The sequence below is a fragment of the Streptomyces sp. NPDC048461 genome (assembly GCF_055587105.1).
The window spans coordinates 57,672-168,466 of record NZ_JBVJGW010000014.1 but is presented as its reverse complement, the minus strand read 5'-3'; the positions used below and the strand labels follow the sequence as shown (position 1 = coordinate 168,466).

The following is a 110,795-nucleotide window of genomic DNA, read 5'->3' as shown; positions in this document are numbered from 1 at the left end:
AGGCGGCGATCGCCCAGATGACCCGGGAGGCCGGCGGCAAGGTCATCGTCTTCACCGACGCCTGGCTCTCACCGGCAACCTCCCAGGCGGACGTCGTCCTGCCCAGCCAGGTCGGCACCCTTTCCCCCTACGACAGCCTGGTCCCGACCCTGGCCGTCGTCGAAACCGTCATCGCCGGCGTGATGCAGGCCCTCGGCGAGGAAGCCCACCGGCACATGCAGCAGTCCGAGGACACCGCCCGCCGCGCAGGACTCGTCTGACGCCGACTGCCGATGCGCGGGACCCGCCGCCGTTCGGCCGGCCCCGCTCCCGGAGCACACGGGGGCGGGGAGGCCTTCACGGGGTCGACGTCAAGATGCCGACAGGAATCGCGCCGGACCCTCGCCAGGGTGGGGGTCCGGCGCGATCCTCACTACGTGACCATCGACTGGCTCCCCGACCGCGGCATCCGCCGGGCGACCCTCACCCTCGGCGCGGCCGGCCTGCCCGTCATTGCTGCCGGGATCCTCTTCGACGCCATGTGGCTGCTGGGCCTGGGCGTCTGGGCGGTGATCGTCGCGATGATGGTCGAGCTCATCTACCGGCCTTGAGGGCTGAGCAGCGTGCGCCGGTGCCGGCCCGGAGCCCGGCACACGAAGGTCCCAGCCACTGCTCACCCCGCACACCGCCGGGGACCGGGGGCTCGCCACCGGTCTGCGGGGTGAGCAGTGGCTGGTCGGGGGTAGGTTGCATGCCGGAACGTCGGGCGAAGGACAGAGGCAGTACATGGTCGCGGGGCAGCACGGCAGCAAGCGTGGGGGACTGCCGTCGGCAGTGGTGGACTGTGCACTCTACGAGGACGGGCACCGTATCCCCGGTCAGGTGAAGCTCGGCAAGATCATGGAGCGTGTGGGCCCGAAGGCCGGCTGCTTCGCGTGGATCGGCCTGTACGAGCCGACCGGAGAGCAGCTGCAGGAGGTCGCCGAGGCCTTCGGCCTGCACCCGCTGGCCGTGGAGGACGCTGTCCACGCACATCAGCGCCCGAAGCTGGAACGCTACGACGACATGCTGTTCCTCGTCCTGAAGACGATCGTCTACGTGGACCACGAGAAGGTCACCGCGACGAGCGAGATAGTCGACACCGGCGAAGTCATGGTGTTCGCCGGACCCGGCTACGCGATCACCGTCCGCCACGGCAGCGCCCCGCCACTCGACGATGTCCGCCGCCGGTTGCAGGAGAACCCACAGCAGCTGGGCTGCGGCCCCGCCGCCGTCCTGCACGCCGTCGCGGACATGGTCGTCGACCGATACGTCGATGTCGCCGACGCCTTCGCCGGCGATGTGGACACGCTGGAGAGCGAGGTCTTCTCCCCGGACCGGCCGGTTGACGCCGGCCGCATCTATCAGCTCAAGCGTGAACTCCTCGAATTCAAGCGCGCGGTGATGCCCCTGGCGCCGGCGCTCCAGCGCCTCAGCGAAGGCACCGTCCCGCAGGTCCCCAAGGAGGTCGCCGCCTACTTCCGGGACGTGGCCGACCACCATCAGCGGGTGAGCGAGCAGATCCTGTCCTTCGACGAACTCATCACCGGCATGCTCAGCGCCAGCATCGCCCAGCTCGGCGTCCAGCAGAACGCCGACATGCGCCGCATCAGCGCCTGGGCCGCCCTCATCGCCGTCCCCACCATGATCGTCGGCGTCTACGGAATGAACTTCGAGCACATGCCCGAACTGGGCTCCCCCTACGGCTACCCCGCGGTCTGGGCCCTCATGATCACCGCCTGCACGATCATCTACCGTGCCCTGCGCCGGAACAAATGGCTCTAGGTCGTCTCTTTCGGATCTTGTCGGCCGAGCCCGCGGCGTCTGGTGCCGTGTCTGGGCGTGCTGTCGGGGCGTTCGCGTACTGGGCCGTACGTGGTCGCCTCGGCAGTGCGGCCAGGCGCGGTGCCAGGCGTCGCGGGCCCGGCAAGATCCGAAAGAGACGGCCTAGACCGGCCTTCGCGGGCTGCCCCTGGCCCCGGCGAGGTTGCGGGCAGCGCAGTGGGGAGGTGGACCGCCTGACGGAACCCCTGGGCATTCCGATCCCACTGCGGCGGCCATGAGCGCCGACGCCCGCCTGGCGCCGAGCACGGGCGCGGGACGGCCCTGCGCCGCTGACACGGTGCGTCGCGTCACTTCTTTGCCGGCAGCGCCATCGCCGCCGGTGTGTCGTTCCCGGACGTTTCCCGATGGCCGGGGCACGCCGCGATCCAGATCACGGGCTGACCTCCGTGGTCACCTGACTCCGGACGCCGGTGGCAGACTGAGGTTCGTGAGGGAGCAGGTGCCGGCTGGCGCTAGCGTGGTCGGTGCTTACTGCGGCGCCCGTGCTGGTTCCGTGCTGGGTTCGGAGGTAGAGGAGCGGTAAAAGTGCAGGTCGGAGCCATATCTTGAGAATTCTGCACACCTCCGACTGGCACCTCGGCCGGGCCTTCCACCGCGTGAACCTGCTCGGCGCCCAGGCCGCCTTCGTCGACCACCTCGTCGCGACCGTGCGGGAGCGCGAGGTCGACGCGCTCCTCGTCGCCGGCGACGTCTACGACCGTGCCGTGCCCCCTCTCGCCGCCGTCGAGCTGTACGACCGGGCCCTGCACCGGCTCGCCGACCTCGGCGTGCCCACCGTCATGATCTCCGGCAACCACGACTCCGCACGCCGCCTCGGCGTCGGGGCCGGGCTGATCGACCGGGCCGGCATCCACCTCAGGACCGACCCGGCCGGCTGCGCCGACCCCGTGGTACTGGCCGACGTACACGGCCCGGTGGCGTTCTACGGGCTGCCGTACCTGGAACCGGCGCTGGTCAAGGACCAGTTCGGTACGGACAAGGCCAGCCACGAGGCCGTCCTCGGCGCGGCCATGGACCGGATCCGGGCCGACCTGGCCACCCGGCCGCCCGGCACCCGCTCCGTCGTCCTGGCCCATGCCTTCGTCACCGGCGGGCAGGCAAGCGACAGCGAGCGCGACATCGCCGTCGGCGGGGTCGAGGCCGTACCGGCCTCCGTCTTCGACGGCGTGGACTACGCGGCCCTCGGCCACCTCCACGGCTGCCAGACGATCGGCGAACGGGTCCGGTACTCCGGATCCCCGCTCGCCTACTCCTTCTCCGAGGCCGACCACCGCAAGACCATGTGGCTGATCGAGCTGGGCGCCGGGGGCGAGATCGCCGCCGAGCGGATCGACAGCCCCGTACCGCGCGCCCTCGGCCGGCTGCGCGGCCGGCTGGAGGAGCTGCTGGAGGACCCCGCGCACAGCGCGCACGAGGACTCGTGGGTCGAGGCCGTCCTCACCGACCCCGTCCGCCCCGACGACCCCATGGCCCGGCTCGCCACCCGCTTCCCGCACACCCTCAGCCTCGGCTTCGACCCCGAGGGCCGCGAGGAGGAACCCGGAGTCTCCTACGCCCAGCGCCTCAAGGGCCGCAGCGACCAGGAGATCGCCGAGGACTTCGTCGCCCACGTCCGCGGCGGCGGCCGCGCCGACGACGCCGAACGGGCCGTGCTCCAGGGCGCCTTCGACGACGTACGGGTCGACGACGGCCTGCGGGAGACCCACCGATGAGGCTGCACCGGCTCAAGGTCACCGCCTTCGGTCCCTTCGCCGAACCCCAGGAGATCGACTTCGACGCGCTCTCCGGCGCCGGGATCTTCCTGCTCCACGGACCCACCGGAGCCGGCAAGACCTCCGTCCTCGACGCCGTCTGCTACGCGCTCTACGGGTCCGTGCCCGGCCCCCGCCAGGCCCCCGGCACCAGCCTGCGCAGCGACCACGCCGCCGCCGGGACCCCCACCGAGGTCACCCTCGAACTCACCGCGGGCGGCCGCCGCCTGGAGATCACCCGGCGCCCCGAGCAGGACCGGCCGAAGAAGCGCGGCACCGGCACCACCAAGGACAAGGCCCAGAGCCGGCTGCGCGAGCACACCGCCGACGGCTGGGACGCGCTCAGCCGCTCCCACCAGGAGATCGGCGAGGAGGTCGAGCAACTCCTCGGCATGAGCCGCGAACAGTTCTGCCAGGTGGTGCTGCTGCCGCAGGGGGAGTTCGCCCGGTTCCTGCGCGCCGACGAGGCCGCCCGCGGCCGGCTGCTCGGACGGCTCTTCGACACCCGCCGGTTCGCCGCCGTCGAAGCCCTGCTCGGCGAACGGCGCCGGGCCGCCGAGGCCGGGGTCCGGGCCGGAGACGAGAAGGTGCTGCACACCGCGCAGCGCCTCGCCCAGGCCGCCGGCGACAGCGCCGACCTGCGAGACTGGCCGCTGCCCGGACACCAGCCCGGAGACCCCGGACTCGCCCCGGCCGTCCGCGCCTGGGCCGCCGTCGCCCGGTGCGCCGCCCGGGAACGCTTCACGGTCACCGAGTACGCCCTCGCCGCCGTCGAGGGCCGCCACGCCGCGGCCCGGCGCGCCGCCGAGGACGCGCGCGAGCTCGACCGGCTCCAGCGCCGCCACGCCGAGACCACCCTCCGGGCCGCCGCTCTCGCCGACGCGGGGCCCGAGCGGGAACGCGTACGCGGCCTCCTCGACCGGGCCCGGCGCGGCGCCATGGTGGCCCCCGCCCTGGAACTGCGCGGGGCGGCCTCCGCCGCGCACCTCGGCGCCGCCCACGCCGAGGCGGCGGCCCGCGCGGAACTCCCGCCGCCGCTGGCCGAGGCGGGCACCGAGCACCTCGCCTCCGTGGAGCAGCGGCTGCGCGAGGACCTCGGCGCGCTCGGCGCCGCCCGGCGCTCCGAGCAGCGCAGTGCCGAGATCGGCCGCGAGCGCGCCGACCTGGAACGCGAGGCCCGGGCCGCCGAGGAGCAGCACCAGGAGTCCGCCGAGTGGCTGGAGCGCTGGGACACCACCCGGGCCGACCTGGCCGCGCGGGTGGACTCCGCCCAGCAGGCCGCGACGCTGGCCGAGCAGCTCGCCGGCCGGCTGGAACCCGCCCGGCAGCGCCTCCAGGCCGCCCGGAAACGGGACGCCCTCACCGCCGACGCGCGGCGCGCCGAGGACGAACTGCTCGCCGTGCGCGCGGAGTCGGCCGCCGCCCGGGAACGCTGGCTGGAGCTCAAGGAGGCCCGGCTGCGCGGGATCGCCGCCGAACTCGCCGAAGCCCTGGTCGCCGGGGAAGCCTGCGCCGTGTGCGGCTCCGCGGCGCACCCGGCCCCGGCCCGCCCGGCCCCCGGCCACGTCGACCGGGACGCCGAGGACGCCGCCCACGCCGCCTTCGAGCGGGCCGAGGAGGCCCGGGCCGCCGTCGGACTCCGGCTCGCGGCCCTGGAGGAGGCCCGTACCGGGGCCGCGTCCGCCGCCGGTGACGCCACCACCGCCGAACTCGACGAACGGGTCTGCGACCTGAGCGCCCGGCACGCCGCCGCCCACGCCGCCGCCGCGGGACTGCACGCCGCACGGGAGCACCTGGCGCGCGCCGAGCGGGAGCACGCCGCCCGCAGCGCCGACCGCCTCGACGCCGAGCGCCGGGTCGCCGCCAGGGCCTCGCGCCGCGAGGCCCTGGACCGGGAGCAGGCCTCCCTGGAGACGGAGCTCGCCCAGGTCCGGGGCGACGCGCCCACCGTGGCCGCCAGGGCCCGCACCCTGGAGGACCGGGTCCGGATGGTCTCGGCGGCCGCCGGCGCGCTGCGCCGGGCCGAGACGACCGCCGCCCGGCTGAAGGAGGCCGACGACCAGCTCGCCGACGCCGCGTTCAAGGCCGGGTTCGACACCGTCGAGGCCGCCGCCGAGGCGGTGCTCCCCGAGTACGAGCGCACCGCCCTCCAGCACCGGCTGGACGCCTGGCAGGCGGAGGAGGCCATGCTGGCGGACCGCCGCCGCGAGACCGGCACCGCGGAGGCCGCGGCGCTGCCCCCGGCCGCACCGGAGGCCGCCGAGGCGTACGCGGCGCGGGCCGCGGCGAAGCTCCGTACCGCGGGGTCCGCCCACGACGCCGCCCGGGTCCGGTGCGCCGAGCTGGACGCCCTGTCCCACCGGGCCGAACAGGAGCTGCGCGCCCTGGGCCCGCTGCGCGAGGCCTACGACCGGGTCGCCCGGCTGGCCGGGCTCACCGCGGGCACCTCCGCCGACAACGAGCGCAAGATGCGCCTGGAGGCGTACGTCCTCGCCGCCCGCCTGGAGCAGGTGGCCGCCGCGGCGACGGTACGGCTGCTGCGGATGTCCGGCGGCCGCTACACGCTGGTCCACTCCGACGCGCGCGCGAGCGGACGCGGCCGGTCGGGCCTCGGCCTGCACGTGGTCGACGCCTGGACCGGCAGCGAGCGCGACACCTCCACGCTGTCCGGGGGCGAGACGTTCTTCGCGTCGCTCGCCCTCGCGCTCGGCCTGGCCGACGTGGTCACGGACGAGGCGGGCGGCATGCGCCTGGACACGCTGTTCATCGACGAGGGCTTCGGCAGCCTCGACGACCAGGCGCTGGACGAGGTGCTCGACGTCCTCGACTCGCTGCGGGAGCGCGACCGCAGCGTCGGCATCGTCAGCCACGTCGCCGACCTGCGCACCCGGGTCCAGGCCCAGCTGGAGATCGTCAAGCAGCGCGGCGGGTCGGTCGTGCGCCACCGCACCGCGGCGCTGACGGACTGACCGCCGAGCTCAGGGGCCGGGCGACCCGCTCGGAGGCCGGGCGACCCGCTCAGGGGCTGAGCGGACGGCGGGGCAGGGGCGAGGAGTACACGACGCTCGTCGTCACCGAACCGAGCCCCGAGATCCGGCCCGTGACCTCTTCGAGGTGCGTCATCGAGCGGGCGGCGACCTTGAGCACGAAGCAGTCGTCGCCGGTGACGTGGTGGGCCTCCAGGATGTCCGGGGTGGCGTCCAGGAAGTCGTGGAACGGCTTGTAGTTGCCGTGCGGGTAGCGCAGCCGGACCAGGGCGAGGATCGACTTGCCGAGCCGCTCCGGATTCACCACCGCCGTGTACCCGGTGATCACGCCCAGCTCCTCCAGGCGGCGGACCCGTTCGGTGACGGCGCTCGCGGACATGGAGACGGTGCGGGCGAGCTCGGTGAAACTGGCACGGCCGTCGTGCTGGAGGGCTTCGAGGATGCGCCAGTCGGTGGCATCCGGGGAATAGTCGGTCATGCCGCAGGTCTAGCAGGGATTTCCCCGGCCGGACAAGGAAAGGGCCGGGGAATGTCACTTCCCGGGACGATCGGCCGCTCGTAGATTTTGAGCCATGACGACGACGAACCCGCAGATCACCGAGCCGGACACCACCGCCACCCGTGACGCAGCCGTCCCTGCTGCCGCCCACCCCGTGCTCCGGGTGCCCCCGGCCGCGCCGGCCGCGGCCGCCGCCTACTTCGCCGCGAGCCTCGCCTTCCACGCGGACGTGTCCGACGTCGCCGCGGCCTTCGCCGCCCACCGCGGACAGGGTGCGGAGCTCGGCTTCCAGCTCGTCGACTCCCGTTCCACCCCGGCCTGGGACCAGGCGCACGTGCCCGGCGCGGTCCACCTGCCCACCGCGCTGGTCCCCGAGCGGGCCGAGCTGCTCCTCGACCGGAACCTGCCCGTGGTGACGTACTGCTGGGGACCCGGCTGCAACGGCGGCGCCCGTTCGGCGCTCGCCCTGGCCGAACGGGGCTTCCGGGTCAAGGAGATGCTCGGCGGCATCGAGTACTGGATCCGCGAGGGCTTCGAGGTGGAGACCTGGCAGGGCAGCGAGCGGCGCGCCGGAGCCGACCCGCTCACCGCCCCCACCGACTCGGGCGACTGCGGCTGCTGAGGCCGAACCGGGCGGACGGGGGAACGGGCCGCACGAGGGAGCGGCCCGTTCCCGCGGCGCGGGCGGCGGCCGTGGCCGGCTCCGGGCGGGGGCCGGGGCCGTGGGCTGTTGGCCGGGAGCCGGGAGCCGGGAGCCGTCAGAGCTTGGACAGTTCGTCCACCAGGTCGTCCAGCCCCAGCGATCCCTGCGAGAGGGCCGCCATGTGCCAGGCCTTCAGGTCGAAGGAATCACCGTGCGCGGCACGGGCGTTGTCCCGGCCCAGCAGCCAGGCGCGCTCGCCCAGCTTGTACCCGATCGCCTGCCCCGGCATCGACAGGTACCGGGTCAGCTCGCTCTCCACGAAGTCCGCCGGGCGGCCGCTGTGCAGGCCGAAGAACTCCTGCGCGAGGTCCACCGTCCAGGTCTCGCCCGGGTGGAACGGGGAGTCCGCCGGGATGGGCAGCTCCAGGTGCATGCCGATGTCGACGATGACCCGCGCCGCACGCATCATCTGGCAGTCCAGGTACCCCAGGCGCTGTTCGGCGTCCTTGAGGTAGCCCAGCTCGTCCATCAGCCGCTCCGCGTACAGCGCCCAGCCCTCGGCGTTGGCGCTGACGATGCCGATGGTGGCCTGGTAGCGCGAGAGCCGGTCCGCCACGTGCGTCCACTGCGCGAGCTGGAGGTGGTGGCCCGGAACGCCCTCGTGGTACCAGGTGGAGACCAGGTCGTAGACGGGGAAGCGGGTCTGCCCCATGGTGGGCAGCCAGGTGCGGCCCGGCCGGGAGAAGTCCTCCGAGGGGCTGGTGTAGTAGGGAGCCGCGGCGCCGCCCGGCGGGGCGATCCTCGACTCCACCTTCTTGACCCGGTCGGCGAGTTCGAAGTGCGTGCCGTCGAGGTTCTCGACGGCCTCGTCCATCAGGCCCTGGAGCCAGTCCCGGACCTCGTCCACCCCCTCGATGTGGGTGCCGTGCTCGTCCAGGTGCGCCAGCGCCTCCCAGGGGCCCGCGCCCGGAAGGATCTTGGCCGCCTCGGTCTTCATCTCGGCGAGCAGCCGGTGGTACTCCGACCAGCCGTAGGCGTACGCCTCGTCCAGGTCGAGGTCCGTGCCGTTGAAGAACCGCGACCAGCGGGCGTAGCGCTCGCGGCCCACCGTGTCGGGCCGGCCCTCGGCGGCCGGGGCGTACACGTCGCGCATCCAGTCGCGCAGCGAGCGCAGGGCGGCGGTCGCCTCCGCGGCCGCCCCGTCCAGGCCCGCGCGCAGCGAGTCCGGGCCGCGGGAGGCGAACTCCTCGAAGAAGCCGGGCTCGGCGCCCGCGTCCCCGGCCCAGGTGCCGAGCTGCTCGATGAAGGTGGCCGTCGGGCGCGGGCCGCCGTACAGGCCTCGTTCCAGGCCGAGTCCGAGGCTCTCGCGGTAGCCGGCGAGGGCGGCCGGGACGGCGCGCAGCCGCTCGGTGATCGCCGCCCAGTCCTCGTCGGTCTCGGCGGGGGTGAGGGTGAAGACCTCGCGGACGGAGTGGACGGGGCTGTGGATGTTGCTGACCGCGCACAGGTCCTCGTCGGCCTCGTGGACCGCGAGTTCGGCGGTCAGCCGCTCGCGCAGCAGGCGGGCGCAACGGCGCTCGGCGTCGCTGTCGCCGCCGGGCAGCCGCTCGGCGGCGTCCAGGAGGGCGAGGGTCCTGCGGGACAGCTCGGCGGCGGCGGCCCGGCCGGCCGGGGAGTAGTCCGGGAGGCTGCCGGAACTGGAGGCGACACCGAGGTAGGTGCCGGCGATCGGGTCGATGGCGATGAGGTCGTCGACGTACGCGTCGGCCACCTGGCGGGGCAGTCGCGCGGCACTGTCGTTCTGCAAGATCTCTGACATGCCGCCATCTTCGTACGGGGGGCGCCGCCGCGTCATCACCGCGCCCGTTATCACCGCGCCCGTTCCTCAGCCCGCGGACGTGGGCGGCAGCAGCGGCCCGCAGTCCCATTCCTGGAAGATCAGCCGGGTTTCCACCCGCGCGACCTCGCGCCGCGAGGTGAACTCGTCGAGGACCAGCCGCTGGAGCTCACCCGGGTCGGCGACCGCGACGTGCACCAGGTAGTCGTCGGGTCCGGTGAGGTGGAAGACGGCGCGGGAGGCGGGCAGCGAGCGCACCCGGTCCACGAAGGGCCCGATCAGCTCGCGCCGGTGCGGGCGCACCTGGACCAGGAGCAGCGCCTCCAGGCCGCGCCCGAGCTTCGCCGGGTCGAGCCGCAGCCGGTTCCCGAGGATGATCCCGGAGCGGCGCATCCGCGCGACCCGGTCCAGACAGGTGGACGCGGCGATGCCGACCTCGGCGGCGAGGTCGCGGTAGGTGGTCCGGGCGTCGTTCTGCAGGAGCCGCAGAATCTGCAGATCGGTCGGATCCAAAGCAACGGAATCGGACATTGGCCGAACGTAGCACGGCATTTTCCCGTCATCGCCGGTCGACCGCGCACAGTACCGGGCATGGAGACGAACGCCCAGACCGCACGACGGTCGCTGGCCACCGAAGCAGTGCACGCCGGACGCGAGGACCTCGCGCGGCTCGGGCTGCACGCGCCTCCGCTCGACCTGTCGACGACCTACCCGTCGTACGACAGCCGGGCGGAGGCCGCTCGTATCGACGAGTTCGCCACCACCGGGGCCCGCCCCGAGGGCCCGCCGGTCTACTCGCGCCTCGACAACCCGACCACCGCCCGCTTCGAGACGGCCCTGGCCCGCCTGGAGGGCACGGAGAGCGCCGTCGCCTTCGCCAGCGGCATGGCCGCCCTGACCGCCACCCTCCTGGTGCGCGGCGCCATGGGTCTGCGGCACGTGGTCGCCGTACGCCCGCTCTACGGGTGCAGCGACCACCTGCTCGGCAGCGGGCTGCTCGGCACCGAGGTCACCTGGGTGGACCCGGCGGGCATCGCGGACGCCATCCGCCCGGACACGGGGCTGGTCATGATCGAGTCCCCGGCCAACCCGACCCTCGCGGAGATCGACCTGCGGGCCGCCGCCCACTCCTGCGGGGAGGTGCCGCTGCTGGTCGACAACACCTTCGCCACCCCGGTGCTCCAGCGGCCCGCCGAGAGCGGGGCCCGGCTGGTCCTGCACAGCGCCACCAAGTACCTGGGCGGCCACGGCGACGTGCTCGGCGGGATCGTCGCCTGCGACGAGGACTTCGCCCGCAAGCTCCGCCAGGTCCGGTTCGCGACCGGAGGCGTCCTGCACCCGCTGGCCGCGTACCTGCTCCTGCGCGGCCTCTCGACGCTTCCGGTCCGGGTCCGGGCGGCTTCCGCGAGCGCCGCCGAACTGGCCCGCCGCCTGGCGGACGACCCGCGGGTGGAGCGGGTGCACTACCCGCGGATCGGCGGGGCCATGGTCGCCTTCGAGACCAGCGGGGACCCGCACGAGGTGATCGGCGCCGTACGCCTGATCACCCCGGCGGTCAGCCTCGGCAGCGTGGACAGCCTGATCCAGCACCCGGCCTCCATCAGCCACCGGATCGTCGCCGAGGGCGACCGGCACTCCTCCGGCGTGAGCGACCGGCTGCTGCGGATGTCGGTCGGGCTGGAGGACGTGGACGACCTGTGGGCCGATCTGGACCAGGCCCTCGGCGCGGGTGCGGCTGCTTCCGTTACCCCTGCGTCCGCTCCGATCGCAGCTCCCCGTACGAGTGCCGTGCGGGCGGCGGCTCGTGCGGCGGCCGCGAACTGACCCGGGCGGCGTCCAGCCGGGCCGTGATCACCAGGGTGCCCTCCTCGATCTGGTAGTCGAGGGGGAGCCCCAGGCCGCGCATGGCGGCGACCATGCCGGTGTTGGAGGCCTGGGTGACGGCGTACACGCTGTCGCACCGGGCCTCCACGGCCATCGCGATCAGCCGGCGCAGCAGTTCGGAGCCGATGCCCCGGCGCTGCCAGTCGTCCTCGATGAGCAGCGCCACCTCGGTCTCGTCGCCGTCCCACAGCAGGTGGCCGAGGGCGACGAGCCGGCCGGAGGCGGTGGTGGCGGCGAGGGTGCGCCCGAAGCGCGGGCTCAGCAGGTGGCCGAGGTAGCGGTCGGCGTCGGCGACGGGCCCGTGGTAGCGCAGTGACAGGGTCCGGTCCGAGCAGCGGTCGTGCATGGCACGGGCGGCCGGGAGGTCGGAGCCGTCGGCGCGGCGCACAGTGATCTCGTTGCCCTCGGGCAGGGTCAGCACGTCCTGGCTGCGCGGGACGCGGGGGCCGAGCCGGGCGTCGAGCTCGACGAGGGCCCGGGCGCGGGCGAACTCGGTGGGAGTGAACGGCAGGTACGGCCGCTCCACGGTGATCGCGCCGCCGGAGGGATCGCGCAGCCGCATCACCGTGGCCTCCAGGACCCCTTCGACGGGGGCGTCGGCGCCCGCGTTGGGGCGGCCGGAGAGGGTGGTCGCGGGGATCGAGTGGATCGTGCAGCGGCCGAGCAGCTGGCGCAGCGCGAGGGGGAGCTCGGCGGCGTCCAGCGCGGTGCGGGTGGCCAGGCCCAGGACGCGGGTGGGGGTGTCGACGAGGTCGTGGGCGTCGGCCCGCTCGATCCAGGTGCTGTGGCCGCCGGCGCGGGCGACGGCGCGGGTGAGGTCGGCGGAGGGCAGCGCCTGCGGGGCGCGCAGCAGGAACTCGTCGACGGTGCCGCCCTCGGGGAGCGGGTGCGTCTGGAGGGTCAGGATGTCCACGCTGTTGCGGGCGAGGGCGGTGCAGAGCGCCGCCAGCGAGCCGGGCTCGTCCCGTACGGTCGTCCGCATCCGCCACAGGGCGGGGGCGGGGGCCGCCGTCGGCTTGCCGCCCGCCCCGGCGGTGGCCGCCGGATCGCCGGGGGCGGTGTCGGCCGGCGGCGGCGCATGGCTGTGGCGCCGGGCCCACCAGGTGTGGAAGGCCGCGGTGAACAGCAGTGCCACGGCCGAGGCGACCAGCAGGACGGGGCCCCTCGGGGCGTGCACGACGAGATTGGCGATGGCGTCGGCGACCGCGACGGCGCAGAAGAGCGCGGCCAGTTCGACGACGTCGCGGCGCCAGTGGTGGCGGTGGGAACGCTGGGCGGGGGCATGCGCACGGTCAGTCATGCACGCCACTGTGGCCCAGGGGTGTTGCGTGATCACGAACGATCTGTGACCGACTGGTTAAGTATCGATCTGGCCGATTCCATCCGGTTTTCCAGTTCATTTCCGGAATTCGGAAGGTATACGTCCGCGAGGGACGGGGCGGGGCGGGACGGGCGGCGCCTACGGGCGGGCGGCGCCGGGAAGTGCCGCCGCGGGGCCCGCTACTGGCCCACCTGACCGGGCCGGAGCGTCTGGGTGAACAGTACGCCGCCTCCCTGGCGCCGCAGCCGGACCGTCAGGTCCCCGCTGCCGCCGTCGATGTCGACCTCGCCGTAGTACGCGGGGTTCTCGGACGGGGACATGTTCGCCACCGGAGCGGACTGGACGTACGCGGTCCGCGGCCCGAAGGTGGCGTCGAGGCGCCCGGCCGGGAATCCGCCGGCGCCGATCGGACCGGATACGAACTCCCAGAACGGCGCGAAGTCGCCGAAGGCGGCCCGTTCGGGCGCGTAGTGGTTCGCGGCGGTGTAGTGGACGTCGGCGGTGAGCCAGACGGTGCCGGTGATGCGCTGGTGCTTGATGTGGCGCAGGAGTTCGGCGATCTGGAGCTCGCGGCCGAGCGGGGCGCCGGGGTCGCCCTGGGCGACGGCCTCGAAGTCGGTCGCACCGTCGGGGACGACGATCCCCAGCGGCATGTCGGAGGCGATGACCTTCCAGGTGGCGCGGGAACGGGACAGCTCGCGCTTGAGCCACACCAGCTGCTCGGAGCCCAGGATGCCCACGGGATCGTCGGTCCCGCGGCCCGGGGAGTTGGCGTTGCGGTGGGTGCGCATGTCGAGCACGAACACGTCGAGCAGCGGCCCGTACCGCATCACCCGGTACATGCGGCCCTCGGTGCGGCCCCCGCGCAGGTCGGTCACGGGGAAGTACTCGCCGAAGGCCCTGCGCGCGCGGCGGGCCAGGGTGTCGACGTCCTTGACGGTGTAGCGGGGGTCGTCGATCAGCTGGCCCGGGTACCAGTTGTTGCGGACCTCGTGGTCGTCCCACTGCGCGAGCACCGGGACCTGGGCGTTGAAGCCGCGCAGGCTGCCGTCGAGCAGGTTGTAGCGGAAGTTCCCGCGGAACTCGGCGAGGGTCTCGGCCACCTTCGCCTTCTCCTCGGTGGTGACGTTGCGCCACAGGGTGCCGTCGCGCAGCGTCGCGGTGGGCTGGATCGGGCCGTCCGCGTAGATCGTGTCCCCGCTGAACAGGAAGAAGTCGGGGTCGCGCAGCCGCATCTCCTCGAAGACGCGGTATCCGCCGAGGTCGGGGTTGATGCCCCAGCCCTGGCCCGCCAGGTCCCCGGACCAGAGGAAGCGCACGTCGTCGCGCCGGGAGACGGGGGTGGTGCGGAACGCGCCGTGCACCGGCTCCGAGGTGCGGCGGGGGTCGTCGGGGTCGGCCAGCACGACCCGGTAGTGGATCTGCTGCCCCGGGGGCAGGTCGCGCAGGACGGTGGTCCCGGTGAAGTCCCCGGCCGGGCCGAGCAGCGGGCCCCGGTGGCGGCGTACGGCGTACCGGAAGGACTCGCTCGGGGAGGTGTCGACGTACATCCGGGCCGGGCGGTCGGAGCGGGTCCAGACGGTGGCCGCGTGGGCGGTGACCTCGCCGGACTGGACGCCCCAGAAGGCCTGCGGCCGGCCGGAGCGGGTGAAGGCCGGTGCGGCGGCGAGCGCCGGGACGGCCAGGACGGGCGCGGCGAGCAGCGCGGAGGAGAGGGCGAGGGAACCCCCGAGGAGGGAGCGGCGGGTGTGCGGCGTCGGTGCCATCGGTGGGTCTCCGGGGGCCGGCGGGGCGGGGCCGGACCAGCGTGCCGCCGCACACCGGCCCGGCCGCGTCGGCCGCGCGAACCGCGGATGAACAACCGTCAGCGAGTCGGCCCCGGGGAGGCGCGGCGGGGGCGGCGGCTCGGGGGCGTGCTCGGGTGCCTGCCGGACCGCGGCTAGGGTGCCTGCTCGGGCGGCGGTCGCGGCCGCCGGGCGGCCGACGGTTCAGGCGGCCGCCTCGACGGCCGGGAGGCGGGTGCTGCGGGCGGTGTCCAGGACCACCCGCGCGACCAGGGCCGGATCGTCGTTCATCGGGACGTGCCCGCAGCCCGGGAGCCGGATCAGCCGGGCGCCCGGGAGGGTCTGCTTGGCCCGGATCCCCTGGCGGCGCAGCAGCAGCCGGTCGCGGGCGCCCCAGGCGATCGTGATCGGCAGCCCGGGCACGTCCGCGGTGAAGCGTACGGAGCCGCCGGCGGCCAGGGTCGCCTCGAACCCGGTGGCGTCGCGCAGGGCGAGGGTCTCCTCGACCACGGCCCGCGGCGAACGGCGGCCCGGGCGCGCGTAGATGCTCCCGGTGAGCGCGGCCCGCCCGGCGGCGGTGCGCGAGAGCCGCTCCAGCGCGGGACGCGGCAGCGCCCTGGCCCCGGCGCGCATCGCGAGGAGGGCGGCGAAGGCGTAGCGGCGCTCGCCCTCGGTCCAGAACCCGGCGGGGGACAGGGCGGTGACCGAGCGGACGAGGCCGCTGCGGGCCATCTCCAGCGCGAGCAGACCGCCGAGGGAGTTGCCCGCGACGTGCGGGCGCTCGACGCCCAGCGCGGTGCAGAGCGCGCCGAGCGCGGGCGCGACGGTGCCCAGGTCGTACGCAACCCCCTCGGGCAGCGGCTCCGAGGTGCCGAAGCCGGGCAGGTCGACGGCGATCACGTCGTACTCGGCGGCGAGGATGTCGCTCACCGGGTGCCAGGCCTGGAGGTGGTGGCCGATGCCGTGCAGCAGGAGGAGCGGTTCGCCGGCGCCTTTGCGTTCGTAGGCGACGGTGGTGGTGCGCGGGCCCAGCGGCGTGTCGATCGTGAAGGAGACCGTGGCGGTCATGCTGCTCCTCGTCGGGCGGGCGCCCGCGGGACGGGCGCCGAATGAGACGGGCTGTCAGTAGTGCCACTGCCATGACTACCGCCCGGTAGCCCTTGACTACAAGCCTTCTGTGCGTACGAGAACATCCCGTGAACGGCTTGATACGTATGCCCGATCTGCCCGGCAAGGGATGAGCATTGGTCTTGACCAAGGGGGTGTGCCGTCCTATCGTCGCAGGGATAGTGCAGGAACCTTTAATAAACAAAGGCGCGGAACTGCCGCTGGATCACACGGCGAGGGCAGCGATGGCAGGAGGAGTCAGGGTGGGGACCACGCAGCTCGAAACGGTGCCGGAGCCGAAGTACTGGCACCTTAAGACCGTCCTCAGCGAAGCGCTCGACCAGGACTTCGCCGTCGGCGAGGTCCTGCCGAACGAGCGCGAGCTCGCGGCTCGCTTCGGAGTGGCCCGCGCGACCCTGCGCCAGGCGCTGGAACAGCTGGAGCTCGAGGGGCGCCTGCAGCGGCGCCGCGGCGTCGGCACCACGGTCGCCCCGCCGCGCGTCGGCGTCGCCGTCGGCAGCACGCAGCACAGCTGGCCCGGCGAGAGCGTCGACGGCTGGGAGCCGGTGGACGCGGTCGAGGGCCTGCCGCCCGCCGCCGTCCTCGCCCTGCTGCGCACCGGCGCCGCCGGTGGCGCGGGCTTCGCCGCCGACGAGCCCGTCCAGACCGTGCGCCGCACCCGGGTCACCCAGGGTCAGGTCGTCGCCGCCGAGCTGCTGTACGTCCCGGCCGCCTCCGTGCCCGGACTGCCCGCCATCGAGGCCCCGGCCGGACCGGCCCGCGCCCGCGCCGTCCTGCGCGAACTCCAGCGGCTGGTCCTCGACGGCCAGGACCGTTCGGTGGAGCTCGGCTCGGCCCGCGCGGACGACGCCCGCGAACTCGACCGCCTGCCCGGCGCCCCGGTGCTGCTGGTCACCACCCGCTACTTCACCGCGGCGGGGACGGCCGCCGTGTCCGTGGCCACCTACCGCGCGGACACCTGCCGCCTGACCTTCGGCGACTCCGGCGACGTCGAGATCACCCACGAACCCCGCGTCGCGTCCTGACGGACCCGCCGCACGCAGCACCACCCCGGGTACGGGGGCACGACTCCGGCCCGGCCCTGCGGACCCCTCACGGCCCGGCGCTCCGCGCCGGGCCGTCGTTGCTTCCCGGGGGCCCGGGGGCCCGGGGGCCCGGGGGCCCGGGGGCCCGGGCGTTCGGGATCGGCCGTGGCCCCACCGAACGCCCCTCCGGTGTCACCGGCGCGCGGTGACCGTCTTCTCCACCGCGAAGAGCTCCTCCTCGACGTGGTCCAGCGCGAGCCGCAGGGCCCCGGTGGCCACGGCCGCCTCGCCGAGCAGGGACAGCTCCACCCTCGGCGGACGCAGGCAGTACCGCTCCAGCTCCTGGCGGAGGGGACCCAGTACCCCGTCCAGCCCGGCGGCCCAGCCGCCGACGACCACCAGCTCCGGATCCATCGCCAGGACCAGCGCCGCCACGTCGTGCACCAGCCGCTGCAGGAACCGCTCCACGGCGGCCACGGCCCGCTCGTCGCCCCGGCGGGCCATCGCGAAGACCTCCGCGACGGCGGGCTCGTCGAGCGGGTGCAACGGCTCGCCGGTGGTCGACAGCAGCTTCTCCGGCGTCACCTCGCGGCCCAGCAGGTGCAGGGCGCCGATCTCGCCGGCCGCCCCGCCGAAGCCCCGGTGCAGCCGTCCGCCGATCAGCGAGCCGGCGCCGGGGCTGAGCCCCGCCATGACGAACACCATGTCGTCGGTGTCCCGCGCGGCGCCCTTCCAGTGCTCGGCGACGGCTGCCGCGTTGGCGTCGTTCTCCACGTGTACCGGGCAGCGGAACGAGCGCCGGAGCCGTTCCCCGAGGGGCAGCCCGGTCCAGCCGGGCAGCGCCGTGCCCAGGCGGACCGTGCCGTCCGCCTCCACGATGCCCGGGCTGCCGACCCCGACCGCCCGGAGGGAGTCACGGGGCACACCGGCCCGGCGCAGCAGGTCGGCGACGGCCGTGCGCACCCGCTCCAGGCGCTCGTCCGCGGTCGCGGTCTCGGCGACCTCCTTGGTGCCCGCGCCGATGATCCGCCCGTTCAGGCCGGACAGCAGCACCGCGACCCGGTGCGAGCCGATCTCGATGCCCAGCAGATGGCCCGCTTCGGCACGGAACCGGAACCGGCGGGCCGGCCTGCCCTGTCGCCGCGCGCCCTCCTCGGCATCGGCCTCGACGACGAGCCCGGTCGCGATCAGACCCTCCACGACCCCTTCGACGGTCGGCCGGGAGAGTCCGGTCACCCGGGTGAGATCGGTGAGTGTCGGCGATTCGGCCGCGCGCAGTGCCCGCAACACCACGGCGGAATTGATCCGCCGGAGCAGTGACGGGTCACCGCCGGTCAGCTGCCCCAACGTGTGTCCTCCCAGCTAGCGACCCTGTCAGGCGGATCGTACTGCTCACCCGCCACGGCGGCGAGAAGCAGCCCCCCATAGCCCGGAACCAGCCCCTCCCCGCCCCGACTCTAAGCGGGAGCGACGAACCCCGACTCGTACGCCATGATCACGGCCTGCGTCCGGTCCCGCGCCCCCAGCTTCGCCAGGATCGCGCTGACGTGTGACTTCACCGTCTCCGTGCCGACGATCAGCTCGGCGGCGATCTCCACGTTCGTCAGACCCCGCGCCATGAGCCGCAGCACCGCCTCCTCCCGCTCGGTCAGGGCGGCCCGCGCCAGCGCCGTACGCGCCTGGCGGTTCCCGTACTCGGCGGCCAGTGCCCGCACCGCCGCCGGGAAGAGCAGGGTCTCGCCCTCCGCCACCAGCCGTACCGCGTGCACGATCTCGGACGGCCGGGCCCGCTTCAGCAGGAACCCGTCGGCACCGGCCCGCAGCGCCTGGTAGACGTACTCGTCGTTCTCGAAGGTGGTCACCACGAGGATCTTCGGAGGTGCGTCCACCGACCGCAGGACCGCCCGGGTGGCCTCGATCCCGTCGAGCAGCGGCATCCGCACGTCCATGGCCACCACGTCCGGCCGCAGCTGCCGTACGAGCGGGACGACCGAGGCACCGTCGCCGGCCTCACCCACCACCTCGATGTCGGGCTGGGCCTCCAGGACGGCGCGGAGGCCCGCGCGCACCAGGGGTTCGTCGTCCACGAGCAGTACGGTAACCGGCATCCGGTCAGCGTATTCGCTCCAGCGGAAGCCGGGCGCGCACTCTCCAACCGCCCTCGTACGGACCGGTCTCGGCCTCACCACCGAGCAGCGAGGCCCGCTCGCGCATCCCGCGCAGCCCGGAACCGCCGCGCGTCATGACGGGGGGCCGCTCCGGCAGCGGATTCGTGACCTCCAGCACCAGCCGGCCCGCACCCATGTCCACCCGCACCGTCACGGGCACGGGACCGCAGTGCCGCAGCACGTTGGTCAGCGCCTCCTGCAGGATGCGGTACCCCTCCCGGGTGACCGGCCCCGGCAACTTCTCCAGCGGCCCGGTCAGCTGCGCCTCCACCTCCGAGCCGGCGGCCCGGGCCGCCTCCAGCAGCCGGTCCGCCTCCACCAGCGTCGGCCGCTGGGAAGGCGGTTGAGCCGACTCCCGCAGCACCAGCAGCACCCGCTCCAGGTCCTCCAGCGCCGCGCGGCCCGTCTCCTCGATCGCGCTCAACGCCCGGTCCGTGAAGGCGGGATCACCGGCGGTCCGCGCCGCTCCTGCCTGCACGACCGCCACGGTCAGGGCGTGCCCGATCGAATCGTGCAGCTCCCGGGCGATACGGGTCCGCTCCAACAACTCCTCGGTGCGTGCCTCCAGCGCGGTGAGGCGTGCGGCCGGCGAAGGCCCCAGCAACCGCCGGGCGATCGCGGTGATCATCTCGCCGAGTGCGACGACCACGGTGATGAGCACGAGCAGCGGTACCGGCGCCAGCAGGGCGGCCGCCCAGCGCGGTGGGACCAGCGGCAGCATCGAATCGGAACCCGGCGGCTGTCCGCATGCGGCCAGGACGAGTTCCACGGTCATCAGCGGCAGGACGACGGTCGCCCACATGGCCGCGCCCGCGACGACGAGCCGTATCTCCAGCCAGGCCAGGGTCCGCCAGCGGTCGTTCCAGTCGGCCGACGGCGCGACGGCGATGCTGTCGTCCGGAACGCCCCCGTCACGCGGGGTCAGCAGGAACTGGGCCTGGAGGCCCTCGGCCAGCCGGACCCACGGCACGAATCCGAACGGCAGGACGAGCAGCAGCGGAGCCCACGGCCACTCGGGACTGACGAACAACCAGATGGCCAGGATCAGGATCGGGACACAGAGGTGCAGCCAGCGCGAGTACGTCACCGGTCGCAACGGAGCACGGAGCAGTCGGTACATGCACCCATCGTGACAGCGCCCGGGTCGCGGGCGTCTCCCCCACGTGGGGGAGACGAGACCCCCGCGTGGGGGAGGGAACGGGGAGGCACGGCCGCGAGCCTTGAGTCATGAACCGCATCGAGATCCGCGAACTGACCAAGGACTACGGCCCCTCCCGGGTCGTGGACCGCCTCACCTTCGATGTCCTGCCCGGTCGGGTCACCGGCTTCCTGGGACCCAACGGCGCCGGGAAGTCCACGACGATGCGGCTGTTGCTGGGGCTTGCCAAGCCCACCGCCGGCACCGCCACCATCGGCGGTCGCCGCTTCACCGACCTTCGGGAACCGCTGCGCCACGTGGGGGCCCTGCTCGATCCGCAGGCGCCGTACGGCGGGCGCACCGCCCGCGACCACCTCCTCGTCCTCGCCGCCGGCAACGGCATCCCTGAGGGGCGCGTGGGCGCGGTGCTGGAGCAGTGCGGCATCGCCGCGGTGGCACGGCGGCGGATCAAGACCTTCTCCCTGGGGATGCGCCAGCGGCTCGGCATCGCCGCCGCGCTGCTCGCAGACCCCGGGGTGCTCCTGCTGGACGAGCCGACGAACGGTCTGGACCCCGAGGGCATCCTCTGGATACGGCAGTTGATGTGCCGTCTCGCCGCCGAGGGTCGCACGGTCCTCGTCTCCAGCCACCTGATGGCGGAGACCGCGTCGTTCGCCGACCACCTGGTGGTGCTCGGGCAGGGCAGGCTGCTCGTCGACACCCCGACAGCGGAGTTCATCGACGCGCACAGCTCCCCCCGGGTGCGGTTGCGGACCTCCGACCCGGACCGGCTGTTCACCGCCCTGGCACGCCGCGGGTTCGAACTGGTCCCCGAGCAGGACGGGCGGTGGACCGTCGACGGCATACGGGCCGAGGCGGTCGGGACCCTCGCGGCAGGCGAAGGGATCCCGCTGCTGGAACTCTCCGACGAGCGGGCCTCGCTGGAGCAGGCCTACCTCGCCCTCACGGCAGACCGCGCCGAGTTCTCGGCGACGGCAGCCTGACCGCCCTCCGCATCCACCGCCCCGACTCACCCGACCTTCACAGGAGGCCGCGCCATGACCCCAGCCGCACTGCCCACCGCACCCGTTCTGCGTTCGGAATGGATCAAGATACGGACCGCCCGGTCGATCCTCGGCTCCCTGACAGCCGTGTTCGGGGTCACGGTGGGGATCACCGCCCTCACCGCGGCGGCCCTCGGCACCTCCGAGGAGGGGGCGATGGGGGCGGACCCGCTCCTCGCCGCCTTCTACGGCATCAACTTCGGCCAGATAGCGGCCATCGCCTTCGGCGCCACCACCCTGGCCGGGGAGTTCCGCGACGGCGCCCTGCGGGTCTCGCTCACCGTGGTGCCCCACCGGACCCGGTTCTACCTGTCGAAGGTGACCGTGGTCGCGGGCCTTGCCTTCCTCGTCGGCCAGGTCACCGGGCTCGTCACCTTCGTCTCCGGGCAGGCCTTCATGGGGGAGTACGCCCTCGGACTGGGCGATCCGGGCACGCTGCGGGCGGTGTTCGGCAGTGGCGTCTACCTGATGCTGATGGCACTGCTCTCGGCCGGCCTGACCGCGCTGGTGCGCAGCGGCACCCTGGTGATGAGCCTGCTCATACCCTTCGTCCTGATCGTTCCCTTCTTGGTCGGCGAGATGGTCGGCGGTGCCGGGAGGTTCATGCCCGACCGGGCCGGCCAGGCGGTGATGCGGATGAACGCGGAGGGATCGCTGAGCCCGTGGGCCGGTCTCGGCGTCGCCGCACTCTGGTCACTCGCCGCCCTGGCCGCGGGCTGGATCGCGGTGCGCCGGCGGGACGCGTGACGCCAGGCCAGTTGTCAGTGGGGGCCGGGATACTGACGGTATGACCACGGCAGAGCACCTCGACACGATCGACCGGCTCCGGGGTCGGGAGTTCCCGACGGAGCACGTCCGGTCCGGCGGGCAGCGCAGCGGCCCGGGATACCACCTGGTCCAGGTCGGCCGGGCCGAGGACGTCTGGGGGGACGGAGGCTCGGGGCGGGCCGCGGCTGCCGACCAGGTCACCGCCGAATACGGAGCGCTCACCCGGGCTCTGGACGCCCGGTGGGGGGAGGCCCAGGTCTTCGGCGTGGCATCGCTCAGGCACCGGGGGGTCGAGGGGGAGGAGATACCCGAGCCGTGGGACGAGGTGAGCAGCACGACCGATCACGTGCACGCCTGGCAGGCGGAGGGGCAGTGGCTCGTGGCCTACGTGGCGCAGTGGGACGGCGGCGAGCCCTACGGGCTGATGGCGGGCGTCACGGTGGTCGACCCTCCGTAGGGGGTGTCGCCGCCGCGGTTCCCCCCGGCCGGTGGTGTTGCCCGCTCCCGCGGGACCGCGGGCGGCGGCGGGGGGCCCGTGGCTCGGGTCAGGCGGCGTCGGGGGATTCGGCGGCGACGCGCAGGCGGGCGTACTCCTGGGCCATGGACTCGGCGGTCCAGTGGGCGTTGAGGCCGCTCGGGTTGGGGAGGGCCCAGACCCGGGTGGAGCCGATGGTCCGCTCCTGGGGGCCGATCTGTGCCCGTCGTTCGCCGAAGGCGGTCCGGTAGGCGGTGACTCCGACCACCGCCAGCCACTGGGGGCGCAGCAGCTCCACCTTGGCCGTCAGGATGCGGCCGCCCTCCCGGAACTCCTCGGCGCTCAACTCGTCGGCGCGGGCCGTGGCTCGGGCCACGACGTTGGTGATGCCGAGGCGGTGGGCGAGCAGCTCTTCCTGCTCCGCCGGCGCGAAGCGGCGCGGGGTGAAACCGGACAGGTGCAGGACCGGCCAGAAGCGGTTGCCGGGCCGGGCGAAGTGGTGGCCCGTCGCGGCGGAGAGGAGACCCGGGTTGATACCGCAGAACAGCACACGGAGACCGCCCGCGACCACGTCCGGGAGGACGCGGTCACGGGCGGCGTTCAGCTCCTCGGGGGTCAGAGGATCGACCCCGGCGCGTACCCGGCGGCCTCCGGGTGCTGCTTGGCGATCGCCTCGATGCGGGAGACCACCACCGCGACCTGGTCGGCCGCCGCCCCGGTGAAGGACAGCTTGTCGGCCATGAGGGCGTCGAGCTGGGCCCGGTCCAGCGGCATCCGGTCATCGGCGGCCAGCTTGTCCAGCAGTTCGTTGCGCTCCGCGCCCTGCTCGCGCATGGCGAGGGCGGAGGCCACCGCGTGCTCCTTGATGACCTCGTGGGCGACCTCGCGGCCGACCCCGGCCCGCACCGCGCCCATGAGGACCTTCGTGGTCGCGAGGAACGGCAGGTACCGGTCCAGCTCGCGGGCCACGACCGCCGGGAAGGCGCCGAACTCGTCGAGGACCGTCAGGAAGGTCTCCAGCAGGCCGTCGAACGCGAAGAACGCGTCCGGCAGGGCCACACGGCGGACCACGGAGCAGGAGACGTCGCCCTCGTTCCACTGGTCGCCGGCCAGCTCGCCGGTCATCGAGGCGTAGCCGCGCAGGATGACCATGAGGCCGTTCACACGCTCGCAGGAGCGGGTGTTCATCTTGTGCGGCATCGCCGAGGAACCGACCTGGCCGGGCTTGAAGCCCTCGGTGACCAGTTCGTGGCCGGCCATCAGGCGGATCGTCTTGGCGATCGACGAGGGCGCGGCGGCCAGCTGCACGAGGGCCGTGACCACGTCGTAGTCGAGCGAGCGCGGGTAGACCTGGCCCACTGAGGTGAAGGCCTGGGCGAAGCCGAGGTGGGCGGCGATCCGCTGCTCCAGGTCGGCCAGCTTCGAGGCGTCGCCGCCGAGCAGGTCGAGCATGTCCTGGGCGGTGCCGACCGGACCCTTGATCCCGCGCAGCGGGTAGCGGCCCAGCAGGTTCTCGAGGCGGTCGTAGGCCACCAGCAGCTCGTCGGCCGCGGTGGCGAACCGCTTGCCGAGCGTGGTCGCCTGCGCGGCCACGTTGTGGGAGCGGCCGGCCATGACCAGCTCGGCGTGCTCGCCGGCCAGCTTGCCGAGGCGCGCGAGCACGGCGACCGTACGGTCCCGGGCCAGCTCCAGCGAGAGCCGGATCTGCAGCTGCTCGACGTTCTCGGTGAGGTCGCGGGACGTCATGCCCTTGTGGACCTGCTCGTGACCGGCGAGGGCGTTGAACTCCTCGATCCGGGCCTTCACGTCGTGCCGGGTGACCTTCTCGCGCTCGGCGATCGACGCGAGGTCGACGGTCTCCAGGACGCGCTCGTAGTCGGCGAGGGCCGCGTCGGGGACCTCGATACCGAGGTCCTTCTGGGCGCGCAGGACGGCGAGCCACAGCCGCCGCTCCAGCGTCACCTTGTACTCGGGGGACCACAGGACGGCGAGCTCCGCGGAGGCGTAGCGGCCGGCCAGGACATTGGGGATGCGGGGCTTGGCTGTCACGTGGAGGGATTCTACTTGGGCCCCGGCTGTGCGTTTGCGCAGGTAGGGACACCCCCGCCGATTGTGCCTTGCTACGAGAGCCGGGAGCGCTCGTAGGGCAGCAGCTCGGGGCGCTTGGCGGGGCGGCCGTCGCCGCTGGAGCGGCCCGTCAGCCGGCGGCCCACCCAGGGCAGCAGGTGCTGCCGGGCGAACCTCAGGTCCTGGGACCGGCGCACCGTCCAGCCCGCCGGCGCCGCGACCGGCAGCGCGGTGTGCCAGTCCTCCTCCGGAGGCAGGCCCAGCGCCTGCCAGACGGCTTCGGCCACCCGGCGGTGCCCTTCGGACGTGAGGTGCAGCCGGTCGACGTCCCACATGCGCGGGTCGCCGAGCGCGGGGGACCCGTACAGGTCGACCACCAGGGCCCCGTGCCGGGCGGCGAGCTCGTCGATGATGACGAAGAGCTCCTCCATCCGGGGCCGGAAGCGCTCCATCACGGGTCCGTTGCGCCCCGGGGAGCGCATCAGGACGAGCTGCCCGCACGACGGCGCGAGGAGCTCCACGGCCGACTCCAGGTGGGCCCGGACCCGGCCCATGTCGACCTTGGGGCGCAGCGTGTCGTTCAGACCCCCGACCAGGGTCACCACGTCGGCGCCCATGGCCGCGGCCGCCGGGGCCTGCTCCTCGGCGATCTGGCCGATCAGCTTCCCGCGCACCGCGAGGTTGGCGTAGCGGAAGCCGGGCTCGCGCGCCGCGAGGCGGGTGGCCAGCAGGTCGGCCCAGCCCCGGTAGGAGCCGTCCGGAAGCAGGTCGGACATGCCCTCGGTGAAGGAGTCGCCGACCGCGACGAAACTGGTGTAAGAGGCATTCATCTCCATGGCGGAGCGATGCTACCGCGCGGTACCCCCGGTCCGCAGGGCCGGGGGACCGCACGCTCCGGCCGGTTACGCGGAAGCGGGCCTGGCGAACAGCTCGCGCAGGACGTCCTCCATCGTGACCAGCCCCGTCATGGCGTCGTCCGCTCCGATGACGGCGGCCAGGTGCGTACGGCTGCGGCGCATCGCGGTGAGCACGTCGTCCAGCGGGGTCTCCGCCCGCACTTGGGCGATCTGCCGCAGCGCCGACACCGGGAAGGGGACGTCCCGCTCCTCCGGCTGCGCGTCCAGCGCGTCCTTGACGTGCAGGTATCCCAGGATCCCGTGCTGGGCGTCGAGCACCGGGAACCGGGAGTACCCCGACTCGGCCGACAGCCGCTCCAGCCCGGCCGGGGTGATGCCCCGGCGCGCCGTGACGACGCGTTCCGCCGACAGCACCACGTCGGTCACCGGCCGGCGGCCCAGCTCCAGGGCGTCGTACAGCCGCTCGCTCGCCCGGTCGTCCAGGAGCCCCGCCTCGCTGGAGTCCCTGACCATCCGGGCCAGCTCGTCGTCCGAGAACGTCGCCGAGACCTCGTCCTTGACCTCCACCCGCAGCAGGCGCAGCAGCGCATTGGCGAAGGCGTTGATCGCGAAGATCACCGGACGCAGGGCCCTCGTCACGGCCACCAGGGGCGGACCCAGCAGCAGGGCGGTGCGCACCGGCTCGGACAGCGCCACGTTCTTCGGCACCATCTCGCCGAAGAGCATGTGCAGGTACGTGGCCAGCGCCAGTGCCACCACGAAGGAGATCGCGTGCGTCAGCCCGGCCGGGACACCGAAGAACTCGAACACCGGAGTCAGCAGGTGCGCTATCGCCGGCTCGGCCACCACGCCCAGCACGAGGGTGCACAGCGTGATGCCGAGCTGGGCCGCCGCCATCAGGGCCGACACGTGCTCCAGCCCCCACACGACGGCGCGGGCCCGCCGGTCGCCCTGCTCGGCGTACGGCTCGATCTGGCTGCGCCGGACCGAGATCAGCGCGAACTCCGCACCGACGAAGAAGGCGTTGACGACCAGGGTCGCCAGGCCGATCAACAGCTGGATCACGGTCATCGGGACTCCTCCCCGGCGGTCGCGTCGCCCTCGGCGGTGACGGGTCCCGACGGTGCGTGCAGCAGCACGCGCGCCGCCCGCCGTCCTCCGGCGTCCACCACGTCGAGCCGCCAGCCGTCCAGCTCCATGCTGTCGCCGACGAGCGGGATGCGGCCCAGCTCGGTCGCCACGAGGCCGGCCAGCGTCTCGTACGGGCCGTCCGGCACCCGCAGGCCGATCCGCTGGAGCTGGTCGGTGCGGGCCGCGCCGTCCGCCGAGTACAGCGGGCGGCCGGAGTCGTCCGTCCCGGCCGGTGCCAGGTCCGGGGTCTCGTGCGGGTCGTGCTCGTCGCGGACCTCGCCGACGACCTCCTCGACGATGTCCTCCAGGGTGGCCACACCGGCCGTGCCGCCGTATTCGTCGATGACCACGGCCATGGTCTGCCGCCCGGACAGCCGGTCCAGCAGCCGGTCCACGGTCAGGGACTCCGGTACGAGGAGCGGCTCGCGCAGCAGCGACGCCACCGGGTGGCGGTGGCGTTCCTCGGCGGGCAGTGCCAGCACGTCCTTGATGTGGACGGTGCCGACGACGGAGTCCAGGCTCCCCCGGTAGACGGGGAAGCGGGACAGGCCGGTGGCCAGCGTCGCGTTCGCCACGTCCTCCGCGGTCGTCTGCAGGTCCAGCGCGGTCACCTGGACCCGCGGGGTCATCACGTTCTCCGCGGTCAGGTCGGCCAGGTTCAAAGTGCGCACGAACAGCTCCGCGGTGTCCTTCTCCAGGGCGCCGGCCTTCGCCGAGTGCCGGGCCAGCGCCATCAGCTCCTGCGGGGTGCGGGCCGAGGCCAGCTCCTCGGCGGGCTCCATCCCGAAGCGGCGCACCATGTGGTTCGCCGTGGTGTTGAGATGGCTGATGAAGGGCCTGAAGATCCGGCTGAAGGCCCGCTGCACCATGGCCACGCGCTTGGCGATCGCCAGCGGCGAGGAGATCGCCCAGTTCTTGGGCACCAGCTCGCCGACCACCATCAGGACGACGGTCGACAGCGCCGTGCCGAGCACCAGCGCCGTGGTGGAGGCGGCGCCGGGTGACAGCCCCATGGCCTCGAACGGGCCCTGGAGCAGCGCCGAGATCGACGGTTTCGAGAGCATGCCGATGACCAGGCCGGTCACGGTGATGCCGAGCTGGGCGCCGGACAGCTGGAACGTCAGCGTCTTGACCGCGGCCAGGGCGCTGTCCGCACCCCGCTCGCCGCGCTCGACGGCCCGTTCGAGGTCGCTGCGCTCGACGGTGGTCAGCGAGAACTCGGCCGCGACGAAGACCCCGCAGACGAGACAGAGCAACAGCGCCAGGAGGAGCAGGAGCACTTCCGTCATCGGTCGATCACCTCCGTCCCATGATCGGCCAGGAGGAGGGGTGCCGCGCGGTGTCGCGGGCGGGAGTGTCGGGGACCGGCAGGCTCGCCCATGGGCGGACGCTCACACCTTTCGTTCGGGAGGAGGAAGGCTCGGAGTCCCGGTTCCGGGTCCGAGGGGAGATCGTTTTTTCACACGGTAGAGGAAGGCGGAGGGGAGTGGACCGCGGTTTCCGCGGAGCCCCGCACGGGTGGCGGGCCCCGGCAGGAACGATCCCGCGCGCCGGTCCTGCGGCGGCGCCGCGTCCCGCGGCGGCGGCCCGTCCCACGGAGCGGAAACCGCGGACGGGCCGTCTGCGGTCGTGCTTGGATCCCGATCATGAACCAGCTGCGCATACGGGCCGCCGCGCCGGCCGACGCCGAGGACGTGCTCGCCTTCTGGAGGGAAGCCGCGGAGGGCACGTCCATCACCGACGACCTGGACGGCGTGCACCGGCTCATCGCACGCGATCCGGACGCGCTGATCCTCGCGGAGTCCGGCGGAACCCTGGTGGGCTCCGTGGTGGCCGGGTACGACGGATGGCGCTGCTCGCTGTACCGGCTGGCGGTGCTGCCCGCGCACCGCAGACAGGGGATCGGGACGGCGCTGCTTGACGCCGCCGAACGGCGCTTCCGCGCCGTCGGCGGGCGGCGCGGCGACGCGATGGTCCTGGAGGCGAACGAACGGGCCCAACGGGCGTGGGCCGCGGCCGGGTACCACCGCGAGGACCACTGGCGGCGCTGGGTGAAGCCGTTCGAGCCGGTAGGGCCGGTAGGGCCGGTACGGGACGACGAGCGCGGGCGCGCCACCGACCCGGTCAACTGACGCGGCGGGCCGAGCCGAGCACGCAGTAGGAGGTCGGGAGGGCCGGGCCGCGCTCGGGCAGCCGGAAGGAGCGGTGCGAGACGATCCGGAAGCCGGCGGCCTCGATCGACGCGAGCGGGTCGCGGGCGGTGTGGCAGCCGCCGAACAGGCGCGGCCAGACCGTCCGGTCGAGGGCGCGCTGGACACCCGCCATGCCGGGGCCGGGGGCCAGGCCGTGCTCGAAGAAGCGCAGCTCGGCGTCGGGGCGCAGGACGCGGTGCAGCTCGGCGAGGGAGCGGGGCAGGTCCCGTACGGTGCACAGCACCAGCGAGGCGACGGCGGCGTCGAAGGCCTCGCTCTTGACGGGGAGCGCCTCGGCGGCGCCCGGCACGACGTCCACCGGCACCTCGACGTGCTGTGCGGCGGCGGACGCGAGGCGGCGCAGGGTGCGCTCCGGTTCGACGGCGACGACCTCGGACACGGCGCGGGGGTAGTGCGCGAAGTTCAGGCCGTTGCCGGCGCCGATCTCGATGACGCGGCCGGACACGCCGTGCAGCAGCTCGCGCCGGAGGGGGGCGATGCCGGCGCGGGTCTCGGCGGTGGTGCTGGCGCGGGCGTAGAACCGCGCGAAGAGGGGGTGGTGGACCGGGTCGTGGGGTGGTGCCGGTGCCGGGCTACGGCGGGGCGTGGGCATGTGGGCCTCCGGGGCGGTGGCGGTGCCGGTACTTCCAGGGTGCCCGGTCGGCGGGGCCTCATCCCTGCCGTCGCCTGCCGGGGGCCGGGGGTGCGGGGCTCCGCCGTGGCGCGGGCGCGGCCGGGGTGGTGTTCCGGGGCTCCGCCCCGTGCCCCGCGCCTCAAACGCCGGCGGGGCTGGATCGGCTCCGCTGTGCCGCCGCCGGGCGCGGGCTGGGCTGGGTGGGGGGCGCGGAGGGTGCCGGTGGGTGCGGCCGGGGTGGTGGTTTCGGGGCTCCGCCCCGCGCCCCGCGCCTCAAACGCCGGCGGGGCTGGATGGGCTCCGCTGTGCCATGGCGGCCCGGACCGTGGTTGAGCCGCCTCGGGGGCGTCCGCGCCCGACCGGGGTCCCGGGGCGCCCCGCCCTCCGGGGCCCGGTCAGGTGGGCCAGGTGGTGAGGAAGGTGGCGGCCGACCAGGTGCCCGACAGGGCGGGGGAGAGCCAGGCCGGGGCCGCCGCGCGGAACCGGTCCGGCGGGAGGGCGCCCGAGCCCTGCGGGACCGCGCCCAGCAGCGGCAGGCCGGAGACCTCCGGGAGGTCGGCCAGGTTGCAGCGGGAGGCCAGGTCCGGCGCGGCCGGCCAGCTGCCGACGACGATGCCCAGCGCGGTCAGACCCCGCGCCCGCAGGGCCTCCGCCGTCAGGGCGGTCGCGTTGAGGGTGCCGAGGCCCGCCGGGGCGACGACCAGCGTCGGCGCGCCGAGCAGCCGGGCCGCGTCCGCCAGGGTGTGGCCCGCCCCGTCGAACCGGACGAGCAGTCCGCCCGCCCCCTCCACCAGCACCAGGTCGTGCGTGAGCGCCAGCCGGGTGGCCGCCTCGGCGATCTCCGCGGGGGAGAGGGTCGCCAGCCCCGAGCGCCGGGCCGCCGTGTCCGGGGCCAACGGCTCCGGGTAGCGGGCCAGTTCGAGCGCCGTCACCGACGGCCCGGCCAGCCGTACCACCTCCGCGGCGTCGCCCGGCTCGTCGGGGGCCACGCCGGTCTGCGCCGGCTTGAGCACCGCCACCGAGCGCCCGGCCGCGACCGCCGCGGCCGCGACCGCCGCGGTGACCACCGTCTTGCCGATCTCGGTGCCCGTGCCGGACACCACCACTACGGACATCTCAGCCCTCCTGAGCCGCCGCGACCACGGCGCGGCAGATGCGGGCCACGTCGGCGTCGCCCGTGACGTACGGCGGCATGGTGTAGATCAGGTCCCGGAACGGCCGCAGCCAGACGCCCTCCCGGACCGCCGCCCGGGTCGCCGCCGCCATGTCGACGTCGTGCGTCAGCTGGACCACCCCGATCGCGCCGAGGACGCGCACCTCCCGTACGCCGGGCAGTGCGGCGGCCGGGGCGAGACCCTCGCGCAGGCCCGCCTCGATCCGCTTGACCTCGCCCGCCCAGTCCCGGTCGAGCAGCAGGTCGACGGAGGCCAGCGCCACGGCCGTGGCGAGCGGGTTGCCCATGAAGGTCGGGCCGTGCGCGAGCACCGGCACCTCGCCCCGCGAGATGCCGTCGGCCACCCGGCTCGTGCACAGGGTCGCCGCCAGCGAGAGGTAGCCGCCCGTCAGGGCCTTGCCCAGGCACAGCACGTCGGGGGTGATCCCGGCGTGGTCGGCCGCGAAGAGGGCGCCCGTGCGGCCGAAGCCCGTCGCGATCTCGTCCAGGATCAGCAGGACCCCGTACTCGTCGCACAGGTCGCGCAGCACGCACAGGTAGCCGGGGTTGTGGAAGCGCATGCCGCCCGCGCCCTGGACCACCGGTTCCACGATCACCGCGGCCAGCTCGTCCGCGTGGGCGGCGATCAGGGCGCGCAGGTGGTCGGCGTACGCCGGGTCGACGGGCGTGTCGAAGTTTCCGGGCGGCGCGTCCGCGAAGACCTGCCGGGGCAGGTGGCCCTGCCACAGCTCGTGCATCCCGCCCTCGGGATCGCAGACGGCCATCGGCTGCCAGGTGTCCCCGTGGTAGCCGCCGCGCCAGGTCAGCAGCCGGGTCTTGCCCGTCCGTCCCACCGAACGCCAGTACTGCAGGCACATCTTGACGGCGACTTCGACGGAGACCGAGCCCGAGTCGGACAGGAACACGTGCTCCAGTCCCGCCGGGGTGATCTCGACCAGCCGCGCGGCGAGCCGGACGGCGGGCTCGTGGGTGAGCCCGCCGAACATCACGTGCGACATCCGGCCGAGCTGGGACGTCGCGGCCTCGTTCAGCACCGGGTGGTTGTAGCCGTGGACGGCCGACCACCAGGAGGACATGCCGTCGACCAGCTCTTCGTGCCCCTGCCCCTGGGCCGGGTCGGCGAGCCGCAGCCGGACCCCCGAGGCGGAGGCGACGACCAGCGGCTCCTGCCGCCCGGGCATGGGGCCGTACGGGTGCCAGACGTGCTGCCGGTCCAGCGCGAGGAGTTCCGCGCCGGCCGGCAGGGGGTGGAGCGGATCAGGCATTGGGGGCGATGTCCGTCCCCGCGCCGCGCCGTCGGACCGACACCAGGTCGGACCGGACGCCGCCGGCGTCGGCCTGCGCCCGTACGGGAGCCGCCTCGGCGTGCCCCGAGCAGCCGCCGCACGCCGAACCGCAGCCGGCCTGCTCGGCCGCGCCGGCGGGCGCCGCGGAACCGCAGACCGAGGCGCCGCCGCCGTGCGAGCCGCAGCCGCCGGCCGGGGCCGCGTCCGCGCCGGCTTCCGCCGCCAGGTCGGAGCGGTGCGCGGGCAGGGTCGTCGTACCGGCGCCCTCCACCTCGAAACCGGCGTCCGCGATCATGTCGAGGTCGGCCTGGCCGGCCTGGCCCTCACTGGTCAGGTAGTCGCCCAGGAAGATCGAGTTGACCAGGTGCAGGGCCAGCGGCTGCATCGAGCGCAGGTGCACCTCGCGCCCGCCCGCGAGGCGGACCTCGACGTCGGGGCAGACGAAGCGGACCATCGCGAGGATGCGCAGGGCGCGCTGCGGGGTGAGGTTCCACTCCTTGGCCAGCGGGGTGCCCTCGAAGGGGATCAGGAAGTTGACCGGCACCGAGTCGGGGTCGAGCCCGCGCAGCGAGTAGACGACGTCGACCAGGTCCTCGTCGCTCTCGCCCATGCCCGCGATCAGGCCGGAGCAGGCGGACAGGCCGGCGGCGTGCGCCTTCTGCACCGTGTCGACGCGGTCGGCGTACGTGTGCGTCTTGGTGATCTGACCGTACGTGGCCTCGGAGGTGTTGAGGTTGTGGTTGTACGCGTCGGCGCCGGCGTCCTTCAGGCGCTCCGCCTGGCCGTCCGAGAGCAGGCCCAGGCAGGCGCAGACCTCGACGCCCTCGTTCTGCTCCTTGATCGCGGCGATCGTCTTGCCGACCCGGTCCACGTCCCGGTCCGTCGGCCCGCGGCCGCTCGCGACCAGACAGACCCGCTTCGCGCCGCCCGCGACACCGGCGGCCGCGGCCTGGGAGGCCTCCTCCGGCTTCAGCCAGGTGTACTTGAGGATCTCGGCCTTCGACCCCAGGCGCTGGGAGCAGTACGAGCAGTCCTCCGGGCACAGGCCCGACTTCAGGTTGACCAGATAGTTCAGCTTCACCCGACGTCCGAACCACTGACGGCGCACCTTGCCGGCCGCGGCCACCACGTCGAGCAGTTCGTCGTCAGAAGTCGCCAGTACGGCGAGCGCCTCTTCGCGGGTCGGCAGCTCGCGCCGCAGCCCCTTGTCCACCAGGGTGTTCAGCAGGTCCATGACGCCGATCCTGGCCTACACGACCACTCCCGGCCAAGGAGAGATGACACAACATGGCCGGATGGGAGTGTGTGTATCGCCACACATGACCCGCAGGTCACGCCCGGATAGGGTCGGGCTGGTCTGTGGACTGCCGACAAAAACGAGGACCCCCCGATGCCCGAGCACATTTCCGCCCCCGCGGACGTCTTCGCCTGGATCGACGACGCGGAACAGGCGCGCGAGCGGGCCGGGCTGGTCCGCACCCTGCGCCCGAGGCCGGCGTCCTCACCGCTCCTGGACCTCGCCAGCAACGACTACCTCGGACTGTCCCGGCACCCCGAGACCGTACGGGGCGCCCGGGACGCGGCCGAGCGCTGGGGCGCCGGCGCCACCGGCTCCCGCCTGGTCACCGGCACCACCGAACTCCACGCCGACCTGGAGCGCGAGCTCGCCGCCTTCTGCGGGTTCGAGGCGGCGCTGGTCCTCTCCTCCGGGTACGCGGCCAACCTCGCCGCCGTCACCGCGCTGAGCGACCGGGGCACCCTCGTCGTCTCCGACGCGGGCAACCACGCCTCGATCGTCGACGGCTGCCGCCTCTCGCGCGCCGAGACCGCCGTGATCCCGCACTCCGACCCGGAGACCGCGCGCAAGACGCTCGCCGCGCACGACGGACGGACGCTGCTGGTCAGCGACTCGGTGTTCTCCGTGGACGGGGACGCCGCACCGCTCGCCGCGTACGCCGCCGCCTGCCGCGACGAGGGCGCGGCGCTGGTCGTCGACGACGCGCACGGGCTGGGCGTGCTGGGCGAGGGGGGCCGCGGGGCGCTGTACGCCGCCGGGCTCGCGGGCGCGCCCGGCGTGGTCGCGACGATGACGCTCTCGAAGTCCCTGGGGAGTCAGGGCGGAGCCGTCCTCGGCCCGGCCAAGGTGATCCGGCACCTGGTCAACACCGCCCGGACCTTCATCTTCGACACCGGGCTCGCCCCGTCCGCCGCGGGCGCCGCGCTCGCGGGCCTGCGCCTGCTCCGGCGGGAACCGGAGCGGGCCGGCCGCGCCCGCGAGGTGGCCGACCGGCTGTACGGGCTGCTCACCGCGTCCGGCCTGACCGCGGCCCGGCCGGACGCGGCCGTGGTGTCGGTACGGGCCCCGTCGGCTTCGGCGGCACTGCGCTGGGCCGCCGACTGCCGCGAGGCAGGACTGTCCGTGGGGTGCTTCCGGCCGCCGTCGGTGCCGGACGGCATTTCCCGGCTCCGGCTCACCGCCCGGGCCGATCTCACGGGGGAGGAGATCAGCCGGGCCGTGTCGACGATCCTGCGCACCGCTCCGGCCGGCGCCACGGACCGGTAGGACGGGCTACGGGCGGGTGTCCGCCCGTACCTGGGCGAGGAAGCCGCTCCAGGCAGGCCCGGTGAAGAGCACGGCCGGGCCGTCCGCCCGCTTGGAGTCGCGGACGGCGAGCAGGCCGCCGGTGAGGGCTGCCGCTTCCACGCAGTTGTTCATTCCGGTGCTGCGGCTGCTCCGCCGCCACCGCGCGCCGATCAGAAGTCCGCTGGTGGCCAAGAGGGTTGCGGACACGGGGGTGCCTCCTTACGCGTCGTCAGCGAGTGAGCCGATGAGACCCGACGAGTCCCGGGGCGGGAGGGCGTGCGCCTGGATGGTGCGGAACGCGGCGCTGTACGCCTCGAGGTCTTCCTTCCGCTCGAGATAGAGGCTACTCGTCAAATGGTCGAGTACCACCACATCCAGATCGGCGATGTTCGGAAATGAGAAGATGACGAACGGTCCTGTGAGGCCGAGATGTCCCCCCACGCTGAACGGCAGTACCTGAAGGCTCACTTGGGGCAGCCGTGCCACCTCCACCAGGTGCCGCAACTGCTCCGCCATCACCCCCGCGCCGCCGATCTGGCGGCGCAGTACCGCCTCGTCGAGCACCGCGCTCAGCTCCAGCGGCGGATCGGCCCGCAGCACCGCCTGACGCGCCAGGCGTACGTCGACCAGGGCGTCCACCTTCGGCTCGGGAAGCCCGCCCAGCGCGGCGCGGGTCACGGCCCGCGCGTACTCCGGTGTCTGGAGCAGCCCCGGTACCACCGACAGCTCCACGGTGCGCGCCGACCGGGCACCGGCCTCCAGGCTGATGAAGTCCCGGTACTCCTGCGGCAGCAGCCCCCGGTAGTCGTGCCACCAGTGCCGGCCCCGCCCCGTGCCGTCCCCCGGGGCGGGGCCCGACGCCGAGGCGGACAGCGCCTCCAGCAGCGCGCGCTGCTGCGGGCTCACGATCTCCCCGTACACGTCGAGCAGCACGCGGATGTCCTCCGCCTTCACGCCGCTGCGACCCGTTTCGATACGGCTGATTTTCGACTGGTGCCATCCGGCGATCCGGGCGGCCTCACCACTGGTGAGTCCGGACCGATCGCGCAGGGCACGGAGTTCCTCGCCGAGCTTGCGCCGACGCACCGCGGGACCGTGCTGCACACCCGTCTCCTTCCACCGGCACAGCTCGCACCAGTCTGCCGTCCAAATACGCTCTTCCGTAGCAGAGTTCACCGCATCGAGCGACAGATATATGCATAACTTGAGGGAACGGCAGAAACCTCGGCACGATGGGTGGCACTCTGGCGTCCAGCACAGATCCGGGGCGGCTGCGCCCCGGGTGGGAAAGGGACCGTCGCCATGGCAGACCACCAGGAAGCATCCGTCACTCTGCCGAGCGAACCCGCCTCGGTCGCCACCGCCCGACGCTTCGTGGCGGAGGTGCTGCGCGAGTGGGGACTGCCCGACGACGCCGACACCGCGGACAGCGTCCGGCTGATCGTCTCGGAGCTCGCCACCAACTCCGTACAGCACACTTTCGGCCAGTCGCCCACCTTCACCGTCGAGGTTCTGCTCGAGCGGGGCGAATGGCTCCGCGTCGGCGTGACCGACAGCCACCCGCGCTGGCCCAAGCGGCTCCCCGCCGCCGTGCAGCAGGACAACGGCCGGGGCATGGTCATCATCCGCTGGCTGACCGTCGAGGCGGGCGGCCGGCTGACGGTCTGCCCCACCGACGACGGCGGCAAGACGGTGTGGATCGCGCTGCCCTGGACGGTCGGACTGCCGGTGGCCGGCCCCACCGGCTGCTGAACGCGGGGAGGGGGCGGCGCGCTCCGCCGCCCGTCTCCCCGGCGGCCGCTCAGGACAGGCCGCGCTCCGCGGCACTGCGCTCGATGCACAGCTCGTTGCCCTCCGGGTCCGTGAGCACGACCCAGCCCATGACGCCGTCCGGTGCGCGCCGGTCGTCGACGACCTCGGCGCCCAGCGCGACGAGCCGCTCGACGGTCTCGTCCCGGGTGCCGGACGCCGGCTGGATGTCCAGGTGGACCCGGTTCTTCACGGACTTCGTGTCCGGGACCCGGATGAACAACAGGCCGGGCACGCCCGGCTGTCCGGGCTCCAGCAGGATCTCGTCGTCTCCGTCCACGTCGTCCGGATGGATGGGGAAACCGGTGACCGCGGACCAGAACTCGGCCGTCTTGTAGGGGTCGACCGCATCGAAGGTGATGTGGCGGACGGGGTTGATGAACATGCGTCTCCTCGGAACGGGCCGTGTGCGCTTCGTATACGGAAGCCGTCTCCGGGGACCCGGAAGCAGAACCGGGTGCCTCCCCGAAACGTGGGTTAACCCAACGGAAAAGCGCGGCGCATAGCGTGGCGCCACGTTCGACCGCCAATGATCACCCATCATCCGGTAAAGCGGCGGTGGTCGGGACGGAAAGCCTTTCCCCGCGTTGGGCAAGACATGCTTGGCCCGGATATGAGGTGGTCAACAAGGTGTTGACGCCCAGTACCGTTCGGCCCGGCGCGATGTCGATCTTGTCCTGGAAGCCTGGTGATAGCTGTGCAACTGACACCGCACGAGCAGGAGCGACTGCTCATCCACGTGGCCGCCGACGTGGCGGCGAAGCGGAGGGCGCGCGGGGTGCTCCTCAATCACCCCGAGGCGATCGCCCTGATCACCTCGCACCTCCTCGAAGGCGCCCGCGACGGGCGGACGGTGGCCGAGCTGATGGCCTCCGGCCGCACCGTCCTGCAGCGGGGCGAGGTCATGGAGGGGGTCCCCGAGATGATCCACGACGTCCAGGTCGAGGCGACCTTCCCGGACGGCACCAAGCTCGTCACCGTCCACGATCCGATCGTCTGAGGAGGAGTACCCGCCATGATCCCCGGCGAAATCGCCTACGGGGACGGTCCGGTGCGCCTCAACGAGGGCCGCCCCGTCACCCGTCTCACCGTGCTCAACGCGGCCGACCGGCCCGTCCAGGTCGGCTCCCACTACCACTTCGCCGAGGCCAATCCCGGACTCGACTTCGACCGGGCCGCCGCGCGCGGGCTGCGGCTGAACATCGCCGCCGGGACCGCCGTCCGCTTCGAGCCCGGCATCCCGGTCGCCGTGGAGCTCGTACCCCTGGGCGGGCTGCGCGCCGTACCGGGGCTGCGCGGGGAGACCGGAGGGCCGCTCGATGGCTGAGATCTCCCGCCAGGTGTACGCCGACCTCTTCGGGCCGACCGCCGGTGACCGGATCAGGCTGGCCGACACGGACCTCTTCGTCGAGATCGAGCAGGACCTCAGCGGCGGTCCCGGACGGGCCGGCGACGAGGCCGTCTTCGGCGGCGGCAAGGTGATCCGCGAGTCGATGGGTCAGGCCCGCACCACCCGGGCCGAGGGCGCCCCGGACACCGTGATCACCGGCGTGGTCGTCCTCGACCACTGGGGCATCGTCAAGGCCGACCTCGGCATCCGCGACGGCCGCATCTGCGGCATCGGCAAGGCCGGCAACCCCGACACCATGGACGGGGTCGAGCCCACGCTCGTGATCGGCCCCGAGACGGAGATCATCGCGGGCAACGGGAAGATCGTCACCGCCGGCGCCGTCGACGCGCACGTGCACTTCATCTCCCCGACCGTCATCGAGGAGGCCCTCGTCTCGGGCATCACCACCCTCGTCGGAGGCGGTACCGGACCGGCCGAGGGCACCAAGGCCACCACGATCACCCCCGGCCCCTGGCACCTGGCCCGGATGTTCGCCGCCCTGGAGGCCTACCCCGTCAACATCGGCCTGCTCGGCAAGGGCAACACGATGTCCCGCGAGGCCATGCACTCCCAGCTGCGCGGCGGGGCGCTCGGGTTCAAGATCCACGAGGACTGGGGGGCGACCCCGGCCGTCATCGACGCCTGCCTCGGAGTCTGCGACGAGACCGGGGCCCAGCTCGCCATCCACACCGACACGCTCAACGAGGCCGGGTTCGTCGCCGACACCCTCGCGGCCATCGGCGGGCGGACCATCCACTCGTACCACACGGAGGGTGCGGGCGGCGGGCACGCCCCGGACATCATCACCGTGGTCTCCGAGCCGAACATACTGCCCAGCTCCACCAACCCGACCCGGCCGCACACCGTCAACACCGTCGAGGAACACCTCGACATGCTGATGGTCTGCCACCACCTCAACCCCGCGGTCCCCGAGGACCTCGCCTTCGCCGAATCCCGCATCCGGCCCTCGACGATCGCCGCCGAGGACGTTCTGCACGACCTCGGGGCCATCTCCATCATCTCCTCCGACTCCCAGGCCATGGGGCGGGTCGGCGAGGTCGTCATGAGGACCTGGCAGACCGCCCACGTGATGAAGAGGCGCCGCGGCTTCCTGCCCGGCGACGGACCCGCCGACAACCACCGGGCCCGCCGCTACGTCGCCAAGTACACGATCAACCCGGCCGTGGCCCAGGGGCTCGCCCGCGAGATCGGTTCGGTCGAGACCGGCAAGCTCGCCGACCTCGTGCTGTGGACCCCCGCCTTCTTCGGGGTCAAGCCCGAACTCGTCATCAAGGGCGGCCAGATCGCCTACGCCCAGATGGGCGACGCCAACGCCTCCATCCCCACCCCGCAGCCGGTCCTGCCCCGCCCGATGTTCGGCAGCCTGGGACGCGCCCCCGGACTGAACTCGCTCAACTTCACCGCGCAGGCCGCGCTCGACGACGGCCTCCCCGAACGGCTGGGCCTCGCCAAGCGGTTCACCGCCATCGAGAGCACCCGCAAGGTGGGCAAGGCGGACATGCGCAACAACGACGCCATGCCCCGGGTCGAGGTCGACGCGGACACCTTCACCGTCACCATCGACGGCGAGGCCGTGGAGCCGGCGCCCGCGGCCGAACTGCCCATGGCGCAGAGATACTTCCTGTTTTGAGAGGGGGCCTGCTCCGATGAGCCTCGCCGCGCTGCTCGTCCTCGCCGACGGACGCTTCCCCGCCGGGGGCCACGCCCACTCCGGCGGGGCCGAGGCCGCCTGCAAGGCGGGCCGCATCCACGACGCCGCCACCCTGGAGGACTTCTGCCGGGGCCGGCTGCACACCGCCGGACTCACCGCCGCCGGACTCGCCGCGGCCGCCGCCCTCGGGCTCGACCCGGCCGTACTGGACGACGCCGCCGACGCCCGCACGCCCTCGCCCGCCCTGCGCACCGCGGGCCGGCGCCTGGGCCGGCAACTGCTGCGGGCCGCCCGGGCCACCTGGCCGTCGCCGGAACTCGACGCCCTGGCGGCCGCCTTCCCGCGCGGAGCCCACCAGCCCGTCGTCCTCGGGCTCACCGCCCGGTCGGCCGGCGTCGGGCCGGACGGCGCTGCGCTGGCGGCGGCGTACGAGAGCGTCGGCGGGCCGGCGACCGCGACCGTGCGGCTGCTGGGCCTGGACCCCTTCGAGGCGAGCGGGGTGCTGGCCCGCCTGGCCCCCGAGCTCGACGCCGTCGCCGCCCTGGCGGTGGCGGCCGCCCTGCGGGCCCGCACGGACGGCACGGACGCCCTGCCCGCGGCCTCCTCGCCGCTGCTGGACATCGCGGCCGAGGTCCATGCCGACTGGCCGGTACGCCTCTTCGCCTCCTGAACGCCGCCCCGTACCCCACCGACAACCCAAGGAGACCTCCGTGCACCTCGACCACGGCGTGACCTACCCCCGGCGCCACACCCACAGCGCCGAGCCCGTCCGCGCCGACGGCACCCGCCGCGCCCTGCGCATCGGCCTCGGCGGCCCCGTCGGCTCCGGCAAGACGGCCACCGTCGCGGCCCTGTGCCGCGCCCTGCGCACCGAACTGTCCATGGCGGTGGTCACCAACGACATCTACACCCGGGAGGACGCCGAGTTCCTGCTCCGCGAGGCCGTCCTGCCGCCCGAGCGGATCACCGCCGTCGAGACCGGAGCCTGTCCGCACACCGCGATCCGCGACGACATCTCCGCCAACCTGGAGGCCGTCGAGGAGCTGGAGGAGAGCGTCGGCCCGCTCGACCTGATCCTCATCGAATCCGGCGGGGACAACCTCACCGCGACCTTCTCCAGGGGGCTCGTCGACGCCCAGGTCTTCGTCATCGACGTGGCCGGCGGCGACGACATCCCGCGCAAGGGCGGTCCCGGCGTCACCACCGCCGACCTCCTGGTCGTCAACAAGACCGACCTCGCCCCGTACGTCGGCTCCGACCTGGACCGGATGGCCCGGGACGCCGCCGAGCAGCGCGGCGCGCTGCCGGTCACCTTCCAGTCGCTGCGGAGCGCCGACGGAGTGGCCCCGGTGGCGGACTGGGTGCGCGAGCGGATCGCCGCCTGGATCGTACGGTGACCGCCGCGGCCCCGGCCGCCGCCCCGGCGGCGGGTCTGCGGGCCACCGCCCGGATCCGCGCCGCCGCCGACGGGCGGGGCGGCACCGCCCTGCCCCTGCTGGCCGGGGAGGGGCCGCTCGCCCTGCGCCGCACCCGCGCGACGCCCCCCGAGGCCGGGGTCGTCCTGGTCGGCGCGATGAGCGCCCCGCTGGGCGGGGACCACCTCACGGTCGAGGCCGTCGCCGGCCCCGGGGCCCACCTCGGCCTCGGGTCGGCGGCGGCCACCCTCGCGCTGCCCGGCCGCGGCGGCGAGCCCGCGCGGTACGACGTCCACCTCACCCTGGAGGACGGGGCGTCGGTGCGGTGGCTGCCGGAACCCCTGGTGTCCGTGCGCGGCAGCGACCTGCGGGTGCGCACCCGGGTCCGGCTGGCCCCCACGGCCCGGCTGCTGCTGCGCGAGGAACAGGTGCTGGGCCGCAGCGGGGAGGCGCCGGGGCTGTTGCGCAGCCGGCTCGCCGTCACCCGGGACGGCCGTCCGCTGCTCGATCAGGAGGTCGCCTGCGGGCCGGGCGCGCCCGGCGGCTGGGACGGTCCGGCCGGCCTCGCGGGGCACCGGGCGCTGGGCCAGCTCCTCGTGGTGGACCCGGCGTTCGCCACGGCCCCGCAGGCGGCCGCCGTACTGGGGGAGTTCGCCGCGGTGACCCCGCTGGCGGGTCCCGCGGTCCTCGTGACGGTCCTGGCCCCGGACGCCCTGCGGCTGCGCGCGCTGCTCGACGCGGCCCGTGCCGCGTACGGCTGGTGAGGTCCCGACGCGGCGCGATCCGCTCAGCGGTACACGCCTCGCCGGTTATCGGGTTGGCAAAGAACTGCACTCCGCCCTGTCGCCGGGTCCCCGCCAGAGGACAGGATCGCCCTGCACGCCGACGACCGAACCCGACCGATTCCGGCCGCCACCGCGGCACTTGACGCAGGGGGAACAACCACGTGATACGCACCGCGGCGCTGGGGAGCGCCGCCACTCTGATCACCGGCACGCTGGCGGCGAGCCTGCTGCTCGCGCCGACCGCCACGGCCGCCACCGCCGGCCGCGACAACGGGTCCGCGGAGGCGGCCGGCGTACGGATCGCCGCCGCCCGCGCCGCCCGCACCGGTATCGAGTGGAAGGACTGTCCCGCCGACTGGGGCCTGGAGAAGCCCATCCAGTGCGGCTGGGTCAAGGTCCCGCTCGACTACTCCAAGCCGTTCGGCAAGACCATCGAGCTCGCGGTCGACCGGATCGGCAGCACCGGCACCGCGCAGGAGCGCCAGGGCGCGCTCGTCTACAACCCCGGCGGCCCCGGCGGTTCCGGCATGCGCTTCCCGCGCCGGGTCACCACCAAGAGCCCGCTGTGGGTCAACGCCTCCAAGGCGTACGACTTCGTGGGCTTCGACCCCCGCGGCGTCGGCCACTCGGCGCCCATCTCCTGCGTGGACCCGCAGGAGTTCGTCAAGGCCCCCAAGGCCGACCCGGTGCCCGGCGGCGAGGCCGACAAGCGCGCCCAGCGCAAGCTCGCCGCCGAGTACGCGGACGGCTGCAAGGAGCGCAGCGGCGAGATGCTGCCGCACATGACCACGCCGAACACCGCGCGCGACCTCGACGTGATCCGCGCCGCCCTCGGCGAGAAGAAGCTGAACTTCCTCGGCGTCTCCTACGGCACCTACATCGGCGGGGTCTACGCGACCCTCTTCCCGACCCACGTGCGCCGCATGGTCGTCGACAGCGTCGTCGACCCGGACCAGGACAACATCTGGTACGAGGCCAACCTCGGCCAGGACGTCGCCTTCCAGACCCGCTGGAACGACTGGCAGGACTGGGTCGCCAAGAACGACGCCGTCTTCCACCTCGGCACCACCCGCGCCAAGGTCGAGGCGAAGTACCAGGAGCTGCGCGCCACCGCCAAGGCCGACCCGATCGGCGGGGTCGTCGGCCCGGCCGAGCTGATCGGCTTCTTCCAGGGCGCCCCGTACTACGACTCCTCCTGGGTGCCCGTCGCCCAGACCTGGGCCGCCTACGCCGCCGGTGACACGCAGGCCCTGGTCGACGCGATCGCCCCGGACATGTCGGACACGGCGGGCAACGCCGCCGCCGAGAACGGCAACGCCGTCTACACGGCCGTCGAGTGCGCCGACGCCAAGTGGCCGACCAGCTGGGCCAAGTGGGACCGGGACAACAGCAGGCTGCACCAGAAGTACCCGTTCCTGACCTGGTCCAACGCGTGGATGAACCTGCCCTGCGCGACCTGGAAGTCCAAGCAGAGCACCCCGATCGAGGTCGGCGCCAAGCGCGGCCTGGCCCCGGTGCTGATCGTCCAGTCCGAGCGGGACGCGGCCACGCCGTACGCGGGCGCGGTCTCCCTGCACCGCCGCCTCGCCGGCTCGCGCCTGATCACCGAGCAGAACGCCGGCTCGCACGGTGTCACCAGCCTGGTGAACCCCTGCATCAACACCCGCGTCGACGCCTACCTGCTCACCGGCAAGGTGGACGCCAAGGACGTGAAGTGCGGTCCGCACGCGACCCCGGTCGCCCCGGCGTCCGCCGCCGCGAAGTCCTCCGCGCAGGCTCCGGGGTCCGACCTCCCGGCCCGCGAGGAGCTCCCGGCCGTCCGCTAGGCACCGCTCCGGGGGGCGGGCCTCGGGCCCGCCCCCCGGTCCGGACGTACGGGAGGAGGCTCAGCGCGACCGGCGCCGGGCCTTCTTCCGTTCCTCCTCTTCCTCGGCCTTGACGTCGCCCGCGTACCGGTCGACGTACTCCTGGCCGGACAGGCCGAGGATCGCGTACATGATCTCGTCCGTGACGGCCCGCAGGACCGCCCGCTCGCCCTCCAGCCCGGCGTACCGGGAGAAGTCCATCGGCGCGCCGAAGCGGATCGTGACCCGCCGGATCTTCGGGATCTTCTGGCCGGGGGGCTGGATCTCGAAGGTCCCGACCATCGCGCACGGTACGACGGGCACGCCCGCCCCCAGCGCCATCGCGGCCACGCCCACCTTGCCCTTGTACAGCCGCCCGTCGTGCGAGCGGGTGCCCTCCGGGTAGATGCCGAGCAGCTCGTCCTGGGCCAGCACGCCCAGCCCCTCGCGCAGCGCCGCCTGCCCGGCGTTCTTGCCGGAGCGGTCCACGGGGATCTGCCCGGCGCTGCGGAAGAAGGCGGCGGTGAGACGGCCCTTGACCCCGGGGCCGGTGAAGTACTCGGCCTTCGCGAGGAAGGTGATCCGCCGTTTCAGGATCGCGGGCATCAGGAAGTGGTCGGAGAACGACAGGTGGTTGCCCGCGATGATCGCGGCCCCCTCCTCCGGGATGTTCTCCAGGCCCTCGATCCTCGGTCTGAAGAGCAGGCGCAGCAGCGGACCGAGCAGCACGTGCTTGAGCAAGTGGTAGAACACCAGGTCGCTCCTGTCGCCGGCCGGGGCCGGACATGCGGGAATCACGGAAAAGATCCAGTCTAGGGGCCGTCCGACACCCCGTCACGGGGCGGGCACGGACCGTCCGCGGAGGGATCGCACCGGACACCCGGCCCGGCCGCCGCTTCCCGGAGCCGCAGTCGCCCCGCGGAGCGCGCGCAGGGGTCCCGCGGGCCCGCGACCGGGACGTGCGGATCCACCGGAGGGCAGGGGCTCGCAGGGGTTCGCGGGGGTTCTCAGGGCAGGACGGTGCGCACGGGGAACGGGCGCCGGGCCCCGCCGCGGGGGAGCGTCACCGGACGGCGCGCGGCCGTCGGGCGGTCAGGCGCCGCGGGAAGCGGCCATCCCTGCGGTCAGCAGCCCCAGCACCACCCAGCCGAACCACAGCCAGCCGTTGCTGCCGAGGGCCACGGAGTACGCGGCGACGGCCACCAGAGCGGCGAAGGTCGTGACGGCCATCGCCTTAACGGATCCGGTCATGCCCCATGGTCGCGCGCGAAGGCGGTCCCGCGCTACTGGCCACGCGCTTGCAGCGAGGCCAGATACGCGTTGTACGCCGCCAGCTCCTGGTCACCGTCACGGTCGGCGGCCCGGTCGGAGCGCTTCGCGGCCCGCTGCTCGGAGTGGTACCACTGGTAGACGAGCGCGATCAGCACCAGCACCGAGGGGATCTCGCTGAAGGCCCAGGCGATGCCGCCGCCCCACTGCTGGTCGAGGAGCGGGTCGATGCCGAGGGAGGCCGGCGGGTTCGCGTACGTCTTGATCATCGGCTCGCTGGCCATCATCAGGGCGATGCCGAAGAAGGCGTGGAAGGGCATGCCGGCGAAGAGCTCCAGCATCCGCATCACGTAGCCGGGGCGGTGCGGGCCGGGGTCGATGCCCATGATCGGCCAGAAGAAGACGAGGCCGACGGCGAGGAAGTGCAGCATCATCGCGATGTGCCCGGTCCGGCTCTCCATGAGGAAGTCGAAGAGCGGGGTGAAGTACAGGCCGTAGAGGCTGGCGATGAACATCGGGATGGTGAACGCCGGGTGGGTGATCACCCGCATGTAGCGGCTGTGCAGCAGCATGAGCAGCAGCTCGCGCGGCCCCTTGCGACCGCGGGGGGCGGGCGGCAGCGCGCGCAGCGCGAGGGTCATCGGAGCGCCGAGCAGCAGCAGGATCGGGGTGATCATGCTGATCACCATGTGCTGGACCATGTGCACGCTGAACATGACCATGCCGTAGTCGTTCAGCTTGGTGCACATCACCAGCACCACGGTCAGCACGCCGAGGGTGAACGCGACGGTGCGGCCCGGCGGCCAGGAGTCCCCGCGGCGGCGCAGGCGCAGCACGCCCCACGCGTACAGGGCGAGCGCCAGCAGCGAGCCGAACAGGAAGAACGCGTCGAACGAGAACTCCAGCCCGCGCCCGAGAGTGAACGGCGGCAGGTCCATGTTCATGTCCATGCCGTGCCCGCTGTGGTCCATCTGTTCACTCCCTTGACTGTGGCGCCCCACCACAGTAGTGCCGCCCCCGTACGCTCCTGCGCGCGGGGGCGGCGGTAACGGGCATACGGTCACAGAACCGTCTGGGCCTCGGCGTACCGCTCGGCCGGGACCGTCTTGAGGGTCGAGGTCGCCTCGGCGAGCGGCACCATCACGATCTCCGTGCCGCGCAGGGCCGTCAGCATGCCGAACTCGCCGCGGTGCGCGGCCTCCACGGCGTGCCAGCCGAAGCGGGTGGCCAGGACGCGGTCGTACGCGGTGGGCGTGCCGCCGCGCTGGACGTGGCCCAGGATCACGGGCCGGGCCTCCTTGCCCAGCCGGTGCTCCAGCTCCACGGCGAGGCGGTTGCCGATGCCGGCGAACCGCTCGTGGCCGTACATGTCGGTGCCGCCCTCCTCCAGGGCCATCGAGCCGCCCGGGGCGGGCTTGGCGCCCTCGGCGACCACGACGATCGCGAACCGCTTGCCCGCGGAGAACCGCTCGCCGACGATCGCCGTGAGCTCCTCGATGTCGAAGGGGCGCTCCGGCACGACGATCGCGTGCGCGCCGGCCGCCATGCCCGAGTGCAGGGCGATCCAGCCGGTGTGGCGGCCCATGACCTCCACCACCATCACGCGCTGGTGGGACTCGGCGGTGGTCTTCAGGCGGTCCAGCGCCTCGGTGGCCACGCCGACGGCGGTGTCGAAGCCGAAGGTGACGTCGGTGGACGCGATGTCGTTGTCGATGGTCTTGGGAACTCCGACGATCGGCAGGCCCGCCTCCGCGAGCAAGTGCGCGGCCTTCAGGGTGCCCTCGCCGCCGATCGGGATGATCGCGTCGAGGCCGAGGTCGGCGACGTGGCCGCGGGCGCGCTCCACGCCGTCGCGCAGGTGCGCGGGCTGGACCCGGGAGGAGCCGAGGATGGTGCCGCCGCGGGCGAGGATGCCGCCCACCGCGTCGAGGTCGAGCTTGCGGTAGTCCGCCTCCAGCAGACCCTTCCACCCGTCGAGGAAGCCGATCACCTCGTCGCCGTGGTCGACGACGGCGCGGTGTACGACGGAACGGATGACGGCATTCAGACCGGGGCAGTCGCCACCGGAGGTGAGCACACCTATGCGCATGGCAGGAAGAGACCTTTGCAACGTGGGCCGACGACCGGACCACGTCGTCCGGTGGGAACTAAACGTCACCCTACAAGCGGAAGCCGGGTTGGCTGAACCATCCTCCACATGCTGGTCCCGGCCGTGGTGCGAACGCACGTCGGCCCGGCTCCCACCTGGGGGAGCCGGGCCGACGGCGACGTGCCGGGATGCTGCCGCGGGCGCCTAGGCCGGCTGCGTGGCGGCCGAAATGCGCTCGGTGCGCAGCGCCTCGTACCACCGGTCGTCGAGACCCGGCAGCGCGTTCACGTCGAGGGCCAGCTTCAGCAGCAGGTCCGCGACCAGCGGGTTGCGGGCCAGCACGGGGCCGTGCATGTAGGTGCCGAACACCGTGTCGTTGTACGCGCCCTCGGTTCCGTCGCCGGTGCCGTTGCCGCGGCCCATGCTCAGCCGGGCGAACGGCCGTGCGGTGGGCCCGAGGTGGGTGATGCCCTGGTGGTTCTCGAAGCCCGTCAGCTGGGGCAGGCCCAGGCGCGGGTCGATGTCGGCGAGGACGTCGCCGACGCACCGCTCGCCCTCGCCGCGGACGGTGACCACGTCCAGCAGGCCGAGGCCCTCCTGGCGCTGGCCGACGTCGTTGACGAACTCCTTGCCGAGGATCTGGTACCCGGCGCAGACGGAGAAGACGATCGCCCCGTTGGAGACGGCCCGCTCCAGACCGCCGTCGCGCACCAGACGTTCGGCGGCCAGCCGCTGCGGGCGGTCCTCACCGCCGCCGATCAGGTAGATGTCGCCCGAGGTGGGGATCGGCTGGTCGCTGCGGACGTCCACGCGCTGCACGTCCAGGCCGCGCTGGCGCGCCCGGCGCTCCACCACGAGGGCGTTGCCCTGGTCCCCGTACGTGCTCAGCAGGTCGGGGTAGATCCACACCAGACGCAGGCTGTTGTCGCTCATGCTCGTGTCCTTATGGGTACTAGTTGCCGACGCGGCGGCGCACGTCTTGGAAGGCGGTGTAGTTGGCGATCAGCTCGATCTGTCCGGGCGGAGCCAGCTGCACGGCCTCGTCGAGGGTCTCGCAGACGCGGAAGTCCAGTCCCGCGACCTCCAGGCGGACGGCGAGGTCCAGCTTCCGGTCGCCGATCACGAAGATCGGGTGGCCGGCCAGGCGCGTGTAGTCCACGTCCCACAGCCAGGAGGTGTCGGTGCCGTCCGCGCCGCGGGCGTTCACCGACAGGACCACCGGGGTCGGCGGCGGGTCGATGAGCGAGAACGTCTCCAGCCAGCCGGCCGGGTTCTTGGCGAGCAGCAGCCGCACCTCGCGGCCCTGGAAGTTCACCACGTCGTAGCGGCCGGCGACGGCCTGGACCTGGTACATCCGCTCCAGCGCGACCTGCGGCGGGACGCCGAAGACGGCGGCCACGGCGGCCGAGGTGGCGGCGTTCGCCTTGTTGGCGCGGCCGGGCAGCTGGAGGTGGATCGGCCAGGCCGATCCGTGCGGGTCCAGGACGTGGTCGCCGGAGAGCACCCAGCTGGGCGTCGGACGGCGGAAGCCGCACTCGCCGCAGAACCAGTCGTCGCCCGGGCGCTGCATCACGCCGCCGCAGGAGGGGCACGACCAGGCGTCGTCCTTCCACTCCTGGCCGGCCGCGACCCACACCACGTTCTGCGACGAGGAGGCGGACCACACGATCAGCGGGTCGTCGCAGTTCGCGACGATGACCGCCTTGGAGCCCGAGAGGCCCTCGCGCCACTTCTCCGCGAGCATGCGGGTCTCGGCGGCGCGGTCCAGCTGGTCGCGGGAGAGGTTGAGCAGGGCGATCACCTTGGGGGTGACGTCCCGGGCCACTCCGGCCAGGTACTTCTCGTCGACCTCGATGACGCCGTACTTGGCGTCCGAACCGCCCGCCAGCGCCGAGGTGATGCCGGCCGGCATGTTCGCGCCCAGCGCGTTGGAGACGACCGGACCGCTGGCCCGCAGGGCCTCGGCGATCAGCCGGGTCGTCGTGGTCTTGCCGTTCGTCGCGGAGACGAGGACGACGTCGAGATGTTGCGCGAGCGCTCCGAGGAGATCGGGGTCGAGCCTGAGCGCGACCTTGCCCCCGATCACCGATCCGCTTCCGCGTCCCGCGGCCCGCGACACCGCCGCCGCGGCCTTGCCCGCCGTCACGGCCAGCTTGGCCCGCGGCGAAAGCGGCTCCGTGTTGCCTGCCATCGTCCCTTGTCCTCCTTGCGTCGGTCGGCCCCAGCCTATCCAGTCCGTGCCGGAGCCTTGACCGCGGCGCCCCCGCGACGCGGCGGATCTCCTCATATATTCGCCCGTCGTACCCTTACGGCCATGCGACAGCGCCCCATTCCCGGCACCACCGGACTCGTCCGCACCATGAGCCTGCTGGGCGATCCGGTGCTCCATTCCGCCTGCGCGGAGGTCACCGGGTTCGGGCCCGCGCTCGACCGGCTCGTGGAGGACATGTTCGCCACGATGTACGCCGCCGAGGGGGTCGGGCTCGCCGCGAACCAGATCGGCGTCGGGCAGCGGGTGTTCGTATACGACTGCCCGGACGACGAGGACGTGCGGCACGTCGGGCACGTCGTCAACCCCCGCCTGGTGGAGGCCGACGGGGAGGAGTTCACCGGACCCGAGGGCTGTCTGTCGCTGCCCGGACTGGAGGCGGGCACGGTCCGCTTCGACCGGGCGGTCGTCGAGGGGGTCACCACCGACGGGGCGGCGGTGCGGATCGAGGGCACCGGGTTCTTCGCCCGGTGCCTGCAGCACGAGTGCGACCACCTGGACGGCACCGTGTACGCGGACCGCGTCACGGGGCTGCGGGCCCGCCGGCTGCGGCGGGCGATCCGGAAGGCTCCCTGGAGTACGGACGCGGCGGCCCCACGGGGGTGAGTCCGGCGGGGCCGGCCGCGGTCAGAAGCCGGGGCCGTCCGCCCGGTTGCCCGCGGTCGCGAGGCGGCCCCAGAGCAGGTCGGTGAGGCCCGCGACCAGTTCGGCGCGGTCGCACGGGCGCTCGCCGAGCCACCAGTCGCCCGCGGCGTGCATCATGCCGACGATGCCGTGTCCCCAGATCCGGGCGAGGCGTTCGCCGCCGGGGCCGAGGTCCACGCGCTCGCCGACCACCTGGGCCAGTTCCTCGCCGAGCCGGCGCAGCAGCGGCGCCGAGTGCAGGCCGACGTCGAAGCCGCGCTCGGCGGCCTGCGAGTCCTCGGCCGGGTGCATGAGGAACCGGTACACCTGGGGGCGGGCCTCGATGGCCGCGAGATAGGTGTCCAGGGTGGCCTCCACCCGGGAGCGGCGCTCCGCCGGGGCGTCGAGCGCCGCCCGCAGCGAGTCGAGGAGGGCGTCGGTGTGACGGACGGCGAGCGCCTGGTAGAGCCCGGCCTTGTCGCCGAAGTGGCGGTAGAGGATGGGCTTGGTGATGCCGGCCTCCGCCGCGATGGCGTTCATGGAGGCCTTCGGGCCGTCCCTGAGCACGACCCGGTCGGCGGCTTCGAGCAGCTCGCGCCGCCGCCGCTCGGCCGCGCCGGGCTCGCCTGCGTGCTGCGTGGTCTCCATGGTGTTTCTCTCCCCGCCCTTGCGATGTGCGTGACGCCCACGCAACGTAACACCCCGCACACCCCGGTGATCGACGCGGCGGCCGCCGCTGCCCTGGGCGGGGACCGGATCCGCTCTGCTTGACAGTGCTTACCAGCCGGTAACAGACTGTGGCGATCGTGTGGGTTACCGCTAGTAACACACATCTGGGCGAGAACAGACAGCTGGAGGGGACATGGCGGAGTTCACCATGGAGCTCAACGACGACCAGATTCAGGTCCGCGACTGGATCCACGGCTTCGCGGCCGACGTGATCCGGCCCGCGGCCGCGGAGTGGGACGAGCGCGAAGAGACTCCCTGGCCCGTCATCCAGGAGGCCGCCAAGGTCGGCATCTACTCGGTGGACTTCTACGCCCAGCAGTTCTTCGACCCCACGGGCCTCGGCATCCCGATGGCGATGGAGGAGCTCTTCTGGGGCGACGCGGGCATCGCGCTGTCCATCGTCGGCACCGGGCTCGCCGCGATCGGCGTCGTCGCCAACGGCACCGAGGAGCAGATCGGCACCTGGATACCCCAGATGTACGGCGACGCGAACGACGTGAAGGTCGCCGCCTTCTGCTCCTCCGAGCCGGACGCCGGCTCGGACGTCGGCGCCATGCGCACGCGCGCCGTGTACGACCAGGCCAAGGACGAGTGGGTGCTCAACGGCACCAAGACCTGGGCGACCAACGGCGGCATCGCCAACGTCCACATCGTCGTCGCTGTCGTGGACGCGGAACTCGGCACCAAGGGGCACGCCTCCTTCATCGTGCCGCCGAACACGCCCGGCCTGTCCCAGGGGCAGAAGTTCAAGAAGCACGGGATCCGCGCCTCGCATACCGCCGAGGTGGTGCTGGAGGACGTACGCGTCCCCGGCTCCTGCCTGCTCGGCGGCAAGGAGAAGCTGGACGAGCGCCTCGCGCGGGCCCGCGAGCGGGCGCGCAGCGGGGGCGGCGAGCGCGTGAAGAACGCCGCCATGGCCACCTTCGAGGCGTCGCGGCCGGCCGTCGGGGCGATGGCGGTGGGCACCGCGCGCGCGGCGTACGAGGTCGCCCTGGACTACGCCAAGACCCGCACGCAGTTCGGCCGTCCGATCATCGACAACCAGGGCGTGGCCTTCCAGCTCGCCGACATGCGGACCCGGATCGACGCGGCCCGGCTGCTGGTCTGGCGCGCCTCGTGGATGGCGGTCGCGGGCCGGCCGTTCACCTCGGCGGAGGGCTCGATGTCGAAGCTCTTCGCGAGCGAGACGGCCAAGAAGGTCACCGCCCAGGCCGTGCAGATCCTCGGCGGCAACGGCTTCACCCGGGAGTACCCGGTGGAGCGGATGCACCGGGACAGCGCGATCTACACGATCTTCGAGGGCACGAGCGAGATCCAGCGGCTGGTGATCGCCCGCACCATCTCCGACATGCCCATCCGCTAGGCCGTCTCTTTCGGATCTTGTCGGCCGAGCCCGCGGCGTCTGGCGCCGTGCCTGGTCGTGCTGTCGGGGCGCCCGTGTACTGGACGTACTCGGTTGCCCTGGCAGTGCGGCCGGGCGCGGTGCCAGGCGTCGCGGGCCCGGCAAGATCCGAAAGAGACGGCCCAGGGGGGTGCCGTCCGCCGCCCCCGGGGGCGGCGGACGCCCGCCGGCGGGGGCCGCCGCCCCCGGGCCGCTCAGCGCAGCGGCCGCAGGCAGCTCGCCGTCCGGCCGCCCGGGCCGTACTCCAGGTGGGCGATGTACTCGCCGTCCGCGCAGGTCACCCCCGGCGCGTCCAGCAGCCGGGTGACCTCGAACTCGGCGCTGACCGAACCGCACTCCGTGACCCGCAGGTCCTGCTCGCGCCAGTCGCCCGCGTTGCGCACGCACTGCCCGACGGCCAGGGGTGCCTGCTTCCCGTCGCCGCCCGCCAGGGCGACCAGGACGAGGACCGGGACCGCGAGGGCCCCCAGCACCATCGGAACGAGCACGGCGACCGCCGCCGGGCGCCGCCACAGCGGCCGGCCCGGGTCGAGCGGGGCCACGGCGCCGCCGGTCGGAGGCCCGAGCCTGCGCAGCCTGCTCCAGGGGGCGAGGTTCGTCAGCAGCACCACCGGCGTGACGAACAGGGACAGCGGACCCCACCAGCCCTGCCACAGGGTCCTGGCCGACATGTCGCGCACGACGCGGAGGCCGCAGTCGCGGCAGAACGGTCCCCGCCGGCTGAGGAACCGCATCATCACCACCATGCCCCGGTGGCCGTACACGGTCGTGTCCGCGACGGGCAGCGACCCGCAGACCCGGCAGCCGTACGCCCCCTCCTCCGGCGTGCGGGGCGCGTACGCCCCGTACGGAGGGGCCTGAGGCGTCCCGTACGGGGCGAAGGCGACCCCCGGCGGGAACGGGGCCGGGTGCGGGCCGGGTCCGGGGTAGCGGCCCTGCTGCGGAGGTGGCGGGGTGGCCACGGAGATCCCCCTCGGTGCTCGCGGTGATCACCGGTCGTGGTGACGGGGGGAACCCTAACCCGGGCCCTACGGGCGCAACATGCCGCGCAGCGCCCGCCCGAAGACCACCCGGCCCGCCGCGTCGACCACCGGGTCCAGGAGGCGCGGGAGGCCGCGCAGGCGCAGGTGCTCGCGCCAGTGCACCTCCGTGCCGCCCCCGGGCAGCGGGCGCACCTCGATCTCGGCCCAGCCCGTCACCGCCCGGCCGCGCTTCTCCAGCCGCACCAGTCCCGCCGCGCCGGGGCCCGGGGGACGCCAGAGGGTCACCTCCATCGGGTCGTCGAAGGTGATCCGGCCCACTCCGGTGCGCGCCGTGAAGACCGTTCCGACGTGCGTGGGGGGAGCCGTGGAGACGACCGTCCGGGTGAGGGGGACCTGCGCGCCGTGGCGCTCCCAGTCCGTGAGCCGGTGCCAGGCCGCGGCCGGCGGGAGGGATGTGCGGTGAATGATCCGGATGCCGGGCATGAGCGCATCGTAATCGGGCATACACACCGTGAACTGGGCGGCCGCTATGGGTTCCGCCCGGGGGTGGCGATCAGCAATACTCACCGCCACCGTGGATCGCGGATTCGACCGGGTGACCACCGGCCCTCCCGCCCCACTCTGCGAGGAGGTGCGCCATGTGCTCCCACCAGCCCCCCTGCCCTGCCGTAGACAGCGCCGACCACGAGACCGCCCGCGTGGTGGCCTTCCATCCCGAACAGGGCTGGAGCCTGCTGTGCAACGGCGCCGTCGTCTTCGACGACACCGGTGAACTGCTCCCCGACGGCCGAACGGTGGAACCCCGCCGACCGGCCCTGGTCTGAGCCGAGGAGGCAGCATGCGCCAGCAGCTGATCCGCAAGCCCGTCCCGAAGCCCGCCCCCCGAGACCTGGACCTGCGCACACCGTCGGGCAGACCCCTCCCGTACTGACGGGAGCCCCGACGCGGTCCATCGCCGCCGCACACCGCCCACCGGCTGGTGCTCAGCCGGTGGGTGCCGCCGCGCCGCCCAGGAACGCCGTCTCGTACGCGGCGTCGCCGATCGCCGCGCGGGCCTGCCGCTCGCCCCGGTCCCGCAGCGCCGTCAGCGAGGGCGAGCCGCCCATCTGCGGCCGGCCCACCGTGCGCCACCAGGCGTGCCCGGTGCCCAACAGGCGCGCCGCCAGCTCCCCGTCGCCCAGCGCGGCCACCGCCGCCGCCAGCACGTCCAGGCCGAGCGCGATGCCGAACCGGTCGCCCAGCAGCCGCTTGCCGGACAGCATGGCCCGTACGTGGCGCGCCGCCTCCCCGTGGTCGCCCAGGCCCAGCGCGGCCACCGCCAGGATGTAGTCCGCGTACGCCCGCAGCCACCGCTCGCCCAGCTCCGCGCAGGCCTCCCGCAGGGAGCGCGCCTCCGCGGTGGCCTCCTCGTACCGTTCCAGGTCGCACAGCGCGTAACCGGTGGCCAGCTTGCACAGCAGCCAGCCGGGGGCGCTGGTGCGCCCGCCGTGGGCGGCCCTGGCCCGCGGTCCGGCCAGCGCGAGGGCCCGTACGGGATCGCCGGGCATCAGGACCGACACCGCCGACAGGTACGCCGCGCGCAGCTCCCGCTCGGGGTCGGCCAGCCGGGCCGCCGCGCCGGCGCACCGGGCGCCGATCTCCCGGGCCGCGTCCATGTCGCCCTGGAGCATCGCCGTGAGGCCGAGCGCCCACTGGGCCTGGTTGTACGCGGCGCCGACGGGCGGAGCGGCCCGCAGGGCCCGTTCCAGGAAGCCCCGGCCCTCGCGGGCGTGCCCGCACGCGAACCAGTAGAACCACAGCGCCCCGGCCATCTCCAGGGCCGCCGTCGGGTCCGCGCCCAGCAGGTGCTCCAGCGCCGTGCGCAGCTGTGCGCGCTCGGCGGTCATCCTGCGGTACCAGTCCACCTGACCGGGGCCCAGCCAGCCCTGGTCGGCGGCCCGGGCGAGCGCGGCGTACCAGTGGGCGTGCCGGTCGGCGACGAGCCGGTCCTCGCCGAGTTCGGCGAGCCAGCCGTGCCCGTACTCGCGGATCGTGTCGAGCATCCGGAAGCGGGTCCCGGTGCCCCGCTCCTCGGTGCGCCGCACCACCGACTTGGCGACGAGGCCGGCCAGCACCCGCTCCACCCGGGCGGCGGGCAGCGGTCCGCCCGCGCACACGGCGCGGGCGGCGGCGGCGTCGAAGTCCCCGCTGAAGACCGAGAGCCGGGCCCAGAGCAGCCGCTCCACCGGCTCGCACAGCTCGTGGCTCCAGCCGATCGCGGTCCGCATGGTCCGGTGCCGGGGCGGCCGGGCGGTGCGGCTGTCGGAGAGCACGTCGAACCGTGCGCCGAGCCGCTCGGCCATCTGTTCCAGGCTCCACCGCCGCATGCGGGCGCCGGCCAGTTCCAGGGCGAGCGGGATCCCGTCCAGGCGCCGGCAGACGTCGGCGGCGACCCCGGCCCCGTCCGGGTCGGCGAAGGCGGCGGCCGTCCGCGGGGCAGCGGTGAGGGCGCGGGCGCGGAAGAGGGCGAGGGCGTCGCTGTCGGGGCCCTCGCAGGGCAGCGGGCGGACGTCGACGACCCGCTCGCCGGGGGAGCCGAGCGGCTCCCGGGAGGTGACCAGGACCGTCAACCCGGGCGCGGACTGGAGGAGTTCGCCGACGAGGTGGCGGCAGTCGGCCACCAGGTGCTCGCAGGTGTCCAGTACGAGGAGCAGGGTCCTGTCCGCCATCCACGCGCACAGCTCCTCGTCGAGCGGGGCCGCGGAGTGGTCGGCGAGGCCGACGGCGTGGGCGACGGTGGCGGTGAGCAGGCGGGGGTCGCGCAGCGGCGACAGCTCGACCCACCAGACGCCGTCGGGGTGCTCCCGGCGGGCGCGGGCCGCGGCCCGCAGGGCGAGCCGGGACTTGCCGACGCCGCCCACCCCGGTCAGGGTGATCAGCCGCCGCTCGCGCAACAGTCCGTCCAGCAGGCCGAGTTCGCGCTCCCGGCCGACGAAGCTCGCCGATTCCGGCGGCAGGTTTCCCGGCACGGCGCCAGATTCTGGCTGAGGGCCGTCGGCCGCCGGGTCTGCCTGATTGTTGTTGACCGAGTACTCACCGAACACGGAAGCATTGTGCGTGATCTTCGGGTCCGTACGTGCGGTTCAGGGCGAATTGCTGTCGTACCTCAGGGAACGAGGGTCACCTCGCGCTCCGCGGAGAAGGCGCCCCAGTTGCCGTCGGGGAGTCTGGCGCGGAGCTTGATCCGCCACACGGTGCCGGCGGGCTCGGCCACGGCGAGCCGGTGCTCCGCGCGGCCGGCGGGCACGGCGCCCGCGCCGAACTGCACGGTCGTCGTGAGGCGTCCGTTGACGTGGAGCTCGTAGTCGCTGGTCTCGCGGCCCGTGTCCGGTGCCGTCCAGGAGAGGGTGACCGCGCCGGGGGAGGCGGTCGCGGTGAACCCGGAGGGGGCGGTGCCCGGTCCGTCCCCCGCGGCGGGCGGGGTGGTGACGTCCACGGCCGGGCCGTCGGGGGAGGCGTTGTCGCCGCCGTCCCGGGCCCGCACGGTGAAGGTGTAGACGGTGTCCGGCTGGAGGCCGGTCAGGGTGGTCGAGGTCTCGCCCGGGCCGGCGGTGTGGATGCGGACGCCGCCCTGGTGCACGTCGTACGCCGTCACGCCCGTGTCGTCGCCGGCCGCGGTCCACGTCAGCCGCGCGGACCGGGGCCCGGTCGCGCGGCCCGTGGTGGCGGCCGGGGCGGTGGGGGCCACGCGGTCCTCGGCCTTCGCCGCGGGGGTGGTCGCCTCGACGGCGGGTCCGGCCCCGGAGACGTTCCCGGCGGCGTCCCGGGCCCGGACGGTGAAGGCGTACGCCGTCTGCGGGGCGAGGCCGGTGACGTCCACCATGGTCTTCTCCGCGGGGAGTTCCCGCACCAGCTCCCCGGCCCGGAAGACCTGGTAGCCGGTCACCCCGTCGCCGTCCGCCGCCGCGTCCCACATGACGTGCACGCTGGTGGCGCTGCCCGCCTGGGCGGTCAGTCCGGCGGGGGCGGGAGGGGCCTGGGTATCGGACGCGGTGCACGCCGCCAGGCCGGTCAGGGCCAGGCAGAGGGCGAGCGTGGGGGCGCTGCGTCGCACGGGGGTGCCATCCTCGGCTCTCGAACCGCTTTAAAGGTCTAGACATATATGGCACGAGGGTCGCGGGCCGGGCAAGACCCCTGCCGCAGCGGGGATGGCGGAAGGGCTGCCGGGGGACCGGTTCGACTCCTTCTGATCGGGTCTGGCATTATTGCCATCTCTTTGCAATAACGGATGATCACGAACAGGGATGTGTGCAGGATGACGGCCCGGACCGTACGGAGAGTGGCCCGCGCGACGCTGGCCGTCGCACTCATCACGGGCGTGGCGGCCTGCTCCAACCCCGGCGGGGGCACCGGCGGCGGCTCCGCGGACTCCGCCGTGGTCGGCATCGCCACCGAACCGGAGAGCCTGAGCCCGCTGCTCGGCTACGGCAAGGACGGCAACTCCAAGATCTTCGACGGGCTGCTCGCGCACGACGCGGACATGAAGCTGAAGCCCGCGCTGGCCGAGGCCCTTCCCGAGGTCTCCGCCGACGGACTCACCTACACGTACAAGCTGCGCCAGGGCGTGAAGTTCAGCGACGGGGAGCCCTTCTCCGCCGAGGACGTCGTCTTCACCTACCGGACGGTCCTCGACGCGAAGACGAACAACGCCTCCAAGACCGAACTGGACGCGATCGCGGGCGTCGAGGCGCGCGGCGCGGACACGGTCGTCTTCACCCTGAAGTACCCCTACGCGCCGTTCGCCGAGCGGACCGTCCTGCCGATCGCCCCCGAGCACGTCGCGGGTCGCCAGGACGTCAACAGCGGCGACTTCGCCACCCGGCCCGTCGGCACCGGCCCCTACCTGCTCACCGGCTGGTCCAAGGGCGAGAAGCTCAGCTTCACGGCCAACCCCGGCTACTGGGGCGGCGAGCCCGCGGTGAAGAAGTTCACCATGGCCGTCATCAAGGACGACGACGTCCGCGCGACCCGGCTGCGCTCCGGCGAGCTCGACGCGGCGGTCCTGCCGCCGAACCTCGCCAAGGGGTTCGCCGCCGACGAGACGCGCACGACGCTCGCCGCCAAGAGCTTCGACTACCGCACCGTCACCCTCCCGACGCACCACCCGGTCACCGGGGACGTCGCCGTGCGCCGGGCGCTCGACACCGCCGTCGACCGCACCACCATGGTCGACAAGCTCCTGGAGGGCGCGGGCAAGCCCGCCTTCGGGCCGGTCCCCACCGGCAGCCCGTGGTTCGCGGCCGGCACGGAGCGCGCGCACGACCTCGGGAAGGCGCAGCGGATCCTCGACGAGGCGGGCTGGAAGCCCGGCGCCGACGGCGTCCGCGTCAAGGACGGGGTCCGGGCCGCCTTCCCGCTCTGGTACCCCTCCGGCGACAAACTCCGCCAGGACCACGCGCTCGCCTTCGCCTCCGACGCCAAGAAGGCCGGCATCGAGGTCACGACCGAGGCGGGGACCTGGGAGGTCATCGAACCCCGGATGAAGACCGACGCCGTCCTCGCCGGCGGCGGCTCCCCGGCCGACCCCGACTTCGACCAGTACCTGCTGCTGACCTCCTCCCTCGCGGGCGACGGCTTCAACAACATGGCCCGGTACGACAACCCGGCCGTCGACCGGGCGCTGACCGAGGGCCGCCGCAGCGGCGACCCCGCCGCGCGCAAGGCCGCGTACGACACCGTGCAGCGCGAGCTGGCCGCGAACCCGGGCTACGTCTTCCTCACCCACATCGACCACCTGTACGTCGTGAACGACAAGTGGGACGGCCTCTCCACGCAGGTCGAGCCGCACGACCACGGTCTCGGCACCGGCCCCTGGTGGAACGTCGAGACCTGGAAGCCGAAGCAGAAGTGAGCAGCCCGACGTGATCTCCCGCTCCGGCCGCCTCCCCTGGGGGCCGATGGCGCGCATGGCCGGGCGGCGGACGCTGTTCGCCGCCCCCGTCCTGCTCGTCGTCACCTTCGGGGTCTTCGCCATCGCCGCGCTGTCCCCCTTCGACCCCGTCAAGGCCTACGCCGGCACGGCGGGACTGACCGCCTCGCAGGCCCAGCTCGACCAGCTGCGCGTCAACCTGGGAGCCGACCAGCCGCTCGTCGCACGCTGGTGGGACTGGCTCACCTCGGCGCTGACCGGCGACTTCGGCACCTCCGCCGTGATGCGCCAGCCCGTCGCCGACGTCATCGGGGAACGGCTGGGCTGGTCCGCCCTGCTCGCCGCGACCGCCTTCGCGGTGGCCGTGCTGCTGGGGACGGCGCTGGGCGTGCTGGCCGCGCGCCGCCAGGGCGGCCTCCTGGACCGGACCGTCAGCTCGCTCGCCTACACACTGGAGGCGGCTCCCGCGTTCTGGCTGGGGCTGCTGGCCATCTGGTTCTTCTCGGTGCACCTCGGCGTGCTGCCCTCGGGCGGCCTCACGGACGCGGGCAGCGACGTCGTCACCTTCGGTCAGGTCACCTCGCACCTGGTGCTGCCCGCGCTGGTGCTGGGGATCTCCCAGCTCCCCTGGTTCTACCTGTACGTCCGCCAGGGCGTGGCGGACGCGCTGGAGGAGGACCCCGTACGCGGAGCCCGCGCACGGGGGCTGGCCGAGCGGGGCGTCCTGCTGGGGCACGCGCTGCGCTCCGGCATGCTGCCGATGCTCACGCTGGTCGGCTCCCGGGTGCCGGAACTGATCACCGGCGCGCTGCTGGTGGAGACCGTCTTCAGCTGGCCGGGCATCGCGGCGGCGACCGTCCAGGCCGCGACCTCGGTGGACTTCCCGCTGCTGGCGGCGCTGACGGTGCTGGCCACGGCGGCGGTGCTCGCCGGGAACCTGCTGTCCGACCTGCTGTACGGGCTGGCGGACCCGAGGGTGGGCTTCGATGGCTGAGCCGGTGACCGAGCGGGCGCGCGGGACCGCGGGGACGACGGCGCCGACCGGGCCCGCGTGGAAGTCCGCCGGGACCGCCCGGAGTTCGACGCGGACCCTGCGGGTGCGGGTCTCGGCGGCGATCGTGCTGCTGATCGCCCTCGCGGTCCTGCTGGTGCCGCCCCTGGCACAGCTGGACCAGCAGGCGGTCGACCTGTCGGCGAAGCTGCTGCCGCCCTCCTGGGCGCACCCCTTCGGCACCGACGACGTCGGGCGCGACCTGCTGCTCCGCTGCGTCTACGGGCTGCGGGTCTCGCTGCTGGTGGGCCTGGTGGCAGCGCTGGTCGCCACCGTGCTCGGCACGGCGGTGGGAGCGGCGGCGGGCGCGCTCGGCGGGTGGACCGACCGGCTGGTGATGCGGGTCGTGGACACCCTGTCCTCGATCCCGCACCTGCTGCTCGGCATCTTCATCGTCGCGATGTTCCGGCCGGGCGTCTGGCCCGTCGTCGTCTCCGTGGCCGTCACCCACTGGCTGTCGACGGCCCGCATCGTCCGCGCCGAGGTCCTCTCCCTGCGCGCCCGCCCGTACGTGGACGCCGCGATCTCCGGCGGCGCCTCGCGCCGGCGGGTCGCCGTCCGCCACCTGGTGCCCGGGGTGCTCCCGCAGGCGGGGCTGGCCGCGGTGCTGATGGTCCCGCACGCGATGTGGCACGAGTCCGCCCTGTCGTTCCTCGGCCTCGGGCTGCCGGCGCACCAGGCCAGCCTGGGCAACCTGGTCCAGAGCGCCCGCGGTTCGCTGCTCGCCGGGGACTGGTGGCCGACCCTCTTCCCGGGGCTGCTCCTGATCGTCCCGACCCTGGCCATCGCCGGTCTCGCGGGAGCCTGGCGCGACCGCCTCAACCCCCGCCGCCGCTCGGAGCTGACCCTGTGACCCGCCACCACCCCGCCGCCGGCGCCGGGGCCCGCCCCGGTGACCGGGCCCTCGCCGTTCCCGGTCCGGGCAGCGGTCCCGGTGCCGGTCCCGGTGCCGAAGCCGCGGGCGGTCCCGGTGCCGAAGCCGCGGGCGGCGCCGGTGCCCCCGTGCTCGCCGTCGACGGGCTCTCCGTCCGCTTCCGCATGCGCGCCGGGCGCTACGTCGAGGCCGTCACCGGGGCCTCCTTCCGCCTCGCCCCCGGCGAGTGCCTCGCCCTCGTCGGCGAGAGCGGCTGCGGCAAGTCCGTGCTCGCCTCGGCCCTCCTCGGCCTGCTCCCGGGCAACGCCGAGACCGTCGGCACGGCCCGGCTCGCCGACGGGCTCGACCTGCTCGCCGCCGACGAGCGCACGCTCGCCCGGACCGTACGGGGCCGCCGCGTCGGCCTGGTCCCGCAGAGCCCGGCCGCGCACCTCACCCCGGTCCGCACCGTCCGCGCCCACCTGGAGGAGACCGTCCGCGCCCTGGTGCGGCCGGCCGCACCGGCCCCCCGCGCGCAGCGAGGCTCCGCACCGGCCCCCCGCGGGCGCCGGGGCGGAGCCGCGCTGCGCGCCGCCGCGGAGGCCGCGGCCGAACGGGCCGCCTTCCCCGCCGACCACCTCGACCGCTACCCCCACGAACTCTCCGGCGGCCTCGCCCAGCGCGCCGCCACCGCGCTCGCCCTCATCGGGGACGCCCCGCTCCTGCTCGCGGACGAGCCGACCACCGGCCTCGACCGGGAGCTCGTCCACCGCACCGTCGACGAGCTGCGCACCCACACCCGCGACGCCGGCCGGGCCCTGCTGATGATCACCCACGACCTCGCCGCCGCCGAACGGATCGCCGACACCGTCGCCGTCATGTACGCCGGCAGGATCGTCGAACTGGGCCCGGCAGCCGCCTTCTTCGGCAAGCCCGGCCCCCGCCACCCCTACGCCGCCGGCCTCCTCGACGCCCTGCCCGAGCGGGCCTTCGCCCCCATCCCCGGCGCTCCGCCCGAGCTCGGCGCGCTCCCGCCCGGCTGTGCCTTCGCCGCCCGCTGCGCCCGCGCCGACGACGCCTGCCGCGCCGAACGGCCCGCGCTCACCGAAGGGGTGGCCTGCCACCATGCTTGAGCTCACCGGCATCACCGCCGGCTACGACCGCCGCGCCCCCGTCGTCCGCGGCGCGCACCTCGCCCTGCGTCCCGGCGAATCCCTGGGGCTCCTGGGGCCCAGCGGCTGCGGCAAGTCCACCCTCGCCCGCGTCGCCGCCCTGCTGCACCGCCCCGACCGCGGGACCGTGTCCCTGGACGGCCGCGCCGTCACCGGTTTCCGGCACCGGGCCCCGCGCGACCTGCGGACCTCCGTCGGCGTCGTCTTCCAGCAGCCCCGGCTCTCCGCCGACCCGCGCCTGCGGCTGCGCGACCTCGTCGCGGAACCCCTCCGCGCCACGGGACGCCGTACGGAAGCGGACGCGGCCGTCGCCGAGTTGACGGAGCGTGTCGGACTCGGCCGGGATCTGCTCACCCGCCGTGCCCACGAGGTCAGCGACGGCCAGCTGCAACGGGCCTGCCTGGCCCGCGCGCTGATCCTGCGCCCGCGCTGGCTGGTCTGCGACGAGATGACCGCGATGCTGGACGCCTCCACCACGGCGGCCCTGGTCAGGGTGGTCGAGGAGTACCGGGCCGACACCGGCGCCGGCCTGCTCGCGGTCGGCCACGATCCGGTCCTGCTCGCGCGCTGGTGCGACCGTACGACCCACTGGGACGAGATCGTCAAGGACTGACCGCCCGTCACGGACCGTCAACACCCGTACGGCGGACACGGCTTTCGCCCGAAGGCACCCCCTCCTGCGCCACCATGGCGCCGCACAAGGAGGTTCCGATGGTGATTTCCCTCTCCGTGGTCGTCCTGCTCCTCGTCCTCGCGTGCGTCTTCGTGCGCAGCGGCGCCCTCAAGTTCTCCCACGCCCTCGTCTGCGTGCTGTTCGGCTTCCTCCTCGCGAGCAGCAGCATGGCCGCGACCATCCACGACGGCCTCGCGGCCACCGCGAACGCGGTGTCCGGTCTCGGCCCCTGACCCGCGGCCCCGAGCCGCTGCCCCGAGCCGCTGTACCGACCCGCGCTCCTTGATCGACTGTTGCGCCTTCGTGAAGCATCCGCCCCTTCCATGGACTCCTCGGGCGCCGCGATCTAGCGTCTGGCGGCGGCGCGACGTGAGACACGATGTCAACAGAACTGAAGAGAGAGGGAGGAAGTCCGGATGCTCCGAAGAGCGCTGAACTGCGCCGTGGTCCCGGTGCTCGTCGCCTTCACGGCGATGTACGGCACCACGCCGGCCCAGGCCGAGGAGATACCCAAGGCGCCGGGCCACCGCCTGGTCAGCCACTACGAGGGCAGCCCCGCGGCGGCCGCCCCGCTGCCCGGCGAGGCTCCGCCCCAGCACCCCTTCCTCGCGCCCAACGGCCGCAGCGGCATGCACTCCGACGCCGCCGGCAGCGCGACCTCGCCCTGGTCCGGGCCGCTCGGCAGGAACCCGCAGGTCACCAGCGAGAAGATCGCCGCCCTCGGCGGCGAGTGCGCCACCGCCACCTTCGACTCGGGCGGCCGCCTGGTCACCGTCTGCGGCACGTTCACCGGCTTCAAGGTCAAGCTCCTGGAGCCCCGCACGCTCGCCACGCTCGCGGAGTACCAGCTCCCGCAGCGTTCTTCGACGGTCGAGGCGATCACCTCGCTCGACTTCGCGAAGATCTTCAAGGACACCTCGGGCGGTGCCTACTTCTACCTGGACCACCAGGACCGGGCCGTGCTGGCCGACTCCCGCCAGCACATCCTGCGCCTCTCCCACGGGCAGAACCCGGACGGCAGCTGGAAGTTCACCGTCGACGACGACTGGGACCTCACCGGCCAGGTCCCGCACGACTGCGTGACCTGGACCAACCTGTGGCCCAGCGGCACCTGCGACCCCGTCACGTCCGTGATGCCCGACTGGAACGGCCGCATCTGGTGGGTCACCCGCCAGGGACGCGTCGGCACGGTGGACCCGGCGACCTCGCAGATCCGCTCCGTACGGCTGGCGGGCGAGGAGATCCAGAACTCCTTCTCGGTCGCCGAGGACGGCGTCTCCATCGTCACCGACCATGCCCTGTACAGCTTCCGGGCCGGCGCCGACGGCACGCCCGAGGTGCAGTGGCGCCAGACCTACGACCGCGGCACCAAGGCCAAGCCCGGTTCCGTGAACCAGGGTTCGGGAACCACCCCGGACCTGTTCGGCAACGGCTACGTCGCCATCACCGACAACGCCGACGACCGGATGAACGTCCTCGTCTACCGCCGGGGCGCGGACGTCCCCGCCGAACAGCGGCTCGTCTGCACGGTGCCCGTCTTCGGCTCGGGCGCCTCGACCACGGACAACTCCCTGATCACCTGGGGCAACAGCATCGTCGTCGAGAACAACTACGGCTACGAGAACCCCACCACGCTGCTGCTCGGCAAGTCCGTCGTGGGCGGCGTCAGCCGCATCGACGTCCGGGCCGACGGCAGCGGCTGCGACACCGTGTGGCAGAGCGCGATCCGCTCGCCCTCCGTCGTCCCCAAGCTCTCCACCGCGAACGGGCTGCTCTACTTCTACGAGAAGGAGCCCAACTTCTGGGGCATCGACGCCTGGTACCTCACCGCGGTGGACTTCCGCACCGGTGAGCGCCGCTGGCGCCAGCTGACCGGGACGGGCGCGCTCTACGACAACAACTGGGCCCCGATCACCCTCGGGCCCGACGGCACGGCCTACGTCGGCGTCTTCAACGGCATCGTCGCGGTGCGCGACGGCGGCTGAGCCCGCCGGAGGGGGAGGGGCGGCACGCCACCCGTGCCGCCCCTCCCGTACGCCCGCCCGCCCGCCCCGGGCGCAGGGGCCCGTACGCCGGCCCGGTCAGCGTTCGGAGTGCTCCCACAGCGGGTGCTCGTGCGCGGCCCACTCGCGCTCCACGGAGCCCGTGCGCATGCCGCGCCGCGCCTCCGGATCCGCCAGGGCCTTGCCGATGTGACCGGCGAGGACCACGGCCAGGGCGAGGGCCAGCCAGTCGTGGACGAAGGTGGCGCCGGTCCGCCAGACGAGCGGGGCGAGGCCGGTGAACCACATCAGCAGCCCCGTGCCGAGCATCACGAGCACGGCGCCGGCCAGCCAGCCCGCGTACACCTTCTGCCCGGCGTTGAACTTGCCTGCCGGCCGGGGGCCCCGCTCGCGGCGCAGCGCCGAGCGCAGCCACTGCCGGTCGTGCGGCCCGAACCGGTTCAGCCGGCGCAGGTCGGCGCGGAAGGCGCGGGAGGCGAGGCCGAGCAGGAAGGGGAGCGGCGTCAGCAGCCCCGACCACTCGTGTACGAGGACCACCAGACGGCGGCGGCCCACGAGCTCCGCCAGCGGCGGCAGGTACAGGCAGGCGGCGGAGGCGACGCACAGCAGGGCCAGCCACGCCGTCGTCCGGTGGACCCAGCGCTGGCCGGCGGTGAACCGGCGCACGCGCGAAGGGCGTTCAGGCGGTGGGGGCATCGTCACGTCCGTTCGAGCGGCCGACCCAGGCGTCGACGTCGTAGCCGAGCCGTTCCCAGTAGCCCGGTTCGACCCGGTCGGTGAGGGTGATGCCGGAGAGCCACTTCGCCGACTTGTAGAAGTACATCGGGGCGACGTACAGCCGCACCGGACCGCCGTGGCTGTGGCTCAGCGGCCGGTCCTGCATGCGCAGCGCCACCAGCACGTCGTCCCGCCGCGCCTGCTCGAGCGTGAGGCTCTCGGTGTACGTGCCGTCGAAGCATTCGAAGCGCACGGCCCGGGCCTCGGGGCGCACCCCGGCGGCGTCGAGCAGCCGCGACAGCGTCACCCCCTCGAACGGGGTGGAGGGCACCCGCCATCCGGTCACGCACTGGACGTCGCGCACCAGCCGGGTCTGCGGGAGCCCCCGCAGGGCGTCCAGGGAGTACGTCGCCGGACGCTCGACCAGGCCGTCCACGGTGAGCCGGTAGTCCTGCGGGCCGCGCTCGGGGACGGAGGAGGCCACCGAGTAGTAGCGGAACCCGCCGCCGTTCGGCAGCAGACCGGTCAGCCCCGTGGGGTCCCGGCCCGTGACGGCTTCGACGCCCCGCTGCAGGTGGGGGGCGGCGACCAGCCCGGCGGCCCCGAGGCCGAGCATCCCCAGGACCAGCCGGCGCCCGACCGGCGCGCCCCGGCCGTCGGGGCCACCGGGGTCCGTGCCTTCTTCTGTGCTCACCCGCCGATTCGACCACCGCCGGTCCCCCCGGCGCCAGGGGCCGCGGCGGTTCGTCAGACTTCCGTCACACCTGCCCGCCGCCGGGGGCCCCGCCCGCCGTCAGCGCCGCGCCCACTCCTCGGCCAGCAGCTCGTAGGACCGCACCCGGTCCGCGTGGTCGTGGGTGATGGTCGTGATCAGCAGCTCGTCGGCCCCCGTGGCCTCCTGGAGCCGCTCCAGGTGGTCCGCGACCGTCCGGGCCGAGCCCGTGAACTGCGTGTCCACCCGGTCGGCGACCAGGTCCCGGTCGGCGTCCGTCCAGGGCAGCCGACGGGCCTCGTCCGGGGAGGGGAAGGGGATGGCACCCTCGGCGGTGCGGATGCTGCGCACCCAGGGCGCGTAGCCGGTGGCCAGCTCGCGCGCCGTCTCGTCGTCCTCGGCCACCACCACGTCGGCGGACACCGTCAGGTACGGCCGGTCCAGCTCGGCGGACGGCTTGAAGGCCGCCCGGTAGCCCTCCGCCGCCTCCAGCACCGACGCCGGGCTGACGTGGTAGTTCGCCGCGAACCGCAGCCCGCTCCGGCCTGCGGCCTCCGCGCTCGTCCCGCCGCTGCTGCCCAGGATCCACACCTGTACGTCGGCCCCCTCGCCGGGGACGGCGTGCGCCTCCACCCCCTCCGGCGAGCGGTACTCGCCGCGCAGCAGCGCCAGGACGTCGTCGACCTGCTCGCCGTACTCCTGGGGCTGCGCCCCGGGCAGGTTCAGCAGCCGCTGCTGGAGGGCGACCCGGGGGTGGCCCAGCAGGTGCGCGAAGGAGAAGCGTGCCGGGATGCGCAGCCCGTTCGGCGTGTACCCGTCCACCACCGGGGTGCCCGGCCGCGCGGGCTCGGCCGGCGCCGCCGGCGGGCGGCCCGCGGAACGGCCGAGGCCCAGGTCCAGGCGCCCCGGGTGCAGGGCGTCGATCAGGCCGAACTCCTCGACGGTCGACAGCGCGGTGCGGTGCCCGAGCTGCACGGCTCCCGAGCCGATCCGGATCGTCGTGGTGGCGGACGCGGTCAGCGCGAGGACGACCGCCGGCGAGGTCCCGGCGACCCCCGGGTTGAGGTGGTGCTCGGCGAACCAGTAGCGGGCGTAGCCGAACCGCTCGGTCTCCCGGGCGAGGTCGATGCTGCGGTGCAGGGCCTCGGCCGCGGTGGAACCGGAGGAGATCGGTACGAGGTCGAGGACACCGAGGGGGATGCCGGACATGGCCGGGCTCCTTACAGGTCGGGGGAGGAGGGGAAGACGGGGTCGGGAACCGCACCGCGCAGCACCGGCGCGACGTCCGACTGGAACAGTTCGAGGGACGCGCGGTGCTCGGCGGCGGTGAGCCCGCCCGGCTCGGCCTGCAGGTGCAGGACCGTGTGGCCGAACTCCTCGTGGTAGCGCAGGACCTTCTCGGCCACCTGCTGCGGACTGCCGATCAGGGCCGAGCTCCGCTCGACGAAGTCCTCCAGCGTCGGGAAGACCGGCTCCGCGCCGCTCAGCTTGTGGAAGCCGAGGTACCGCTCGAACGCGGGCCGGTACGCGGCGACCGCCGCCTGCGAGGTCGGCGCCGTGTGGAAGCCGGCCGTGCCCGCACCGACCACCGCGTGCGCCGGATCGTGCCCGTGGTGCTCCCAGCGCTCCCGGTAGTACCGGACGAGTTCCGCGTAGGGGCCGATCGGATGCGTGACGTTCGCCGAGAACAGCGGGTCCCCGAAGCGCGCCGCGAGGTCCACGGACTCCCGGCTCGTCGCGCTGCCGTGCCAGACCCGCAGCTCCCGCTGGTACGGCCGGGGCAGCACCTCGGCGCCGGTCAGCGCGGGCCGGAACCGCGGCTGGGCGGTCACCTCGTCCTCCCGCCAGATCCGCCGGAACAGCTCGTAGCCCTCGGCGTTGCGCTCCCACTGGTCCTCGGGGCTCACGTCGAACAGCTCGCGCTGCGCCGTGCCGTTCCCCTTGCCGATCATCAGCTCCAGCCGCCCGTCGGAGAGGTGGTCGAGCGTCGCGTAGTCCTCGTACGCCCGTACCGGGTCCAGCAGGCTCAGCGTGGTCACCGCCGTGTACAGGCGGATGCGGCGGGTCAGCGCGGCGATGTGGCCGAGGACCACGGGCGGCGAGGACGACAGGAACGGCCGCTCGTGGCGCTCGCCGACCCCGAACCCGTCGAAGCCGAGCTCCTCCGCGAGGAGGGCGGCCCCGACGACCTGGCGGAACCGCTCGCGGGTGGGCGTGGGGGCGCCCGTCACCGGGTCCGGGGAATCCGCGATCAGGGTGATCGCCAGGAACTTCACGAGGCCGCGGCCCGCGGTTCCGCCGTCCGTCCGGCGTCGGACCCCGCCTGCGGCACGGAGATCCCGAGGTGGTCGCGCAGGGTGGTGCCCTCGTACGCGGACCGGAAGACCCCGCGCTCCTGGAGCAGCGGGACGACGGTGTCCGCGAAGACGTCCAGACCGCCCGGGGTGATGTGCGGGACCAGGATGAACCCGTCGGCGGCGTCCGCCTGCACCAGCGAGTCGATCGACTCGGCGACGGTCGCGGCGCTGCCGACGAACGTCTGGCGGGAGGTGGTCGCGATGACGAGCTCGCGGATCGACAGGTTCTTGGCCTCGGCGAGCTCGCGCCACTCCCGGGCGGTGGCCAGCGGGTCGCGGAACTGGCGCACGCTGGCCCGGCCCAGGGCGATGGTGTTCTCCCCGACCTCCGGGTCCACGTCCGGCAGCGGGCCGTCCGGGTCGTAGCCGGACAGATCACGGTTCCAGACGTGCTCCAGGTACTTGATCGCGGTCTGCCCGCTGACCTGGAGCCGGCGCACCTCGTGGGCGGTCTCGTGGGCCTCGGCGTCGGTGTCGCCGAGGACGAACGTCGCCGCGGGCAGGATCTTCAGCTGGTCGTGCGTGCGTCCGTACCGGGCCAGGCGGCCCTTGACGTCGGCGTAGAACGCCCGGCCCTCGTCGAGGGTCGCGTACCGCCCGAAGATGGCGTCGGCGCCGGAGGCGGCGAACTCCCGGCCCTCGTCGGAGTCGCCCGCCTGGAAGACCACGGGGCGGCCCTGCGGGCTGCGGGGCACGTTGAAGCGGCCGTCGATGTCGAAGTGCTGCCCCCGGTGGGCGAAGGCCCCGGCGCGCGCGTCCCGCAGGAAGGTGCCCGTCGCGGCGTCGGCGGCGATCTCGGAACCGTCCCAGGAGTCGAACAGCTCGATGGCGGTGGACAGGAACTCCCGGGCGCGGGAGTAGCGCTCCTCCCGCGGCAGGAATCCGCCGCGCCGGAAGTTCTCGCCGGTGAAGGCGTCCCAGGAGGTGACGACGTTCCAGGCGGCGCGGCCCTCGGAGAGGTGGTCGAGGGAGGCGAACTGGCGGGCCACCTCGTAGGGCTCGTTGAAGGTGGAGTTGATGGTGCCGGTCAGGCCGAGCCGCTCGGTGACGCCCGCCAGGGCGGCGAGGACGGTGAACGTGTCGGGCCGGCCGACCACGTCCAAGTCGTATATCTCGCCGCCCTGTTCGCGCAGGCGCAGGCCCTCGGCGAGGAAGAGGAAGTCGAACTTGGCGCGTTCGGCGGTCCGTGCGAAGTGGACGAACGAGTCGAAGTCGATGTGGCTGCCGGCCGCCGGGTCACTCCACACGGTGGTGTTGTTGACGCCCGGGAAGTGGGCCGCGAGGTGGATCTGCTTGAGCGGCTTGGTGCTCATGGTTCGTCCTTCCGGGGGTCCGGGTCAGGCGGCGGGGCTCGTGGCGGGCCGCGCGGCGTAGCGGTTGGCCGGACGCTCCAGCCCGAGGAGCCCGCGCAGGGTGTCCGCCTCGTACGCGTGGCGGAAGGCGCCGCGGCGCTGGAGTTCGGGCACCAGCCCCCGGGTGACGGCGGGCAGGTCGTGGGCGGTCGTGCCCGGTCGCAGCCGGAAGCCCGACAGGCCCGCGGAGCGTCGTTCGAGGAGCAGGTCGGCCAGCTGGGCCGGGGTTCCGGTGAAGACCTCCGTGTCGTCCGCGAACGCCTCCCCGGCGAGCGCGTCGAGCCGCTCCCTGCGGGCGGCGGCGGCCGGCGCGTCCTCGTCGAGGAACACGGTGAGCTCCCCGAACAGGTGCAGCGGCTCCGCGCCGGGCGCCACGGCCTCCCGGGCCCGCAGGATCGCGGCGACGGCGGCGCGCGACTCCTCGGCGTTCCGGGCGGTCACGAACCCGATGTCGGTGGACCGCGCGACGAAGCCGTAGGACGCCCCGCCGTCACCGAGGGCGGCGACGAGGGGCCGGCCCTGCGGGGGGCGCGGGGTGATCGAGGGGCCCCGCACGCTGAAGTGGCGTCCCTCGAAGTCGATGTAGTGCAGCTTGTCGCGGTCGACGAACCGGCCCGTGGCCACGTCGCGGATCTCCGCGTCGTCCTCCCAGCTGTCCCACAGCCGCCGGACCGCCTCCACGTGGTCGGCGGCCTCCTCGTACAGCTCGGGAGCGGAGAACGGGGCGGTGCGCCGGCCGAAGTGCCGTGCCTCGTGGGCGAGTCCGGAGACCTGGACGCGCAGGCCGGCGCGGCCGCGGCTGACGTGGTCGAGGGTCGCGACGGCCTTGGAGATGTGGAAGGGCTCGGTGTGGGTCGCGGTGACGCTCGGGACCAGCCCGATGTGCCGGGTCAGCGGAGCTACGCGGGCCGCGGTGAGCACCGCGTCCAGCCGGCCCCGCACGCGGTCCGTGCGCTCGTCGGGGCCGCCGTCCGGAGCGGAGGACTGGAGCGCGAGGCCGTCCTCGAAGGTGACGAAGTCGAGCAGTCCCGCCTCGGCCTCCGCGACGGCGCCGGCCCAGTACCGGGCGGTGAAGAGCGCCTCGGGCCGGGCTCCGGGCTCGCGCCAGGCGGCGGGGTGCCGGCCGGCGCCGTCGAGGGCCACCGCGAGGTGCAGCGGGGCGGAGGACGGCGACCGGCGGGCGGGGGACGGAGGGGCCGAAGGTGACGGATCGGCCGAAGGTGACGGGTGGGCCGAAGGTGACGGGGAAACGGACACGTCGGAATACGCCTTCCTGATCGGCGTGCGGAAGAAATGCCGGTGCGGGGTCGCGCATTCGCCCGTCAGCCATTTCTCTCAAAAACGCTACGCCCGATGACTGGGCCATACAATGACCGGAATATTAAGAGAACTTGGCGGCAGTGTTGCCCGCGCCGCCCGGCGCCCGCAGGGCCATGAAGAACGGCCGCCGGCGCACGGTGAACCCGATCGACTCGTAGAGCCGTACCGCGCCCGTATTGCTCGCCGCGGTGTGCAGGAACGGTACGTCGCCCCGCTCCCGGATGCCGGCGGCGACGGCGCGCACCAGCCGCGTCGCCAGCCCCCGGCCGCGGAAGCCGGGGTGGGTGCACACGGCGCTGATCTCGGTCCAGCCGGGCGGCCGCAGCCGCTCCCCGGCCATCGCGACCAGTCGGCCCCGGTGGCGGATCCCCAGGTACGTACCGAGCTCGACGGTACGGGGCAGGAACGGGCCGGGTGCGGTGAGCTCGATCAGCGCGAGCATCTCGGGCACGTCGGACGGCCCGAGCCGGACCGCCTCCGGCGCGGGTTCGGCGCGCAGCGCGGTGTCGACCAGCTGGACGCCCCGGATCGTGCCGAGGGTCTCCCAGTCCTCCGGCGGGGTCAGCACTCCGGCGAGCGTCACGGCCCCGCCCGCGCCCACGAGCTCGTGCAGCGCGGTCCAGGACCGCGGGTCGGCCGGGTCGGCGATCGCCGCGAACGGCGCCACGTCGGCGGGGTAGCGGGCGGCGTGCGCGGCGCGGCCGGCCGCCCGGCCGCCGGGGTGTTCCGCGAAGGCCGCGTGCGGCCCGGACAGGGAGGCCCAGGCCGGGTTGTCGAGGATGTGCGGGGCGAGCGGGGTGGTGGTGCCGGTGCTCATGGGGCGCGGCTCTCCTTCCGGGGCACGCCGGCGGGCCGGGGGACGGCCCGCCGGCTCAGGAGTTGGTGAGGGGAAGGCCGGGAGGGTTGACCTCCGAGGTGGCCACGGCCTCGTTGGACAGGTTCCAGGCGGTGAGCAGCTGCGCGTACTGACCGTTCTTGATCAGGTGGTTGATCGTGTCGGCCACCGGCTTGGCGAGGCCGCTGTCCTTCTTGGCGGTGGCCGCGATCAGCCCCTGGAGGCTCTCGCCGGCGCCGGAGAAGGAACCCGCGTTGCGCGTGGGGGCGTTGCCGCCGGCCGTCTGGGTGATGTGGTACGAGATGGAGGGGTTCGGGCCGAAGCTGAGGTCGATCTTCTTGCCGCTCAGGGCCAGGTAGACGCTGTTGGCGTCGGGGAAGTACTTGACGTCGACGTCCTTGCCCTCGGCCCGGAGCTTCTTCTGCCACTCCAGCAGGATCTTCTCCTGGTTGGTGCCGGAGCTGACCGCGACGGTCCGGCCCGCGAGGTTGCGGTAGTCACCGCCGAAGTTCCAGGGGTTCTCCTTCAGTGCCTCGAAGGCGAGGTCGTCGTGGCGGTAGGAGGCGAACTCGTACTTCTTCTTGCGCTCCTCCGTCACCGTGACGTTGGTGAAGGCCACGTCGACCTTGCCGCTGTCGATGCCGACGAAGAGGTTCTCCCACGTGGAGTTCTTCACCACGGGCCCCAGCCCGAGCGACGCGGCGACCAGCCGGCCGAGGTCCGGCTCGGCGCCGGTGAGGGTCTTCTGGTCGGTGCCGACGTACGCCAGCGGCGGGAACCCGGCGGGCAGCGCGCCGACCCCGATCACGAGCTCGCCGCGCTCGCGGACGGCCTCGGGCAGCTGGGCGCGCAGGGACTCGACGACGGGGACGGTCAGTTCGGCCTGCCGGGCCGCCCCGTTGGAGACGGCGCCGACGGTGACCTTGCCGGACGCGGCGCCGGTGGCCTCGGCGTCCCCGCCGCAGGCGGTGAGACCGGAGGCGAGGGCGACGGTGGCGGTCGCCGCGCCGAGGCCGCGGACGAGTCTGGTGCGCAGGGTGGGCAGGCGGTGCATGGGTGTGTCCTTTGCGAGTGGTGACGGAGCGGGGGAAGGCCGTGGGGGCGGAAGGGGGAAGAGCGGGGGAGCGGAGGCGGTCACAGGACCTTGCTGAGGAACTCCCGGGTCCTGGGGTGCCGCGGGTGGTCCAGCACCCGGCCCGGCGGGCCCTGTTCGACGACGCGGCCCTCGTGGAGGAAGACGACCTCGTCGGCGACCTCGCGGGCGAAGCCGATCTCGTGCGTGACGATGACGAGGGTGGTGCCGCCGGTCGCCAGGTCCTTGATCACCGACAGCACCTCGCCGACGAGTTCGGGGTCCAGGGCGGAGGTGGGTTCGTCGAAGAGGATGACCCCGGGCCGCAGGGCGAGGGCCCGCGCGATCGCGACCCGCTGCTGCTGGCCTCCGGACAACTGGCGCGGGTAGGCGCCGGTCCGGTCGCCGAGCCCCACCCGTTCCAGGAGCCCGCGCGCCAGGGTCTGCGCCTCGGCGCGGGGCAGCCGGCCGGTCGCCACCGGGGCCGCGGCGACGTTGTCCAGCACGGTCAGGTGCGGGAAGAGGTTGAAGTTCTGGAAGACGAAGCCGATCCGGCTGCGCTGGGCGAGGATCGCCCGGCCGCCGAGCTCCTTGAGCCGCGTCCCGTGGCGCCGTACGCCGATCAGCTCGCCGCCCACGCTGACGTGCCCCGCGTCGGGCTTCTCCAGGTGGTTCAGCAGCCGCAGCAGCGTGGACTTGCCGGAGCCGGAGCGGCCCAGGACCACGGTGACCGTGCCCGGCGCGACGCTCAGGCTCACTCCGTCCAGGACGTGCTGGGCGCCGTACCACTTGTGCACGGCGTGCACCTCGATCCCGGCCGGCCGTGCGCCGCCGCCCTCGGCGGGTTCCGTGGCGGTTCCCGCGGCGGCAGGGGTGTCCGGGGTGGCCGTGGCGGTCATCGGGCCGTCTCCTTCAGGAAGCGGGTCCGTACGTCGCGCAGGCCCGCCCGGGCCCGCTGCACGGGGGTGGGCGGCAGGGTGCGCAGGGCGCCGCGGGCGTAGTACCGCTCGACGTAGAACTGCACGACGGAGACGACGCTGGTGAGGATCACGTACCAGACGGTGGCCACCAACAGCAGCGGCACCACGTCGCCGGGGTAGGTGCCGGCCAGGCTCTGCACCGAGCCGAACAGGTCGAGCAGGGAGACGTAGAAAACCAGGGAGGTGGCCTTGAGCAGGCCGATCAGCTGGTTGACGTACGAGGGGACGATCGAGCGGAGCGCCTGCGGGAACACGATCCGGGCGAACTGGTACCGCTTGGGCAGGCCCAGGGCGGCGGCCGCCTCGTGCTGCCCCTGGTCGACGGAGAGCACGCCGGCCCGGACGATCTCGGCCGCGTACGCCGCCTCGCTCAGGCTCAGCCCGATGACGGCCACGACGAGGTCGGTGGCGAGCCGGGACTCGTCGAAGGTGAAGAACGCGGGCCCGAACGGCACCCCGACGCTCAGCGTCGGGTACAGCGCGCTGAGGTTGTAGAGGAAGAGCAGGACCACGATCAGCGGTACGGAGCGGAAGAGCCAGATGTACGTCCAGCTCGCCGAGCGCAGCACCGGGTTCCCGGAGAGCCGGCCCAGCGCGAGCAGGACACCGCCGGCCAGACCCAGGACCGCGCTGTACGCGGCCACCTGGAGGGTGATGAGCAGCCCCTCCAGGATCACCGGCCGGAGGAACCAGTAGGCGAAGCGGTCCCATTGGTAGAAGGGGTTGGTGAGCAGCCCGTTGGCGGCCTGGGAGGCCAGGACCAGCACGACGAGGGCGGCGATCCACCGGCCGGGCCGGCGGAGCGGGAGGACCCGCTCGGCCGGCCCGGGTGGTACCGGAGGCCCGGCGGGCCCCGGCTGCCCGGGTGGCCCCGAAGGGCCGGCGGGCGCGGAGAGGAGCAGTGGTTCGGTCACGGGACACTCCAGCAGCTTCGATATGCAGCGGAATCGAAAAGCAGCCGTCATGCCGGACGGGAGAGGCCGCTGATGTCGTTATCTGCGGCGTAAGCTAGGCAGCGCGGAGAACGGGTGTCAACGGTCCTGATATCGGAATGCGCCGACGCGCGTACCAATTTCATCCGCCGTACACACAACGCCCTCGGGTGAAATGAACCGGGTGCGGATCAGAGCCAGGGAAGCTGGTCCGCGGCGTATCGATAGGCGCGGAATACCGAGTTCTGGGCGCCGCCGGAGGACTCCAGCCCGACACCCTCCCCGAACGCCCGGAACTGCGGGACCACGAACTCCCACACCACGTCCCCGCCCGGCGTCACCTCGAAGAGCCGACCGAAGGAGCCCTCCGCGATGAAGGTGTTCCCGTTGGGGAGGCGCTGGGCGCTGGACATGTACGGGCTGAAGAAGTTCTGCGGGGGATTGTCCTCGTACGACCAGACCTCCTTCCCGGTGTGCGGGTCGAGCTCCAGCACCCGCGAGTACGGGACGGAGGTGTGGTCGCGGTAGGTCCCGTTGTCGAAGACCAGGATGGTGCCGCCGGGCAGCTCGTGCGGGTGGTGCTGCTGGGCCAGGACGTCGGGGCCGATGCGCCAGCGCACGGAGCCGTCCGCGCGGTCGACGGCCACGGTGGTCGAGGCGCTGCGGAAGCCCACCACCAGCGAGCCGTCCGCGCGTTCGTTGACGGTGTTCGCCATCGGCCAGTGCTCGCGGGCGAAGTGGCGGTTCAGCGGCACCTCCTCGGGGTCGAGGTGCTCGATGGCGGCCCAGCGCCACACGACCTCGCCGTCCCACGTCAGTTCGTACACCACGTCCCCGTAGATCACGCCGCCCTCGGCCTCGGAGCCGGGGATGCCGCCCCGGATCCGGGCCGCGTCGGAGGGGGACAGCGGCTCGACGCCGGTGACGACGAGGTTCCCGTTGCGCAGTACGGACGCGTCGTGGTGGTGGAAGGGGTGCCGGGCCTCGCGCACGACCGTGGAGTCGGGGGCCAGCTCCTGGAAGATGCCCCCGTGGTAGACGTCCCAGATGGGGAAGAGGGTGGGGCCGCTCGTGTCCTTGGCCGCGTAGAAGAGGTTGCCGTTCGGCAGGAGCTGGGCCTGACGGCCGGGCGGGTGGGGGGAGTTCCAGGTGTGGACGGGGCGTCCCTCGATGTCGACGAGGTGGATCTCGCCGGCGCTGGTGATGGGCGTGTAGAGGGTGTAGCCGCCGTAGCTGCGCTCGGGGTCGTGGGCGACGAGGCCGGTGCCGCGGCGGCGCAGGGTGTTCTGGTCGATGCTCATGGGTTTCTCCTTGGTGTGCGGGTGGTTCCGGGGCCGGTCAGCCGGCTGCCGTGACGGTGACGGCGCCCGGATCGGCGGCCGCGAGCGGCGCCGGGTTCAGGTAGGCGGACAGCGCCGCGCGGTCGGCGGATCCCGGCAGGCCCTGGGCGGCCTTGGCCCAGGCGGCCTCCTCCGTCAACTGCGCCAGCAGCTCGGGGGAGAGGGTGGCGCCGTAGGTGTAACGGGGCTGGAACGCCTCGACGTACGCGGCATCGAGCGCTCCCTTGGACTGGGCGAGCACGGCCCGGCGGGCGGTGGCCGGGTCCTCGCCGATCTCGCGCTGGGCCCGCAGCAGGGTGCGGAGCACGGCGGCCGTGCCCTGCGGGGTGGCCGAGGGGCCTGCGACGAGCAGGGTCCTGGCCGTGTAGCCGGAGTACGGGAGCTCGGCGTAGCGGTCGCCGAGGGCGGTGCGCGCGGCGCCGTAGAAGCTGGGGAAGGTGACCCCGGCGTCGACGTCTCCGCGGGCCAGCGCCGAAGTGACCTGGTTCGGGGCCAGGTTGACCACGGTGACGTCGGCGGCCGTGAGCCCGGCCGAGGCGAGCATCCGCGACAGCGCGTACTCGACGTTGGTGCCCCGGGGCACCCCGACCCTGTGGCCCTTCAGGTCGGCGAACCCGCCGACGCCCGCGTCGGTGCGGGTGAGCAGGCGCCAGTCGGAGAACCGGGACAGGTCGGCGACGATCCGCAGGTCGCGGCCGCCCAGCGCGGCGGTCACCGCGGGCAGGTCGCCCACCACGCCGAACTGGGCCTGGCCGCCGAGCACGGCGTTGAGGGCGTCGCGGCCGGAGGGCTGGGTGTTGACGGTGGCGTCGACGCCCTCGGCGGACCACAGCGCACGCTCCTGCGCCACGTAGACGGGCGCGCCGCCGAGGTGGTCACTGGAGGCGAGGGTGACGGCGGGACGGCCGCCGTCGCTCCGGCCGGAGCCGCCGGCGCACGCGGTGGCAAGGGTGGAGAGCAGCGCCGCGAACAGCAGGGCGGTCACCGCGTGGGGTCTGCGGGGCCTGCTGGGCCCGCGGGGAGCGGGGTCGGGAGCGGAGGCGGGGGAGGGCATGGCGGAACCTTTCGCGGAACGGGAGAACGGGGTGACGGGGGATCGGGGAAGTCGGAACGGCGGGGGACGAGGACGAGGGACGGGGAAGGGCGCGCGGTTGGTCGCCGGACGTGGGCCCGCCGCCCGATGTGGAGCCGCCGGGGGCCGGTGACCTACCGCTGGCCGGTGACCTGCCGGTCGACGGTGACCCGCCGCCGCCGCACCGGACCGGTGCCATCGCGCCCCGGGGTCACTCGGCGCCGAGGTGGCGGGCGATCAGCGACCGCAGGTCCGGGTCGGGCGGCCCGGCGGAAACCGGATGGTCGGCCAGCACGCGCCCTGGGGCGCCGCCGAGGACGACGACCCGCTCGGCGAGTGCCAGCGCCTCGTCGATGTCGTGCGTGACGAACAGGACGGTGGTGCCTCGGCGCTGCCACAGCTCCCGCAGGAGGGCCTGCATCCGGGTGCGCGTCAGGGCGTCCAGCGCCCCGAACGGCTCGTCCATCAGCAGCACTTCGGGTTCCGCGGCCAGCGCCCGGGCCAGCGCAACGCGCTGTTGCATGCCGCCGGACAGCTGCGCCGGGTACTTCTCGGCGCCCTCCGCCAGACCGACCTCGGCCAGCGCCGCCAGGGCGCGCCGGCGCCGCTCCGCGCGGGGCAGGCCGAGCCGCTTCAGGGCGAACTCGACGTTGCCGCGCGCCGTGCGCCAGGGGAAGAGCGCGTAGTGCTGGAAGACCACGCCGCGGTCCGGGCCCGGCCCGGTCACCGGGGCGGAACCGGCCGTCACCCGCCCGCCGGTGGGCTTCACGAACCCCGCCACCGCGCCCAGCACCGTGGACTTCCCGCACCCGCTCGGCCCGAGCAGCGCCGTGAACGAGCCGGCTGGCAGGTCCAGTTCGGTGCGCTCCAGCACGGGCGTGCCCCCGTACGCGACGGACAGCCCCTCCAGCCGTACCCCGAGGCTCATGACGCGCCCCAGTGCACGAACCGGCGGCCGATCGAGGCCAGTACCAGGTCCACGGCGACGCCGAGCAGCCCGAGTACGAGCAGGCCGGCGAACATCCGGTCCACCCGCAGGAACTGCCCGTCCACCTGGAGCCGGTACGCCAACCCGCTGTCCGCGCCGCCCAGTTCGGCGGCCACCAGGGCGAGCAGCGCCACCGAGGCGCCGTAGCGGAGCGCCGCGAGCAGGGCGGGCGCGGCGGCCGGCAGCAGGACCTCGGAGAAGCGCCGGTGCAGCGGAGCCCCGAGCGTGCGGGCGGCGCGCAGGTGGGTGGCCGGCACCCGGGACACCCCGTCGTGGACGTAGAGCCAGACGGCGAGGAGGACGGCGTAGGCGATGAGCAGCCGCTTGGCCGTCTCGCCGATGCCGAACCAGGCCGTGGCCAGCGGCACCAGGGCGATGGCCGGGATCGGGCGCAGGAAGGAGACGACCGGGGTGACGGCGGCGGACACCCGGGGCAGGTAGCCGGTGGTGAAGCCGAGCGCGCTGCCGATCACCGCGCCGAGGGCGAAGCCCTGCCCGGCCCGGGCCAGGCTGGCGCCCAGGTCCTCGGCCAGGACGCCGCTGCGGGCGCTGTCCGCCAGTGCGGCCGCGGTCTGGGCCGGCGTCGGCAGCAGTCCCGGAGCCACCCCGCCGGACGCGGCGACCAGGTACCAGAGGGCGAGCACGACGGCGGCCGCGCCCAGGGCCGGGGCGAGCCGGCCCAGGGTCCGGCCGGGCGGTGAGGGGGTGGCGTGCACGGGGCTGCTCCTCGGTCGTCAATAAGTGAGGTCAATAATTGACGACGCTTATGACGGGAGTGTTGCAGCGGTGCGAAACCTCTCCGGGCCCTCCGGCCGCCCGATCACGATGGGGTACGTTCACCTGCGTGTCTCGACCCGAACCCACGCCCGAAGCGATCGAGGTCGGGCGGGTGATCCGCGGCTGCCGCAAGCAGCGCGGCGTCTCCATGGCCGTCCTCGCCACCCGCTCCGGCCTCTCCCAGCCCTTCCTCAGCCAGCTGGAGCGCGGCCTCGCCACGCCCAGCCTCAGCTCGATCTACCGGATCGCCGAGGCGCTGGACGTCGCCCCCGGGACCTTCCTGCGGCCCCCCGCCCGGCCCGGCGCGGTCAGCCACGAGAGCGACCCGCAGGTGATCCGGGTGAACGAGGCGGCGGGACAGACCGCCCGCGTGCTGATCCCCGGCGGGCGGAGCACGCAGATGGAGGCGTACGAGCACCACTTCGAGCCCGGCCGGGGCGAGCGCGGCTGGTTCGAACACCCCGGCGAGGACTTCCTGTACGTCCTGGAGGGCGAGATCATCCTGGAGGTCGAGGGCGAGGAACCGCTGGCCCTGCGGGCGGGCCAGAGCGCCCACCACCGCGGCGAGGTCCCGCACCGGTGCCGCCTGGGCGGCCCGGGCGGGGCCCGCACGCTCCTGGTCATCGCCGGGTCCTGACCGACCACCGGCCCCGTCGCCGTCGCCGTCGCCGCCGCTCAGGGCCCCGTGGCTCCTCCCTGGGGAGCCCCGGCGTCGGCGCAGTCGGGCACCCCCGGCAGCCACTCCGGCCCCTGGACGTAGATGTTCGTCATCCACGCCCCGTAGTCGGGGAGGTAGGACCACACGTCGTTCGTGTACCCGTCGGAGGTGACCGGCTCCGCGTGCTTCTGGCAGCCGACGCGGATCTTCGTCGGGCCGGGGAAGGCGTACACGCGGGCGGCCCTCACCGACGGTTCCGCCTTGGTCCACACCCCCGTGCCCCAGGTCGTGAACACGTGTCCGGTCACCGGCCCGGGATCGATGCGCACGGCGCCGTGGTAGTCGCCGCCCAGCCGGACGTCGCTGACCATCAGCTTGGTGCCGGACTGCCGCGCCTCGGCCATCTTGCCCGCGCCGAGGTAGACGGCGATGTGGTGCAGGTCCTGCCGGGTGCCCCAGACCAGCAGGTCCCCCGGGAGCAGCGGGGCCAGGCCCCGGTCGGCGCCGAAGCGGGCGGCGGCGCGCGTCGTGTAGTACTGCGCGCTCGCCACCCCGTTCAGGACGTCCGCCCCGGCCGCCTGCGCCCAGGCGTGCCGGACCAGGCCCGAACAGTCGAAGCCCAGCCGCTCGGGATCGTGTTCGCTGGCCGGGTCGGTCGGATCGACCTGCCCGTACGTGGGGCCCGGGCGGGCGCCGTGGCCGCCGCCCCACGTGTACCAGACGTCGGCGTCGACCTGGGCGCAGGCCGCGGCGACCGCCCGCTCGGCGGCCGGCGAGGCCCCCGGGGCGAGGACGGCGCAGGCCCCGACGGGCGCGCCGCCCGCGGCGGCCGCGGCCGGCGGGGCCGGCGCCCAGAGCAGGACGGCCAGCAACGCGGCGACCGCGCCCGCCGGTCCGGATCGACGGTGGACCATGGGAGGACCTCGATTCGTGGTGCGGTGGGATGGCAGCAGCCTGCGCGCCGCACCCACCGCCCGGGGAGGGGCGGGCGCGGTCCTGTCCGGACGGGCAACGGGAAACACCCCGGGAAACCCCCGCCGAGCAGGGCGTTCACCGGATCCCGCCCGGGGGCCGTGTTCAGCCCCGCGGGCAGCCCGGGTCCCGGGAGACGGCCACCCCGGGCACCGGAGCCCGGTGTTCGCGCTGCGCGCCGTCCGCGGCCAGCCGGCACAGCTCGGCCAGCCGGGCCCGTACGTCCAGGTCCCACAGCCGTACGGTGCCGTCGGTGCTGCTGCTGGCGACGGTCCGGCCGCCGGGGGCGAACGCGACCCCCCACACCGCGTTCCCGTGCCCGGCCAGCGCCGCCAGCGCCCGCCGTCCGGGCACGTCCCAGAGCCGCACCGTACGGTCGTTGCCGCTGCTCGCCAGGGTCCGGCCGTCGGGGGAGAAGGCGATGCCCCGCGCGGAGCCGGTGTGCCCGGACAGGGCCGCCTCGAAGCGGTGGCTCCGGGCGTCCCACAGCCGTACGGTGCCGTCGTTGCCGCTGCTGGCGAGCGTCCGCCCGTCCGGGCTGAAGGCCACGGCGCGGACCGCGCCCGTATGGCCCGTCAGCGTGTCCAGGGGGCTGCGCGCCGCGACGTCCCACAGACGTACCGTCAGATCGTCACCGGCGCTCGCCAGGGTGCGCCCGTCGGGGCTGAACGCCACGTCGTTGGCGAAGTCCGTGTGCCCGGCGAGGAGGGCCAGCGGACGGCGCGCGGCCACGTCCCACAGTCGGATCGTCCCGTCCGACCCGGCCGAGGCCAGCGTTCTGCCGTCGGGCGAGAAGGCCACCGAGAACACCGTCCCGCCCAGGCTGGTGAGGGTCGCGGCCGCGGCGCGCGCGGCCACGTCCCACAGCCGGACCGTGCCGTCCGACCCGGCCGAGGCCAGCGTTCTCCCGTCGGGCGAGAAGGCCACCGAGAACACGGTCTCGCCGTGCCCGGTGAAGGTGGCCACGACCCGGCGCCCCGCCACGTCCCACAGCCGCACCGTGTGGTCCGCCTGCGCCGTGGCCAGCAGCTTTCCGTCCCGGCTGTACGCCGCGTGCCAGATCTCCGTGAACGGGCGCGCGGTCAGCACCGGCCCCCGCAGGTCCCACAGCACCACCGACTGGTCGAACCCGGCCGTGGCCAGCAGCGTTCCGCCGGAGTCCACGGCCACGCCGAGCACGTAGTCGGTGTGCCCCGCGAACGTCGCCGTCGGCCGGCCGCCGCGCACGTCCCACAGCCGGGTCGTCCCGTCGCCGCCCGCGCTGACCACCGTCGTCCCGTCGGGCGTGTACGCGACCCCGTTGACGTCGTCGCTGTGCCCGCTCAGCGTCGCCGCCGACCTGCGGCCCGCCACGTCCCACAGCCGCACGGTCCGGTCGACGCCCCCGGTGGCGACCGTCCGCCCGTCCGGGGCGAACGCCGCCCCCAGCACCTCGTCGGTGTGCCCGGACAGGACGGCCGTCCCGCGGGGGTCCGACCGCTGCCGGCCGGGGTCCGGGGCCGGGTCCCACAGCCGTACGGTCCGGTCCGCGCCGGCCGTCACCAGCGTCCGGCCGTCCGGCGCGTACGCCAGCGCGTTGACCCGCCCGGTGTGCCCCGTCAGCGTCCCCACGACCCGGTGCTCCCCGCCGGTCTCCCACAGCAGGACCGTCCCGTCGGAGGCCGCGACGGCCAGGGTCCGCCCGTCGGGCGCGAAGGCCAGGGCGCGGGCGCCCGCCGTGAGCGCCGGGAGCACGACCGGCGCCGCCCGCCCGGTGGTGTCCCACACCCGCGCGGGCGCGTCCGCGGAAGCGGCCGCGAGCGTACGGCCGCCGGGGCCGAAGGCGACGGCACGCACCCGTCCGGGCAGCGTGTGGGTCGCCGTCGTGCGGCGGTCGGACAGCCGGCGCACCACCACCCGCCCGTCGGAACCGGCCGTCGCCAGCAGGGAGTCGTCGGGGGAGAACGCCAGCGCGTTGACCGGTCCGTCGTGCCCGCCCAGACGGCCGACGAACGGCTGGGACTGCGTGCTCAGCAGTGCGCCCCGGGCCTCGGCGGTCGGCTCGGTCCGGTACGCCTGCCCGGCCAGCAGCATCGACCCCTCCGGCTGTCCGGCGGCGAGCGCCGCGGACTGCAGGGCCAGGGCCCGCGAACGGGCCACGCGCTCCTGCCCGAGCGCGGCCGTGCCCTCCTGGTACGCCAGTCCGCCCGCGCCCACCGCGAGGACCAGCAGGACCAGCAGCGTCGCCAGCATCCGCTGCCGGAGCCGGACCTGACGCCGCGCGTGGCGCTGCCGGCCGTCCTCCACGTCCTGGCTGGCCCGCAGGAAGGCCTCCTCCGGGGGGCCCAGCAGGCTCCGGCCGTCCAGCTCCTCCGCCCAGGAACGCGCGGTGTCCAGCCGGGTCCCGCGGTAGAGGGCGGAGGCGTCGCGCCCCTCGCGCTCCCATTCGGCGGCCGCGTGGGCCAGTTGCTGGTGGACCAGCAGACCGGCGCGGTCGGCGTGGATCCAGCCGCGCAGCCGCGGCCAGGCGTGCAGCAGCGCCTCGTGGGTGATCTCCACGGTGTCCCGGTCCATGGTGACCAGCCGGGCCCGGACGAAGGGGTCCAACGCGGCCGCGGCCCGGTCCGCCCCGTCCGCCGGCCCCAGCAGGGCGGTCCGGGCGACCCGGCGGCGCGTCGGGCCCGCGCCGTCGGCGACGTGCACCAGACGGACCAGGACGCGGCGGATCGTCTTCTGCTCGGCCGGGTAGAGCCGGGCGAACACGGTCTCGGCCGTGCGCGCGACCGCCCCCTGGATCCCGCCGGCCCGTTCGTACCCGGCGACGGTCAGCGTGTCGCCCGTACGCTCCTGCCAGGTGGCCCGCAGGGTGTGGGAGACCAGCGGCAGCGCGCCCGAGGGGGTGCGCTCGGAGGCGCCGTCGCGCAGTCCGGCGTCGCGCAGCAACAGCGGGACCAGGCCGGGTTCCAGCGTGACCCCGGCGAGCTCCGCCGGGCGCGTGACGGACTCCCGCAGCTCCGCCACGGACATCGGGGGCAGGACGAACAGGCCCTCGGTGAAGGCCGAGGCGAGCTCCGGGAGCTCCATGCAGGTGCCGGAGAAGTCGGCCCGTACGCCCAGCACGACGACGGCGGGGTCCTGCCCGGCGGCCGCCGCCCGGGAGGCGGACGACACGGCGGAGAGCACCCGTACGAAGGCCCGGCGCTCGTCCTCGTCGGAACAGAGGGTGAACAGCTCCTCGAACTGGTCGACGAGCAGCACCGGCCGCACCGGCCGCACCGGACGTGACGGGGCACCATCCGGACCGGAATCACCCGGACGAGCGTCCCCCGCCCACCGGCTGACGGCCTCCAGCAGCGCCTCGGGCCGCTCGGCAACGTCCCGTACGGTGATCCCCGGATCGCCGCCCAGCACCTTCGCGGCGCGGTCCAGCAGCTCCGCCAGCGGATGCGCGGTCGGCGTGAACCGGACCACCGGCCACGCGTCGGCGCCCGGCATCGGAAACCCTCCGGCACGCCCGAAGGCCGGTACGAGACCGGCGTTGAGCAGGGAGGTCTTGCCCGCCCCGGAGGGTGCGACGAGGAGGAGCGGCCCGCTGCCGACGCGCTCGAAGACCCGCTCGACGAGTTCCGCCGTCGCCCGCTCCCGGCCGAAGAACCACTCCGTGTCCCGCGCCGTGAAGGCGGGCAGCCCCCGGTACGGGCAGTCGCCGGCGGTCCGGGACCCGGCCGCCCCCGCGGGCCGCGGGCCGGGCACGGCGTCCGCCGGGCCCGTCTCCCGGACCAGCCGCAGCAGTTCGCCCCCGGCACCCAGTACCTCGTCGCAGCGCCGCGCGACGTCGGGGTTCGCGGGCTTCGCGCCGGTCTCGATCTTGCTGAGGTAGCCCTTGCTGTAGTGCGTGCGGCGGGCCAGATCGGCGAGCGACAGGCCGCGCTCCCCGCGCAGGCTCCGCAGCCGTGCGGGGAAGGCGGCGGAGTTCCCGCCGCAGACCCCGGTGGTGGCCGAGGCGTCGGTGGTGTCCGACGTGTGGGTGGTGTCGGTGGTGTCGGTGGTGTCGGTGTTCTGCCGGTGGTCCGGATCCGGATCCCCCAAAACATCCCCCATGGCAGAGTGCGCCCAGGCTGCGAGATGGCAGCGTCCAGGCTACAGCGGGGGCGTGACGGGGAGCCGGTTCCTTCACCCGGTATGACGAGAACAGGAACGTCCGGAGCCGCGGCCGGGCGACTCCGGAACCTGTCCCTCCGGGGCCGGGTGCTACGGGTTCAGCCGGATCGAGTTGATCGGCCCGAGGTCGGCGTAGACACCCGTCTTCGCGGCGATGGAGCCGCCGCAGCCCGCGCCGTTGTAGCCGGTGCAGAGGTTCGCGGTGGCACCGCCGTACTGGTTGTTGAGCACCCAGTGGCGGCCGAACTGGTTGCTCAGGTTGTGGGCCCCGTACTTGTAGAAGACGTGGGTCGGCTTCACGGCCGGGTTCTGGTCCTGGGGGTAGATGCAGACCGCCCCGTCCGGGCAGCCGGCCCACGCGTCGGCGGGCTTCGCCTCGACGGTCCCGCCGAGCGCGATCACGGCGACGGCGGCAGTGGCGACGGCGGCGGCGCCGCGGAACATCTTGCGCATGATTTCCCCTTGTGGGTCTTGCCTCGTGCTGACGCCTTCAGCCTGTCCCGGCAGCCCACGGGGGTCGACGGGTTTCCCGTTGCCCCTCGGCCGGCCCCGCCGGGAAACCCCCCGCGACCAGGCCCGTACCCGGGGTGCGGTCAACGGCTCCGGGCGTGCGCCGGCCCCCGCGGCCGGCAGCGGACCGGCCGTGGCCCGGGCCACTCCTCCGGGCGCCGAAATGGAGCCGTTTGCCCGCGTCGTGTATCCATACGCCCACCCGGTGTGGCGGGCCGGGGTGATCGCCCCTAGCTTCGGCAAGGTGACGAACCGACAGTTCAACAGCCTCGCATGCATGACCGTCGTCATGGCCGCCGGCCTCGGCGTGGTCGCGCCGCCCGCGGCCGCCGCCGGCCACACGGTGCATCCGGGCGAGTCGATCCAGGAAGCGGTGGACGCCGCACGGCCGGGAGACAGCATCTTCGTGCTGGCCGGCACCTACCACGAGAGCGTGAACATCACCAAGCCCCTGACCCTGCGGGGAGCGGGCGCCACGACGGTGATCGCGCCGCCGGCCCCGGGCACGGCCCGCGCGGACAGCGCCTGCGCGGCGTCCGGCAACGGCATCTGCGTCATAGGAGCGGCCGAGAAGACCGTCGACCGGGTGACCATCCGCTCCCTGACGCTGACGGGCTTCAAGAAGAGCGGCATCTGGGCCACCCGCACCGACCGGATGCGCGTCGAGCGGGTCACCGCGGAGAAGAACGGCACCTGGGGCATCGCACAGGAGCGGTCCACGCGCGGGGTGTTCCGCTCCAACACGGCCCGGGACAACGCGGAGTCCGGGATCTTCCTGGCGAACACCATCGACCGCGAGGGCGGGGCCACCGACACCCGGGGCGCCGTGGTCCGCGACAACACGCTGACCGGCAACCGGATCGGAGTGACGGTCAGGCGAGTCCGGAACCTCTCCGTCAGCGACAACGTCCTCACCGGCAACTGCGGCGGCGTGTTCGTCGTCGGCGACGAGGGCGACCCAGGCGCCGGCGACATGACCATCCGCGGCAACCGCATCCACGCGAACAACAAGTTCTGCCGCGGCAACAGCCGCCTCCCGGACATCCAGGGTGCCGGCATCGTCCTCACGGGCGCGGAGGAGACGGTCATCCGGGGCAACTCCGTCCGGGACAACGTGGGCGCCGCGCCGATCTCCGGCGGAATCCTGCTGTTCAAGAGCTTCGTCGGAGCCCAGAACACCGACAACGTCGTCAAGGACAACGTCGTGACGGGAAACAAGCCCGCCGACCTGGCCAACCAGGGAACCGGAAGCGGCAACAAGTTCCTCGGCAACCGCTGCCAGGTCTCCGCGCCCGCGGGCATGTGCTGACCCCCCGTCTCCCGTCGCTTCCCGTTCCCCGGAGGAATGAGGCCGTATGACCACGCTGAGCACCACCCCCGCCACCACCCCCGCCGTTCCCGCCCCCGCCCACACCCCCCAGCCGGCCATGCGGCTGCGGGAGCTCGTCTTCGGCGCCGCGTGCGCGGCCGCCGTCCGCGCGGCGGCCCGCCTCGGCGTCGCCGACGCCCTGGGCGACGCGCCCGCCACCGCGGCCGAGCTCGCGGCGGCGGTGGACGCCGAGCCGCAGCCCCTGCACCGCCTGCTCCGCGCCCTGACCTGCTACGGGATCTTCGCGGAGACGGAGGACGGCGGCTTCGTCCACACCGAGATGTCGCGGCTGCTGCGCGAGGACGACCCGCACAGCCTGCGCTACATCTCCCTGTGGTGCACGGAGCCGTGGACCTGGGAGGCCTGGCCCCGGCTCGACGACGCGGTGCGTTCCGGCGCGAGCGTCTTCCAGGACCTCTACGGCAAGGGGTTCTTCGAGTACCTGCACCAGGACGCGCACGAGTCGGCCCACGTCTTCAACCGGGCGATGACCACCTCCAGCACGCAGTCGGCGCTGGACGTCGCGGAGCTCCTCGACCTCACCGGCGTCTCTGTGGTCGCGGACATCGGAGGCGGCCAGGGACACGTCCTGGCGAGCCTGCTGGAGAAGCACCCGCAGGTACGGGGCGTCCTGCTCGACCTGCCGGGCGTCGTGGCCAAGGCCGACCCCCGGCTGCGGGACGGCGGACCCCTCGCCGACCGGGCCGGCATCGTTCCCGGGGACTGCCGCGAGGCCATCCCCGTCGAAGCGGACCTCTACATCATCAAGAACATCCTGGAGTGGGACGACGAGAGCACGCGCAGGACCCTGCGCAACGTCCTCGGCGCGGCCCGGCCCGGCGCCAGGGTCGTCGTCATCGAGAACCTGGTGGACGACAGCCCGTCGATGAAGTTCACCACCGCCATGGACCTGCTGCTCCTGCTCAACGTCGGCGGTGCCAAGCACACCAAGGCGAGCCTGGTCGCGCGGATGACCGAGGCGGGTCTGACGGTCGGCGAGGTCCGGCCGGTCAACGCGTACCTGCACGCCTTCGAGTGCACCGTGCCCGGGTAGGGCGGCCCCGGGCCGGCGCCGGCTTCCACGGCTGTCACCACGGCTGTCACCACGCCCCGGGACCGGCGTCGCGCCGGTCCCGGGGCGTGGTGGCACGTGCGCCGGGAGCCGACCCGCCGCTCAGCTCCCCGCCGGCAGGGAGCTGTTGACCAGGTCGATGAACTCCCGCGGCGACTTGCAGCGGTCCGCGTCGGGCGGCAGGGGCCGGCTGTGCCGGTTCTCCAGCTCGCCGACGATGCCGAGGAGCCCGAGGGAGTCGAGGCCCCACTCGTCGAAGCCGGAGTCGGGGCGGTTCGCCATGGCGACGGGGTCCACGGTGATGCCCGCGCCCTTCTTCATCAGCACGGCCAGTTCCTCGATGGTGAGCTGTACGGTCATGGCGTGTCTCTCCTCAGGATTGCGCCGGCGGGCGCCGGTCGGTGATCAGGCGCATCTCGGAGCGCGCCAGGAATCGGGAGATCTCCTCGTCGGTGGTGGGTACGCCGTCCGTGGCGCTGTCGAGGAGCCGGGCGAGGACGGCCGCCTTGTGGCCGCCCTGGACGCCCAGCGTGTGGGCGGGCCGCGCGTCGATCGGGCCGCTCAGATCGAGGAGCCGGACGACGACGTCGTCGCGCTGGAAGACCGTGCTGGCCTCGATGGGGCTGGCCGGATCGTCCACGGCCGCCTCGTCCTGGCCGGCCAGCAGCCGGGCGAGGGCCGAGCCGCACCCGTTCTTGGCGGGGTAGAAGAGCGCGTGCCGCCGCAGGTCCGCGAGTTCCCGGCCGCCGGCGGCCACGTGGTGCACCGCCGGGAGCGCCGCGCGGGTGAAGAACACCCGCGCCGATCCCGGGTCGGTCAGGTCACGGTCCTGCTCCAGGTACGGGTTGACGGCCTCCTCGACCGCCCTGACCTCGGGCTGTTGGGCCACGTGGCGCAGCGCCGCGAGGAGGTCCCCCTCCACTTCGACCGTCCGTACGACGCGGTTGCCGTGCATGAACAGCGAGGTGCGGCGCAGCCGGGTGTGCTCGTCGACCCGGGCCTGCGGGGACGTGTACCCGGCCAGCAGCTTCGCGACCACGGCCTCGCTGCCCGGCTTCACGGTGAAGGTCAGGGCGTGGCGCACCACGCCGTCCCCGCGCCGGGGGGTGGCCTGCAGCCGGCCGTCACGGCGCTCGGCGGCGTCCGTTCCCGCAGCGCCGGGGAAGGCGCCGGGGGGCTCCGGAGGCGACGGCTTGCCGGTCTCCCGCAGCACGCTGAAGCGCAGGGAGCGGGTGTCGCGCACGCACCCGTGGAGCGGTTGGACCGTCGCGACGTGCGCCTCGCTGCTCACCCAGGCGAGGAAGGGCTGGGCGCTCTCCCACTCGCTCGTGATCAGCCACTGGGAGGGGTTCTCGATCGACTGGCACAGTTCGTCGCTGATGTGCCCCGGGACGGACGAGACCTGCCTGCGCAGCTGCTCGTACACCTCCAGGAACTGGGTCTGGGCCCCGTCGTAGAGGTCCAGCAGCAGTACGACCCGCAGCCGGGAGTCGTCGAAGGCGGACTGGGATATCCGTTCCGACAAGGTCGTCATCGTTCTCACTCCTTCGAGACCACGTGGTCGCCGCATTCCCTGGGGCGTCGTCGGTCCTCGGTGGCATCCGCCTGGGTGATCCACCTGCGGATGCGGTCGGTCAGCCCCCCGGAACGCGGGTGGCGCCACCCGAACCGATCGTGATCCGGTAGTGCGATCGGCGCGAGAGGGGAGAACCATGCGGGTGAACGGGCGAGGGAAGACCCCCCGCACCGGGCATGAAGGAAGCCATGAAGGAAAACGTCGACCACCACGTGCCCGTCCTCATCGTGGGCGGCTCCCTGGTGGGCCTGTGCACCTCGCTGTTCCTGGGCCGCCACGGCATCAGGCACATGCTGGTCGAGAAGCACGGGGGCACCTCGCTGCACCCGCGCGGACGCGGCATCAACGTACGGACGATGGAGCTGTTCCGGGTCGCGGGCGTCGAGGGACGGATCCGGGACGCCGCCTCGGTCCTGTCCGACAACCACGGCATCCTGCAGGGCGGCTCCCTGACCGGTGACGACTCGGAATGGCTGTTCGAGGAGATCGACCCCGGGGGAGCGCTCGCGCGCTTCAGCCCCTCGGCGTGGTGCCTGTGCAGCCAGAACGACATCGAGCCGGTCCTGATGTCCGTGACCCCCACGCTCGGCGCCGACCTGCGGTACGCCACCGAGCTCCAGTCCTTCGACCCCGACGAGACCGGCGTGACCGCGCGGATGAAGAACCGGGACACCGGGGAGCACCTCACGGTGCGCGCGGACTACCTGGTCGCCGCCGACGGCCCGCGCAGCCCCGTACGGGAGCAGCTGCGCATCGGCCAGACCGGTTCCGGCGACCTCTTCCACAACGTGAGCATCACCTTCCGCTCCCGCGGACTCGCGGAAGTGGTCGGCGACCGGCGCTTCATCGTGTGCTACCTCACGAAGCCCGAGGCGGACGGGGCGCTGCTCCCCGTCGACAACGCCGAGCGGTGGGTCTTCCACGCGCCGTGGCACCCCGACCGCGGCGAGACCATGGAGGACTTCACCGACGAGCGCTGCGCCGCGCACATCCGTCGCGCGATCGGCGCCCCCGACCTGGACGTCGAGATCACCGGCAAGGCCCCCTGGCACGCCGCCGAGCGGGTCGCGCAGCGGTACGGGTCGGGCCGGGTCTTCCTCGCGGGCGACTCCGCCCACGAGATGTCCCCGACCGGGGCGTTCGGCTCCAACACGGGGATCCAGGACGCCCACAACCTGGCCTGGAAGCTCGCCGCGGTGCTGAACGGAACGGCCGGACCGCGGCTGCTCGACTCGTACGAGGCCGAGCGGCTGCCGGTGGCGCGGGCGACGAGCGAGCGCGCCTCGGCCCGCTCGGCGGAGCACAGCCACCCCGGGTACGAGCCCGCCCCCGACGCGCGCGGCGCCCGGCCGGGCGGGGTCCTGAAGGTGGCCATGGGCTACCGCTACACCCGGGGCGCCGTCCTGGGCACCGACCCGGCGCAGCCGGTGGTCCCGGAGCGGCTGCAGCTGTCGGGCGACCCCGGAACCCGGGCCCCGCACCTGTGGCTGACCGGGCCCGACGGGCGCACGTCCACCGTCGACCTGTACGAGCGGTCCTTCGTGCTGCTCGCCTCCGAGGGCACGCCCTGGCGCGACGCCGCCCGCCGGGTCGCCGCCCGGACGGGCACGCCGCTGGAGGCGTACGCCCTCGGCGCCGGGCCCGATGCCGACCTGACCCCGGAGGACGGGGCGGACTGGGCCGCGGTCCACGGCTCGACCCCGTCCGGCGCGGTCCTCGTCCGCCCGGACGGCTTCGTGGCCTGGCGGGTCACGGAGGCCGTGGGGGATCCGGAGGCCGTTCTCCACGAGGTGCTGGGCCGGCTGCTCGGCCTGGACTGATCTCCGGGCGGACCCGCCGCCGTAGCCGCCCCGGCTCCCGTGCCGTGCACGGGAGCCGGGGCGGCTTCCGTGCGTCCGGGGCTGCGGCGGCCTTCCGTCGATGTACAGAAAACTTGACACGAGGTCGCTCCTGCTTGACACTCCACAGTGTCAAGAATTCTTTACCTCAGGAGGAGGCCGACGTGGCGGTCGAAGAGAAACGCGCCTGGACCATGCTGGTGGTCGCCATCGCCGCGTACGCGGTGTACCTGGTCCTGGTGCTCGGCCGGCCGGCGGGCGTGCCCCTCGCCGAGGCGCCCTACGCCGCCGCGCTGCTGTGGACCGTCGGGGCGGCGATCGCCGCCCAGATCGTCCTGCACATCGTGGTCGCCTCCTTCTCGCCCGCCGAGGAGAACGTCAAGGACCAGCGCGACCGGGAGATCCACCGCTTCGGCGAGCACGTCGGCCGGTCCTTCGTCGTGATCGGCGCCGTGGCCGGCCTGCTGCTGGCCATGGCCGACGCCGAGCAGTTCTGGATCGCCAACGCCGTCTACCTGGCGTTCGTCCTGTCCTCCGTGCTCTCCTCCGCGGCCAAACTCGTCTCCTACCGGCTGGGATTCCACCCGTGGTGAAGTCGACGAGGGTCACCAACACGATCCGCGCCCTGCGCTTCGCCCACGGCGAGATGACGCAGGCCGAGCTCGCCCGCCGGATCGGGGTCAGCCGCCAGACCGTGATCGCCATCGAGCAGGGCCGCTACTCGCCCTCCCTGGAGATGGCCTTCCAGATCGCCCGCGTGTTCGCCGCGCCGCTCGACAGCGTGTTCCAGTACCCCGACCCAGAAGGAGACACCCCGTGAAGGCGATCGTCCACGACGTCTACGGACCGCCCGACGTCCTGCGCCCCGCGGAGCGGGAGCGGCCCGTGCCCGGCCGGGGCGAAATCCTCGTACGGGTCCACGCCGCGGGCGTGGACCCCGGGGTCTGGCACCTCACCGCGGGCATGCCCTACCTGATCCGCGCCGCGGGCTTCGGGCTGCGCAGGCCCAACAACCAGGTCCGGGGCATCGACGTCGCCGGACGCGTGGCCGCCGTCGGCCCCGGCGTGACCCGGCTGCGGGTGGGGGACGAGGTGTACGGCGGCTGCGGCGGCGCGTTCGCCGAGTACGCCCGCGCCAAGGAGGACCAGCTCGCGCCCAAGCCCGCCACCCTCGGCTTCGAGGAGGCCGCCGCCGTTCCCGTCTCCGGGTGCACCGCCCTCAAGGCCCTGCGCGACGTCGGCCGGCTCACCGAGGGCCAGAGCGTCCTGGTCCTCGGAGCGTCGGGCGGGGTCGGCACCTTCGCCGTCCAGCTGGCCAAGGCCCTCGGGGCGCGGGTCACCGGCGTGTGCAGCCCCGGGAAGGCGGACCTGGTCCGCTCGCTCGGCGCCGACGAGGTCCTCGACTACACGAGCCAGGACCCCACCGACGGCGCCCGCCGCTACGACCTCGTCCTCGACATCGCGGGCAACCGCTCCCTCACCGCCCTGCGCCGGGCCCTCGCCCCCCGCGGCACCCTCGTCATCGTCGGCGGCGAGGGCGGCGGCCGCTGGATCGGCGGGAACGACCGGCAACTGCGCGCCCTCCTGCTGTCGCCGTTCACCGGCCACCGGCTCCGGGCGCTCGCGGCCGGTGTGCGCCACGCGGACCTGGTGGCCCTCACGGAGTTCATCGAGGCGGGCTCGCTCACCCCCGCGGTCGACGGGGTCCACCCGCTGGCCGAGGTGCCCGAGGCCGTACGCCGCCTGAGGGCGGGACAGGTGCGCGGCAAGACGGTCGTCACCGTCGCCGGGTGACCGGAGCCGGAGCCCGGCCCCGGGGAGGCGGCCGCAGGACGTGCGCCGCCGGCCGCCACCTGGCAGGCTGGCCCGCATGATCTTCATCGCCGTCAGGTTCGACGTCCGCCCGGAGCACAGCGACGACTGGCTCACCCTCGTCGAGGACTTCACCCGCGCCACCCGCGACGAGCCGGGCAACCTCTTCTTCGACTGGTCGCGCAGCGTCGAGGACCCGAACAGCTACACGCTGCTGGAGGCCTTCGCCGACGCCGACGCGGGCGCCGCCCACGTGGGGTCCGCGCACTTCCGGGCCGGCATGGAGACGCTGGCCGGGGCGATCGCCGCGACCCCGGAGATCATCAACGTCGAGGTGCCCGGCCAGGGCTGGAGCGCCATGGCCGAGCTGACCCCCCGCGGCTGAGCCGGTCCGGACACGGCGGCCCGGCAGCCCTCCGGCGGGGGCCGGGAACCGCCCGGTGGCCGCTCAGGAACCCGCCAGCAACCGGGCGGCCGCCTCCCGCATCTCGATCTTGCGGATCTTGCCGGTGACCGTCATGGGGAACTCGTCCACGACGTGCACGTAGCGCGGCACCTTGAAGTGCGCGAGGCGCCCGGCGCAGAACTCCCGGACGGCCTGCGCGGTCAGCGGCTGCGCACCCTCGCGCATCCGCACCCACGCCATCAGCTCCTCCCCGTACTTCGGGTCGGGCACCCCGATGACCTGGACGTCCAGCACGTCGGGGTGCGCGTGGAGGAACTCCTCGACCTCGCGCGGATAGACGTTCTCCCCGCCGCGGATCACCATGTCCTTGATGCGGCCGGTGATGCTCACGTAGCCGTCGGCGTCCATCACCGCCAGGTCGCCCGTGTGCATCCAGCGCGCGGCGTCGACGGCCTCGGCCGTGCGCTCCGGCTCCGCCCAGTAGCCGAGCATGACCGAGTAGCCGCGGGTGCACAGCTCACCGGGCTCCCCGCGGGGCACCGTCCGTCCGGACGCCGGATCGACCACCTTCACCTCCAGGTGCGGGCCGACGCGCCCCACGGTCGACACCCGGCGCTCGACCGAGTCGTCGGCGCGGGTCTGGGTCGAGACGGGGGAGGTCTCGGTCATCCCGTAACAGATGGCCACCTCGGCCATGCCCATCCGGTCGATGACCTCCTTCATCACCTCGACCGGGCAGGGCGAGCCCGCCATGATCCCCGTCCGCAGGCTGGACAGGTCGTAGCCGTCGAAGCCCGGGTCGGCCAGCTCCGCGATGAACATCGTGGGCACGCCGTACAGCGAGGTGCACGATTCCGCCTCGACCGCGGCCAGCGTGGCCGCCGCGTCGAAGGAGGGCGCCGGGATGACCATCGCGGTGCCGTGGCTGGTGCAGGCCAGGTTGCCCATGACCATGCCGAAGCAGTGGTAGAAGGGCACCGGGATGCAGACCCGGTCCTGCTCCGTGTAGTGGCACAACTCGCCTGTGAAGTAACCATTGTTGAGGATGTTGTGGTGCGAGAGGGTCGCACCCTTCGGGAAACCGGTGGTCCCGGAGGTGTACTGGATGTTGACCGCGTCGTCGGGGCTCAGCGCGGCCTGCGCCCGGGCGAGGTCGGCGGGGTCGCCCAGCCGGCCCCGCTCCAGCAGCGACGCCCAGACGGGTCCGTCCAGCAGGGCCGTGAACTCCAGCTCCGGACAGTCCGGCCGGACCTCCTCGATCATCGCCGCGTAGTCGGACGTCTTGAACCGGTCGGCCGCGACGAGCAGCCGGATTCCGGACTGCCGCAGCACGTACTCCAACTCGTGCGAGCGGTAGGCCGGGTTCACGGTGACCAGGACCGCGCCGATCTTGGCGGTGGCGTACTGCACGAGCGTCCACTCGGCGCGGTTGGGGGCCCAGATGCCGACCCGGTCGCCCCGGACGATGCCGAGGTCCAGCAGCCCGAGCGCGAGGGCGTCGACATCGGCGCCGAGCTCCGCGTACGTCCACCGGCGCCCGGCCGCCACGTCGACGAGGGCGTCGCGCGCGGGGAACCTGCGCACGGTCCGGTCCAGGTTCGCGCCGATCGTGTCTCCCAGCAGGGGGACTTCACCGGCACCGGACGCATAGCTCGACGCTGCGGACACACGTATCTCCTGGACTCGGTGCGGCGGGCGCGGGGCCCGGGCGGGCGTCCCCTCATGATCCCCGTCCCGCGGACCGGTGGCCACCCCTCCCCGGCCGGGAGTGCGCCGGCGGGCCGTCGCGCGCCCCGCGCACCCGGATCCGGGCGGTGGCGTCAGCGGGCGTGGTGCTCGGGCAGGTCGACGTCGGCCGGGGCGGCGGCGAAGCCGCGCGCCGTTCCCTTCGCCGGTTTCGCGGCGGCCCGCCCGCAGAACGCGGCGTCGAGGGTGCCGCCGAGAGCGGTGTTGGCCTCGCCCCTGTTGGACGTGTTCGCCATGGCGGCGAGGCTCCGGCGGCCGTCGCGGGTGGAGAACGCGTAGGTGTAGAAGCCCTGCACGGTGCCGGTGTGCCCGTAGACCGAGGTGCCGCAGGAGAGGTCGTAGCGGCGCAGGCCCAGCCCGTAGAAGCGGGTGCGCGCCGCGTCGACCGGGGTCACGGCGGTCATGGCGTCGAGCATCGACCCGGGCAGCAGCTTCCCGCCGAGCAGGGCGGACGTGAAGGTGTTCAGGTCCGCCGGATCCGAGATGACCGCTCCGGCGGACTGGGCCCACGACACCGTCTGCTCGGTCGAGTCGACCAGCGGCGCACCCGCCTCGTCGGGGTGGAGGTAGCCGCGCGCGTGCAGTCCCCCGATGGTCGTGCCGGGGTGCACGTACGAGGTGTTCCGCAGCCGCAGCGGCTTGACGATGCGCCGGTCGTACTCCTTGGCGATCCCGGTCCCGGTCACCTTCTCGACGAGCATGCCGAGGACCACGAAGTTGGTGTTCGAGTACGCGTACGCCGCGCCGGGCCGGTTCGTGCGCGGCTCGTCCAGCGAGAGCCTCACCAGGTCCCCGTACCCGAACACCCTGTTCCGGACGGCCTCGAAGCCGGGCACGGTCCGCGCGAACATGGCGTCCGTGTAGTCCGCCAGCCCGCTCCGGTGGGTGAGCAGGTGGCGCACGGTGATGCGGTCGTCGGGCAGCAGGCCGGGCAGGTACCGGCCCACGGACGCGTCGAGGGCGACCTTCTTCTCGGCCACCAGCTGGAGCAGGACGACGGAGGTGAACGTCTTGCTGACGCTTCCGATCCGGAACCGGGCCCCGGGATCCATGGCGGCGCCCGTGACCCGGTCGCGCACGCCGACGGCCTTCGTCCTGACGCCCCCGGGGCCGCTGAAGCGGGCCGTCGCCCCCGGGGCGCCGGCGGCGGTGGTGTTCCGCAGCGCCCGTTCCAGCGCGGCGAGGTCGGGAGCGGGGGGCCCGGCCTGCGGGGTCCGGGCGGGTCCGGCCGGCGCCGCGTGCGCGGCGGTCGCCGGTACGACGCCGGCCACGACGGCGAGGAGGGCGGCGCTCACGGCCAGCCGTCGGTCGAAGGACAGGAGCATGCGGTTCCTCTGGTCGGTCGGCGGGGAGATCCGGGCACGGCGTCGCGGACTCGTGCTCCGGGAAGCGGAATTGACCGCTCCGGGCGGCACGAGCATACGGAGGATCCGTTGCCGTTCCGGCGTGCGAAACGGGCCCGCCGCGGGCCCGCGCCCCGCCTCAGACCCCGCCGGACGGTTCCCCGGGAACCCCCAGCGCCGACGCGACCAGGTCGTGGATGAACGTGTCCCCGGCGCGGTTCTCCCTGAGCCGGTGCAGGTCGTCGCGGCCGAACCAGTCGTACGCCGAGTGCTTGGCCCACTCCAGCGCCGGGCGCGACAGGTCGCCGTCGACCTCCACGAGATAGTCCGCCTCGTGCCGCAGGCCGTTGCCGTCGTCCCCGGTCCAGGTGCAGACGCCGAGGAGCCGCCGCACCCGGCGCACCCGCCAGCCGGTCTCCTCCGCGACCTCCCGCACCAGGGCCTCCAGCAGCGACTCGCCGGGCTCGACGTGCCCGCCCGCGATGTCCCAGCAGCCGGGGAACAGCCGCCGGTCGGGGCTGCGCCGCTGCGCGAAGGCCCGTCCGCGGCCGTCCAGGATCACCGCCCCCACCGCCCAGCGCTCGCCGTCGCCGGGCACGGGCACCTCGACGCCGGGCGCCACGTCCACCTCGTACCGACCGTCCGTCATGCCGCCACGGTACGCATCCCCCGGACCCGCCGAGGGGGCCTTCCCGCGCCCGGAGGGCGGGCCGGGGTTACCGCGGGGTAGCTTCGGGGGTGGTCAGGCGATAGCGTCGGACCCCCGGAGATCGGAGTGCCATGCCCCGCACGTTCAGCGTGTCCGACAGCGTCCTCGTCGGCGCCGACCCCTCCACGGTCTACCGGCGCGTGTCCGAAGTCACCCGCATGGGTGACTGGAGCCCGGAGAACCTGGGGGCCACCGTGCCCGGCGGCGGCGGGGACGGCGCGTACGTCGGGATGGTGTTCGAGGGCCACAACAAGCGGGGCCCGTTCCGCTGGACCACGCGCTGCACGGTCACCGCGGCGGACCAGGGCCGGCTGTTCCGGTTCAGGGTCCACGCCATCGGGCTCCGGCGGCCGCGGCTGCCCGGCCCCATCGCCACCTGGGAGTACCGGTTCGAGCCGGTCGCCGAGGGCACCCGCGTGACGGAGACCTGGACCGACGACCGGCGCAAGTGGCCCGACGCCGTCGCCAACGCCTTCGACCGGGTGGCGACCCGCGGGCACACGTTCGCCGTCTTCCAGCAGCGGAACATCCGCACCACGCTGCGCAACCTGAAGGCGGCGCTCGAAGCGGCGCCGGAACCGGCACCCGGAACCCCCTCGCCGTGACGGTCCGGGGCCGGGCGGCGGTCAGACCGTCGCGAGCTGCGGGATCAGGCGCAGCGCGTTGCCCCGGTAGATCCCCCGGAGCTGCTCCGGCGTGAAGGCCGGGTCCGCTTCGAGCGCGGGGAAGGCCAGGTCCGTGACCGTGTCGGCGGGGGCGGCGGGCCAGTCGGTGCCGAAGAGGATCCGCTCGGCCGGCACGTGGGCCAGGAGGGTCCCGGCGGGAGCCATCGGCCCCGCCGTGTCGTAGTAGAAGCGGCCCAGGTGGTCGCGCACCGCCCCGGGGTCGATCGGCGGGTCGCAGAACCGGCCGAGGGCCTGCATGCGCGTCGCGATGTACGGCAGGAAACCGCCGGCGTGCGGCAGGATCACGGAGATGTCCGGGAAGCGGTCCAGCGTCCGCCTGCCGATCATGTTGACGGCGGCGCGCGTGGTGTCCAGCAGGAAGTCGCACATGAAGTTCGGGATGCCCGGAACCGTCGCCGCGCCGGGCGGGCCGCCCGGGAGGTTGTGCGGGTGGGTGTCCACCACGGCCGAGCAGTCGTTCAGTTCGCCGAACAGCCGGTCGTAGGAGGGGTCTCCGAGGTAGACGCCGCCGTAGTTGGCCGTGACGTTCACGCCGACGGCGCCGAGCTGCCCGAGTCCGCGGCGCACGGCCCAGGACGAGGCGTCGGGATCGTCCAGGAAGAGCGGCGCGTAGAACGAGAAGCGACCCGGATGCGTGTGCACGACCTCGATCATCGAACGCAGCGTGATGTTGATGGCCTCGCGCAGCTGGGCCGACGAACGGTAGCGCGCCGGCAGCATCGGCTTGAGGACGGCCGTGGCGATGCCCGCGCCGTCCATGAAGCGGACCGCGGCCGCGGTGTCGAGGCGCGTCCACGGCGGCAGCTGCCCGGCCTCGATCAGACCGTGGTGCTCGGCCCACTCGCGCCACTCCGGTGCGCAGAAGTGGTGGTGCATGTCGATCTTCGACGGGGCCGAACGCTCCCCGTCCGGCGCCGGGGCGTGATCGCCCGGCGCCGTGAGGCCGAGGTCACCGGTGCCCACGGACGTCATCAGCGGTTCGTCCGCCTCCATCGGCGGGAGGGGTCGTGCGGAGGTGCGCGCAGAGTCCGGCATGCCAGTCCACCGTCCGTCGGGTGCGGGTCTACTTGCGGGAGGCCGCGGGGGCGGCCGCGGGTGCCTGCGGTGCCGCGGTGCCCACGGGCTCCGGACCGAGGTTCACGGCCGTACGGGACGGGTCCAGGACGAGCCGCAGGTGCTGGAGCCCGCGGAACGCCGCCACCGGCCCCTTCAGCCACGCCCCCTCGGCCTCCTCGTCGTCGGCCGTCCGCATCTGCGGGAACTCCCGCAGGAGGCACGAGAGCGCGATCTCCAGCTCCAGCCGCGCCAGCGGCGCCCCGAGGCAGTAGTGCGTGCCGTGCCCGAAGCCCAGGTGCGTGCCCTGGATGCCCTCGCGGGTCACGTCCAGGACGTCGGGGTCCTCGAACTTCTCCGGGTCCCGGTTCGCCGAGGTGATGGCGATCTGCACCAGGGAGCCCCGGGGGATCAGCGTCCCGCGGATCTCGACGTCCTCGGCCGCGTACCGGAACGTCGAGGTCTCCACCGAGCCCTCGAACCGCACGATCTCCTCCACCGCCTGCGGGATCCGCCGCGGTTCCTCCCGCAGCCGCTGCAACTGGTCGGGCCGCAGCAGCAGGTTGAGGACGGTGTTCCCGATCTGGAACGCGGTGGTCTTGTGGCCCGCGAAGAAGATCACCCACATCGACGAGACGAGCTCCGCGTCGTCCAGGGCGTCCTCCGCCCGGATGACGTCGCTGAGGAACGAGTCGGACGGGTTCTCGCGGGTGTGCGCCACCAGCCGCCCCAGACGGTTCTGCAGCCACTCCTCGGCGGCCCTCAGCTCCGTCTTCAGCCGGGGGTCGAACCGGGCCCGCGTCACGACCGAGAACTGCTCCAGGATCTCGCCGCGGTCCGCCTCCGGGATCCCCATCAACTCGCACAGGACCGCGATGGGCAGCGGGAACGCGAACGACGTCATCAGGTCGACCGTGTTCTGCTTCCGGCACTCGCGCAGCAGGCCCTCCGCGATCTCCGTGATCCGCGGCCTCATGGCCTCCACCCGCCGGGGCGTGAAGGCGCTCCGCAGGCTGCGGCGCAGCCGCGTGTGCCGCGGCGGGTCCGAGAAGAGCACGTTGTCGTCGAGCGCGTCGAACAAGCTGCCGTACACGGCGTGGTACGTCTCGATCGCCCCGCGCTTGTCCTTGCTGAACCGCGGGTCCGAGAGGGCGTCCCGGGCGTCGTCGTAGCGGGTGATCAGGTACGTGTCGACCCCGTGCGGCGGCTTCAGCAGGCACACCGGGGCCTGCTCGCGCAGCGCGGCGTACGCGGCGTGGGGGCACGCCCGGTACTCCGGCGCGCCGGCGGACACCGCCGACACGATGTCGTGCAGCGCTCCGCCGCCCTGCGGTGCCGCGTTGTCCTGCGTCATCTTCCGCGCCCTCCGTGACACTCGGGTTCCCGGACCCAGCGCTTCCCTGCGGGAGCGGGCCGCGAAACGGCCCCCGCCCGATCGGGTGAGCCGCCGCGCCCGCCCGGCCCGCGGCCCGCCCGGCACCCGCGCGGCCCGGCCGGAGCAGGGCGGGGCCCCGCCGGGGAGACCGTACGGCGGCGCCCGCCGCGGCCCGGCCTTCGGCCGACCGGCCGACGGCCGTACGGTCCGCCGCGGTGACGGGCCACCGGGGCCGGGGAAGGGGCTGTGCGTGCAGCCCACCGCCCAGAGGAGACCGCGCATGGCCCGACGTCCCGCCCTGGTCCTCACGACGGCCGCCGCGCTCGCGCTGGCCGTCGCCGCTCCCGCCACCGCGTCCGGCCCCGCCGGCGCCGACCGCGCCAGAGCGGCCGCCGAACGCAGCGTCACGTACCGCGCGACCGCCCCGTACCAGATCCACGCGAACGGGGTGAAGGCCGGCTACGTGCCGGACAAGTACTGCGTCGCGAACCGGACGGGCCCCGGCGCGCTCGGCTACCCGCACTTCAACCACGCCTACGACAACTCCGTCGACCCGGCGAAGCCCGCCGCCCTGTACTACGAGGACGACGGGCGCGGCGGCAAGCGCCTCGTGGGCGTCCAGTGGCTGGTCTACGACCGGGACCAGAACCTCGCCACGGACGACGACCGCCCCAGCCTGTTCGGCCGCGCCTTCAAGGGCCCGCAGCGCGGCAACTTCCCCGGCCAGCCCGTCCACTACGCCCTGCACCTGTGGCTCTGGAAGGCCAACCCGAAGGGCGTGCACGAGACCTACAACACGGCGGTGGCGTGCCTCCCCGGCACCACCCGCCCCCAGCCGGCCACCTGAGCCGCGGGGCCGCCCGCCCCACCGGGCGGCCCGCTCAGCCGGTCCGGGCGAAGTCGCCCCACACCGAGGCCCCGCCGTCCGGACCGCCGCCGCGCGCCGCGGTGGCCCGGACGGCGTAGGAGTCGTCGTGGGCGTCGCGGCCGCCGGTGGCGTGGTCGTACTGCCCGGCGAAGAGGTGCTCGCCGGCCGGGACGGTCCGGCCCGCCCTGAGCGTCCACCGGTAGACGAGGAAGCCGCCCTCCGTACGGACCGAGACGGCGAAGTCGCCTGCCGGGAGCGACTGCCTGCCGCCGGTGCTCCGCACCCCGTCGGTCAGGGCGATCCGCAGCTCGACGGTGAGCGCGGTGAGCGGACTCGACGTCTTGAGGGTGACGTTGCTCCACGCCCAGCGGACGGTGCTGTCGGGGTCGACGGAGCCGTCCGCCCACAGCGGGCCGTCCTGGGTCCGGGAACCGGCCGCGGGCGGCGTCGCGCGCGGACCGGCGGACGGGGAACCGGAGGCGCTCCGCCCGGGATCGGGTCCCGGCCCGGCCGGAGTCGTGGAGGGCGGGGGCGGCGCGTGCGGCGTACCGGTCGGGTCGGTGGAGGGGGAAGGCGCGGGCGACGGCGGGACGGGGGAGGGGGACACGGAGGCCGGCGGCGCCGGATCCGTGGCGACCTGCGGCGGATCCGGGGCGTGGAACACCGTCGCCACGGCCAGGCTGCCCACGGCGAGGGCCCCGGCGGTCGCCAGGGTCGCGAGGACGACCCTCGGCCAGGACAGGACCCCGCCGCGCCCGCGGCCGAGCCGGCGTACGCGCGCGAACGGCCGGGCGGGCGGCTCCGGGCGGGCCGTGCCGCGCTCGACCCGGGCGAGGATGCGGGCCCGGTCGGGCCGGTGGGCAGCGGCGCTCTCGCGCAGCAGGTCGCGCAGTTCGTCCGTCACCGGCTCCTCCTCCCCACCAGCTCGCCGGCGGCCCGCGTGCCGAGCAGCCGCTGTAGTTCCGCCGTTCCCCTGGAGGTCTGGCTCTTCACCGTACCGACCGATATCCCCAGGGCCAGGGCGGTGTCCTTCTCCGACAGGTCGAAGGCGTAGCGCAGGACGACGCAGGCGCGCTTGCGGAACGGCAGCCGGTCCAGGGCCGCCCGCACGTCCATCACGGCCGCCACGTCCGGGCCGTCGGTGCGCTCCGGGCGGTGCGACCAGAACTGCAGCACGCGCCGCCGCTCGCGCACGCTGCTGCGGATCCGGCCGCGCGCGAGGTTGGCGACGACCCCGCGGGCGTAGGCGGCGGGGGAGTCGGCGCGGCTGACCCGGTCCCAGCGGTGCCAGAGCGCCACCATCGCGTCGGCGGCGAGGTCGTCGGCGGCGTCGGCCTCCCCGGTCAGCAGATGGGCGAGGCGCGCGAGTTCGGCGTGGTGGCGCTCGAAGAAGGCGTGGAAGTCCGCGGACGCCTCATCGGTGGTCATGGCCTCGGTACGGCCTCTCGGTGCGACGGGGGCGCCAACGGGCGGATGCGGGAGCGTAGCAGCTCGTCCGACCGGGTGTTCGGGGGCTTTCCGCTCCGGGCGGCGGGCGCCGGCCGGGCTCCGGGCGGGTCCCGGCCGGAGCCGGGTCCCGGTCCGCGTGACGGCGTCCATCAGCCCACCGGGTTCCAGCCGTCGGCGCCGGCCAGGTAGGTGCGGGCGGTGTGGCCCACGGCCTGGCCGGCGGTGAGCTGGGGCCGGTCCGGCCCCGTACCGGCGCCGGGGCCGGTGTTGGCGTACTCGGCGAACCGCGCGGACCTCCAGGAGAAGCCGCCCATGTCGGTCCACGGAGTGGCGCTCTTCACGGCGGCGGGCAGGCTCGTGCCGCGGATGACCAGCCGGCCGACGGCGCTCGCGCCGGGGTGCCACGGCCGGCCGAGGAAGTAGGTGCCGGCCGCGGCGGTGCTGCTGACGGTGCTGTCGGTGATGAGGATGCCGTACGGCTGCGCCGCGTCGGTGTTCGGCGCCGCCAGGTAGCCGTTGGTGCCTCCGGGCGCGGCGCCCCGGTCGCGGAGGGTGATGTTGACGCGGTCGTAGACGGCGGTGGCGTTGCCGAAGACGAAGTCGACGTCACCGGCGATGAAGCAGTGCCGGAAGTACTGCCGGTACCGGCCCGTGGCGCGGGGAGCCCAGTTCAGGACGGTGTCCTGGTGGCCGATGAAGCGCGCGTTCAGGTACTGCTGACGGTCGCCGGAGGCGTTGACCGCGACGGCCTGGGTGTCGCGCGTCCCGGGGAGCGCCGACCGCTCCCACGTGTTCTGGACCGTCACACCGGTGACGGTCAGGTCGTTCGCGGCGAAGGAGGCCGTCGCACTCCCGGCGGTGCCGTACGTGCCGCCGCCGGGTTTCGGGGTGCCGGACGCGTTGTCGTACGTGATGACCACGTCCTCGGCGTTGCCGGTGGCGCCCTTGAGCGTCAGCCCGTGCTTGGCGGCCGGTACGTCCACCGTCTCGCGGTACGTGCCGCGGGCGACGAGGACGGTGTCCCCGGGGGCGGCGGCGTCGACGGCGGACTGCACCGAGCGGTAGCGGGCCGACCCGTCGGCGGCCACCGTCAGCGTGCGGCCGACGGCGCCGGACGGGGCGGGGGCGGACGGTGCGGGGGCGGAGGGGGACGGCCTGGGGGCGGAGGGCGCGGGGGCGGGGGCGGAGCCGGTTTCGGTGAGGACGCCCGCGCCCGCCTTCGCCGCGAGTTTCGCGGGCAGCCCGGCGGCGGGCTCCAAGCCGGCCGAGAGGGTGGGCGTCCAGGAGACCGACGTCTTGATCTTCTTGCCGGGACGGGCGGCGTTGTACGCGGCGACCGGGTCGGCGGGCTTCCCGTCGACGAGGTTGCCGCGGCCCGCCACCGCTCCCGTGCCGTCACCGACGAGCAGCTGGGAGACCTCGCGGTCGGGTGACAGCCGCCAGTGGTTGTTCTCCGCGACCACCTGGGCGCCGGCCCGGGAGCTGATGCTGTAGCTGTGTGCGTACCCCTCGCGCTCGGCCGTGTCGTAGAGGTTGTCGTACAGGTGGATCCTGCCCACCCGGGCGAGCGGGGCGCGCTGGACGACGCCCCGGAAGACGTTGTGGTGGAGCGTCACGCGGAGCTTGGTGTCCTCGTCGCTGCTGCCGATGAGCATCGTCTTGTCGTGGGCGGCGAACGTGTTGTATCCGACGGTGACCAGGTCGGAGGCGTTGGTGATGTCGAGCGCGCCGTCGTGGACCTGGTACTTCCGGCCGAAGTGCGACGGGCTCGCGGCGTCGTGGTGCGGGGAGTCGGAGAAGCTGTTGTGGTCGACCCACACGTGGGTGGCGCCGCGCAGGCTGACGGCGTCGTGGGCGGAGTTCCAGTTCCCGGTGGAGCCGTCGGTGGGGTCCCACTGCGGGAAGCAGTCCCGGACGTCGGTCAGCGACAAGTTGCGGATGATCACGTTGTCCGCGTTCTTCACCACCAGGCTGCCGCCGGTGATGCCCGCGCCGGTTCCCGGCACCCCGATGACGGTGGTCCGCGCGGGCACGGTGAACACCATGCGGGCGGCCTGCCGTGCCTGCGCCGCCTTGCGGGCGTTCTCCTGCGGTCCGGCCGGCAGCCTGGTGCGCCCCCACGTGCCGGGGTCGTGGGCCCGGAGGTAGGCGTCGAGGGAGTAGCCGGTGTCCTTGGCGTAGTCGTCGCACGTCAGCGGTCTGCCGCTGTCGTCGGTGTTCGCGTCGATCATCCCCTTGACCCGGATGATCCGCGGGGCCCCGGCCGGGCCGGCGGTCAGGGCCTTCGCCAGGGCGGCGCGCGTGGAGACGGTGAACACGCGGGCGGAGTCGGCGGCCCGGCCGCCGGTCGTGCCCGCGCCGCTCGCGGCCCAGCCGTCCCGTGCGGGCAGGACGCCGCGGTCGAGGCCGGCCGGGGCGGCGGCGCCGGCGTGCACGATCAGGGGGACGGCGCCGAGACCGGCGGCGACCACGGTGGCCGCTCCGGCCAGGGCGAGCCTTCGGCGAGCGGTGGGACGGCGGTGGGGGGAAGCGGACATCCGGGGTTGCTCCTCGGGGTGGGGTGCGCTGTTCCCCCTTCAGTTGCCGCCGGAGCCGGGAAGGTTGCCGCGCCGCGCCCGAAAGATCGATCGCGTCGCACGGACGCCCGGGCCGCGGCCCCGTGGGGCCGGGCCCGGTCGTCGTGGTCACGACCCGGTCGCCGGGATCAGACGAGGTCGAACCGGTCCAGGTTCATGACCTTGTCCCAGGCGGCGACGAAGTCCTTCACGAACTTCTCCTTCGCGTCGTCGCCCGCGTAGACCTCCGCGACCGCGCGCAGCTCCGAGTTCGACCCGAAGACGAGGTCGGCGCGGGTGCCGGTCCACTTGACCTCGTCCGTGGCGGAGTCGCGCCCCTCGAAGGTGTTCGCGTCCTCGGACGTCGCCGTCCACGTCGTGCCCAGGTCCAGCAGGTTGACGAAGAAGTCGTTCGTCAGCGTTCCGGGCGTCGAGGTGAACACGCCGTGGGCCGACTGCTGGTGGTTGGCACCCAGGACGCGGAGACCGCCCACGAGGACCGTCAGCTCGGGGGCGCTCAGGGTCAGCAGGTTCGCCCGGTCGAGCAGCAGGTACTCGGCCGGCAGCCGGTTGCCCTTGCCGAGGTAGTTGCGGAACCCGTCGGCGGCCGGCTCCAGCGCGGCGAAGGACTCCACGTCGGTCTGCTCCTGCGAGGCGTCCGCACGGCCCGGTGCGAAGGGAACCCGTACGTCGAACCCGGCCTCCTTGGCGGCCTGTTCGACGGCGGCGCCGCCGGCGAGCACGATCAGGTCGGCGAGGGTGACCCGCTTGCCGCCCGTCTGGGCGCCGTTGAAGGACTCCTTGATCCCCTCCAGCGTGCGCAGCACCGCCGCGAGCCGGTCGGGCTCGTTGACTTCCCAGCCGCTCTGCGGCTGGAGGCGGACGCGGGCGCCGTTGGCGCCGCCGCGCTTGTCGCTGCCGCGGAAGGAGGAGGCCGAGGCCCAGGCGGCGGACACGAGCTGGGACACCGACAGGTCCGAGGCGAGGACCTGCTGCTTGAGCGCGGCCACGTCCGCGTCGGTGACGAGCTCGTGCGTCACCGCGGGGAGCGGGTCCTGCCACAGCAGCGTCTCGGCCGGGACCTCGGGGCCGAGGTAGCGCACGACCGGGCCCATGTCGCGGTGGGTCAGCTTGAACCAGGCGCGGGCGAACGCGTCGGCGAACGCGGCCGGGTCCTGGTGGAAGCGCCGGGAGATCTGCTCGTAGGCCGGGTCGATCCGGAGCGAGAGGTCGGTCGTCAGCATCGTCGGCGCATGCGTCCGGGCCGGGTCGTGGGCGTCCGGCACGGTACCCGCTCCGGCGCCGTCCTTCGGGCGCCACTGGTGCGCGCCGGCGGGGCTCTTGAACAGCTCCCACTCGTAGCCGAAGAGGATGTCGAAGAAGCTGTTGTCCCAGGTGATCGGGGTGTTCGTCCAGATGCCCTCGAGGCCGCTGGTGATCGCGTCGGCGCCCTTGCCGGTGCCGTACGTGTTCTTCCAGCCGAAGCCCTGCTGCTCGATCGAGGCGGCCTCGGGGTCGTCGCCGACGTGGTCCGCGGGGCCGGCGCCGTGGGTCTTGCCGAAGGTGTGGCCGCCGGCGATCAGCGCGACGGTCTCCTCGTCGTTCATCGCCATCCGGCGGAACGTCTCACGGATGTCGCGGGCCGCGGCGAGCGGGTCCGGAGTGCCGTTGGGGCCCTCGGGGTTGACGTAGATGAGGCCCATCTGGACCGCGCCGAGGGGGTTCTCCAGGTCACGGTCCCCGGTGTAGCGCTCGTCGTCGAGCCAGGTGGTCTCCGGGCCCCAGTAGACGTCCTCGTCGGGCTCCCAGACGTCCGCGCGGCCGCCGGCGAAGCCGAAGGTCTCGAAGCCCATCTGCTCCAGGGCGACGTTGCCGGTGAGGATCATGAGGTCGGCCCAGGAGAGGCTCTGGCCGTACTTCTTCTTGACCGGCCACAGCAGGCGGCGGGCCTTGTCGAGGTTGCCGTTGTCCGGCCAGCTGTTGAGGGGCGCGAAGCGCTGCTGTCCGGCGCCGGCGCCGCCGCGGCCGTCGCTGATGCGGTAGGTGCCCGCGCTGTGCCAGGCCATCCGGACCATGAACGGGCCGTAGTGGCCGAAGTCGGCCGGCCACCAGTCCTGCGAGGTGGTCAGCACCTCGGCGATGTCCTGCTTCACGGCGGGGAGGTCGAGCGTCTTGAACGCCGCGGCGTAGTCGAACTCCTCGCCGAGGGGATTGGCCACGGCGGGGTTCTTCGCGAGGATCTTCAGGTTGAGCCGCTCGGGCCACCACTGGCGGTTGCCGCCGCCCTGCGTCGGGTGGGGGGCGCGGCCGTGCGCGACCGGGCAGCCACCTCCGCCCTCCGTCTTCGCGTCTACGACGATTGCATCATGGTTCTCAGACATGGGAATCCTTCCGGACCAGGCGGATCACGGTGCTCAGGAAGTGCGTGCGGTGGAGAGGCCGGGACGCCGTTCCGACGTCGCGCGGCCCCTCGGCGGTGGTCCTTCACGGCGCTGTCTCCTGCCGCTCCGGATTCTTCCTGCCCCTTGGCTATCTTCAGAACCGATCCTACGATGGACAGAATCCAAGTCAAGAAGGATGCCAATCCCATATTCCATCGGATCCCGGACGAGCTTCGTGAACTCCGGGGTCCAGCCGAACCTGAACGGGTGAGCCGACATGAGTGACCTGCTGGAACGGCTGCGGGGGCGCGGCTGGCGGTTGACTGCCCAGCGGCGTGTCGTTGCGGAGGTCCTCGAAGGCGATCACGTGCACCTCACGGCGGACGAGGTGCACGCGCGCGCGGTGCTGCTGCTGCCCGAGATCTCCCGGGCGACCGTCTACAACGCGCTGGGCGAGCTGGTCTCGCTCGGCGAGGTCGCGGAGGTCTCCACCGACGGCCGCGCGAAGCGCTACGACCCCAACGCGCACCACCCGCACGAGCACCTGGTCTGCTCGCGCTGCGGCCTGATCCGCGACGTCCGGCCGACGGGCGACCCGCTGGCCGACCTCCCGGTGGAGGGGCGGTTCGGCTTCACGGTGTCCGGGGCCGAGGTCACCTACCGCGGGCTGTGCCCGTCCTGCGCGTAGCGGCGTACGGCGGGCGCGGCGCGGCCCGCGGCCGGGTTCAGGCGCTCCGGCTCGTGAGGACGACCAGCTGGCGGGTGGCGCGGGTCATCGCGACGTAGCGGTCGACGGCTCCCTCGATGCCGTCACCGAACGCCTGCGGGTCGACGAGGACGACCAGGTCGAATTCGAGCCCCTTCGACAGTTCCGGGGTCAGCGACCGGACGCGGGGCCGCCCGCCGAACGCGCCGTCGACGGCGCCTCCGGTGCCCCCGGCGCCGATGACGCAGGCGGTCCCCCCGGCGTGGGCGGCCAGCCAGGTGTCGAGGACCGCGTCCAGATCCGCGGCGGAGCCGTGCACCACGGGAACGCCGGCGCTCCGGACGGAAGTCGGCACGTTGGCGTCGGGCAGCGCGGCGCGGATGGCCGGCTCGGCCTCCGCCATGACCTCGTCCGGGGTGCGGTAGTTGATGCTCAGGGAGGCCACGGTGATCCGGTCGAGCCCGACCCGTTCGAGCCGTTCCTCCCACGACTCGGTGAACCCGTGCCGGGCCTGCGCGCGGTCGCCGACGACGGTGAAGCTGCGGGACGGGCAGCGCAGCAGCAGCATCTGCCACTCGGCGTCGGTCAGTTCCTGGGCCTCGTCCACGATGACGTGCGCGAACGGGCCGGCGAGCGGGTCCGGTTCGGCGCCCTCCCGCGCGCTGCGGTCGACCAGGGTGTCCTGGAGGTCCCGTCCGCGGAGCATCCCCACCGCGCCCTCGCTCTCGTCGATGAGGACGTTCTGCAGCATGCCGTCGATGGCGTCGGCCCTCCGGGCCCGCTCGGCGGCGACGGCGGCCTCGTCCGCCCGCCTGCGCAGGGACGCTCCCGGGTCGCCGAGGCGCTGCCGCGCCGCGTCCAGCAGCGGGAGGTCGGACACCGTCCAGGCGCGGGCGTCCGTGCGCTGCAGCCGGCGTACGTCGTCGGGGGCGAGCCCGGGAGCGCACTTGCGCAGGTAGGCGGGCACCGACCAGAGGTCTCCGACGAGGTCCCCCGCGTCGAGCATCGGCCACGCGCGGTTCAGGGTCCGGATCAGGTCGCGGTCCTCCAGGAGCGATCCGCGGAGCAGGTGGGGCGGGGCGTCGCTGTCGTCCTTGTCCACGAGGATCGTGAGGAGCTCCTCCAGGATCTGCTCGCGCGCCTCGTTGTGCGGCGTGCCCGGTTCCACCGCCTCGAAGGCCGCGGCCCAGTCGTCGGCGCCCAGCCACAGGTCGGACCAGTGGCTCGATACGGTCATCCCCTCGACGGGCGGCTCCTCGTAGAGGCCGACGGCCGGTTCGACCGCCTTCACGAGCTCCGCGGACGACTTCAGGCGGGCCACCTCCGGGTCGGTCTCGGCCGCCGCCCCGGCGCCCTCGGGGACGAGGTCGCGCAGGGTGCAGGTCCGCACGCCCTCCTCGCCCAGGCTGGGCAGGACGTCGGCGACGTAGGCCAGGTAGGGCTGGTGCGGGCCGACGAACAGGACGCCGCCCCGGCGGTGCCCGAGACGGGGGTCGGAGTACAGGAGGTGCGCGGCGCGGTGCAGGGCCACGACGGTCTTGCCCGTTCCCGGGCCGCCGTCGACGACGAGGGCGCCGCGGGACCCCGCCCGGATGACGGCGTCCTGGTCGGACTGGATGGTGGCGAGCACGTCGCGCATCCGGGCCGACCGGTTGCCGCCCAGGCTCGCGATGAACGCGGACTGGTCGTCGAGCGCCGCGTGGCCCTCCAGCCCGTCGGCGGTGAACACCTCGTCCCAGTAGTCGACGATCCGGCCGCGGGTCCACCGGTACCTGCGGCGGCTCGTCAGGCCCGCCGGGCGGGCGTGGGTCGCCGCGAAGAACGGCTCGGCCGCGGGGGAGCGCCAGTCGAGCAGCAGCCGCCGCCCCGCGCTGTCCGTGAGGCCGAGCCGTCCGATGTACACGGGCTCGGGGTCGTCCGCGCGTACGAAGTGCCCCAGGCACAGGTCCAGGCCGAAGCGCCGCAGGGTGCGCAGCCGGCCGGTCAGCCGGTGGATCTCGGAGTCCCGGTCCATCGCCGCCCGGCCGATGCCGCCGGGGGCCCGGCGCGCGGCGTCGAGGTGGTCCGCCAGCTCGGCGATCGACTGCTCCAGGCTCCGCGCGATCGCGGCGAAGTGCCGTTCGTCGGCGTCGATCAGGGCGGGGTCGGCCTTGCCGGAGAGGTTGTCGGGCAGGTCGAACGCGCTGGTGGTCACGGGGCCCACCGCCCCGGCGTCGCCGTACGACCCGTCGGCGGACAAAAGCTCTCGCACGTCGTGTATCTCCCATTCCTGCAGGTTCCGGCCTCGGCCCGCGATTCTGCCCCGGGACCGGGGCCTTGCCGCAAGCCCCCCACCGCGCTATAACTTGAGAGTGGCGAGGAGTGCCGACACCTCCCGCCCTTCCCGTCCTTCCGGACGGACCACCCCCTTCGCAGGTCAACAGGCCATCGGTCGTTGCGTTTTCACCGCCCTGCGTTCCGCGTGCCCGCGCCGTCGCCCCCACCGTGGTCCACGGCCTGCCGGCCTGCCGGCCCGCGGGGTCAGGACGCGGGGCGGGTGAACTCGGGCTGGTCGAGGAGGCGCAGCCAGCTGCCGTCGGGCTGGCGCCGGACGACCTGCGCCCGGGCCCCGGACCCGTCCTTCGGCGGGGTCGAGGTGAGGGCGATGCCGTCGCCGGCCAGGGTCGGAAGCGGCTCCTCCGGCTCGAAGCGGGGGCGGTCGGCGAGCACCTTCTCCCACAGTGCGCGGATCGCCTCGCGGCCCACGGTCCGCTCGCCCGGCGGGTAGGCCAGCACGGCGTCCTCCTCGTACAGCGCGGCGACTCCGGCCGCGTCGCCGGCGTTGGACCGCTCGACGAACAGGCGGGTGATGTCCTCGGGGCGCATGGCCTTCTCGTACTCCGGCACGACTGCCTCCTGGGGTCGGGATCACGGGATC

The 110,795-nt window shown here is 73.9% G+C and carries 103 protein-coding genes and 2 pseudogenes (1 of these 105 only partly in view); 42 read left to right on the top strand and 63 right to left on the bottom strand.

Annotated features, from left to right (window positions below; all coding sequences use genetic code 11):
• The 5 genes from ACZ6S8_RS24220 to ACZ6S8_RS24200 form a co-directional block, all read left to right on the top strand.
• On the top strand, positions 1-260 hold the end of the coding sequence (locus ACZ6S8_RS24220) for a MurR/RpiR family transcriptional regulator (protein WP_469458957.1). Its footprint begins 619 nt before the window's first position; 260 of the gene's 879 nt are visible here — the last part of the coding sequence; the start codon falls outside the window, past its left edge; its stop codon occupies positions 258-260.
• A gap of 156 nt (positions 261-416) precedes the next feature.
• Entirely contained in the window at positions 417-590 is a 174-nt protein-coding gene (locus tag ACZ6S8_RS24215; protein ID WP_469458955.1) for a hypothetical protein, read from the top strand.
• Between the two features lie 271 nt (positions 591-861).
• Positions 862-1,803, top strand: coding sequence for a magnesium and cobalt transport protein CorA (locus ACZ6S8_RS24210; RefSeq protein WP_469458953.1), 942 nt, complete (start codon positions 862-864; stop codon positions 1,801-1,803).
• Between the two features lie 605 nt (positions 1,804-2,408).
• On the top strand, positions 2,409-3,575 hold the full coding sequence (locus ACZ6S8_RS24205) for an exonuclease SbcCD subunit D (RefSeq protein ID WP_469458951.1): 1,167 nt from the start codon (positions 2,409-2,411) through the stop codon (positions 3,573-3,575).
• Entirely contained in the window at positions 3,572-6,583 is a 3,012-nt protein-coding gene (locus ACZ6S8_RS24200; RefSeq protein ID WP_469458949.1) for an AAA family ATPase, read from the top strand. The genes ACZ6S8_RS24205 and ACZ6S8_RS24200 overlap by 4 nt, the downstream gene beginning before the upstream one ends.
• A gap of 49 nt (positions 6,584-6,632) precedes the next feature.
• On the opposite strand, the gene ACZ6S8_RS24195 is transcribed toward ACZ6S8_RS24200, so the two are convergent.
• Positions 6,633-7,079, bottom strand: coding sequence for an Lrp/AsnC family transcriptional regulator (locus ACZ6S8_RS24195; RefSeq protein WP_469458947.1), 447 nt, complete (start codon positions 7,077-7,079; stop codon positions 6,633-6,635).
• Between the two features lie 94 nt (positions 7,080-7,173).
• On the opposite strand from ACZ6S8_RS24195, the gene ACZ6S8_RS24190 reads away from it, so the two are divergent.
• Positions 7,174-7,722, top strand: a complete 549-nt coding sequence (locus ACZ6S8_RS24190; RefSeq protein WP_469458945.1) for a rhodanese-like domain-containing protein — start codon at positions 7,174-7,176, stop codon at positions 7,720-7,722.
• A 136-nt stretch (positions 7,723-7,858) separates the two neighbouring features.
• Here the strand turns inward: ACZ6S8_RS24190 and ACZ6S8_RS24185 are convergent, their stop codons facing one another.
• Both ACZ6S8_RS24185 and ACZ6S8_RS24180 read right to left on the bottom strand, forming a co-directional pair.
• Positions 7,859-9,562 (bottom strand): DUF885 domain-containing protein, encoded by a 1,704-nt coding sequence (locus ACZ6S8_RS24185; protein WP_469458943.1) that lies wholly within the window; start codon positions 9,560-9,562, stop codon positions 7,859-7,861.
• A 66-nt stretch (positions 9,563-9,628) separates the two neighbouring features.
• Positions 9,629-10,111 carry an Lrp/AsnC family transcriptional regulator gene (locus ACZ6S8_RS24180; RefSeq protein WP_469458941.1) on the bottom strand — a complete coding sequence of 161 codons (483 nt, stop codon included), beginning with the start codon at positions 10,109-10,111 and terminating at the stop codon, positions 9,629-9,631.
• A 60-nt stretch (positions 10,112-10,171) separates the two neighbouring features.
• On the opposite strand from ACZ6S8_RS24180, the gene ACZ6S8_RS24175 reads away from it, so the two are divergent.
• Positions 10,172-11,404, top strand: coding sequence for a trans-sulfuration enzyme family protein (locus tag ACZ6S8_RS24175; RefSeq protein ID WP_469458939.1), 1,233 nt, complete (start codon positions 10,172-10,174; stop codon positions 11,402-11,404).
• Here the strand turns inward: ACZ6S8_RS24175 and ACZ6S8_RS24170 are convergent.
• From ACZ6S8_RS24170 to ACZ6S8_RS24160, 3 genes are all read right to left on the bottom strand, one after another.
• Positions 11,325-12,764: a GNAT family N-acetyltransferase gene (locus ACZ6S8_RS24170; RefSeq protein WP_469458937.1), complete on the bottom strand. Its 1,440-nt coding sequence runs from the start codon at positions 12,762-12,764 to the stop codon at positions 11,325-11,327. The genes ACZ6S8_RS24175 and ACZ6S8_RS24170 overlap by 80 nt on opposite strands.
• Positions 12,765-12,964: 200 nt before the next feature.
• Positions 12,965-14,551, bottom strand: a complete 1,587-nt coding sequence (locus ACZ6S8_RS24165; protein WP_469458935.1) for an alkaline phosphatase D family protein — start codon at positions 14,549-14,551, stop codon at positions 12,965-12,967.
• Positions 14,552-14,773: 222 nt separating this feature from the next.
• Positions 14,774-15,637, bottom strand: a complete 864-nt coding sequence (locus ACZ6S8_RS24160) for an alpha/beta fold hydrolase (protein ID WP_469458933.1) — start codon at positions 15,635-15,637, stop codon at positions 14,774-14,776.
• Positions 15,638-15,939: 302 nt separating this feature from the next.
• On the opposite strand from ACZ6S8_RS24160, the gene ACZ6S8_RS24155 reads away from it, so the two are divergent.
• Positions 15,940-16,722 carry a GntR family transcriptional regulator gene (locus tag ACZ6S8_RS24155; RefSeq protein ID WP_469458931.1) on the top strand — a complete coding sequence of 261 codons (783 nt, stop codon included), beginning with the start codon at positions 15,940-15,942 and terminating at the stop codon, positions 16,720-16,722.
• 192 nt (positions 16,723-16,914) lie between these two features.
• Here ACZ6S8_RS24155 and ACZ6S8_RS24150 read toward each other — a convergent pair whose 3' ends face one another.
• From ACZ6S8_RS24150 to ACZ6S8_RS24140, 3 genes are all read right to left on the bottom strand, one after another.
• Entirely contained in the window at positions 16,915-18,069 is a 1,155-nt protein-coding gene (locus ACZ6S8_RS24150; RefSeq protein WP_469458929.1) for an ROK family transcriptional regulator, read from the bottom strand.
• A gap of 110 nt (positions 18,070-18,179) precedes the next feature.
• On the bottom strand, positions 18,180-18,830 hold the full coding sequence (locus ACZ6S8_RS24145) for a response regulator transcription factor (RefSeq protein WP_383916221.1): 651 nt from the start codon (positions 18,828-18,830) through the stop codon (positions 18,180-18,182).
• A gap of 4 nt (positions 18,831-18,834) precedes the next feature.
• Positions 18,835-20,010 (bottom strand): sensor histidine kinase, encoded by a 1,176-nt coding sequence (locus ACZ6S8_RS24140; protein ID WP_469458926.1) that lies wholly within the window; start codon positions 20,008-20,010, stop codon positions 18,835-18,837.
• Between the two features lie 107 nt (positions 20,011-20,117).
• Between ACZ6S8_RS24140 and ACZ6S8_RS24135 the strand changes: the two genes are divergently transcribed.
• The 3 genes from ACZ6S8_RS24135 to ACZ6S8_RS24125 are packed head-to-tail and all read left to right on the top strand — an operon-like array spanning position 20,118 to position 22,317.
• Positions 20,118-21,032, top strand: a complete 915-nt coding sequence (locus ACZ6S8_RS24135; RefSeq protein WP_469458924.1) for an ATP-binding cassette domain-containing protein — start codon at positions 20,118-20,120, stop codon at positions 21,030-21,032.
• Between the two features lie 54 nt (positions 21,033-21,086).
• Positions 21,087-21,839 carry an ABC-2 transporter permease gene (locus ACZ6S8_RS24130; RefSeq protein ID WP_469458922.1) on the top strand — a complete coding sequence of 251 codons (753 nt, stop codon included), beginning with the start codon at positions 21,087-21,089 and terminating at the stop codon, positions 21,837-21,839.
• Positions 21,840-21,879: 40 nt separating this feature from the next.
• Positions 21,880-22,317: a hypothetical protein gene (locus tag ACZ6S8_RS24125; protein ID WP_469458920.1), complete on the top strand. Its 438-nt coding sequence runs from the start codon at positions 21,880-21,882 to the stop codon at positions 22,315-22,317.
• Between the two features lie 88 nt (positions 22,318-22,405).
• Here ACZ6S8_RS24125 and mug read toward each other — a convergent pair whose 3' ends face one another.
• The 5 genes from mug to ACZ6S8_RS24100 all read right to left on the bottom strand — a co-directional run bounded on the left by mug (position 22,406) and on the right by ACZ6S8_RS24100 (position 27,679).
• Entirely contained in the window at positions 22,406-22,954 is a 549-nt protein-coding gene (gene mug, locus ACZ6S8_RS24120; RefSeq protein WP_469459075.1) for a G/U mismatch-specific DNA glycosylase, read from the bottom strand.
• Positions 22,951-24,384 carry an adenylosuccinate lyase gene (gene purB / locus ACZ6S8_RS24115; RefSeq protein WP_469458918.1) on the bottom strand — a complete coding sequence of 478 codons (1,434 nt, stop codon included), beginning with the start codon at positions 24,382-24,384 and terminating at the stop codon, positions 22,951-22,953. Before purB ends, mug begins: the two co-directional genes overlap by 4 nt.
• A gap of 71 nt (positions 24,385-24,455) precedes the next feature.
• Complete coding sequence (locus ACZ6S8_RS24110; RefSeq protein WP_469458916.1) at positions 24,456-25,238, bottom strand: SGNH/GDSL hydrolase family protein; 783 nt, start codon at positions 25,236-25,238, stop codon at positions 24,456-24,458.
• A 66-nt stretch (positions 25,239-25,304) separates the two neighbouring features.
• The gene (locus ACZ6S8_RS24105) at positions 25,305-26,330 is read right to left on the bottom strand and encodes a hemolysin family protein (protein ID WP_469458914.1); all 1,026 of its coding nucleotides are present in this window, start codon (positions 26,328-26,330) and stop codon (positions 25,305-25,307) included.
• Entirely contained in the window at positions 26,327-27,679 is a 1,353-nt protein-coding gene (locus ACZ6S8_RS24100) for a hemolysin family protein (protein WP_469458912.1), read from the bottom strand. Before ACZ6S8_RS24100 ends, ACZ6S8_RS24105 begins: the two co-directional genes overlap by 4 nt.
• A gap of 357 nt (positions 27,680-28,036) precedes the next feature.
• Between ACZ6S8_RS24100 and ACZ6S8_RS24095 the strand changes: the two genes are divergently transcribed.
• Entirely contained in the window at positions 28,037-28,522 is a 486-nt protein-coding gene (locus ACZ6S8_RS24095; RefSeq protein ID WP_469458910.1) for a GNAT family N-acetyltransferase, read from the top strand.
• Here ACZ6S8_RS24095 and ACZ6S8_RS24090 read toward each other — a convergent pair.
• The 4 genes from ACZ6S8_RS24090 to bioB form a co-directional block, all read right to left on the bottom strand.
• Positions 28,515-29,195, bottom strand: a complete 681-nt coding sequence (locus ACZ6S8_RS24090) for a class I SAM-dependent methyltransferase (protein ID WP_469458908.1) — start codon at positions 29,193-29,195, stop codon at positions 28,515-28,517. The two genes, ACZ6S8_RS24095 and ACZ6S8_RS24090, sit on opposite strands and share 8 nt — an antisense overlap.
• Positions 29,196-29,611: 416 nt before the next feature.
• Positions 29,612-30,331 (bottom strand): dethiobiotin synthase, encoded by a 720-nt coding sequence (gene bioD, locus ACZ6S8_RS24085; RefSeq protein WP_469458906.1) that lies wholly within the window; start codon positions 30,329-30,331, stop codon positions 29,612-29,614.
• A gap of 1 nt (position 30,332) precedes the next feature.
• Entirely contained in the window at positions 30,333-31,655 is a 1,323-nt protein-coding gene (locus ACZ6S8_RS24080; protein WP_469458904.1) for an adenosylmethionine--8-amino-7-oxononanoate transaminase, read from the bottom strand.
• Positions 31,648-32,910 (bottom strand): biotin synthase BioB, encoded by a 1,263-nt coding sequence (gene bioB, locus ACZ6S8_RS24075; protein ID WP_469458902.1) that lies wholly within the window; start codon positions 32,908-32,910, stop codon positions 31,648-31,650. The genes ACZ6S8_RS24080 and bioB overlap by 8 nt, the downstream gene beginning before the upstream one ends.
• A 156-nt stretch (positions 32,911-33,066) precedes the next feature.
• On the opposite strand from bioB, the gene ACZ6S8_RS24070 reads away from it, so the two are divergent.
• A complete protein-coding gene (locus tag ACZ6S8_RS24070) occupies positions 33,067-34,239 on the top strand; it encodes an 8-amino-7-oxononanoate synthase (protein ID WP_469458900.1) in 1,173 nt (390 codons plus the stop codon).
• 6 nt (positions 34,240-34,245) lie between these two features.
• On the opposite strand, the gene ACZ6S8_RS24065 is transcribed toward ACZ6S8_RS24070, so the two are convergent.
• A complete protein-coding gene (locus ACZ6S8_RS24065; RefSeq protein WP_469458898.1) occupies positions 34,246-34,467 on the bottom strand; it encodes a DUF397 domain-containing protein in 222 nt (73 codons plus the stop codon).
• 12 nt (positions 34,468-34,479) lie between these two features.
• Positions 34,480-35,364 carry a helix-turn-helix domain-containing protein gene (locus ACZ6S8_RS24060; RefSeq protein ID WP_469458896.1) on the bottom strand — a complete coding sequence of 295 codons (885 nt, stop codon included), beginning with the start codon at positions 35,362-35,364 and terminating at the stop codon, positions 34,480-34,482.
• A gap of 198 nt (positions 35,365-35,562) precedes the next feature.
• On the opposite strand from ACZ6S8_RS24060, the gene ACZ6S8_RS24055 reads away from it, so the two are divergent.
• Positions 35,563-36,012 carry an ATP-binding protein gene (locus tag ACZ6S8_RS24055; RefSeq protein ID WP_469458894.1) on the top strand — a complete coding sequence of 150 codons (450 nt, stop codon included), beginning with the start codon at positions 35,563-35,565 and terminating at the stop codon, positions 36,010-36,012.
• Positions 36,013-36,061: 49 nt separating this feature from the next.
• Here the strand turns inward: ACZ6S8_RS24055 and ACZ6S8_RS24050 are convergent, their stop codons facing one another.
• Positions 36,062-36,454: a VOC family protein gene (locus ACZ6S8_RS24050; RefSeq protein ID WP_469458892.1), complete on the bottom strand. Its 393-nt coding sequence runs from the start codon at positions 36,452-36,454 to the stop codon at positions 36,062-36,064.
• A 312-nt stretch (positions 36,455-36,766) separates the two neighbouring features.
• On the opposite strand from ACZ6S8_RS24050, the gene ACZ6S8_RS24045 reads away from it, so the two are divergent.
• From ACZ6S8_RS24045 to ACZ6S8_RS24015, 7 genes are all read left to right on the top strand, one after another.
• Entirely contained in the window at positions 36,767-37,069 is a 303-nt protein-coding gene (locus ACZ6S8_RS24045) for an urease subunit gamma (protein WP_469459074.1), read from the top strand.
• Positions 37,070-37,084: 15 nt separating this feature from the next.
• Positions 37,085-37,396, top strand: a complete 312-nt coding sequence (locus tag ACZ6S8_RS24040; protein WP_469458890.1) for an urease subunit beta — start codon at positions 37,085-37,087, stop codon at positions 37,394-37,396.
• The gene (locus ACZ6S8_RS24035) at positions 37,389-39,110 is read left to right on the top strand and encodes an urease subunit alpha (protein ID WP_469458887.1); all 1,722 of its coding nucleotides are present in this window, start codon (positions 37,389-37,391) and stop codon (positions 39,108-39,110) included. Before ACZ6S8_RS24040 ends, ACZ6S8_RS24035 begins: the two co-directional genes overlap by 8 nt.
• 16 nt (positions 39,111-39,126) lie before the next feature.
• Positions 39,127-39,801 carry an urease accessory protein UreF gene (locus ACZ6S8_RS24030; protein ID WP_469458885.1) on the top strand — a complete coding sequence of 225 codons (675 nt, stop codon included), beginning with the start codon at positions 39,127-39,129 and terminating at the stop codon, positions 39,799-39,801.
• A 40-nt stretch (positions 39,802-39,841) separates the two neighbouring features.
• Positions 39,842-40,528: an urease accessory protein UreG gene (ureG, locus tag ACZ6S8_RS24025; protein WP_469458883.1), complete on the top strand. Its 687-nt coding sequence runs from the start codon at positions 39,842-39,844 to the stop codon at positions 40,526-40,528.
• Positions 40,525-41,310 (top strand): urease accessory protein UreD, encoded by a 786-nt coding sequence (locus ACZ6S8_RS24020; protein ID WP_469458880.1) that lies wholly within the window; start codon positions 40,525-40,527, stop codon positions 41,308-41,310. The genes ureG and ACZ6S8_RS24020 overlap by 4 nt, the downstream gene beginning before the upstream one ends.
• 182 nt (positions 41,311-41,492) lie before the next feature.
• A complete protein-coding gene (locus tag ACZ6S8_RS24015) occupies positions 41,493-43,157 on the top strand; it encodes an alpha/beta hydrolase (protein ID WP_469458878.1) in 1,665 nt (554 codons plus the stop codon).
• A gap of 60 nt (positions 43,158-43,217) precedes the next feature.
• Here ACZ6S8_RS24015 and ACZ6S8_RS24010 read toward each other — a convergent pair whose 3' ends face one another.
• From ACZ6S8_RS24010 to ACZ6S8_RS23985, 6 genes are all read right to left on the bottom strand, one after another.
• The gene (locus tag ACZ6S8_RS24010) at positions 43,218-43,928 is read right to left on the bottom strand and encodes a lysophospholipid acyltransferase family protein (protein ID WP_469458876.1); all 711 of its coding nucleotides are present in this window, start codon (positions 43,926-43,928) and stop codon (positions 43,218-43,220) included.
• Between the two features lie 339 nt (positions 43,929-44,267).
• Complete coding sequence (locus ACZ6S8_RS24005; protein WP_167536860.1) at positions 44,268-44,426, bottom strand: hypothetical protein; 159 nt, start codon at positions 44,424-44,426, stop codon at positions 44,268-44,270.
• A 32-nt stretch (positions 44,427-44,458) separates the two neighbouring features.
• The gene (locus tag ACZ6S8_RS24000) at positions 44,459-45,415 is read right to left on the bottom strand and encodes a cytochrome c oxidase assembly protein (protein ID WP_469458874.1); all 957 of its coding nucleotides are present in this window, start codon (positions 45,413-45,415) and stop codon (positions 44,459-44,461) included.
• Between the two features lie 89 nt (positions 45,416-45,504).
• On the bottom strand, positions 45,505-46,533 hold the full coding sequence (locus ACZ6S8_RS23995; protein ID WP_469458872.1) for a 6-phosphofructokinase: 1,029 nt from the start codon (positions 46,531-46,533) through the stop codon (positions 45,505-45,507).
• A 204-nt stretch (positions 46,534-46,737) separates the two neighbouring features.
• Positions 46,738-47,466: a type 1 glutamine amidotransferase gene (locus tag ACZ6S8_RS23990; protein WP_386531170.1), complete on the bottom strand. Its 729-nt coding sequence runs from the start codon at positions 47,464-47,466 to the stop codon at positions 46,738-46,740.
• Positions 47,467-47,485: 19 nt separating this feature from the next.
• Positions 47,486-48,724, bottom strand: a complete 1,239-nt coding sequence (locus ACZ6S8_RS23985; protein WP_469458871.1) for a MurT ligase domain-containing protein — start codon at positions 48,722-48,724, stop codon at positions 47,486-47,488.
• A gap of 123 nt (positions 48,725-48,847) precedes the next feature.
• Here ACZ6S8_RS23985 and def point away from each other — a divergent pair, with 123 nt between their 5' ends.
• Complete coding sequence (gene def, locus ACZ6S8_RS23980) at positions 48,848-49,408, top strand: peptide deformylase (protein WP_469458869.1); 561 nt, start codon at positions 48,848-48,850, stop codon at positions 49,406-49,408.
• Between the two features lie 21 nt (positions 49,409-49,429).
• Here the strand turns inward: def and ACZ6S8_RS23975 are convergent, their stop codons facing one another.
• Positions 49,430-50,074, bottom strand: coding sequence for a TetR/AcrR family transcriptional regulator (locus ACZ6S8_RS23975; protein WP_469458867.1), 645 nt, complete (start codon positions 50,072-50,074; stop codon positions 49,430-49,432).
• A gap of 214 nt (positions 50,075-50,288) precedes the next feature.
• On the opposite strand from ACZ6S8_RS23975, the gene ACZ6S8_RS23970 reads away from it, so the two are divergent.
• Complete coding sequence (locus tag ACZ6S8_RS23970) at positions 50,289-51,518, top strand: acyl-CoA dehydrogenase family protein (RefSeq protein WP_351282787.1); 1,230 nt, start codon at positions 50,289-50,291, stop codon at positions 51,516-51,518.
• A gap of 233 nt (positions 51,519-51,751) precedes the next feature.
• On the opposite strand, the gene ACZ6S8_RS23965 is transcribed toward ACZ6S8_RS23970, so the two are convergent.
• Entirely contained in the window at positions 51,752-52,519 is a 768-nt protein-coding gene (locus ACZ6S8_RS23965; RefSeq protein ID WP_469458865.1) for an LppU/SCO3897 family protein, read from the bottom strand.
• Between the two features lie 66 nt (positions 52,520-52,585).
• Positions 52,586-53,023 carry an SRPBCC family protein gene (locus ACZ6S8_RS23960; protein WP_469458863.1) on the bottom strand — a complete coding sequence of 146 codons (438 nt, stop codon included), beginning with the start codon at positions 53,021-53,023 and terminating at the stop codon, positions 52,586-52,588.
• A 155-nt stretch (positions 53,024-53,178) separates the two neighbouring features.
• On the opposite strand from ACZ6S8_RS23960, the gene ACZ6S8_RS23955 reads away from it, so the two are divergent.
• A complete protein-coding gene (locus tag ACZ6S8_RS23955; protein ID WP_267839760.1) occupies positions 53,179-53,364 on the top strand; it encodes a DUF5999 family protein in 186 nt (61 codons plus the stop codon).
• A gap of 159 nt (positions 53,365-53,523) precedes the next feature.
• Here the strand turns inward: ACZ6S8_RS23955 and ACZ6S8_RS23950 are convergent, their stop codons facing one another.
• Positions 53,524-55,548: an ATP-binding protein gene (locus ACZ6S8_RS23950; protein ID WP_469458860.1), complete on the bottom strand. Its 2,025-nt coding sequence runs from the start codon at positions 55,546-55,548 to the stop codon at positions 53,524-53,526.
• Positions 55,549-55,685: 137 nt separating this feature from the next.
• Complete coding sequence (locus ACZ6S8_RS23945) at positions 55,686-56,633, bottom strand: fibronectin type III domain-containing protein (RefSeq protein ID WP_469458858.1); 948 nt, start codon at positions 56,631-56,633, stop codon at positions 55,686-55,688.
• 201 nt (positions 56,634-56,834) lie between these two features.
• Here ACZ6S8_RS23945 and ACZ6S8_RS23940 point away from each other — a divergent pair, with 201 nt between their 5' ends.
• From ACZ6S8_RS23940 to ACZ6S8_RS23910, 7 genes are all read left to right on the top strand, one after another.
• On the top strand, positions 56,835-58,430 hold the full coding sequence (locus tag ACZ6S8_RS23940) for an ABC transporter substrate-binding protein (protein ID WP_469458857.1): 1,596 nt from the start codon (positions 56,835-56,837) through the stop codon (positions 58,428-58,430).
• A 46-nt stretch (positions 58,431-58,476) separates the two neighbouring features.
• The gene (locus ACZ6S8_RS23935; protein WP_469459072.1) at positions 58,477-59,442 is read left to right on the top strand and encodes an ABC transporter permease; all 966 of its coding nucleotides are present in this window, start codon (positions 58,477-58,479) and stop codon (positions 59,440-59,442) included.
• On the top strand, positions 59,435-60,352 hold the full coding sequence (locus tag ACZ6S8_RS23930) for an ABC transporter permease (RefSeq protein ID WP_469458855.1): 918 nt from the start codon (positions 59,435-59,437) through the stop codon (positions 60,350-60,352). The genes ACZ6S8_RS23935 and ACZ6S8_RS23930 overlap by 8 nt, the downstream gene beginning before the upstream one ends.
• A gap of 149 nt (positions 60,353-60,501) precedes the next feature.
• Complete coding sequence (locus tag ACZ6S8_RS23925) at positions 60,502-61,485, top strand: ABC transporter ATP-binding protein (protein ID WP_469459071.1); 984 nt, start codon at positions 60,502-60,504, stop codon at positions 61,483-61,485.
• A complete protein-coding gene (locus tag ACZ6S8_RS23920) occupies positions 61,478-62,137 on the top strand; it encodes an ABC transporter ATP-binding protein (protein ID WP_469458853.1) in 660 nt (219 codons plus the stop codon). The genes ACZ6S8_RS23925 and ACZ6S8_RS23920 overlap by 8 nt, the downstream gene beginning before the upstream one ends.
• A 98-nt stretch (positions 62,138-62,235) precedes the next feature.
• Positions 62,236-62,430, top strand: coding sequence for a hypothetical protein (locus ACZ6S8_RS23915; RefSeq protein WP_469458851.1), 195 nt, complete (start codon positions 62,236-62,238; stop codon positions 62,428-62,430).
• 240 nt (positions 62,431-62,670) lie between these two features.
• Entirely contained in the window at positions 62,671-64,182 is a 1,512-nt protein-coding gene (locus ACZ6S8_RS23910) for a hypothetical protein (RefSeq protein ID WP_469459069.1), read from the top strand.
• 96 nt (positions 64,183-64,278) lie between these two features.
• Here ACZ6S8_RS23910 and ACZ6S8_RS23905 read toward each other — a convergent pair whose 3' ends face one another.
• The 14 genes from ACZ6S8_RS23905 to ACZ6S8_RS23840 all read right to left on the bottom strand — a co-directional run bounded on the left by ACZ6S8_RS23905 (position 64,279) and on the right by ACZ6S8_RS23840 (position 78,593).
• A complete protein-coding gene (locus ACZ6S8_RS23905) occupies positions 64,279-64,896 on the bottom strand; it encodes a cytochrome b/b6 domain-containing protein (RefSeq protein ID WP_469458849.1) in 618 nt (205 codons plus the stop codon).
• The gene (locus ACZ6S8_RS23900; protein WP_469458848.1) at positions 64,880-65,611 is read right to left on the bottom strand and encodes a molybdopterin-dependent oxidoreductase; all 732 of its coding nucleotides are present in this window, start codon (positions 65,609-65,611) and stop codon (positions 64,880-64,882) included. Before ACZ6S8_RS23900 ends, ACZ6S8_RS23905 begins: the two co-directional genes overlap by 17 nt.
• A gap of 99 nt (positions 65,612-65,710) precedes the next feature.
• A complete protein-coding gene (locus tag ACZ6S8_RS23895; protein ID WP_469458845.1) occupies positions 65,711-66,838 on the bottom strand; it encodes an LLM class flavin-dependent oxidoreductase in 1,128 nt (375 codons plus the stop codon).
• Between the two features lie 11 nt (positions 66,839-66,849).
• Entirely contained in the window at positions 66,850-67,905 is a 1,056-nt protein-coding gene (locus ACZ6S8_RS23890; protein ID WP_469458844.1) for an LLM class flavin-dependent oxidoreductase, read from the bottom strand.
• A complete protein-coding gene (locus ACZ6S8_RS23885; RefSeq protein ID WP_469458842.1) occupies positions 67,902-69,299 on the bottom strand; it encodes an NtaA/DmoA family FMN-dependent monooxygenase in 1,398 nt (465 codons plus the stop codon). The genes ACZ6S8_RS23890 and ACZ6S8_RS23885 overlap by 4 nt, the downstream gene beginning before the upstream one ends.
• Positions 69,300-69,323: 24 nt before the next feature.
• On the bottom strand, positions 69,324-70,481 hold the full coding sequence (locus tag ACZ6S8_RS23880; RefSeq protein WP_469458841.1) for an LLM class flavin-dependent oxidoreductase: 1,158 nt from the start codon (positions 70,479-70,481) through the stop codon (positions 69,324-69,326).
• A 238-nt stretch (positions 70,482-70,719) separates the two neighbouring features.
• Positions 70,720-71,475: a GNAT family N-acetyltransferase gene (locus ACZ6S8_RS23875; RefSeq protein WP_469458838.1), complete on the bottom strand. Its 756-nt coding sequence runs from the start codon at positions 71,473-71,475 to the stop codon at positions 70,720-70,722.
• A gap of 55 nt (positions 71,476-71,530) precedes the next feature.
• On the bottom strand, positions 71,531-72,547 hold the full coding sequence (locus ACZ6S8_RS23870) for a transporter substrate-binding domain-containing protein (RefSeq protein WP_469458836.1): 1,017 nt from the start codon (positions 72,545-72,547) through the stop codon (positions 71,531-71,533).
• A gap of 80 nt (positions 72,548-72,627) precedes the next feature.
• On the bottom strand, positions 72,628-73,464 hold the full coding sequence (locus ACZ6S8_RS23865) for an amino acid ABC transporter ATP-binding protein (protein ID WP_469458834.1): 837 nt from the start codon (positions 73,462-73,464) through the stop codon (positions 72,628-72,630).
• Entirely contained in the window at positions 73,461-74,459 is a 999-nt protein-coding gene (locus ACZ6S8_RS23860) for an amino acid ABC transporter permease (protein WP_469458832.1), read from the bottom strand. Before ACZ6S8_RS23860 ends, ACZ6S8_RS23865 begins: the two co-directional genes overlap by 4 nt.
• 209 nt (positions 74,460-74,668) lie before the next feature.
• A complete protein-coding gene (locus ACZ6S8_RS23855) occupies positions 74,669-75,778 on the bottom strand; it encodes an aryl-sulfate sulfotransferase (protein WP_469458830.1) in 1,110 nt (369 codons plus the stop codon).
• 37 nt (positions 75,779-75,815) lie between these two features.
• Positions 75,816-76,871 (bottom strand): ABC transporter substrate-binding protein, encoded by a 1,056-nt coding sequence (locus tag ACZ6S8_RS23850; RefSeq protein WP_469458828.1) that lies wholly within the window; start codon positions 76,869-76,871, stop codon positions 75,816-75,818.
• A 229-nt stretch (positions 76,872-77,100) separates the two neighbouring features.
• Positions 77,101-77,817: an ABC transporter ATP-binding protein gene (locus tag ACZ6S8_RS23845; RefSeq protein ID WP_469458826.1), complete on the bottom strand. Its 717-nt coding sequence runs from the start codon at positions 77,815-77,817 to the stop codon at positions 77,101-77,103.
• The gene (locus ACZ6S8_RS23840; protein ID WP_469458824.1) at positions 77,814-78,593 is read right to left on the bottom strand and encodes an ABC transporter permease; all 780 of its coding nucleotides are present in this window, start codon (positions 78,591-78,593) and stop codon (positions 77,814-77,816) included. The genes ACZ6S8_RS23845 and ACZ6S8_RS23840 overlap by 4 nt, the downstream gene beginning before the upstream one ends.
• Before the next feature lie 128 nt (positions 78,594-78,721).
• Between ACZ6S8_RS23840 and ACZ6S8_RS23835 the strand changes: the two genes are divergently transcribed.
• On the top strand, positions 78,722-79,291 hold the full coding sequence (locus tag ACZ6S8_RS23835; protein ID WP_469458822.1) for a helix-turn-helix domain-containing protein: 570 nt from the start codon (positions 78,722-78,724) through the stop codon (positions 79,289-79,291).
• Between the two features lie 38 nt (positions 79,292-79,329).
• On the opposite strand, the gene ACZ6S8_RS23830 is transcribed toward ACZ6S8_RS23835, so the two are convergent.
• The 3 genes from ACZ6S8_RS23830 to ACZ6S8_RS23820 form a co-directional block, all read right to left on the bottom strand.
• Positions 79,330-80,226 carry a C40 family peptidase gene (locus ACZ6S8_RS23830; RefSeq protein ID WP_469458820.1) on the bottom strand — a complete coding sequence of 299 codons (897 nt, stop codon included), beginning with the start codon at positions 80,224-80,226 and terminating at the stop codon, positions 79,330-79,332.
• 163 nt (positions 80,227-80,389) lie between these two features.
• On the bottom strand, positions 80,390-84,364 hold the full coding sequence (locus ACZ6S8_RS23825) for an nSTAND1 domain-containing NTPase (protein ID WP_469458818.1): 3,975 nt from the start codon (positions 84,362-84,364) through the stop codon (positions 80,390-80,392).
• Positions 84,365-84,514: 150 nt separating this feature from the next.
• Positions 84,515-84,877 carry a hypothetical protein gene (locus tag ACZ6S8_RS23820; RefSeq protein ID WP_469458816.1) on the bottom strand — a complete coding sequence of 121 codons (363 nt, stop codon included), beginning with the start codon at positions 84,875-84,877 and terminating at the stop codon, positions 84,515-84,517.
• 301 nt (positions 84,878-85,178) lie between these two features.
• Between ACZ6S8_RS23820 and ACZ6S8_RS23815 the strand changes: the two genes are divergently transcribed.
• Both ACZ6S8_RS23815 and ACZ6S8_RS23810 read left to right on the top strand, forming a co-directional pair.
• Positions 85,179-86,243, top strand: coding sequence for a right-handed parallel beta-helix repeat-containing protein (locus tag ACZ6S8_RS23815; protein ID WP_469458814.1), 1,065 nt, complete (start codon positions 85,179-85,181; stop codon positions 86,241-86,243).
• A 46-nt stretch (positions 86,244-86,289) separates the two neighbouring features.
• Complete coding sequence (locus tag ACZ6S8_RS23810; protein ID WP_469458813.1) at positions 86,290-87,357, top strand: methyltransferase; 1,068 nt, start codon at positions 86,290-86,292, stop codon at positions 87,355-87,357.
• Between the two features lie 120 nt (positions 87,358-87,477).
• On the opposite strand, the gene ACZ6S8_RS23805 is transcribed toward ACZ6S8_RS23810, so the two are convergent.
• Both ACZ6S8_RS23805 and ACZ6S8_RS23800 read right to left on the bottom strand, forming a co-directional pair.
• Positions 87,478-87,735: an acyl carrier protein gene (locus ACZ6S8_RS23805; protein WP_469458811.1), complete on the bottom strand. Its 258-nt coding sequence runs from the start codon at positions 87,733-87,735 to the stop codon at positions 87,478-87,480.
• Positions 87,736-87,748: 13 nt separating this feature from the next.
• A complete protein-coding gene (locus ACZ6S8_RS23800) occupies positions 87,749-88,909 on the bottom strand; it encodes a SchA/CurD-like domain-containing protein (RefSeq protein WP_469458809.1) in 1,161 nt (386 codons plus the stop codon).
• A gap of 230 nt (positions 88,910-89,139) precedes the next feature.
• Between ACZ6S8_RS23800 and ACZ6S8_RS23795 the strand changes: the two genes are divergently transcribed.
• The 5 genes from ACZ6S8_RS23795 to ACZ6S8_RS23775 all read left to right on the top strand — a co-directional run bounded on the left by ACZ6S8_RS23795 (position 89,140) and on the right by ACZ6S8_RS23775 (position 92,986).
• Complete coding sequence (locus tag ACZ6S8_RS23795; RefSeq protein WP_469458807.1) at positions 89,140-90,771, top strand: FAD-dependent oxidoreductase; 1,632 nt, start codon at positions 89,140-89,142, stop codon at positions 90,769-90,771.
• A gap of 182 nt (positions 90,772-90,953) precedes the next feature.
• Positions 90,954-91,382 (top strand): hypothetical protein, encoded by a 429-nt coding sequence (locus ACZ6S8_RS23790; RefSeq protein ID WP_469458805.1) that lies wholly within the window; start codon positions 90,954-90,956, stop codon positions 91,380-91,382.
• Complete coding sequence (locus ACZ6S8_RS23785) at positions 91,376-91,609, top strand: helix-turn-helix transcriptional regulator (RefSeq protein ID WP_267718979.1); 234 nt, start codon at positions 91,376-91,378, stop codon at positions 91,607-91,609. The genes ACZ6S8_RS23790 and ACZ6S8_RS23785 overlap by 7 nt, the downstream gene beginning before the upstream one ends.
• Entirely contained in the window at positions 91,606-92,583 is a 978-nt protein-coding gene (locus ACZ6S8_RS23780; RefSeq protein ID WP_469458803.1) for an NAD(P)-dependent alcohol dehydrogenase, read from the top strand. The genes ACZ6S8_RS23785 and ACZ6S8_RS23780 overlap by 4 nt, the downstream gene beginning before the upstream one ends.
• Before the next feature lie 76 nt (positions 92,584-92,659).
• Positions 92,660-92,986 carry a putative quinol monooxygenase gene (locus ACZ6S8_RS23775; protein WP_469458801.1) on the top strand — a complete coding sequence of 109 codons (327 nt, stop codon included), beginning with the start codon at positions 92,660-92,662 and terminating at the stop codon, positions 92,984-92,986.
• A gap of 63 nt (positions 92,987-93,049) precedes the next feature.
• Here the strand turns inward: ACZ6S8_RS23775 and ACZ6S8_RS23770 are convergent, their stop codons facing one another.
• From ACZ6S8_RS23770 to ACZ6S8_RS23760, 3 genes are all read right to left on the bottom strand, one after another.
• Positions 93,050-94,675, bottom strand: coding sequence for an AMP-binding protein (locus ACZ6S8_RS23770; RefSeq protein WP_469458799.1), 1,626 nt, complete (start codon positions 94,673-94,675; stop codon positions 93,050-93,052).
• Between the two features lie 152 nt (positions 94,676-94,827).
• On the bottom strand, positions 94,828-96,078 hold the full coding sequence (locus tag ACZ6S8_RS23765; protein WP_469458797.1) for a serine hydrolase domain-containing protein: 1,251 nt from the start codon (positions 96,076-96,078) through the stop codon (positions 94,828-94,830).
• Between the two features lie 157 nt (positions 96,079-96,235).
• Positions 96,236-96,745, bottom strand: coding sequence for an NUDIX hydrolase (locus tag ACZ6S8_RS23760; RefSeq protein ID WP_469458795.1), 510 nt, complete (start codon positions 96,743-96,745; stop codon positions 96,236-96,238).
• A 131-nt stretch (positions 96,746-96,876) separates the two neighbouring features.
• Between ACZ6S8_RS23760 and ACZ6S8_RS23755 the strand changes: the two genes are divergently transcribed.
• Positions 96,877-97,410: an SRPBCC family protein gene (locus ACZ6S8_RS23755; protein WP_469458793.1), complete on the top strand. Its 534-nt coding sequence runs from the start codon at positions 96,877-96,879 to the stop codon at positions 97,408-97,410.
• Positions 97,411-97,431: 21 nt separating this feature from the next.
• On the opposite strand, the gene ACZ6S8_RS23750 is transcribed toward ACZ6S8_RS23755, so the two are convergent.
• Positions 97,432-98,526 carry an amidohydrolase family protein gene (locus tag ACZ6S8_RS23750; RefSeq protein ID WP_469458792.1) on the bottom strand — a complete coding sequence of 365 codons (1,095 nt, stop codon included), beginning with the start codon at positions 98,524-98,526 and terminating at the stop codon, positions 97,432-97,434.
• 28 nt (positions 98,527-98,554) lie between these two features.
• On the bottom strand, positions 98,555-99,898 hold the full coding sequence (locus ACZ6S8_RS23745) for a cytochrome P450 family protein (RefSeq protein WP_469458790.1): 1,344 nt from the start codon (positions 99,896-99,898) through the stop codon (positions 98,555-98,557).
• A 301-nt stretch (positions 99,899-100,199) separates the two neighbouring features.
• Here ACZ6S8_RS23745 and ACZ6S8_RS23740 point away from each other — a divergent pair, with 301 nt between their 5' ends.
• Positions 100,200-100,766: a hypothetical protein gene (locus tag ACZ6S8_RS23740; RefSeq protein WP_469458788.1), complete on the top strand. Its 567-nt coding sequence runs from the start codon at positions 100,200-100,202 to the stop codon at positions 100,764-100,766.
• Positions 100,767-100,800: 34 nt separating this feature from the next.
• On the opposite strand, the gene ACZ6S8_RS23735 is transcribed toward ACZ6S8_RS23740, so the two are convergent.
• The 5 genes and pseudogenes from ACZ6S8_RS23735 to katG form a co-directional block, all read right to left on the bottom strand.
• A complete protein-coding gene (locus ACZ6S8_RS23735; RefSeq protein WP_469458787.1) occupies positions 100,801-101,691 on the bottom strand; it encodes a hypothetical protein in 891 nt (296 codons plus the stop codon).
• Positions 101,688-102,215 (bottom strand): SigE family RNA polymerase sigma factor, encoded by a 528-nt coding sequence (locus ACZ6S8_RS23730; protein ID WP_469458785.1) that lies wholly within the window; start codon positions 102,213-102,215, stop codon positions 101,688-101,690. Before ACZ6S8_RS23730 ends, ACZ6S8_RS23735 begins: the two co-directional genes overlap by 4 nt.
• A gap of 170 nt (positions 102,216-102,385) precedes the next feature.
• A pseudogene (locus ACZ6S8_RS23725) lies at positions 102,386-103,318 on the bottom strand (pectinesterase family protein); the annotation flags it as partial.
• Positions 103,319-103,432: 114 nt separating this feature from the next.
• A pseudogene (locus tag ACZ6S8_RS23720) lies at positions 103,433-104,773 on the bottom strand (pectate lyase family protein); the annotation flags it as partial.
• A 167-nt stretch (positions 104,774-104,940) separates the two neighbouring features.
• On the bottom strand, positions 104,941-107,172 hold the full coding sequence (katG, locus tag ACZ6S8_RS23715) for a catalase/peroxidase HPI (RefSeq protein WP_469458783.1): 2,232 nt from the start codon (positions 107,170-107,172) through the stop codon (positions 104,941-104,943).
• Between the two features lie 277 nt (positions 107,173-107,449).
• Between katG and ACZ6S8_RS23710 the strand changes: the two genes are divergently transcribed.
• Positions 107,450-107,860 (top strand): Fur family transcriptional regulator, encoded by a 411-nt coding sequence (locus tag ACZ6S8_RS23710; RefSeq protein WP_469458781.1) that lies wholly within the window; start codon positions 107,450-107,452, stop codon positions 107,858-107,860.
• A gap of 37 nt (positions 107,861-107,897) precedes the next feature.
• On the opposite strand, the gene helR is transcribed toward ACZ6S8_RS23710, so the two are convergent.
• Positions 107,898-110,081, bottom strand: a complete 2,184-nt coding sequence (gene helR / locus ACZ6S8_RS23705) for an RNA polymerase recycling motor ATPase HelR (RefSeq protein ID WP_469459068.1) — start codon at positions 110,079-110,081, stop codon at positions 107,898-107,900.
• Positions 110,082-110,398: 317 nt separating this feature from the next.
• Positions 110,399-110,764, bottom strand: a complete 366-nt coding sequence (locus ACZ6S8_RS23700; RefSeq protein ID WP_469458778.1) for a YybH family protein — start codon at positions 110,762-110,764, stop codon at positions 110,399-110,401.
• Between the last annotated feature and the right edge of the window lie 31 nt (positions 110,765-110,795).

Excerpts from the sequence above, each read along its gene's own strand:
- ACZ6S8_RS23810 (WP_469458813.1), top strand. The coding sequence starts at position 86,290 with ATGACCACGCTGAGCACCACCCCCGCCACCACCCCCGCCGTTCCCGCC.
- ACZ6S8_RS24035 (WP_469458887.1), top strand. The coding sequence starts at position 37,389 with ATGGCTGAGATCTCCCGCCAGGTGTACGCCGACCTCTTCGGGCCGACC.
- ACZ6S8_RS24135 (WP_469458924.1), top strand. The coding sequence starts at position 20,118 with ATGAACCGCATCGAGATCCGCGAACTGACCAAGGACTACGGCCCCTCC.
- ACZ6S8_RS24050 (WP_469458892.1), bottom strand. The coding sequence starts at position 36,454 with ATGTTCATCAACCCCGTCCGCCACATCACCTTCGATGCGGTCGACCCC.
- ACZ6S8_RS23910 (WP_469459069.1), top strand. The coding sequence starts at position 62,671 with ATGTACGGCACCACGCCGGCCCAGGCCGAGGAGATACCCAAGGCGCCG.
- ACZ6S8_RS23865 (WP_469458834.1), bottom strand. The coding sequence starts at position 73,464 with ATGACCGCCACGGCCACCCCGGACACCCCTGCCGCCGCGGGAACCGCC.
- ACZ6S8_RS23750 (WP_469458792.1), bottom strand. The coding sequence starts at position 98,526 with ATGCCGGACTCTGCGCGCACCTCCGCACGACCCCTCCCGCCGATGGAG.
- ACZ6S8_RS24070 (WP_469458900.1), top strand. The coding sequence starts at position 33,067 with ATGCCCGAGCACATTTCCGCCCCCGCGGACGTCTTCGCCTGGATCGAC.
- ACZ6S8_RS24165 (WP_469458935.1), bottom strand. The coding sequence starts at position 14,551 with ATGGCACCGACGCCGCACACCCGCCGCTCCCTCCTCGGGGGTTCCCTC.
- ACZ6S8_RS23990 (WP_386531170.1), bottom strand. The coding sequence starts at position 47,466 with ATGAGCGACAACAGCCTGCGTCTGGTGTGGATCTACCCCGACCTGCTG.
- ACZ6S8_RS23930 (WP_469458855.1), top strand. The coding sequence starts at position 59,435 with ATGGCTGAGCCGGTGACCGAGCGGGCGCGCGGGACCGCGGGGACGACG.
- ACZ6S8_RS23800 (WP_469458809.1), bottom strand. The coding sequence starts at position 88,909 with ATGACGACCTTGTCGGAACGGATATCCCAGTCCGCCTTCGACGACTCC.
- ACZ6S8_RS23870 (WP_469458836.1), bottom strand. The coding sequence starts at position 72,547 with ATGCACCGCCTGCCCACCCTGCGCACCAGACTCGTCCGCGGCCTCGGC.
- ACZ6S8_RS23885 (WP_469458842.1), bottom strand. The coding sequence starts at position 69,299 with ATGAGCACCAAGCCGCTCAAGCAGATCCACCTCGCGGCCCACTTCCCG.
- ACZ6S8_RS24055 (WP_469458894.1), top strand. The coding sequence starts at position 35,563 with ATGGCAGACCACCAGGAAGCATCCGTCACTCTGCCGAGCGAACCCGCC.
- ACZ6S8_RS23825 (WP_469458818.1), bottom strand. The coding sequence starts at position 84,364 with ATGGGGGATGTTTTGGGGGATCCGGATCCGGACCACCGGCAGAACACC.
- ACZ6S8_RS23940 (WP_469458857.1), top strand. The coding sequence starts at position 56,835 with ATGACGGCCCGGACCGTACGGAGAGTGGCCCGCGCGACGCTGGCCGTC.
- ACZ6S8_RS24040 (WP_469458890.1), top strand. The coding sequence starts at position 37,085 with ATGATCCCCGGCGAAATCGCCTACGGGGACGGTCCGGTGCGCCTCAAC.
- ACZ6S8_RS24030 (WP_469458885.1), top strand. The coding sequence starts at position 39,127 with ATGAGCCTCGCCGCGCTGCTCGTCCTCGCCGACGGACGCTTCCCCGCC.
- ACZ6S8_RS23895 (WP_469458845.1), bottom strand. The coding sequence starts at position 66,838 with ATGTCCGGCATCCCCCTCGGTGTCCTCGACCTCGTACCGATCTCCTCC.
- ACZ6S8_RS23830 (WP_469458820.1), bottom strand. The coding sequence starts at position 80,226 with ATGGTCCACCGTCGATCCGGACCGGCGGGCGCGGTCGCCGCGTTGCTG.
- ACZ6S8_RS24195 (WP_469458947.1), bottom strand. The coding sequence starts at position 7,079 with ATGACCGACTATTCCCCGGATGCCACCGACTGGCGCATCCTCGAAGCC.
- ACZ6S8_RS23970 (WP_351282787.1), top strand. The coding sequence starts at position 50,289 with ATGGCGGAGTTCACCATGGAGCTCAACGACGACCAGATTCAGGTCCGC.
- ACZ6S8_RS23855 (WP_469458830.1), bottom strand. The coding sequence starts at position 75,778 with ATGAGCATCGACCAGAACACCCTGCGCCGCCGCGGCACCGGCCTCGTC.
- ACZ6S8_RS23920 (WP_469458853.1), top strand. The coding sequence starts at position 61,478 with ATGCTTGAGCTCACCGGCATCACCGCCGGCTACGACCGCCGCGCCCCC.
- ACZ6S8_RS24175 (WP_469458939.1), top strand. The coding sequence starts at position 10,172 with ATGGAGACGAACGCCCAGACCGCACGACGGTCGCTGGCCACCGAAGCA.
- ACZ6S8_RS24170 (WP_469458937.1), bottom strand. The coding sequence starts at position 12,764 with ATGACTGACCGTGCGCATGCCCCCGCCCAGCGTTCCCACCGCCACCAC.
- def (WP_469458869.1), top strand. The coding sequence starts at position 48,848 with ATGCGACAGCGCCCCATTCCCGGCACCACCGGACTCGTCCGCACCATG.
- ACZ6S8_RS23795 (WP_469458807.1), top strand. The coding sequence starts at position 89,140 with ATGAAGGAAAACGTCGACCACCACGTGCCCGTCCTCATCGTGGGCGGC.
- bioD (WP_469458906.1), bottom strand. The coding sequence starts at position 30,331 with ATGTCCGTAGTGGTGGTGTCCGGCACGGGCACCGAGATCGGCAAGACG.
- ACZ6S8_RS24110 (WP_469458916.1), bottom strand. The coding sequence starts at position 25,238 with ATGGAGATGAATGCCTCTTACACCAGTTTCGTCGCGGTCGGCGACTCC.
- ACZ6S8_RS23845 (WP_469458826.1), bottom strand. The coding sequence starts at position 77,817 with ATGAGCCTCGGGGTACGGCTGGAGGGGCTGTCCGTCGCGTACGGGGGC.
- ACZ6S8_RS23740 (WP_469458788.1), top strand. The coding sequence starts at position 100,200 with ATGGCCCGACGTCCCGCCCTGGTCCTCACGACGGCCGCCGCGCTCGCG.
- ACZ6S8_RS23820 (WP_469458816.1), bottom strand. The coding sequence starts at position 84,877 with ATGCGCAAGATGTTCCGCGGCGCCGCCGCCGTCGCCACTGCCGCCGTC.
- ACZ6S8_RS23775 (WP_469458801.1), top strand. The coding sequence starts at position 92,660 with ATGATCTTCATCGCCGTCAGGTTCGACGTCCGCCCGGAGCACAGCGAC.
- ACZ6S8_RS23935 (WP_469459072.1), top strand. The coding sequence starts at position 58,477 with ATGGCGCGCATGGCCGGGCGGCGGACGCTGTTCGCCGCCCCCGTCCTG.
- ACZ6S8_RS23755 (WP_469458793.1), top strand. The coding sequence starts at position 96,877 with ATGCCCCGCACGTTCAGCGTGTCCGACAGCGTCCTCGTCGGCGCCGAC.
- ACZ6S8_RS24145 (WP_383916221.1), bottom strand. The coding sequence starts at position 18,830 with ATGCCGGTTACCGTACTGCTCGTGGACGACGAACCCCTGGTGCGCGCG.
- bioB (WP_469458902.1), bottom strand. The coding sequence starts at position 32,910 with ATGGACCTGCTGAACACCCTGGTGGACAAGGGGCTGCGGCGCGAGCTG.
- ACZ6S8_RS24080 (WP_469458904.1), bottom strand. The coding sequence starts at position 31,655 with ATGCCTGATCCGCTCCACCCCCTGCCGGCCGGCGCGGAACTCCTCGCG.
- ACZ6S8_RS24000 (WP_469458874.1), bottom strand. The coding sequence starts at position 45,415 with ATGGACCACAGCGGGCACGGCATGGACATGAACATGGACCTGCCGCCG.
- ACZ6S8_RS23985 (WP_469458871.1), bottom strand. The coding sequence starts at position 48,724 with ATGGCAGGCAACACGGAGCCGCTTTCGCCGCGGGCCAAGCTGGCCGTG.
- ACZ6S8_RS24100 (WP_469458912.1), bottom strand. The coding sequence starts at position 27,679 with ATGACGGAAGTGCTCCTGCTCCTCCTGGCGCTGTTGCTCTGTCTCGTC.
- ACZ6S8_RS23745 (WP_469458790.1), bottom strand. The coding sequence starts at position 99,898 with ATGACGCAGGACAACGCGGCACCGCAGGGCGGCGGAGCGCTGCACGAC.
- ACZ6S8_RS24090 (WP_469458908.1), bottom strand. The coding sequence starts at position 29,195 with ATGCCCACGCCCCGCCGTAGCCCGGCACCGGCACCACCCCACGACCCG.
- ACZ6S8_RS23760 (WP_469458795.1), bottom strand. The coding sequence starts at position 96,745 with ATGACGGACGGTCGGTACGAGGTGGACGTGGCGCCCGGCGTCGAGGTG.
- ACZ6S8_RS23850 (WP_469458828.1), bottom strand. The coding sequence starts at position 76,871 with ATGCCCTCCCCCGCCTCCGCTCCCGACCCCGCTCCCCGCGGGCCCAGC.
- ACZ6S8_RS23975 (WP_469458867.1), bottom strand. The coding sequence starts at position 50,074 with ATGGAGACCACGCAGCACGCAGGCGAGCCCGGCGCGGCCGAGCGGCGG.
- ACZ6S8_RS24125 (WP_469458920.1), top strand. The coding sequence starts at position 21,880 with ATGACCACGGCAGAGCACCTCGACACGATCGACCGGCTCCGGGGTCGG.
- ACZ6S8_RS23955 (WP_267839760.1), top strand. The coding sequence starts at position 53,179 with ATGTGCTCCCACCAGCCCCCCTGCCCTGCCGTAGACAGCGCCGACCAC.
- ACZ6S8_RS23960 (WP_469458863.1), bottom strand. The coding sequence starts at position 53,023 with ATGCCCGGCATCCGGATCATTCACCGCACATCCCTCCCGCCGGCCGCG.
- ACZ6S8_RS24185 (WP_469458943.1), bottom strand. The coding sequence starts at position 9,562 with ATGTCAGAGATCTTGCAGAACGACAGTGCCGCGCGACTGCCCCGCCAG.
- ACZ6S8_RS23710 (WP_469458781.1), top strand. The coding sequence starts at position 107,450 with ATGAGTGACCTGCTGGAACGGCTGCGGGGGCGCGGCTGGCGGTTGACT.
- ACZ6S8_RS24130 (WP_469458922.1), top strand. The coding sequence starts at position 21,087 with ATGACCCCAGCCGCACTGCCCACCGCACCCGTTCTGCGTTCGGAATGG.
- ACZ6S8_RS23995 (WP_469458872.1), bottom strand. The coding sequence starts at position 46,533 with ATGCGCATAGGTGTGCTCACCTCCGGTGGCGACTGCCCCGGTCTGAAT.
- ACZ6S8_RS23915 (WP_469458851.1), top strand. The coding sequence starts at position 62,236 with ATGGTGATTTCCCTCTCCGTGGTCGTCCTGCTCCTCGTCCTCGCGTGC.
- ACZ6S8_RS24180 (WP_469458941.1), bottom strand. The coding sequence starts at position 10,111 with ATGTCCGATTCCGTTGCTTTGGATCCGACCGATCTGCAGATTCTGCGG.
- ACZ6S8_RS24190 (WP_469458945.1), top strand. The coding sequence starts at position 7,174 with ATGACGACGACGAACCCGCAGATCACCGAGCCGGACACCACCGCCACC.
- ACZ6S8_RS23730 (WP_469458785.1), bottom strand. The coding sequence starts at position 102,215 with ATGACCACCGATGAGGCGTCCGCGGACTTCCACGCCTTCTTCGAGCGC.
- ACZ6S8_RS23905 (WP_469458849.1), bottom strand. The coding sequence starts at position 64,896 with ATGCCCCCACCGCCTGAACGCCCTTCGCGCGTGCGCCGGTTCACCGCC.
- ACZ6S8_RS23875 (WP_469458838.1), bottom strand. The coding sequence starts at position 71,475 with ATGAGCACCGGCACCACCACCCCGCTCGCCCCGCACATCCTCGACAAC.
- ACZ6S8_RS24140 (WP_469458926.1), bottom strand. The coding sequence starts at position 20,010 with ATGTACCGACTGCTCCGTGCTCCGTTGCGACCGGTGACGTACTCGCGC.
- ACZ6S8_RS24095 (WP_469458910.1), top strand. The coding sequence starts at position 28,037 with ATGAACCAGCTGCGCATACGGGCCGCCGCGCCGGCCGACGCCGAGGAC.
- ACZ6S8_RS24200 (WP_469458949.1), top strand. The coding sequence starts at position 3,572 with ATGAGGCTGCACCGGCTCAAGGTCACCGCCTTCGGTCCCTTCGCCGAA.
- ACZ6S8_RS24105 (WP_469458914.1), bottom strand. The coding sequence starts at position 26,330 with ATGACCGTGATCCAGCTGTTGATCGGCCTGGCGACCCTGGTCGTCAAC.
- ACZ6S8_RS24005 (WP_167536860.1), bottom strand. The coding sequence starts at position 44,426 with ATGACCGGATCCGTTAAGGCGATGGCCGTCACGACCTTCGCCGCTCTG.
- ACZ6S8_RS23765 (WP_469458797.1), bottom strand. The coding sequence starts at position 96,078 with ATGCTCCTGTCCTTCGACCGACGGCTGGCCGTGAGCGCCGCCCTCCTC.
- ACZ6S8_RS24160 (WP_469458933.1), bottom strand. The coding sequence starts at position 15,637 with ATGACCGCCACGGTCTCCTTCACGATCGACACGCCGCTGGGCCCGCGC.
- ACZ6S8_RS23805 (WP_469458811.1), bottom strand. The coding sequence starts at position 87,735 with ATGACCGTACAGCTCACCATCGAGGAACTGGCCGTGCTGATGAAGAAG.
- katG (WP_469458783.1), bottom strand. The coding sequence starts at position 107,172 with ATGTCTGAGAACCATGATGCAATCGTCGTAGACGCGAAGACGGAGGGC.